Annotated in this window: 108 protein-coding genes, 4 tRNA genes and 1 pseudogene (2 of these 113 only partly in view); 37 read left to right on the top strand and 76 right to left on the bottom strand. The window is 73.8% G+C overall.

Translation table 11 applies throughout. From position 1 onward, the window contains the following. Both HBO46_RS00830 and HBO46_RS00825 read left to right on the top strand, forming a co-directional pair. Window positions 1-657, top strand: the 3' portion of a protein-coding gene (locus HBO46_RS00830; protein ID WP_166135562.1) for an FAD-binding protein. It extends 831 nt beyond the left edge of the window; only the last 657 of its 1488 coding nucleotides appear in the window; its start codon lies beyond the left edge, outside the window; the stop codon is at window positions 655-657. Continuing rightward, window positions 654-1847: a pyridoxal phosphate-dependent aminotransferase gene (locus HBO46_RS00825; protein WP_224769305.1), complete on the top strand. Its 1194-nt coding sequence runs from the start codon at window positions 654-656 to the stop codon at window positions 1845-1847. The genes HBO46_RS00830 and HBO46_RS00825 overlap by 4 nt, the downstream gene beginning before the upstream one ends. Before the next feature lie 80 nt (window positions 1848-1927). Here HBO46_RS00825 and HBO46_RS00820 read toward each other — a convergent pair whose 3' ends face one another. The 7 genes from HBO46_RS00820 to HBO46_RS00790 all read right to left on the bottom strand — a co-directional run bounded on the left by HBO46_RS00820 (window position 1928) and on the right by HBO46_RS00790 (window position 11009). Next, a complete protein-coding gene (locus tag HBO46_RS00820) occupies window positions 1928-3331 on the bottom strand; it encodes a VWA domain-containing protein (protein ID WP_166135559.1) in 1404 nt (467 codons plus the stop codon). Beyond that, window positions 3328-4200, bottom strand: coding sequence for an AAA family ATPase (locus HBO46_RS00815; protein WP_166135556.1), 873 nt, complete (start codon window positions 4198-4200; stop codon window positions 3328-3330). The genes HBO46_RS00820 and HBO46_RS00815 overlap by 4 nt, the downstream gene beginning before the upstream one ends. A gap of 125 nt (window positions 4201-4325) precedes the next feature. Next, on the bottom strand, window positions 4326-6446 hold the full coding sequence (locus tag HBO46_RS00810) for an oxidoreductase (RefSeq protein WP_224769304.1): 2121 nt from the start codon (window positions 6444-6446) through the stop codon (window positions 4326-4328). A 108-nt stretch (window positions 6447-6554) separates the two neighbouring features. After that, window positions 6555-7082, bottom strand: coding sequence for a gamma carbonic anhydrase family protein (locus tag HBO46_RS00805; RefSeq protein WP_166135553.1), 528 nt, complete (start codon window positions 7080-7082; stop codon window positions 6555-6557). A gap of 62 nt (window positions 7083-7144) precedes the next feature. Next, window positions 7145-7480, bottom strand: coding sequence for a YnfA family protein (locus HBO46_RS00800; RefSeq protein WP_166135551.1), 336 nt, complete (start codon window positions 7478-7480; stop codon window positions 7145-7147). Between the two features lie 17 nt (window positions 7481-7497). After that, window positions 7498-8679, bottom strand: coding sequence for a hypothetical protein (locus HBO46_RS00795; protein WP_166135548.1), 1182 nt, complete (start codon window positions 8677-8679; stop codon window positions 7498-7500). Window positions 8680-8804: 125 nt separating this feature from the next. After that, window positions 8805-11009 carry an MMPL family transporter gene (locus tag HBO46_RS00790; protein ID WP_166135545.1) on the bottom strand — a complete coding sequence of 735 codons (2205 nt, stop codon included), beginning with the start codon at window positions 11007-11009 and terminating at the stop codon, window positions 8805-8807. A gap of 112 nt (window positions 11010-11121) precedes the next feature. Between HBO46_RS00790 and HBO46_RS00785 the strand changes: the two genes are divergently transcribed. Further along, window positions 11122-11580 (top strand): NUDIX hydrolase, encoded by a 459-nt coding sequence (locus HBO46_RS00785; RefSeq protein ID WP_166135542.1) that lies wholly within the window; start codon window positions 11122-11124, stop codon window positions 11578-11580. Window positions 11581-11632: 52 nt separating this feature from the next. Here the strand turns inward: HBO46_RS00785 and HBO46_RS00780 are convergent, their stop codons facing one another. The 6 genes from HBO46_RS00780 to HBO46_RS00755 form a co-directional block, all read right to left on the bottom strand. Then, entirely contained in the window at window positions 11633-11971 is a 339-nt protein-coding gene (locus HBO46_RS00780) for a hypothetical protein (RefSeq protein ID WP_166135539.1), read from the bottom strand. A 119-nt stretch (window positions 11972-12090) separates the two neighbouring features. Beyond that, window positions 12091-13104, bottom strand: a complete 1014-nt coding sequence (locus tag HBO46_RS00775; protein ID WP_224769303.1) for a nuclease-related domain-containing protein — start codon at window positions 13102-13104, stop codon at window positions 12091-12093. A gap of 170 nt (window positions 13105-13274) precedes the next feature. Then, window positions 13275-13364, bottom strand: a tRNA-Ser gene (locus tag HBO46_RS00770). 48 nt (window positions 13365-13412) lie between these two features. Further along, window positions 13413-14711, bottom strand: coding sequence for a hypothetical protein (locus tag HBO46_RS00765; protein WP_166135536.1), 1299 nt, complete (start codon window positions 14709-14711; stop codon window positions 13413-13415). A gap of 158 nt (window positions 14712-14869) precedes the next feature. Next, window positions 14870-15310, bottom strand: a complete 441-nt coding sequence (tadA, locus tag HBO46_RS00760) for a tRNA adenosine(34) deaminase TadA (RefSeq protein ID WP_166136308.1) — start codon at window positions 15308-15310, stop codon at window positions 14870-14872. 44 nt (window positions 15311-15354) lie between these two features. Next, window positions 15355-15846 (bottom strand): tRNA adenosine deaminase-associated protein, encoded by a 492-nt coding sequence (locus tag HBO46_RS00755; protein ID WP_166135533.1) that lies wholly within the window; start codon window positions 15844-15846, stop codon window positions 15355-15357. Between the two features lie 103 nt (window positions 15847-15949). On the opposite strand from HBO46_RS00755, the gene upp reads away from it, so the two are divergent. Then, the gene (gene upp / locus HBO46_RS00750; protein ID WP_166135530.1) at window positions 15950-16597 is read left to right on the top strand and encodes a uracil phosphoribosyltransferase; all 648 of its coding nucleotides are present in this window, start codon (window positions 15950-15952) and stop codon (window positions 16595-16597) included. 17 nt (window positions 16598-16614) lie between these two features. Here upp and HBO46_RS00745 read toward each other — a convergent pair whose 3' ends face one another. The 6 genes from HBO46_RS00745 to thpR form a co-directional block, all read right to left on the bottom strand. Next, window positions 16615-16791: a hypothetical protein gene (locus HBO46_RS00745; RefSeq protein ID WP_166135527.1), complete on the bottom strand. Its 177-nt coding sequence runs from the start codon at window positions 16789-16791 to the stop codon at window positions 16615-16617. A gap of 41 nt (window positions 16792-16832) precedes the next feature. Beyond that, entirely contained in the window at window positions 16833-18206 is a 1374-nt protein-coding gene (locus tag HBO46_RS00740; RefSeq protein WP_166135524.1) for an NAD(P)(+) transhydrogenase (Re/Si-specific) subunit beta, read from the bottom strand. After that, window positions 18203-18523, bottom strand: coding sequence for an NAD(P) transhydrogenase subunit alpha (locus HBO46_RS00735; RefSeq protein WP_166135521.1), 321 nt, complete (start codon window positions 18521-18523; stop codon window positions 18203-18205). The genes HBO46_RS00740 and HBO46_RS00735 overlap by 4 nt, the downstream gene beginning before the upstream one ends. Then, a complete protein-coding gene (locus HBO46_RS00730) occupies window positions 18520-19671 on the bottom strand; it encodes an NAD(P) transhydrogenase subunit alpha (protein WP_166135518.1) in 1152 nt (383 codons plus the stop codon). Before HBO46_RS00730 ends, HBO46_RS00735 begins: the two co-directional genes overlap by 4 nt. Window positions 19672-19776: 105 nt before the next feature. After that, window positions 19777-22215 (bottom strand): aminopeptidase N, encoded by a 2439-nt coding sequence (pepN, locus tag HBO46_RS00725; protein WP_166135516.1) that lies wholly within the window; start codon window positions 22213-22215, stop codon window positions 19777-19779. A 20-nt stretch (window positions 22216-22235) separates the two neighbouring features. Further along, window positions 22236-22802 (bottom strand): RNA 2',3'-cyclic phosphodiesterase, encoded by a 567-nt coding sequence (gene thpR, locus HBO46_RS00720; RefSeq protein ID WP_166135513.1) that lies wholly within the window; start codon window positions 22800-22802, stop codon window positions 22236-22238. Window positions 22803-22907: 105 nt separating this feature from the next. Between thpR and HBO46_RS00715 the strand changes: the two genes are divergently transcribed. Then, window positions 22908-23366 carry a hypothetical protein gene (locus HBO46_RS00715; protein ID WP_166135510.1) on the top strand — a complete coding sequence of 153 codons (459 nt, stop codon included), beginning with the start codon at window positions 22908-22910 and terminating at the stop codon, window positions 23364-23366. 21 nt (window positions 23367-23387) lie between these two features. On the opposite strand, the gene HBO46_RS00710 is transcribed toward HBO46_RS00715, so the two are convergent. Next, a complete protein-coding gene (locus HBO46_RS00710; RefSeq protein WP_166135508.1) occupies window positions 23388-24131 on the bottom strand; it encodes a VIT1/CCC1 transporter family protein in 744 nt (247 codons plus the stop codon). A 60-nt stretch (window positions 24132-24191) separates the two neighbouring features. Then, window positions 24192-25337 (bottom strand): acyl-CoA dehydrogenase family protein, encoded by a 1146-nt coding sequence (locus tag HBO46_RS00705; protein ID WP_166135505.1) that lies wholly within the window; start codon window positions 25335-25337, stop codon window positions 24192-24194. Window positions 25338-25500: 163 nt separating this feature from the next. On the opposite strand from HBO46_RS00705, the gene glgX reads away from it, so the two are divergent. Genes glgX through treZ form a run of 3 tightly spaced genes read left to right on the top strand, consistent with a single transcriptional unit; the run spans window position 25501 to window position 31898 of the window. Continuing rightward, window positions 25501-27747 (top strand): glycogen debranching protein GlgX, encoded by a 2247-nt coding sequence (gene glgX, locus HBO46_RS00700; protein WP_166135503.1) that lies wholly within the window; start codon window positions 25501-25503, stop codon window positions 27745-27747. Between the two features lie 3 nt (window positions 27748-27750). Then, on the top strand, window positions 27751-30120 hold the full coding sequence (gene treY / locus HBO46_RS00695) for a malto-oligosyltrehalose synthase (RefSeq protein WP_166135500.1): 2370 nt from the start codon (window positions 27751-27753) through the stop codon (window positions 30118-30120). Continuing rightward, complete coding sequence (treZ, locus tag HBO46_RS00690) at window positions 30120-31898, top strand: malto-oligosyltrehalose trehalohydrolase (RefSeq protein ID WP_166135497.1); 1779 nt, start codon at window positions 30120-30122, stop codon at window positions 31896-31898. The genes treY and treZ overlap by 1 nt, the downstream gene beginning before the upstream one ends. A gap of 97 nt (window positions 31899-31995) precedes the next feature. Here treZ and HBO46_RS00685 read toward each other — a convergent pair whose 3' ends face one another. Then, window positions 31996-32700: an NAD-dependent deacylase gene (locus tag HBO46_RS00685; protein WP_166135496.1), complete on the bottom strand. Its 705-nt coding sequence runs from the start codon at window positions 32698-32700 to the stop codon at window positions 31996-31998. Beyond that, window positions 32697-33332, bottom strand: coding sequence for a class I SAM-dependent methyltransferase (locus HBO46_RS00680; protein WP_166135493.1), 636 nt, complete (start codon window positions 33330-33332; stop codon window positions 32697-32699). The genes HBO46_RS00685 and HBO46_RS00680 overlap by 4 nt, the downstream gene beginning before the upstream one ends. A 120-nt stretch (window positions 33333-33452) precedes the next feature. Here HBO46_RS00680 and HBO46_RS00675 point away from each other — a divergent pair, with 120 nt between their 5' ends. Continuing rightward, window positions 33453-36650, top strand: coding sequence for a DEAD/DEAH box helicase (locus tag HBO46_RS00675; RefSeq protein WP_166135490.1), 3198 nt, complete (start codon window positions 33453-33455; stop codon window positions 36648-36650). Window positions 36651-36969: 319 nt separating this feature from the next. Here HBO46_RS00675 and HBO46_RS00670 read toward each other — a convergent pair whose 3' ends face one another. After that, on the bottom strand, window positions 36970-37914 hold the full coding sequence (locus tag HBO46_RS00670) for a 1,4-dihydroxy-2-naphthoyl-CoA synthase (protein ID WP_166135487.1): 945 nt from the start codon (window positions 37912-37914) through the stop codon (window positions 36970-36972). Window positions 37915-38019: 105 nt separating this feature from the next. Here HBO46_RS00670 and HBO46_RS00665 point away from each other — a divergent pair, with 105 nt between their 5' ends. Both HBO46_RS00665 and HBO46_RS00660 read left to right on the top strand, forming a co-directional pair. Beyond that, window positions 38020-38460: a nitroreductase family deazaflavin-dependent oxidoreductase gene (locus tag HBO46_RS00665; RefSeq protein ID WP_166135484.1), complete on the top strand. Its 441-nt coding sequence runs from the start codon at window positions 38020-38022 to the stop codon at window positions 38458-38460. Window positions 38461-38542: 82 nt separating this feature from the next. Beyond that, a complete protein-coding gene (locus tag HBO46_RS00660) occupies window positions 38543-40024 on the top strand; it encodes an MFS transporter (protein ID WP_224769302.1) in 1482 nt (493 codons plus the stop codon). 7 nt (window positions 40025-40031) lie between these two features. Here the strand turns inward: HBO46_RS00660 and HBO46_RS00655 are convergent, their stop codons facing one another. The 5 genes from HBO46_RS00655 to HBO46_RS00635 form a co-directional block, all read right to left on the bottom strand. Next, window positions 40032-40640, bottom strand: coding sequence for an ACT domain-containing protein (locus tag HBO46_RS00655; RefSeq protein WP_166135481.1), 609 nt, complete (start codon window positions 40638-40640; stop codon window positions 40032-40034). 75 nt (window positions 40641-40715) lie between these two features. After that, the gene (recD, locus tag HBO46_RS00650) at window positions 40716-42548 is read right to left on the bottom strand and encodes an exodeoxyribonuclease V subunit alpha (RefSeq protein ID WP_166135478.1); all 1833 of its coding nucleotides are present in this window, start codon (window positions 42546-42548) and stop codon (window positions 40716-40718) included. After that, window positions 42545-45964: a UvrD-helicase domain-containing protein gene (locus HBO46_RS00645; RefSeq protein WP_224769301.1), complete on the bottom strand. Its 3420-nt coding sequence runs from the start codon at window positions 45962-45964 to the stop codon at window positions 42545-42547. The genes recD and HBO46_RS00645 overlap by 4 nt, the downstream gene beginning before the upstream one ends. An 11-nt stretch (window positions 45965-45975) precedes the next feature. After that, window positions 45976-49362, bottom strand: coding sequence for an exodeoxyribonuclease V subunit gamma (gene recC, locus HBO46_RS00640; protein WP_166135475.1), 3387 nt, complete (start codon window positions 49360-49362; stop codon window positions 45976-45978). Window positions 49363-49419: 57 nt separating this feature from the next. Continuing rightward, complete coding sequence (locus HBO46_RS00635) at window positions 49420-49914, bottom strand: PGPGW domain-containing protein (protein ID WP_166135472.1); 495 nt, start codon at window positions 49912-49914, stop codon at window positions 49420-49422. Between the two features lie 171 nt (window positions 49915-50085). Here HBO46_RS00635 and HBO46_RS00630 point away from each other — a divergent pair, with 171 nt between their 5' ends. After that, window positions 50086-50487, top strand: a complete 402-nt coding sequence (locus tag HBO46_RS00630; protein WP_166135469.1) for a universal stress protein — start codon at window positions 50086-50088, stop codon at window positions 50485-50487. Window positions 50488-50523: 36 nt separating this feature from the next. On the opposite strand, the gene HBO46_RS00625 is transcribed toward HBO46_RS00630, so the two are convergent. Then, window positions 50524-51036, bottom strand: coding sequence for a nuclear transport factor 2 family protein (locus HBO46_RS00625; protein ID WP_224769300.1), 513 nt, complete (start codon window positions 51034-51036; stop codon window positions 50524-50526). Between the two features lie 85 nt (window positions 51037-51121). Between HBO46_RS00625 and HBO46_RS20830 the strand changes: the two are divergent. Both HBO46_RS20830 and HBO46_RS00620 read left to right on the top strand, forming a co-directional pair. Continuing rightward, a pseudogene (locus HBO46_RS20830) lies at window positions 51122-51541 on the top strand (MFS transporter); the annotation flags it as partial. A 97-nt stretch (window positions 51542-51638) separates the two neighbouring features. Then, on the top strand, window positions 51639-52460 hold the full coding sequence (locus tag HBO46_RS00620; protein WP_263457782.1) for an MFS transporter: 822 nt from the start codon (window positions 51639-51641) through the stop codon (window positions 52458-52460). Here HBO46_RS00620 and pcaDC read toward each other — a convergent pair. The 7 genes from pcaDC to HBO46_RS00585 form a co-directional block, all read right to left on the bottom strand. Beyond that, entirely contained in the window at window positions 52375-53553 is a 1179-nt protein-coding gene (pcaDC, locus tag HBO46_RS00615; RefSeq protein WP_166135463.1) for a bifunctional 3-oxoadipate enol-lactonase/4-carboxymuconolactone decarboxylase PcaDC, read from the bottom strand. The genes HBO46_RS00620 and pcaDC overlap by 86 nt on opposite strands. Window positions 53554-53659: 106 nt before the next feature. Further along, the gene (locus HBO46_RS00610; RefSeq protein WP_166135460.1) at window positions 53660-54046 is read right to left on the bottom strand and encodes a hypothetical protein; all 387 of its coding nucleotides are present in this window, start codon (window positions 54044-54046) and stop codon (window positions 53660-53662) included. Between the two features lie 8 nt (window positions 54047-54054). Then, a complete protein-coding gene (locus HBO46_RS00605) occupies window positions 54055-54801 on the bottom strand; it encodes an ABC transporter ATP-binding protein (protein WP_166135457.1) in 747 nt (248 codons plus the stop codon). Beyond that, window positions 54801-55541, bottom strand: coding sequence for an ABC transporter ATP-binding protein (locus HBO46_RS00600; protein ID WP_166135454.1), 741 nt, complete (start codon window positions 55539-55541; stop codon window positions 54801-54803). Before HBO46_RS00600 ends, HBO46_RS00605 begins: the two co-directional genes overlap by 1 nt. Then, a complete protein-coding gene (locus HBO46_RS00595; RefSeq protein ID WP_166135451.1) occupies window positions 55534-57837 on the bottom strand; it encodes a branched-chain amino acid ABC transporter permease in 2304 nt (767 codons plus the stop codon). The genes HBO46_RS00600 and HBO46_RS00595 overlap by 8 nt, the downstream gene beginning before the upstream one ends. A 75-nt stretch (window positions 57838-57912) precedes the next feature. Continuing rightward, window positions 57913-59322: an ABC transporter substrate-binding protein gene (locus HBO46_RS00590; RefSeq protein WP_166135448.1), complete on the bottom strand. Its 1410-nt coding sequence runs from the start codon at window positions 59320-59322 to the stop codon at window positions 57913-57915. Between the two features lie 202 nt (window positions 59323-59524). After that, a complete protein-coding gene (locus tag HBO46_RS00585; protein WP_166135445.1) occupies window positions 59525-60580 on the bottom strand; it encodes an SGNH/GDSL hydrolase family protein in 1056 nt (351 codons plus the stop codon). Between the two features lie 111 nt (window positions 60581-60691). On the opposite strand from HBO46_RS00585, the gene HBO46_RS00580 reads away from it, so the two are divergent. From HBO46_RS00580 to HBO46_RS00570, 3 genes are read left to right on the top strand one after another with little or no spacing between them, the layout of a single operon-like run. Further along, window positions 60692-61051 carry an STAS domain-containing protein gene (locus HBO46_RS00580; protein ID WP_166135442.1) on the top strand — a complete coding sequence of 120 codons (360 nt, stop codon included), beginning with the start codon at window positions 60692-60694 and terminating at the stop codon, window positions 61049-61051. A 56-nt stretch (window positions 61052-61107) separates the two neighbouring features. Next, complete coding sequence (locus HBO46_RS00575) at window positions 61108-61566, top strand: VOC family protein (protein WP_166135439.1); 459 nt, start codon at window positions 61108-61110, stop codon at window positions 61564-61566. Next, entirely contained in the window at window positions 61563-62075 is a 513-nt protein-coding gene (locus HBO46_RS00570; RefSeq protein ID WP_191480184.1) for a nuclear transport factor 2 family protein, read from the top strand. Before HBO46_RS00575 ends, HBO46_RS00570 begins: the two co-directional genes overlap by 4 nt. A gap of 3 nt (window positions 62076-62078) precedes the next feature. Here the strand turns inward: HBO46_RS00570 and HBO46_RS00565 are convergent, their stop codons facing one another. The 5 genes from HBO46_RS00565 to HBO46_RS00545 all read right to left on the bottom strand — a co-directional run bounded on the left by HBO46_RS00565 (window position 62079) and on the right by HBO46_RS00545 (window position 65085). Beyond that, window positions 62079-63026 carry a TIGR03619 family F420-dependent LLM class oxidoreductase gene (locus tag HBO46_RS00565; protein WP_166135436.1) on the bottom strand — a complete coding sequence of 316 codons (948 nt, stop codon included), beginning with the start codon at window positions 63024-63026 and terminating at the stop codon, window positions 62079-62081. A gap of 211 nt (window positions 63027-63237) precedes the next feature. After that, window positions 63238-63822: a TetR/AcrR family transcriptional regulator gene (locus HBO46_RS00560; RefSeq protein ID WP_166135434.1), complete on the bottom strand. Its 585-nt coding sequence runs from the start codon at window positions 63820-63822 to the stop codon at window positions 63238-63240. Then, the gene (locus tag HBO46_RS00555; RefSeq protein ID WP_166135431.1) at window positions 63819-64262 is read right to left on the bottom strand and encodes an SRPBCC family protein; all 444 of its coding nucleotides are present in this window, start codon (window positions 64260-64262) and stop codon (window positions 63819-63821) included. The genes HBO46_RS00560 and HBO46_RS00555 overlap by 4 nt, the downstream gene beginning before the upstream one ends. Before the next feature lie 14 nt (window positions 64263-64276). Continuing rightward, entirely contained in the window at window positions 64277-64855 is a 579-nt protein-coding gene (locus HBO46_RS00550; protein WP_224769298.1) for a DUF2867 domain-containing protein, read from the bottom strand. Between the two features lie 157 nt (window positions 64856-65012). Beyond that, window positions 65013-65085 (bottom strand) — tRNA-Arg (locus HBO46_RS00545). A gap of 135 nt (window positions 65086-65220) precedes the next feature. Between HBO46_RS00545 and HBO46_RS00540 the strand changes: the two genes are divergently transcribed. Then, a complete protein-coding gene (locus HBO46_RS00540) occupies window positions 65221-66264 on the top strand; it encodes a phospholipase D-like domain-containing protein (RefSeq protein ID WP_166135425.1) in 1044 nt (347 codons plus the stop codon). A 169-nt stretch (window positions 66265-66433) separates the two neighbouring features. On the opposite strand, the gene HBO46_RS00535 is transcribed toward HBO46_RS00540, so the two are convergent. The 3 genes from HBO46_RS00535 to HBO46_RS00525 form a co-directional block, all read right to left on the bottom strand. After that, on the bottom strand, window positions 66434-66580 hold the full coding sequence (locus tag HBO46_RS00535; RefSeq protein ID WP_166135422.1) for a hypothetical protein: 147 nt from the start codon (window positions 66578-66580) through the stop codon (window positions 66434-66436). Between the two features lie 242 nt (window positions 66581-66822). Further along, a tRNA-Ser gene (locus HBO46_RS00530) sits at window positions 66823-66913 on the bottom strand. Between the two features lie 90 nt (window positions 66914-67003). Continuing rightward, a complete protein-coding gene (locus tag HBO46_RS00525) occupies window positions 67004-67477 on the bottom strand; it encodes a hypothetical protein (protein ID WP_166135419.1) in 474 nt (157 codons plus the stop codon). Window positions 67478-67556: 79 nt separating this feature from the next. On the opposite strand from HBO46_RS00525, the gene HBO46_RS00520 reads away from it, so the two are divergent. Further along, window positions 67557-67644: transfer RNA gene (locus HBO46_RS00520), tRNA-Ser, on the top strand. Between the two features lie 23 nt (window positions 67645-67667). On the opposite strand, the gene HBO46_RS00515 is transcribed toward HBO46_RS00520, so the two are convergent. Genes HBO46_RS00515 through HBO46_RS00505 form a run of 3 tightly spaced genes read right to left on the bottom strand, consistent with a single transcriptional unit; the run spans window position 67668 to window position 69862 of the window. After that, complete coding sequence (locus HBO46_RS00515) at window positions 67668-67895, bottom strand: biotin/lipoyl-binding carrier protein (protein WP_153321561.1); 228 nt, start codon at window positions 67893-67895, stop codon at window positions 67668-67670. Window positions 67896-67934: 39 nt separating this feature from the next. Next, the gene (locus HBO46_RS00510; protein ID WP_166135416.1) at window positions 67935-69059 is read right to left on the bottom strand and encodes a hypothetical protein; all 1125 of its coding nucleotides are present in this window, start codon (window positions 69057-69059) and stop codon (window positions 67935-67937) included. An 11-nt stretch (window positions 69060-69070) separates the two neighbouring features. Next, the gene (locus HBO46_RS00505; protein WP_166135413.1) at window positions 69071-69862 is read right to left on the bottom strand and encodes a carbon-nitrogen hydrolase family protein; all 792 of its coding nucleotides are present in this window, start codon (window positions 69860-69862) and stop codon (window positions 69071-69073) included. A gap of 61 nt (window positions 69863-69923) precedes the next feature. On the opposite strand from HBO46_RS00505, the gene mobA reads away from it, so the two are divergent. From mobA to HBO46_RS00485, 4 genes are all read left to right on the top strand, one after another. Beyond that, a complete protein-coding gene (mobA, locus tag HBO46_RS00500; RefSeq protein WP_191480183.1) occupies window positions 69924-70496 on the top strand; it encodes a molybdenum cofactor guanylyltransferase in 573 nt (190 codons plus the stop codon). Window positions 70497-70563: 67 nt separating this feature from the next. Beyond that, complete coding sequence (locus tag HBO46_RS00495) at window positions 70564-70890, top strand: DUF6457 domain-containing protein (RefSeq protein WP_191480182.1); 327 nt, start codon at window positions 70564-70566, stop codon at window positions 70888-70890. A 28-nt stretch (window positions 70891-70918) separates the two neighbouring features. Further along, a complete protein-coding gene (locus tag HBO46_RS00490) occupies window positions 70919-71896 on the top strand; it encodes an NAD(P)H-quinone oxidoreductase (RefSeq protein WP_166135410.1) in 978 nt (325 codons plus the stop codon). A gap of 192 nt (window positions 71897-72088) precedes the next feature. Further along, a complete protein-coding gene (locus HBO46_RS00485; protein WP_166135407.1) occupies window positions 72089-72727 on the top strand; it encodes a bacterial proteasome activator family protein in 639 nt (212 codons plus the stop codon). 49 nt (window positions 72728-72776) lie between these two features. Here the strand turns inward: HBO46_RS00485 and HBO46_RS00480 are convergent, their stop codons facing one another. The 5 genes from HBO46_RS00480 to serS are packed head-to-tail and all read right to left on the bottom strand — an operon-like array spanning window position 72777 to window position 76909. Continuing rightward, window positions 72777-73409 carry a hypothetical protein gene (locus tag HBO46_RS00480; protein ID WP_166135404.1) on the bottom strand — a complete coding sequence of 211 codons (633 nt, stop codon included), beginning with the start codon at window positions 73407-73409 and terminating at the stop codon, window positions 72777-72779. A gap of 17 nt (window positions 73410-73426) precedes the next feature. Next, the gene (locus HBO46_RS00475) at window positions 73427-74275 is read right to left on the bottom strand and encodes a Cof-type HAD-IIB family hydrolase (protein WP_166135401.1); all 849 of its coding nucleotides are present in this window, start codon (window positions 74273-74275) and stop codon (window positions 73427-73429) included. Further along, window positions 74272-74757, bottom strand: coding sequence for a GNAT family N-acetyltransferase (locus tag HBO46_RS00470; RefSeq protein WP_166135398.1), 486 nt, complete (start codon window positions 74755-74757; stop codon window positions 74272-74274). The genes HBO46_RS00475 and HBO46_RS00470 overlap by 4 nt, the downstream gene beginning before the upstream one ends. Next, a complete protein-coding gene (locus tag HBO46_RS00465) occupies window positions 74754-75560 on the bottom strand; it encodes an HAD family hydrolase (protein WP_166136293.1) in 807 nt (268 codons plus the stop codon). Before HBO46_RS00465 ends, HBO46_RS00470 begins: the two co-directional genes overlap by 4 nt. Window positions 75561-75613: 53 nt before the next feature. Next, window positions 75614-76909: a serine--tRNA ligase gene (gene serS / locus HBO46_RS00460; protein WP_166135396.1), complete on the bottom strand. Its 1296-nt coding sequence runs from the start codon at window positions 76907-76909 to the stop codon at window positions 75614-75616. A 100-nt stretch (window positions 76910-77009) separates the two neighbouring features. On the opposite strand from serS, the gene HBO46_RS00455 reads away from it, so the two are divergent. Together HBO46_RS00455 and HBO46_RS00450 are read left to right on the top strand one after the other, a co-directional pair. Continuing rightward, complete coding sequence (locus tag HBO46_RS00455; RefSeq protein WP_224769297.1) at window positions 77010-78584, top strand: diacylglycerol kinase family protein; 1575 nt, start codon at window positions 77010-77012, stop codon at window positions 78582-78584. A gap of 113 nt (window positions 78585-78697) precedes the next feature. Beyond that, the gene (locus HBO46_RS00450; protein WP_166135390.1) at window positions 78698-79480 is read left to right on the top strand and encodes a GIDE domain-containing protein; all 783 of its coding nucleotides are present in this window, start codon (window positions 78698-78700) and stop codon (window positions 79478-79480) included. A gap of 140 nt (window positions 79481-79620) precedes the next feature. Here the strand turns inward: HBO46_RS00450 and HBO46_RS00445 are convergent, their stop codons facing one another. Next, entirely contained in the window at window positions 79621-80025 is a 405-nt protein-coding gene (locus HBO46_RS00445; protein WP_166135387.1) for a DUF4446 family protein, read from the bottom strand. A gap of 23 nt (window positions 80026-80048) precedes the next feature. Between HBO46_RS00445 and HBO46_RS00440 the strand changes: the two genes are divergently transcribed. The 3 genes from HBO46_RS00440 (at window position 80049) to HBO46_RS00430 (ending at window position 82676) form a co-directional block, all read left to right on the top strand. Beyond that, a complete protein-coding gene (locus HBO46_RS00440; protein ID WP_166135384.1) occupies window positions 80049-80888 on the top strand; it encodes a prephenate dehydratase in 840 nt (279 codons plus the stop codon). Window positions 80889-80940: 52 nt separating this feature from the next. After that, window positions 80941-82209: an arginine deiminase gene (locus tag HBO46_RS00435; protein WP_166135381.1), complete on the top strand. Its 1269-nt coding sequence runs from the start codon at window positions 80941-80943 to the stop codon at window positions 82207-82209. 98 nt (window positions 82210-82307) lie between these two features. Next, complete coding sequence (locus HBO46_RS00430; protein WP_166135378.1) at window positions 82308-82676, top strand: Crp/Fnr family transcriptional regulator; 369 nt, start codon at window positions 82308-82310, stop codon at window positions 82674-82676. Window positions 82677-83049: 373 nt separating this feature from the next. Here the strand turns inward: HBO46_RS00430 and HBO46_RS00425 are convergent, their stop codons facing one another. The 3 genes from HBO46_RS00425 to HBO46_RS00415 are packed head-to-tail and all read right to left on the bottom strand — an operon-like array spanning window position 83050 to window position 85991. Beyond that, complete coding sequence (locus HBO46_RS00425) at window positions 83050-83982, bottom strand: DUF5926 family protein (protein ID WP_166135375.1); 933 nt, start codon at window positions 83980-83982, stop codon at window positions 83050-83052. A gap of 11 nt (window positions 83983-83993) precedes the next feature. Then, the gene (locus HBO46_RS00420; RefSeq protein ID WP_166135372.1) at window positions 83994-84773 is read right to left on the bottom strand and encodes a glycerophosphodiester phosphodiesterase; all 780 of its coding nucleotides are present in this window, start codon (window positions 84771-84773) and stop codon (window positions 83994-83996) included. Window positions 84774-84797: 24 nt separating this feature from the next. Continuing rightward, window positions 84798-85991, bottom strand: a complete 1194-nt coding sequence (locus HBO46_RS00415; protein ID WP_166135370.1) for an ATP-binding protein — start codon at window positions 85989-85991, stop codon at window positions 84798-84800. 217 nt (window positions 85992-86208) lie between these two features. Between HBO46_RS00415 and HBO46_RS00410 the strand changes: the two genes are divergently transcribed. After that, window positions 86209-87075, top strand: a complete 867-nt coding sequence (locus HBO46_RS00410) for an Fpg/Nei family DNA glycosylase (protein ID WP_166135367.1) — start codon at window positions 86209-86211, stop codon at window positions 87073-87075. A gap of 23 nt (window positions 87076-87098) precedes the next feature. Here the strand turns inward: HBO46_RS00410 and HBO46_RS00405 are convergent, their stop codons facing one another. The 3 genes from HBO46_RS00405 to HBO46_RS00395 are packed head-to-tail and all read right to left on the bottom strand — an operon-like array spanning window position 87099 to window position 88188. Then, window positions 87099-87293, bottom strand: coding sequence for a hypothetical protein (locus tag HBO46_RS00405; protein ID WP_166135364.1), 195 nt, complete (start codon window positions 87291-87293; stop codon window positions 87099-87101). After that, window positions 87278-87472, bottom strand: coding sequence for a hypothetical protein (locus HBO46_RS00400; protein WP_166135361.1), 195 nt, complete (start codon window positions 87470-87472; stop codon window positions 87278-87280). Before HBO46_RS00400 ends, HBO46_RS00405 begins: the two co-directional genes overlap by 16 nt. A gap of 32 nt (window positions 87473-87504) precedes the next feature. Next, complete coding sequence (locus tag HBO46_RS00395; RefSeq protein ID WP_224769296.1) at window positions 87505-88188, bottom strand: DUF4396 domain-containing protein; 684 nt, start codon at window positions 88186-88188, stop codon at window positions 87505-87507. 150 nt (window positions 88189-88338) lie between these two features. On the opposite strand from HBO46_RS00395, the gene HBO46_RS00390 reads away from it, so the two are divergent. After that, window positions 88339-88668, top strand: a complete 330-nt coding sequence (locus HBO46_RS00390; RefSeq protein ID WP_224769295.1) for a rhodanese-like domain-containing protein — start codon at window positions 88339-88341, stop codon at window positions 88666-88668. Between the two features lie 4 nt (window positions 88669-88672). Here the strand turns inward: HBO46_RS00390 and aat are convergent, their stop codons facing one another. Next, on the bottom strand, window positions 88673-89356 hold the full coding sequence (aat, locus tag HBO46_RS00385) for a leucyl/phenylalanyl-tRNA--protein transferase (RefSeq protein WP_224769294.1): 684 nt from the start codon (window positions 89354-89356) through the stop codon (window positions 88673-88675). A gap of 55 nt (window positions 89357-89411) precedes the next feature. On the opposite strand from aat, the gene HBO46_RS00380 reads away from it, so the two are divergent. Continuing rightward, entirely contained in the window at window positions 89412-90125 is a 714-nt protein-coding gene (locus tag HBO46_RS00380) for an EcsC family protein (protein ID WP_166135355.1), read from the top strand. Between the two features lie 22 nt (window positions 90126-90147). Here the strand turns inward: HBO46_RS00380 and HBO46_RS00375 are convergent, their stop codons facing one another. From HBO46_RS00375 to HBO46_RS00355, 5 genes are read right to left on the bottom strand one after another with little or no spacing between them, the layout of a single operon-like run. Next, complete coding sequence (locus HBO46_RS00375) at window positions 90148-90753, bottom strand: hypothetical protein (protein WP_166135352.1); 606 nt, start codon at window positions 90751-90753, stop codon at window positions 90148-90150. Between the two features lie 40 nt (window positions 90754-90793). Continuing rightward, complete coding sequence (locus tag HBO46_RS00370) at window positions 90794-91903, bottom strand: hypothetical protein (RefSeq protein WP_166135349.1); 1110 nt, start codon at window positions 91901-91903, stop codon at window positions 90794-90796. Beyond that, window positions 91900-92847 (bottom strand): hydroxymethylglutaryl-CoA lyase, encoded by a 948-nt coding sequence (locus HBO46_RS00365; protein WP_166135346.1) that lies wholly within the window; start codon window positions 92845-92847, stop codon window positions 91900-91902. The genes HBO46_RS00370 and HBO46_RS00365 overlap by 4 nt, the downstream gene beginning before the upstream one ends. A 5-nt stretch (window positions 92848-92852) precedes the next feature. Next, entirely contained in the window at window positions 92853-94784 is a 1932-nt protein-coding gene (locus HBO46_RS00360; protein WP_166135343.1) for an acetyl/propionyl/methylcrotonyl-CoA carboxylase subunit alpha, read from the bottom strand. Window positions 94785-94797: 13 nt separating this feature from the next. Then, on the bottom strand, window positions 94798-96381 hold the full coding sequence (locus tag HBO46_RS00355) for a carboxyl transferase domain-containing protein (protein ID WP_166135340.1): 1584 nt from the start codon (window positions 96379-96381) through the stop codon (window positions 94798-94800). 85 nt (window positions 96382-96466) lie between these two features. On the opposite strand from HBO46_RS00355, the gene HBO46_RS00350 reads away from it, so the two are divergent. Further along, window positions 96467-97432, top strand: coding sequence for an MBL fold metallo-hydrolase (locus HBO46_RS00350; RefSeq protein WP_166135337.1), 966 nt, complete (start codon window positions 96467-96469; stop codon window positions 97430-97432). Window positions 97433-97478: 46 nt separating this feature from the next. On the opposite strand, the gene HBO46_RS00345 is transcribed toward HBO46_RS00350, so the two are convergent. Next, window positions 97479-97979: a DUF1648 domain-containing protein gene (locus tag HBO46_RS00345; protein ID WP_166135334.1), complete on the bottom strand. Its 501-nt coding sequence runs from the start codon at window positions 97977-97979 to the stop codon at window positions 97479-97481. Between the two features lie 182 nt (window positions 97980-98161). Here HBO46_RS00345 and HBO46_RS00340 point away from each other — a divergent pair, with 182 nt between their 5' ends. From HBO46_RS00340 to HBO46_RS00330, 3 genes are all read left to right on the top strand, one after another. Further along, a complete protein-coding gene (locus HBO46_RS00340; RefSeq protein WP_166135331.1) occupies window positions 98162-99448 on the top strand; it encodes an O-acetylhomoserine aminocarboxypropyltransferase/cysteine synthase family protein in 1287 nt (428 codons plus the stop codon). After that, entirely contained in the window at window positions 99445-100554 is a 1110-nt protein-coding gene (metX, locus tag HBO46_RS00335; RefSeq protein WP_166135328.1) for a homoserine O-acetyltransferase MetX, read from the top strand. Before HBO46_RS00340 ends, metX begins: the two co-directional genes overlap by 4 nt. Before the next feature lie 70 nt (window positions 100555-100624). After that, window positions 100625-101191, top strand: coding sequence for an SACE_7040 family transcriptional regulator (locus tag HBO46_RS00330; protein ID WP_166135325.1), 567 nt, complete (start codon window positions 100625-100627; stop codon window positions 101189-101191). On the opposite strand, the gene HBO46_RS00325 is transcribed toward HBO46_RS00330, so the two are convergent. From HBO46_RS00325 to HBO46_RS00315, 3 genes are read right to left on the bottom strand one after another with little or no spacing between them, the layout of a single operon-like run. After that, complete coding sequence (locus HBO46_RS00325; protein ID WP_166135322.1) at window positions 101172-101744, bottom strand: hypothetical protein; 573 nt, start codon at window positions 101742-101744, stop codon at window positions 101172-101174. The two genes, HBO46_RS00330 and HBO46_RS00325, sit on opposite strands and share 20 nt — an antisense overlap. Before the next feature lie 41 nt (window positions 101745-101785). After that, on the bottom strand, window positions 101786-102499 hold the full coding sequence (locus tag HBO46_RS00320; protein ID WP_224769293.1) for an SWIM zinc finger family protein: 714 nt from the start codon (window positions 102497-102499) through the stop codon (window positions 101786-101788). Further along, window positions 102496-105402 carry a DEAD/DEAH box helicase gene (locus tag HBO46_RS00315; protein ID WP_224769292.1) on the bottom strand — a complete coding sequence of 969 codons (2907 nt, stop codon included), beginning with the start codon at window positions 105400-105402 and terminating at the stop codon, window positions 102496-102498. Before HBO46_RS00315 ends, HBO46_RS00320 begins: the two co-directional genes overlap by 4 nt. A gap of 103 nt (window positions 105403-105505) precedes the next feature. Between HBO46_RS00315 and HBO46_RS00310 the strand changes: the two genes are divergently transcribed. Further along, window positions 105506-105994, top strand: a complete 489-nt coding sequence (locus HBO46_RS00310) for a glutathione peroxidase (protein ID WP_166135316.1) — start codon at window positions 105506-105508, stop codon at window positions 105992-105994. Between the two features lie 96 nt (window positions 105995-106090). Beyond that, complete coding sequence (locus tag HBO46_RS00305) at window positions 106091-107575, top strand: DHA2 family efflux MFS transporter permease subunit (protein WP_166135313.1); 1485 nt, start codon at window positions 106091-106093, stop codon at window positions 107573-107575. Window positions 107576-107685: 110 nt separating this feature from the next. On the opposite strand, the gene HBO46_RS00300 is transcribed toward HBO46_RS00305, so the two are convergent. The 6 genes from HBO46_RS00300 to HBO46_RS00275 form a co-directional block, all read right to left on the bottom strand. Then, a complete protein-coding gene (locus HBO46_RS00300; RefSeq protein ID WP_166135310.1) occupies window positions 107686-108573 on the bottom strand; it encodes an LLM class flavin-dependent oxidoreductase in 888 nt (295 codons plus the stop codon). Window positions 108574-108594: 21 nt separating this feature from the next. After that, window positions 108595-110718, bottom strand: coding sequence for a RecQ family ATP-dependent DNA helicase (locus HBO46_RS00295; protein WP_166135307.1), 2124 nt, complete (start codon window positions 110716-110718; stop codon window positions 108595-108597). 77 nt (window positions 110719-110795) lie between these two features. Further along, complete coding sequence (locus HBO46_RS00290; protein ID WP_166135304.1) at window positions 110796-111176, bottom strand: SHOCT domain-containing protein; 381 nt, start codon at window positions 111174-111176, stop codon at window positions 110796-110798. A gap of 453 nt (window positions 111177-111629) precedes the next feature. Next, window positions 111630-111932, bottom strand: coding sequence for a DUF2470 domain-containing protein (locus tag HBO46_RS00285; RefSeq protein WP_224769291.1), 303 nt, complete (start codon window positions 111930-111932; stop codon window positions 111630-111632). A 22-nt stretch (window positions 111933-111954) separates the two neighbouring features. Next, window positions 111955-112869: an alpha/beta hydrolase fold domain-containing protein gene (locus HBO46_RS00280; RefSeq protein WP_224769290.1), complete on the bottom strand. Its 915-nt coding sequence runs from the start codon at window positions 112867-112869 to the stop codon at window positions 111955-111957. 10 nt (window positions 112870-112879) lie between these two features. Further along, window positions 112880-112943, bottom strand: the final stretch of a protein-coding gene (locus HBO46_RS00275; protein ID WP_166135301.1) for a 2-phosphosulfolactate phosphatase. Its footprint extends 716 nt past the window's final position; only the last 64 of its 780 coding nucleotides appear in the window; its start codon lies beyond the right edge, outside the window; it ends in the stop codon at window positions 112880-112882.

Below are 112943 nucleotides of genomic sequence, written 5' to 3'. Positions count from 1 at the left end.
GGCGCCGAGCTCAAGCACATGGACGAGCCGTTCATCACCGCGCCGTGCTACCCGCCGTCCCGCCTGCTGACCGGGGTGATCGTCAACCAGCGCGGCGAACGCTTCGTCGCCGAGGACTCCTACCACTCCCGCACCTCGCAGTTCGTGATGGAGCAGCCCGGCTCCGCGGCGTACCTCATCGTCGACAGCGAGCACGTCGAGTATTCGAAGTACTCCCTGGTGCCGCTCATCGACGGCTACGAGACGCTCGCCGAGCTCGAGGCCGCGCTGGACCTGCCCGCCGGCTCGGTCACCGCGACCCTGGCGCGCTACGACGAGCACGCCGCGCGCGGCGAGGACCCCGACTTCCACAAGGCTCCGGAGTGGGTCGCCCCGCAGTCGGTGGGGCCGTGGGCGGTCTTCGACCTGCGCCTGGGGCACGCGATGTACGCCGGGTTCACCCTCGGTGGTCTGCGCACCACCGTCGACGGCCAGGTGCAGCGCGCCGACGGCTCCGTCGTCCCCGGGCTGTACGCCGCGGGCGCCTGCGCCTCCAACATCGCCCAGGACGGCAAGGGCTACGCCTCGGGCACCCAGCTCGGCGAGGGCTCGTTCTTCGGGCGACGGGCAGGGCGGCACGCCGCGGCGCGCGCGGGAGTGCCTACAGTCGGGGCGTGACCTCCCTGAACGACCGCTTCGCGGTGGCCAGCCGCGCCAACGTCCCGCCGTTCCACGTCATGGACCTGCTCGCCGCGTCGGCCGCGCGCCAGCGCACCCACGGCGACATGATCAACCTGCTCGCCGGGCAGCCCAGCACCGGCGCCCCCGCACCGGTCAACGCCGAGGCGATCCGGCTGCTGCAGTCCGGGGACCCGCTCGGCTACACCCCGGCGGCCGGCCTGCTCGAGCTGCGCGAGCGGATCGCCGCGCACCACCGGCGGACCCACGGCATCGAGGTCTCCCCCGACGAGGTCGTGGTCACGACCGGCTCCAGCGGCGGCTTCCTGCTGGCCTTCCTCGCGGCGTTCGAGGTCGGCGACAAGGTGGCGATGGCCCGGCCGGGCTACCCCTGCTACCGCAATGTGCTCAGCGCCCTGGGCTGCGAGGTCGTGGAGATCCCCACCGGGCCCGAGACCCGCTTCCAGCCGACCGTCGAGCAGGTCGCCGCGCTCGGCCCCGACATCAAGGGCCTGGTCGTGGCGAGCCCCGCGAACCCCACCGGCACGATGCTGCTGCCCGCCGAGCTGGCCGCGCTCGCGGCGTACTGCGAGGAGCACGGCATCCAGCTCATCTCCGATGAGATCTACCACGGCATCGAGTACGCCGGCCTGGACACCGGGGACGCGCACCTGGCCCGCTCGGCGTGGGAGACCAGCCGCGAGGCGGTGGTGTTCTCCAGCTTCAGCAAGTACTTCTCGATGACCGGCTGGCGGATCGGCTGGATGCTGGTGCCGGACCGGCTGCGCCGCGCGGTCGACGTGCTCACCGGCAACTTCACGATCTGCCCGCCGGTGATCGCCCAGCGCGCCTGCCTGGCCGCCTTCGAGGAGGAGTCGTACGCCGAGCTGGACGGCCACGTGCGCCGCTACGCCGAGAACCGCCGGCTGCTGCTCGACGGGCTCGCCGACCTCGGCGTCACCCGGCTCGCGCCCGCGGACGGCGCGTTCTACGCCTACGCCGACATCGGCCACCTCACCAACGACTCGATGGCCTTCACCCGCGACGTGCTGGAGCGGGTCGGCGTCGCCATGGCGCCCGGCATCGACTTCGACACCGTCGACGGGCACCGCTCGGTGCGCTTCAGCTTCGCCGGCCAGGGCCACGAGATCGAGGAGGCGCTCACCCGCCTGCGCCCCGTCTTCACCTGACCCTCCCGAGTCGGCCCTGATGGTTGCGCGAGTCGGTCCTTGTGGTTGCGCGAGTCGGTCCTTGTGGCGGCCGGCGCGGCTCAGAGCAGGTCGTGGACGAAGTCGGAGAGCTGGGTGAGGTTGCGGCACTCCACCATGTCGACGACCTCGCCGTACGCGCTGGCGGCGGAGTCGCCGGTGTCCCACTGCCGGCGGTGCTCGGGGTTGAGCCACCAGGCGTGCCGCGCGGACCCGGCCATCTCCCGCAGCGCGCCGAGGGCCAGGTCGCCGTGGTTGGAGCGCGCGTCGCCGAGGATCAGCAGGGACGACCGCGGCCCGAGCGCGTCGGCGTGCTCCTCGGCGAAGCGGGTGAACGCGCGGCCATAGCTGGTGCGCCCCCACAGCGCGGCGTGCGACGCGCTGGCGGCCAGGTCGGCCATCACCTCGGCCGGGTCGGCCTGCGGGCGCAGGTGATGGGTCACCTCGTGGACCTGGTCGACGAAGGTGAACGCGCGCAGGTTCTGGAACTGGTCGCGCAGCGCGAGCACCAGCAGCAGCGTGAACTGCGCGAAGTTGGCCACCGACCCGCTCACGTCGCACAGCACCACCAGGTCGGTGCGGTGCGGCCGCTTGGGCTTGTGGCGGGTCTCCAGGGGCACACCGCCGGTGGAGAGCGAGGCCCGCACGGTGCGCCGGAAGTCGACCGGGCCGCGACGTTGCGCGTGGTGCTCCTGGGTCAGCCGGGTGGCCAGTCGGCGCGCCAGCGGGTGCACCTGGCGGCGCAGCTCGTCGAGGTCGGAGCGCCGCGCGGAGAGGAAGTCGAGCTGGTCGATGGTGGCCCGCACGGCGGTGCGCGCGACGTGGGCGGCCCCCTTCTCCTCCGCGGTACGCCGCCGCGCCTCGGCCTCCGCGGCCGCGGTGAAGGCGCCGATGCGGCGGGCGGCCGTGCGCCGGGCGCGCTCCTGGTCGGTCCCGGCCACCAGCAGCGCGCGGACCAGGCGCTCGACGAGCTGCTCGGGGGCGACCCGCTGGAGCGCGGCGTACGACGACCAGGCGGGCGACCCGCGCCCGGCGGCCCCGGGCAGCCGCCCGAAGGTGCCGATCGCCTCGACGGCGAACTCCGTGGTGGCCTCGGCCGCCGCCGCGTCCTCGCTCGCGGCCAGGGCCTCGACCAGCCGGCCTCGCAGCGACTCCAGCGCCGCCGCGCCGTCGCGGACCTGCCCGGGCGAGGGCGCGTCGTCGGCTCGGGGGTCGGCGTCCGGGTCGCCGGCGTACCCCTCCCCGACCAGGCGCGGGAACCACAGGTCGAAGAGGGTGTCGAAGGTCGGCCGCTGGGTGCGCCGCTTGACCAGCGTGGCGGCGTAGGCCTCGCGCACCAGCGCCCGGTCCTCCCAGGTCACCGCGGTGAGCGCCGCGACGGCGTCGAGGTCCTCGGCGAGGGAGACCGGGAGGCCCGCCCCGCGCAGCGCCTCGAGGAAGGAGAGGTGGCGGTCCAGGAGGCTCATCGCCGCAGCTTCAGCTCCCGCACGGCCCGCTCGGTGTCGGACACGTGCTTGAGGACCACGCCGAGCGTGGCGTCCACCGCCGCGTCGTCGAGGTCGTCGATCTCCAGGGCGAGCAGGGTGCGCGCCCAGTCGATCGACTCCGCGATCGAGGGCGCCTTGCGCAGCTCGAGGTCGCGCAGCCGGGCGACCACCTCGACCAGCTGGGTGGCGACGGCGTCGTCGAGGCCGGGGACCGCGGCGGTGATGATCTCCCGCTCCCGCGCGGCGTCGGGGTAGTCCAGGTGCAGGAACAGGCAGCGACGCTTGACCGCCTCGGACAGCTCGCGGGTGGCGTTGGAGGTCAGCACCACGAACGGGCGTCGTACGGCGCTGATCGTGCCCAGCTCGGGGATCGTCACCTGGAAGTCCGAGAGCACCTCGAGCAGCAGCCCCTCGACCTCGACGTCGGTCTTGTCGACCTCGTCGATGAGCAGCACCGTCGGCTCCTCGCGCCGGATCGCGCTCAGCAGCGGGCGGGTCAACAAGAACTCCTCGGTGAAGATCTCGTCGTGGGTGCGGTCCCAGGACTGCTCGCCGCCGCTGGCCTGGATCGCGAGGAGCTGCTTCTTGTAGTTCCACTCGTACAGCGCCCGGGCCTCGTCGAGCCCCTCGTAGCACTGCAGCCGCACCAGCTCCGCGCCCGCGGCGCGCGCGACCGCCTTCGCCAGCTCGGTCTTGCCGACGCCTGCCGGGCCCTCGATGAGCAGCGGCTTCTCCAGCGCCCCGGCGAGGTACGCCGTGGTGCCGGTGGCGGCGTCGGCGAGATAGCCCGCCTCCCCCAACCGCTCGATCGCGTCGGCGGGCGAGGTGAACCAGGGCGCGGAAGGCATGCGGCCCATCCTGCCGCAGGGCGGGCGGGGTGGTGGGCCGATGGCGGGGGTCGTCGGTAACTGCGGAAGGACACCGACCCCGGCACGCCGAACCACAGGCGGCCGGGCAGCCGGGCGCCGCGCCCTCAGAGGGTGGCGGCCACCCGCCACGCGGAGTGGATCGCCCCCTGGATGTAGCCGACGTCGGCGGCATCGCCGACCACCTCGACCTTGATGCCGCGGGCGGCGAGCTCGTCGGCGAGCGGGGCACCCGCGGCCACCTCGGAGGCGACGACGACCAGGTCGGCCGGGGCGGTCTTGATCGCCGCGTCCTCGCCGACCCGGTAGCGCACCTCGGACCCGGTGATCTCGACGACGTGGGCGCCGCGCACGGCGGTGACGCCGTGCTCACCGGCCCGTCGTACGGCGGTCCAGCGGCGCGGCATCGCCATCGGCAGGCCGAGCTGGGCGCCCTCCTCGAGGATCGTCACCTGCTTGCCGCGCTCGGCGAGGAACTCCGCGAGCTCCAGACCGACCAGCGAGCCGCCGATCACCACGACGTCGGAGCCGACGGGAAGGAAGCGGCGCGTCGCCTCGCGGATCAGCTCCGGGCTGCGGGTGGCGCGCGTCAGTCGGCCGGCGGCGCCGGCGAGACGCAGCAGCGCCTTGGTGCCGCCGGCGTCGCCGCTGCCGGTGAGCAGGGCGCGCAGGCTGTCGCCGGTGTGCACGTGCGGCAGGTCCGCACCGGGTACGCCGGGGCGCCCGCGGTGCGCGCCGGTGGCCAGCACCACCGCGTCCGGCGCCAGCGCCGCGATCGTGTCGGGAGTCGCGCGGTGCTTGAGGCGCACGTCGACGCCGAGGCGGCGCAGCTCATGGCCCTGCCAGTCCAGCAGCGGCCCGTTGGCGGGGGTGGTCAGCTGGGAGAACCACGCCGAGCCACCCAGCCGGTCGCCGGCCTCCAGCAGCGTCACCCGGTGCCCGCGCTCGCGCGCCACCCGGGCCGACTCCATGCCGCCGGGCCCGCCGCCGACGACCACCACGTGACGCGGCGTGGTCGCCGGCACCAGGTCGCCGGCCGCCTCGTCGCCGAGCGCCGGGTTGACCGCGCAGATCGGCGTACCGTCCCAGAAGTTCTGCTCCACGCAGACGTAGCAGTTGATGCACGGGCGCACCCGCGCCCGGTCGCCGGCACGCAGCTTGTTCACCAGGTCGGGGTCGGCCAGCAGCTGGCGTCCCATCGCCACGAAGTCGGCGTCGCCGGCGGCCAGGATCTCCTCGCCCACCTCGGGCAGCACCCGTCCGACGGTGATGACCGGGATGCCCACGGCGTCCTTCACGGCCCGCGCGAAGGAGCGGTACGCCGCCACCTCCGACGGCAGCGGACCCTCGGTGAAGTCGCGGAACGGGTTGCGCGCCCAGCCGGTCACGTGGATCGCGTCGGCGCCGGCGGCCTCGAAGAGCCGCGAGGCGGCCACCGCCTCCTCGGTGCTGAGCGCGCCCTCCTCGCCGTACTCCTTGCCCGCGACGCGGACCAGGATCGCCAGGCCGTCGCCGACCTCCGCACGCACGGCGGCGATCACCTCGCACGCCAGCCGGGCGCGGTTCTCCAGCGAGCCGCCGTAGCGGTCGGTACGCCGGTTGTCGGCGGAGGCGAGGAAGCTGCCGAGCAGGTAGCCGTGGGCGGCGTGGATCTCGATCGCGTCGGCGCCCGAGGCGAGCACCCGGCGCGCGGCGCCGACGAACTGCCCGACCGCCCAGGCCAAGTCCTCCTCGGTCGCCTCGTGGTAGCTGGGCTGGTTGCCCTCGTTGACCGCCGCCATCGCGACCAGCTCGTCGCGGGTGTTGTCGGCCAGCGCGCTCAGGTCGCGCTCCACGCGCGGCTCGGAGGGCACCAGCATCGGGCGCCCGTCGGCGGTGTCGATGCGCGCGACCTTGCTGTGGTGGGTGGCCTGCACGCAGAGCAGCGACCCGGCGGCGTGCACGGCGTCGGCGAGCGCGGTGAGCCCCGGCAGGAACCGGTCGTCGGAGAGACCCGGCTCCTTGCGGCTGGTCGCGCCGACCGGGTAGGCCACCGCGCTGGCACCGGTGATGACCATCCCGACGCCGCCCTTCGCGCGCCGCGCGTAGTGGACGATGTCGCCCTCGTGGATCACCCCGTCCTCGCACAGGTTCATGTCCATGGCGGGCAGCAGCACCCGGTTGGGCAGTGTGATCGGGCCGATCCGGCCGGGGGCGAGGAGACGGGGGAACTCGGTCTGGGTGCGCACCGCGCCACGGTAGGAACCGGCGCGACGAGCCGACCGCCCCGATCCCTGTGACCGGGACCACTCGCCCGACCGGATCGGCCGGGCGGGTCGAGCGAGCGGTGGCCGGGGTCAGGTCACCAGCTGCGCGCCGTCGCGGTGCCGCTGCGCGAGCTCGACGTAGTACGGCGCGTTGGCCGCGACCAGCGCGGCCAACGGGGTGCCCGCGATCGAGCGCAGCACCCGGGCCGGGGTGCCGCCGACCACGACCCCGTCGCCGACGGTGGTCCCCGGGGTGACGACCGCGCCCGCCGCAACCAGGGTGCCCGCGCCGACCCGGGCGCCGTCCAGCACGATCGCGCCGTTGCCGATCAGCGATCCCTCCCCGACCTCGGCGCAGTGGACCATGCAGGAGTGCCCGACGGTGCTGTTCGCGCCGATCACCAACGACTCCCCCGGGCCGGCGTGCAGCACGGTGTTGTCCTGCACGTTGGTCCCGGCTCCGATGACGATCGCGTCGACGTCGCCGCGCAGCACCGCGCCGTACCAGACGCTGGCGCCGGCCTCGACCGTCACGTCGCCGATCAGCGTGGCGGTCGGGGCGATCCAGGCGTCGGGGTGCACGGAGGGGCGCTTGCCCTCGAACTCGATCAGGTTCACGGGCGTCACTGTGCCCGACCCGCGGCCCGCGCGGCCGCGGGACGCGCCCGCGACGAGACAGCTCAGGCCGTGCGCGGGGCGTACATGATCACCGCGACGCCGACCAGGCAGACCAGCGCGCCGGCCACGTCGTACCGGTCCGGGCGGAAGCCGTCGACGAGCATCCCCCAGGCCAGGGAGCCGGCGACGAAGACCCCGCCGTACGCCGCGAGCACCCGGCCGAAGTTGGCGTCCGGCTGGAGGGTGGCGACCAGCCCGTAGAGCCCGAGGGCGACGAAGCCGGCGCCGACCCACAGCAGGCCGCGCTGCTCACGCACGCCCTGCCAGACCAGCCAGGCGCCGCCGATCTCGGCCACGGCGGCGAGCACGAAGAGCGGCAGCGAGCGCGCGATGTCCATGCGCGCATTGTGTCGCCTCAGCGCGTCGGGACGCCGCCGGCGGGTGGGGCGAGCGGGAGGAGCAGGCCGCGGATGTCGCGGCCCCCGAGCACGACGGGGTCGGTGTGGGTCACCACGACCACCCCGTCGGGCGCCCCGAGCTGCGGCAGGTTGGCCGGCTCGACGGCGAGGATGTCGTCGGCGCCCAGCAGCACCGGGGCGACCCCGTCGTCGAGCGGCACCAGGCGCAGCCCGGCGGCGACCGGCTCGATGCGGACCCGGCCGGATCCCGCGCCGTGGAGCAGGTCCGTGCCCCCGGCCCCGAGGGGTACGACGTGGGGCGCGCGTGCCTGGGCCCGGCGCACGGCCAGCGGCGCGACCACACCGGCGAGCGCGAGCGTGGCAGCGATCATCACGGTCAGCGTGGCACCGCCGAGCAACCAGCCCCAGAGCAGTCCGAGCAGCGCGGCGACCACCGACTGGGCCAGCCGTCGCGCCCAGCGCGGGAGCTGCGGGTCGGGCGGCGCGGCGGCCGTGCCGAGGGCGCGCGCCCGGGCGAGGTAGGCCTCACGCTCCACCCCGGCCCGGTTGAGGACCCCCTGTCGGCGCAGGGACTCCCGGATCATGGTCACCCAGGCGCCCAGGGCGGAGACCAGGCAGCCGCCGCCGACGGCGATGCCCACCAGCCGCGCGGCCCAGGGGGCGTCGTCGAGCAGCGGACCGAGGAGGAGCGCCAGACCGAGCGCCGCCGGAGCGGCGGCGAGGACAGGCCCCGGCACCAGGCGCAGGTCGCGGACGTGCCGCCCGGCGGCCAGCGCCCGGTCGGCGGCGACGGCAGGCAGGTCCGCGTCGTCGCGGGCGTCGTGGACGGTGCGCAGGTCGCGCTCGGCAATCCGCAGCTCGCCCGGCGGCAGTGCGCGCGCCGCGGCCGTGCGGTCGAGGTCGGCCCAGTGCCGCACCTCACGCTCGAGGGCGCGGGTGCCCACGCCGTGGCGGACCAGCACCACCGCCAGCAGGGCGGCCGCGACCCCGCCGGCCACCTGCCACCCGACGGCGCCGGGGTCGCGCCTCAGCTCGTCGACCGCCAGGAGGCCGATCGCCAGCGCGAGGGCCTGGACCAGCCCGGGGAGCAGCAGCCGGCGCACCGAGGTGAGCCGGCGCTCGAGGTCGGCCAGGCGGTCCTGCTGCTCGGCCAACAGCTCGGCACGGCTGCCGCTCATCGTCCACCCCCCGGTTCCTCGCCTGCGCGCGGGTCGACCCGCCGCGGATCCTCTTCCCCGTGACGACGCGGTTCTCACCTCCCGATCGGGGCGGGAGGTGAGGACCGCGTGCGGAGCGGGTTGGCTCAGTCGTGCGCGAAGGTGATGTTCGGCAGCACCCGGCGCAGCCAGGTGGGGCAGTACCACGCGGCCCGTCCGGTGAGGCGGAGCATCACCGGCAGCAGCACCAGACGGACCAGGAAGGCGTCGAGCAGCACGGCCAGGCCGAGGACCACGCCCATCTCCTTGGGCGGGATCGGGCCGGAGAGCGCGAAGGTGAAGAACACCGCGACCATCACCGCTCCGGCCGCGAAGATCACCCGGCCGGAGTGGGCCAGCGAGCCGACCATCGCCTGCTTCGGGTCACCGGTGCGCTCGTAGTGCTCCTTCGCCGAGGCCAGCAGGAAGACGGTGTAGTCCATCGCGATCGCGAAGATCATCGCGAAGAAGAACACCGGCGCCCAGGCGTCCAGGAACCCCTGGGACTCGAACCCGAGCAGGTCCGCGCCGTACCCCTCCTGGAAGATCAGCCGCGCGACGCCGAAGGCGGCGGCGGTGGACAGCAGGCTGGCGAGGGTGCCGAGCAGCGAGATCAGCGGCGCCTGCAGGGCCACCAGCAGGAGCAGGAAGCCGAGGACCAGGACCACGCCGATGACCAACGGCGTCGACTCGTCGAGCTGGGTCTTGAGGTCGAGGTTCTCGACCGGAGCGCCGCCGACCAGGGCGGAAGCGGGCAGGTCGCCGCGGATCCGGTCGACGGTGTCGGAGAGCGCGGGGTCGGACGGGTCGACGGTCGGGACGGCCTGGAGCATCACCAGGCCGCTGTCGTCGGCGGCCGGCATCGGCGGCATGACCCCCGCGATCCCGGAGTCCTGCGCCAGGACGTCGTACGCCGCGTCGCCGTCACCGGCCTCGGTCACGACCTGGAGGGTGCCGGGGGCGCCGTCACCGAAGGCGTCCTGGACCACGTCGTAGCCGATGCGCGCCGAGGCGTCCTCGGGCAGCACCTTGATCGAGGGCATCGCGGTGGTGAGGCCGAGGACGGGCGCGGCCAGCGCGAGCAGGACCAGCAGCGAGCCGACGCCCCAGGCGATCGGGCGCTTCCAGAGCCACTCGCCCCAGGCGGCGAACCGCGGGGAGCCGTGCCCGGCGCTGCGCGCCCACGGAAGGGCGAGGCGGTTGATGCGGTCGTCGAGCTTGAACAGCACGAGCGGCAGCAGGGTGAGCGTCGCGGCGAGGACGAAGACGACCGAGAGCATGATGCCGCCGGCCATCGAGCGGAACGCCGGGGAGGGCACCAGCATCACCGCGGACAGCGAGATCAGCACGGTCAGGCCGGAGAGGAGCACGGCCTTGCCGGCGGTGTCCATGGTCTCGGCGATCGCCTGCTGGCGCCCGGCGCGCTCGTCGAGGGCTCCGGGGGCCTGCGTCGCGGCCCCGCGGCGTGCGGCCCGGGCGGCGCGGTAGCGCACGACCAGGAACAGCGCGTAGTCGATGCCCAGCGCGAGGGCGAACATCATCGCGAAGTTGAAGGCCCAGATCGAGACCGGCACGAGCGCGTTGATCAGCACCAGGGAGCCGGCCGAGGCGACCAGGCCGGCGAGGGTCAGCAGCAGCGGCAGGCCGGCGGCGACGAGCGCGCCGAAGGCCAGCACGAGGATCGCGAGCGTCACCGGCCACGACATCAGCTCCGACTTCAGCATCGCGTCGAGGTTGGCCTCGTTGAAGTCGCTCCAGAGCAGCGAGGAACCGGTGGGGTTGACCTGCACGGTCTCGGTGGAGAGGTCCCCGAGCTCGCCCTTGAGGTCGGTGGCCACGCGCACCATCTCGTTGGTGTCCGCACCGGCGCCCGCCAGCACGATCGCGGTGGAGCCGTCCTCGGAGAGGGTCGCGCCGGGGGTCGGCGCCACCACGTCAGCGATGCGGGGCTCGGCCTCGAGGAGGCGGGTCACCTCGGCCAGGACCTCGCGGCCCTCGCCCTCGGTCACCGGCCCGTCGGTGGAGCGGACGACGACCTGGATCGCCGAGGACGCGTTGCCGCCGAAGTGGTCCTGCGCGAGCTCGCGCGCCGCGACCGACTCCGAGCCGCTGTCCTGCCAGCCGGCGCCGGAGAGGTTGTGCTCGACCTGAGGGGCGAACGCTCCGAGGCCGATGACCGCGAGCAGCCAGACCAGGCCGACGACCTTCCCGTGATCGGTGACCCAGACGCCGAGGCGACCGAGTGGCCCTGGGCGGCTGGGGGACGGCGCGGGCGGGTCCGCGGGACGGCTGGGTGCCGGGGTGGTGCTCATGGCGTTCCGTTCGTGTGCTCGACGCAAGGGGGCACATCCCCCAGGGGGATGTGTTCGGACGTAAGCATAACCCCCCAGGGGGATAGTTCCCGGCGCGCGCTAGCCTCCCCGGGTGGACGACCTGTCGAGCATCACGCACGCCCCGGGCGTCGACCGGCTGGTCGCCGGCGCGGTCGTGTACGTCGAGGACTGCGTGCTCGTCCTACGCCGCTCGGCCGGCGACGACTTCCTCCCCGGCATCGAGGAGCTGCCCTCCGGCGGGTGCGAGGCGGGCGAGACGCTCGGCCAGGCGCTGGACCGCGAGCTGGCCGAGGAGATCGGCTGGTCCGGGCCGGCCCGCGTCGACCCGGGCTTCGTGGCCGAGTTCGACTACCTCAGCGGCAGCGGGGCTCGCACGCGGCAGTACACCTTCGCCGTACCGCTCGGCGAGCAGATCATCCAGCTCTCGCCCGAGCACAGCAGCTGGCGGTGGCTTGGCTGCGGCGAGCTCGACCGATCGAACCTGACCTACGAGACCCGGCGCGTGCTCGAGGAGTGGTGGGCACGCCAGGACCGCTCAGCGCGCGACTGACTTCCTCCGTCTGCGGGACGGACGGGGCACGGTTGAGTGCAGCCCGCCCCCGTCAGGCCGAGAGGTGCGCGAGGAACCCGGGGTCGAGGTCGCCCTCGGTCACCTCGAAGTGGTCCACGTGCACGTCCTTCTCCGCGAGCAGGTCGTCGTCGCCCGGGTAGAAGACCGCGACCTCGGGCCGCTCGCCGGCGAAGCGGCGTACGTCGTCCATCGACTCCCACAGCGACAGCGTGACCACCTCGACGAGGTTGCCCACCGGGCGGCGCAGGACCAAGGCGCCCAGGTTGCCTGGCGTGGAGCGGTAGCCACGGATGCCGGTGTCGCTCTGGTGGGCGAGGTAGGCCTCGGCGTCCTCGGGCCTGACGGCCCCTCGCCAACGTCGCAGGATCATGACCGTCCTCCCTCGGCTCTCGCGTCCCGATGTCGGCGGCGCGATCCCCTCAGGTCAGCACAACCCGCAGCCCGTGGCAACGGCCCCGGACCACCGCGCTCGGCCTGCTCCGCCCGCCGTCACCGCCACGTGGTCGAACGGCGCGCGACCTCATAGATGGCGTCGATGGTCTCGGGCGAGTGGATGGGACCGTGCCGCAGCAGCCACTTGGCCACCCGCATGCGGGGGACGACGGAGACACCCTCGGGCTGGCTCTTGATGGTCACGTCGTCGGCGTTGACGGCCACGACCAGGCCCTCGACGTGCACGGGGAACCCGCACGCCTCGGCGAGCAGCTTCGCAGCGCGCTGCGCCTCGTGGCGGGCGTTGCGGACATAGGGCTGCTTGACGCCGTTGACCATGAAGGTGCTGCCACCGACCCAGATCTTCGCGCCGGGGTGGTGCTTGGCGTTGGCGGTGAAGACACCGCCGGGACCGATGACGAGGTGGTCGATGTCGGAGCCGCGGCTGCCGACCGGGATGGCGTGCAGGAAGCGCCACCGAGGGTCCTTCCTCGCCACCTTGGCGAGCTCCGCGGCGACCTTCTCCTCACCGTCCGCGCCGATCCGCCAGGCGCGTTCGTCGGTGTGCACGCCCAGCACCCGCGCGAGGATGGTCTTGACGGGCGCCGCGTCGCGGGCCGACAGGGCCTGCTCGCGCGCCTCTGCACCGGGTCGGTTGGTGGCCAGGTCGACCCACGGGCGGACCGGCTCGACAGGTACGTCGCGGGCGACGGGGCCGACAAGCTCCACAGGTGCGCCCGCGTCCCCCGCCCCATCAACGCCGCCGTCCTTCTGGGTGAGCAGTGTGGACGCCATGGCCTCGTGCTGCAGCTCGGGCTCGGGCTCGGGCTGGGCCACCGCCGTCCCCTCCGGCAGTGCATCGACCACGGTCGACCCCTTCCCCGACTGCGCCTGCGCCTTCCATCCCGCGACGGCCGCCAGCAACGCCGGTCCGCCCTCCGGGGTCTCCGGATGCGCGGTCTCCGCGACCAGGTCCCAGAACCCGATCTTCTCCCCGTCCGCCGTCTCCACGTACAGACGGTCCATGCCGAAGCGCCGCCACCGGTTCACGACCAGGTCCCGAGAAGTCACGCGGAGATCATCGGCGCGCGCGGGCCCGCACTTCAGGGGACGGGCGGATCGATCGCCACCGAGCGCCAGGTCCCGCGGCGTACTCCGACAGCACTCACCCGGAATGCCGAAAGCCGCCCCGGTTCCCGATCTCTCGGGCCTGGGGCGGCTCTCTCACGACCTAGGTCGTCTGGCGGTGGCGGTGGGATTTGAACCCACGGTGGGTTTAACCCCACACATCATTTCGAGTGATGCACCTTCGGCCGCTCGGACACGCCACCGCGGAGGAATGTACCGGAGCGGGGCGGGCCGAACGAAATCCGGTCGGGTCAGGGCGTCGGGCTCGCGGTCCGGGGCGAGACGGTGCCGGTCGGCGATCCCTGGAGCGAGGCGCCCGGATCGGCCGTGCTGCTGGGCGTCCCCGAGCCGGATCCCTGCGGGGACCGTGACGGAGACGAGGTCGGGGGCGCGGCCGGGGCGCTCGACTTCGTCGGCGTGGCACTCGGCGTGGGCTTCTCCGAGGGCGTCGGCTTCGCACTCGGGCTGGGCTTCTCCGAGGGCGTCGGCTTCGTACTCGGGCTGGGCTTCTCCGAGGGGGTCGGCTTCGTACTCGGGCTGGGCTTCTCCGAGGGGGTCGGCTTCTCGCTCGGCGTCGGCTTGTCCGACGGCCCACCGGCCTGCGAGACCGTCACGGTGTGGGACGCGGAGGTGCTGGCCTCGGCGAGCGGGCGGTCCACGAAGCGCCAGCGGTACGTCGTGGTCCTCTCGGGGCGCACCGTCGCGGCGGGGTCGACGCCGGGACCAACCTCGACCACGTCGACCTTCTCCCAGGCACCGCCGTCGAGCTGGCGCTCGAGGATGACCGAGCCCCACGGCAGCGGCGCGCCGTCCTGGTCGCGCAGCGTGCCGGTGAGCCGCACCACCTTGCCCGGACGCGACCTCGCCGGACCGGAGATCGTGGTGGTGGTCGCCAGGCCCTCGAGGTCGTACGTCGTGACGGCGCCGGCGGGCCCGGCCCGCATGGCGTCCAGGGAGAACGGCTGGCCGTCACACCCGAAGCCGATCGTGAAGAAGGCCCCGCCGTCGCCGCCGCCGCGCGCCGCGAAGGCGCGCACGCCCATCGCGGAGCCCGGGCCGCGCTCGAGGACCGCGCCGCTCGACAGGTCGACGCGCGACCAGGTGTAGGAGGTGCGCATCGCGTCGACCTCCTGCCAACCGCCGGCCGCGGTCAGGCCCGCACGCCCCAGCCACATGACGTCGGTGCCGCGATCGGCGCGCGTCTGGTAGCCGGCGTAGGAGACCCCTTGAGCACCCGCGGGGGCGTGGACGAAGACCGAGGCGACGCTCGTGGTCCGCACGGAGCCCACGACGTGCATGGCGCCGACGGCGTTGCCGCCCGCCAGGTCGTAGCCCAGGCTGCGCCGGCCGGCCGGCGGCTGCCCGGGGCCGAGGCCGACGTACGCCTGGGGGGTCTCGGCGCGCACCGCGCCGATCGACTCGCACCCGACGAAGGAGAGCCGGGTGGCCATCGGGTCTGGGAACGCGGCGCCGCGCACGGTGACCGCGCCGTCGGCGGCCGCCGGCGCTGCGGTCGCGCTCAGCCCGGCGAGCACCAGCCCGGAGACCACCACACCGGCGGTGACCGGCCTGCGTCGAGAACGCCGCCAGGAGGAGAACCTGCCCTGGGAACGTGTCGAGGACCTACCGGTGAACGCTGCCGCCACCTCGCCAGTATGACCCCGGTCCAGACAATGGGAAGGTCAAATCTCGGGAACCCCCACGGAGGTCATGCCTTCGGACGATGACGTGCGAAGAAGTCCTCCAGCAACGCCGTACACTCCGCGGCCAGCACCCCGCCGACGACCTCCGGGCGGTGGTTGAGACGACGGTCGCGCACCACGTCCCACAGGCTCCCGACCGCCCCGGCCTTCTCGTCGAAGGCGCCGAAGACGATCCGGTCCACCCGGGCCAGCACCGCGGCGCCGGCGCACATCGTGCACGGCTCGAGGGTCACCACCAGCGTGCAGCCGCTCAGCCGCCACTCCCCGAGCGCCCGTGCCGCGGCGCGCAGCGCGACGACCTCCGCGTGCCCGGTCGGGTCGCCGTCGGCCTCCCGGACGTTGTGCCCGGCGCCCAGGACGGCGCCGTCCGGACCCAGCACCACGGCCCCGATCGGTACGTCGTGGGTGGCGTCGGCGGCACGCGCCTCGGCGAGGGCGGCGAGCATCGGCTCGCGCCAGCGGTCCTGCAGCACGGTCGTCGTCAGTCGGCTCAGGCCGACGTCAGCCCGACGGCGTCGTCGAAGGGCTTGCCGAAGCCCACCTTGCGGGCCACGTCGGAGAGCACCTCGTCAGGGTAGAGGTCGAAGTCGTCGAGCAGCACGGCCATGTCCATCGCGTGCATGCCCAGGTCACCGAGCAGGTCGAGGTCGCCGGCCGGGACGGCCTCCTCGTCCTCGTCGTCGTCGAGCGGCGCCGGGATGCCGAGCACCTCCAGCGCCGACGCGGCCAGGTCGGACTCGTCGGCCGCGGCGATGTCGGAGACCAGCACCCGCACCCGCGAGCCGGTGACCCGCACCAGCAGGAAGTAGTCCTCGTCGATGCCGATCAGCGCGATCGCGCCGCTGTCACCGGGCAGCCGGCGCAGCGCATCGGCGAGCGTCTCAAGGTCGGCGAGGTGCTCCCGGGTGAGCTCCCCGACCGTCCACACGCCGTCCTGCCGGAACGCGGCAAGGGCGAAGTCGACCTCGTCGATCTGGACCATGACGCTCCTCCACACCGGTGCTGGTCGCCGCTGTCCCCCTAGGGTGGCAGAGCCCCGCCGCCCGGCCAAGTCTCGGACCGGGAACCTGGACTAGCCTGCACACATGCGTATTCATGTCGTGGACCACCCGCTCGTCGCCCACAAGCTCACCACCCTGCGTGACGAGCGCACGGACTCCCCGACCTTCCGGCACCTCACCGACGAGCTGGTGACCCTGCTCGCCTACGAGGCGACGCGCGACGTCCGCGTCGAGCAGGTCGACATCACCACCCCGGTCTCCCCCACCACCGGCGTGCGCCTCGCGACGCCGAAGCCGCTCGTGGTGCCGATCCTGCGCGCCGGCCTCGGCATGCTCGACGGCATGATGCGGCTGCTGCCGACCGCCGAGGTGGGCTTCCTCGGCATGGTCCGCAACGAGGAGACCCTCGAGGCCGCGACGTACGCCGAGCGGCTGCCCGACGACCTCTCCGGGCGCCAGTGCTACGTGCTCGACCCGATGCTCGCCACCGGCGGCACCCTCGCCGCGGCGATCCGCTTCCTCACCGACCGCGGCGCGGACCACGTCACCGCGATCTGCCTGCTCGCCGCCCCCGAGGGCTGCGTGCGCCTCGAGAAGGACCTGGCCGACCTCGACGTACCGGTCACCGTCGTGACCGCCGCGATGGACGAGCGCCTCAACGAGAAGGGCTACATCGTGCCCGGTCTCGGTGACGCCGGCGACCGGCTCTACGGCATCGCCGGCGGCGCCTGAGCGTCGGCCCGGCCCGGCTAGCCGCCGAGGCCGAACGGCACCACACCGGTGACGGCCAGCACCATCAGGCCCACCACGACCAGCGCGAGCAGCACGACGACCCACTCCCGGCGCTGGCGCTCGGTCTTCGGCTCCGGTGCGGCATAGCGGTACCAGTCGGGGCGCCGCCGGCGCTCGTCCTCCTCGTCGTCCATGCCGTGCTCAACGAGCCGGCGGGCCCGAGGTTCCGCGCGCCTCACAGCCCCTTGAGGGCGGCGAGCAACTTGGCGAGCGACTCCTTGGCGTCACCGAACAGCAACGTGGTGCGCGGGTCGAAGAGCAGCTCGTTGTCGATGCCGGCGAATCCGGGGCGCATCGAGCGCTTGAGGAACACCACCTGGCGGGCCTGGTCGACGTCGAGGATCGGCATGCCGTAGATCGGCGCGCTGGGGGTGGTGCGGGCCGCCGGGTTGACCACGTCGTTGGCGCCGACCACGAGCGCGACGTCGGTGTGGCGGAACTCGCTGTTGATGTCGTCCATCTCGACCAGCTGCTCGTAGGGCACCTGGGCCTCGGCCAGCAGCACGTTCATGTGTCCAGGCATCCGGCCGGCCACCGGGTGGATCGCGTAGTCCACCCGGACGCCGCGCTCGGTGAGCAGGTCGACGATCTCGCGCAGCGTGTGCTGGGCCTGCGCCACCGCCAGGCCGTAGCCGGGCACCACGATCACGCGCTCGGCGTACCCCAGCGCGATCGCGACGTCCTCCGGGCCGGCGGAGCGCACCGGGCGGTCGGAGGCGACACCGGCGCCGAGCGTGGAGCCCCCGCGCAGGGCGCCGAAGAGGATGCTGGTGACCGAGCGGCCCATCGCCCGGGCCATCAGCAGGGTCAGGAAGGTGCCGGAGGCGCCGACGAGGGTGCCGGCGACCAGCAGGACGACGTTGCCCAGGACGTAGCCGCCGGCGGCCACGGTCAGGCCGGTGAAGGCGTTGAGCAGGCTGATCACGATGGGGACGTCGGCGCCGCCGACCGGCAGCACCAGGAGTACGCCGAGGAGCAGGCCGACCGCGGCCAGCGCGACGCCGAGCGGGACCGACGGGTCGCGGACCACCAGCACCGCGAGCACCACTGCGGCGACGGCCGCGAGCCCGAAGAGCACCGGCAGGCCGGGGAACACCACCGGCCGGGAGGTCATCAGCTCCTGGAGCTTGGCGAAGGTGATCGCGGACCCGGCGAAGGAGACCGCGCCGACGGCCAGCGTGAACCCGGTCGCCGCGAGGTCGAAGCCGGGGGTCGCCGCCCCCATGTGGGTCAGCTCGAGCAGCGCCACCAACGCGGCCGCACCGCCGCCGACGCCGTTGAACAGCGCGACCATCTGCGGCATCTGGGTCATCTGCACCCGTCGGGCGCCGAGCACCCCGACCAGGGTGCCGACCGCGATCGCGCCGAGGATCAGCGCGACGTGGTCGAGGTCGAGGTAGAAGAACGGGACCGCCACCGCGACCACCGCGGCGCCCGCGCCGACGAGGTTGCCGGCGCGTGCGGTGCGCGGGCCGGCCAGTCCCTTGAGGGCCAGGATGAAGCCGACCGCGCAGGCCAGGTAGACCAGCTGGGCCCAGGTGGGGGTCATCGGGTGCTCCCCCGCTGGGACGCGGCGTCCTTGGCCGGGCGGCGCCGGCCGAACATCTGCAGCATCCGGTCGGTCACCACGAAGCCGCCGGCCATGTTGATCGCGGCCAGCACGATCGCGACCAGCCCGACCACCAGCGCGAGCGTGGACTCGGTGGTGCCGGTGACGATGACGGCGCCGAGCAGGATCACGCCGTGGATGGCGTTGGCGCCGGACATGAGCGGGGTGTGCAGGGTGGAGGAGACCTTGGCGATCACCTCGATGCCGACGGCCACGCTCAGCACGAAGATCGTGAGCCAGGCGATGGGGTCGCTCACGCCGTCTCACCTCCGGCGTCCTCGAGCAGCAGCCGCGCCGGCTCGTGGCGCACCTGGCCGTCGTGGGTCACGCAGCTGGTGGCCACGATCTCGTCCTCCCAGTCGGGGTCGAGGGCGCCCTCGCGAGTCAGCAGGGCGACCAGGTGGGCGACGTTGGCGGCGTAGAGGCGCGAGGCCGGCTCCGGCATCTGGGCGGGCACGTTGCGACCGCCCCACACCTGGGCCCGCCCGACCCGCACCACCTCGCCGGGCACCGAGCCCTCGACGTTGCCGCCGGTCGGGGCGTCCGCGGCCAGGTCGACGACGACCGACCCGGCCCGCATCTGCTCGACCATCGCGGCGGTGACCAGCAGCGGCGCCGCCCGGCCGGGCACGGCGGCGGTGGTGATCAGGGCGTCGGCCGCCGCGACGTACGGCGCCAGCAGCTCGCGCTGGAGCTCGGCGCGCTCCTGCGACATCTCCCGGGCGTAGCCGCCGGCGCCCTCGAGCGTGGGCAGGTCGAGCTCGATCGCGTGGGCTCCCACCGAGCGGATCTCCTCCGCCGCGGCGGCGCGCACGTCGTAGGCGCGCACGACGGCGCCGAGGCGCCGCGTGGTCGCGATCGCCTGGAGCCCGGCGACCCCGGCGCCCAGGACGACGACCTCGGCGGGCGGGACCGTGCCGGCGGCGGTCATGTTGAGCGGCAGGAAGCGGCGCAGCAGCCCGGCGCAGACGACCGCGCAGCGGTAGCCCGCCACCAGCGACTGCGAGGAGAGCGCGTCCATCGACTGCGCGCGCGAGATCCGCGGGACCAGCTCCATCGCGAACGAGGTCGCCCCGACGTCGCGCAGGTCCGCGACCAGGGCGGGCTCCTGGGTCGCGGGCAGGAAGGAGATGGTGGTGGCGCCGCGGCGCAGGCGGCGTACGCGTGCGGGCGAGAGCGGCTGCACCGAGAGCACCAGGTCGGCCCCGGAGAGGTCGACGGCGAGGTCGGGGTCGAGGACCGCACCGGCCACGACGTAGTCCTCGTCGAGGTGCATCGCCCGCTCGCCGGCGCCGGGCTCGACCGCGACCTCCCACCCGAGGCCGGTCAGCTTGGTGACCAGCTCAGGTGTCAGCGCCACCCGCGTCTCGTGCTCGCGGGTCTCCCGGACGACAGCGACCCTCACAGGGGTGAACCTAGTCACATCCGCCGACAGTGCCCGCCATTTGCCCCGACTCGCCGCACCATCGGCGCCGACTCGCGCAACCAGTGGCCCCGACTCGGCGAGGGGTCAGAGGTCGTCGAGGCGGTCCTGCCAGTGCCGGCGCAGCACCGGGGGCATCTCGCCGTCGAGGGCGTCGCGCAGCAGCTGCACCTGCGTGGGGTCGAGGGCGAGCGCGGGGAAGGCGCGGCCCACGACCTGGGAGAACGCCTGGCCGCGGCGCTCGGCGATGCCGGGCGACTCGGCGAGGTAGCGGGCGACGTACGGCGCGAGCAGGTCGGTCTGCCCCGGCGACCACAGCCCCGCGGCGAGCGCGGCGTAGAGCCGGTTGGAGACCTCGGGGTCGTCGGCCATCCGCGCCCACGCCTCCGCCTTGGCCTCCTCGGTGGGGCGGGCCGCCAGCGCCCGCGCGGCGCCGAGCTCGCCGTCGACGGTGCCGTCGCGGCGCCGCTCCTCCTCGATCACGGCGGCGTCCAGCGCCCCCAGCTCGGCGAGGCGGTGCACGATCCCCCAGAGAAGTCCCGGCGTCAGCTCGACGCCCTCGGCGGTGCGCCCACCGGCGCGGGCCGCGGCCAGCCAGCCGCCCAGCAGGTCGACGTCGGTGGCGGTGGCGATCAGGCCGCGGGTGCAGGCCAGGGCGCGCTCGGGGTCCCCGGCGCCGTCCGCCAGCCCACGCGCGCAGGCCGCGGCGACCACCGCGAGGAGCCACTCGGCGTCGCCCGGCGCGGTCCGGCGCAGCAGCACCTCGTCGAGGGTGCGCTCCAGCACCGCCTCGAGCAGCTCGGGATGCGACTCCGCGGGCAGGTGGGTGGCCACCAGGTCGGCGTACTCCTCGACCGGGAGCAGCCGCGACTGCACCAGCTCGAAGGCGTGCTGCCACAGCACCGTGCGGACAGCCACGTCGTCGAGGCCGGACAGCCCGGCGCGCGCCGCGTCCCAGGAGAGCGGGTCCAGGCGCAGCCGCGCGAAGGTCTCGCCGTGGCTGTTCGGCACCACGACCCGACCGGCCCAGTCCTCGAGGCGCACCGGCTCGTCGGCGACGTCGACGAAGCGGGAGCCGACCTCGGTCCAGGCGCCGCCCGGCGCCACGTCGTACGCCGTGACGCGGAGGCGGTGTGGGCGCTCGCCCTCGCGGGTCAGCACCGGTACGCCGCCGTCGCGATCGACGCGGATCGTGTCGTGGCCCGAGCGGCGCAGCCACGCCTCGACCCAGCCGCGGACGTCGCGCTCGGAGGCGGCGTCGAGGGCGTCGACGAAGTCGGCGAGCGTCGCGTTGCCGAAGCGGTGGGCGGCGAGGTGGGCGTCGACGCCGGCCAGGAACGCCTCGTCGCCGAGCCAGGTCACCAGCTGGCGCAGCACCGAGTTGCCCTTGGCGTAGGAGATCTGGTCGAAGTTGTTGAACGCCGCGTCCACGTCGGGCACGTCCTCGGCGCGCGGCGCGACCGGGTGGGTGGAGCCACGCAGGTCGGCGTCGTAGGCCCGCGGCTTGCGGCGCGCCTCGTGGGCGACCAGCGTGTCGGCGTACCCGGCCCCGTCGCGCGCGACGCGGTAGCCCATGTAGTCGGCGAAGGACTCGTTGAGCCAGGTGTCCTCCCACCAGCGCATCGTGACCAGGTTGCCGAACCACATGTGCGCCATCTCGTGGGCCACGATCGTCGCGCGGCGCACCCGCATCGGCTCGCTCACCCGGCCGCGGGGCAGCAGCTCGTCGCGGTAGGTCACGCAGCCCGGGGTCTCCAGCGCGCCCCAGTTCTGGCCCGGCACGAACGCCTGGTCGTAGGAGTCGAAGACGAACGGCTCGGCGAGCAGCTCGGCGTAGTGGTCGAAGCAGCCCTCGGTGAGCGCGCGCAGCTCCGCGGCGTCGCGGTCGAGCTCGGCGGCCAGCGAGCGGCGCGCGTGCCAGCCGAACGGCAGTCCGCGGTGCTCCCAGGTCACCGAGTGCCACGGGCCGGCGCAGACGACCACCATGTTGGTGGGGATCGGCGGGGTGGTCGCGAAGCGCCAGGTGCCGTCGCCGTGCTCGCGCGCCCGGCCGTTGGCCAGCACCGTCCAGGCGGGGTCGGCGTGCACGGTCATGGTCACCGGCGCCTTGAGGTCGACCTGGTCGAAGCAGGCGAAGACCCGCTGGGAGACGTCCATGCCGAGGTAGGCCGACAGGTAGGTCTCGCCGTCCGCGGGGTCGGTGAAGCGGTGCATCCCGTCGCCGTCGGTGACGTACGGGACCCGAGCGGTCACCTCGACCCTCACCGGCACGCCGGTGGGCAGGCCGGTGAGCGCGATCCTTCGCCCGTCGTACGACGTGGGGGCGGGGGCGCCGTCCACGAGCACCTCGAGGTCGCGCGCACCGCTGAGCTCGAGGAAGGTGTCGGGCCCGGTGGTCGTGAACGTGACCCGGGTGCGGCAGCCGAACGTCTCCGCGGCGGGGTCGGTGAGGTCGAGCTCGATGTCGTAGGCGACGTCGCTCAGCTGGGCGGCCCGGGCACGGGCCTCGTCGAGGGTGAGGGACATGCCCCGACCGTAGCGGGGCGTCAGCGGCCGAGGAGGAGCTCGTCGACGAGCTCGTAGCGGGGGCGGCCGCGGGGGCCCTCGCCGAGGTGGGAGGCGATCAGCCGGAGCCGGTCGATGGTCCAGGCCGGGCCCTCGTAGGTGTCCAGCAGCCGCACCCAGTCGCTCACGTCGTCGGGGTGGCGCAGCCGGGCCAGCGTCACGTGCGGGCGGAAGCGCTGGCCGTCGACGGCGACGCCGGCGCGGCTCGCGGCCGCCCGCGCCCCGGTGGCGAGCCGGTCGAGCTCGGTGCGGCCCTCCTCGTCGAGGTCCAGGCCGGCCCAGATCACCCGGGCCCCGGCGACGTGCGGGAACGCGCCGCCGCCGGCGATCCGCGTCTCGAAGGCCGTGCGCTTCGCGGCGGCCCGCCCCAGCCGCTCGACCAGGTCGTCGAGCGCCCGCTCCGGCACGTCGGCGTAGAACGCCACCGTCACGTGCAGCTGCTCCGCCGAGGCCCAGCGGAACGGCCCGGCGTCGCGGCGTACGTTGAGGAAGGCGTCGAGGTCCGCGACGACCTCCTCGGGTGGCACCACGGCCGCGAACATCCGCATCCCCAGATGCTAGACATCTCCGAACATCCGATTGACCCGGCGCGAGCGGGGGCAGGGTGCGGATGCCGGCCGGGGGCCGCCGGCGATCGAGGAGGCGGCGAGGGCATGCGCGACAAGCAGCGGCGGATGAAGCCGCACCAGATGGTGGAACCTGTCCTCACCCTCACGACGTCCGCGCCGGCCGAGGTGGCCGTGTCGGCGCTCGTCGACGCGCTCATCGGTGCTCGCTACCGGCTCCAGGAGCGCGAGCCCGGTCGCGCCCGGCTGCGGCTCGGGTCCTGGACACGCGAGCTGCTCGTCCCCGAGGACATCGGGTACCTGCTGCGCCTCGGCCTGCTCCCGCGGCGCCTGGTCACCTGGGCCTTCATGGCGACCGTCGACGTGGAGACCCTCGACACCGCCCCGCCGACCCAGGTGCGGGTGCGGATGCACCGGGTGTGGGGCGAGGAGCGGTACGGCGTGCCCCACACCCTCCGTGCCGTCGACGCGGCGATGCGGGCGCTGTACGCCGCCGGCCACCACGTCGAGGGCGACGAGGTGGACGAGGGGCTGTGGCTGCGGTGACGGTCGCGGCCCTCGACGTCCTCAGACCTGCGTGCCCAGCAACGACCCGATCCCGTAGGTGACCCCCATCGCCAGCGCGCCCCCGGCCACGTTGCGCACCACTGCCCGGGTGCGCGGCGCGTAGCCCAGCGTCGCGCTGGTGAAGCCGGTGATCGCCAGCGCGACCAGCACGCTCAGCACCGTGACCACGACCCGGATGTCGTCGGGCGCCAGCAGGATCACCAGCAGCGGCAACGCCGCACCGGTCACGAACGACACCGCGGAGGCGAACGCCGCCGCCCACGGGTTGGTGATGTCGTCGGGGTCGATGCCGAGCTCGACGCGCGCGTGCGCGGCCAGCGGGTCGCGGGCCATCATCTGCTCCGCCGCCTCGCGGGCGGTCTCCTCGCTCAGCCCGCGCTCGACGAGCAGGCCGGCGAGCTCGTCGCGCTCGGCCTCGGGCTGCTCGGCCAGCTCGCGGCGCTCGGTGTCGAGCATCGCGAGCTCGGAGTCGCGCTGGGTGCTGGTCGAGAGGTACTCCCCGGCGGCCATGCTGATCGCGCCGGAGACCAGCCCGGAGACACCGGCGACCGCGATCGCGCCCTGGTCGGTGGTCGCGCCCGCGACGCCGACCACCAGACCGGCGGTGGACACCACGCCGTCGTTGGCGCCCATCACGCCGGCCCGCAGCCAGTTCAGCCGCCCCCGCACCCCGCCGCCGCTGCCCGGCACGCCGGGCTCGCCGGCATGGGTGGCGGATGCGGGGTGCCGGGCCTTGGGACTCATCCCCCGATGGTGGCCCGCCCGACGCGACCCGACAAGCAAGGGCACGCTGACCGAGACGCCTCAGAGGCCGAGGTCGCGCCCGATGAGCTCCTTCATGATCTCGTTGGAGCCGGCCCAGATCTTCGAGACGCGGGCGTCGCGCCAGGCGCGGGCGACGCGGTACTCGTTCATGAAGCCGTAGCCGCCGTGCAGCTGCACACAGTGGTCGAGCACCTCGTTCTGCACCTGCGAGGACCACCACTTCGCCTTCGCGGCGTCGATCGGGCTGAGCTCGCCGGCGTCGTGGGCGACCACGCACTGGTCGATGTAGGCCTGGGTGACCTCGATCTTGGTCACCTGCTCGGCGAGCAGGAACTTGTTGTGCTGGAACTGCCCGATCGACTGCCCGAACGCCTTGCGCTCCTTGGCGTAGGCGATGGTCTCCTCGAGGATCTGCGCGGCGTGCGCGACGTTGGAGATCGCGCAGCCCAGCCGCTCCTGCGGCAGCTTCTGCATCATGTGGATGAAGCCGCCGTCGAGCTCGCCGACGATCTCGGCGTCGGTGACGCGCACGTCCTCGAAGAACAGCTCGGCGGTGTCGGACTCGTCCTGGCCGACCTTGTCGAGCTTGCGGCCGCGGCTGAAGCCGGGGGTGCCGGTCTCCACGGCGAACAGGGTGATGCCGCGGGCCTTCTTCTCCGGGGAGGTGCGGGCCGCGACCAGCACCAGGTCGGCGGAGTAGCCGTTGGTGATGAAGGTCTTCGAGCCGTTGATGACCCAGGAGTCGCCGTCGCGCACGGCGGTGGTCCGCAGCGCGGCGAGGTCGGAGCCGCCGGAGGGCTCGGTCATGCCGATGGCCAGCAGGATCTCGCCCGCGGCCACGCCGGGCAGCCAGCGCTTCTTCTGCTCCTCGGTGCCGAGCTCGACGAGGTACGGCGCGGTGATGTCGGCGTGGATGCCCACGCAGGAGCCGAGCGCGGCGTTGACCTTGTTGAGCTCCTCGAGCAGGACCGCGTTGAACCGGTAGTCGTCGGCCCCGGCCCCGCCGTACTCCTCGGGGATCGCCAGGCCGAGCAGGCCCTGGCGCCCGGCCTCGAGCCAGAACTCGCGCGGGATCGCCTTCGCCTCGGCGTACTGCTCGACGTCCGGGAGCACCGAGCGCTCCAGGAACTCGCGCACCGAGCCGCGGAATGCCTCGTGGTCCTCGTCATAGATCGCTCGCTTCATGGCGCCACGATACTCACCGGTAACAGACGGCGGGAGGCCTGGAAGATTCCTTCCGGCGACCAACGGGTACAAGCCGGGCTCCGCCGCCCCGGGTCCGCGCGCGCTCCCTCCCCGTGCCGCCGCGACCCGTCCCGCTCCACGCAGCCCCGCGAGAGGTGCCCCCGTGATCGATCCCGCCGACGCCGCCCCCGAGGTCTGGCCGGGCCAGCCCTACCCCCTCGGTGCCACCTTCGACGGCAGCGGGACCAACTTCGCGCTGTTCAGCGAGGTCGCCGAGCGCGTCGAGCTCTGCCTGTTCGACGAGACCGCCGACGGCACCCTGTCCGAGACCCGCCTGGAGCTGACCGAGGTCGACGCCTACGTCTGGCACTGCTACCTGCCGCGCATCCAGCCCGGGCAGCGCTACGGCTACCGCGTGCACGGTCCGTGGGACCCCGAGCAGGGGCTGCGCTGCAACCCGAACAAGCTGCTGCTCGACCCCTACGCCAAGGCGACCACCGGCGACATCGACTGGGACCAGGCGCTGTTCTCCTACAACTTCGGCGACGAGGGCTCGCGCAACGACGAGGACTCCGCGCCGCACATGACCCACGGCGTCGTGATCAACCCCTACTTCGACTGGGAGGGCGACCGGCGCCCCGGCTACGCCTACAACGACACCCTGATCTATGAGGCGCACGTCAAGGGTCTCACCGAGCTGCACCCCGACGTGCCGGACGAGCAGCGCGGCACCTACGCCGGCGTCGCGCACCCGGCCGTGATCGCGCACCTGCAGAAGCTCGGGGTGACCGCGATCGAGCTGATGCCGGTCCACCAGTTCGTGCAGGACAGCACGCTGCTGGAGAAGGGACTGCGCAACTACTGGGGCTACAACACCCTCGGCTTCTTCGCCCCGCACGCCGACTACGCCTCGACCGGGCGCGACCCGGCCACGCTCGGCGCGCAGGTCCAGGAGTTCAAGTCGATGGTCAAGGCGCTGCACGCCGCCGGCATCGAGGTGATCCTCGACGTGGTCTACAACCACACCGCGGAGGGCAACCACCTCGGTCCGACGCTGAGCTTCCGCGGCATCGACAACCAGGCCTACTACCGCCTGGTCGAGGACGACCCGCGCTACTACATGGACTACACGGGCACCGGCAACAGCCTCAACGTGCGCCACCCGCACTCCCTGCAGCTGATCATGGACTCGCTGCGCTACTGGGTCACCGAGATGCACGTCGACGGGTTCCGCTTCGACCTCGCCTCGACCCTGGCGCGGGAGTTCTACGAGGTGGACCGGCTCGCGACGTTCTTCGAGCTCGTGCAGCAGGACCCGGTGGTCAGCCAGGTCAAGCTGATCGCCGAGCCCTGGGACGTCGGTCCGGGCGGCTACCAGGTCGGCGGCTTCCCGCCGCAGTGGACGGAGTGGAACGGCGCCTACCGCGACACCGTGCGCGACTTCTGGCGCGGCGAGCCGTCGCTGGGCGAGTTCGCCAGCCGGCTCGCCGGCTCCTCGGACCTCTACGAGCACTCCGGGCGGCGTCCGTTCGCCAGCATCAACTTCGTCACCGCCCACGACGGGTTCACGCTGCGCGACCTGGTGTCCTACAACGAGAAGCACAACGACGCCAACGGCGAGGACAACAACGACGGCGAGAGCCACAACCGCTCGAACAACCACGGCGTCGAGGGCCCCACCGACGACCCGGAGATCCTGGCCGCGCGGGCGCGCGCCCAGCGCAACCTGATCACCACGCTGCTGCTGAGCCAGGGCGTGCCGATGCTGCTGCACGGTGACGAGCTGGGCCGCACCCAGCAGGGCAACAACAACACCTACGCCCAGGACTCCGAGCTCAGCTGGGTGGACTGGAAGGACGCCGACCTGCCGCTGGTCGAGTTCACCGCCGCGGTCGCCCGGCTGCGCCGCGACCACCCGACGTTCCGGCGCAAGCGGTTCTTCACCGGCGGCACGGTCCGGGTCCCCGACGGCGGCGACGGCGACCGGCTCAACGACATCGTGTGGCTGCACCTCGACGGCCGCCCGATCGAGGACGACCAGTGGGACGACGGCGCCAAGGCGCTCGGGATGTACCTCAACGGCCACGGCATCGCGGGGCGCGACGAGCGCGGCCAGCCGATCGTCGACGACCACTTCGTGCTCTACTTCAACGCCGACGGCCCGGCCACGATCACCCTGCCGCCCGAGGAGTACGCCGAGGCGTGGGACGTCGTGATCGACACCGGCGGCGACGCCGACGCGAGCCCGCCGCTGGCGGCCGGGGCGACGTACGAGCTCGACACCTGCAGCGTGCTGGTGCTGCGCGAGCACCGCGAGGCCGAGACCGAGCCCGACGTGTCGGTGGCGGCGTCCGTGGCGGCCCAGGCCGCCAACGCCAGCCAGGCCGGCGCGACCGGCGGGCAGGGCTGAGCCGTGCGCGTCCCCACCAGCACCTACCGGCTCCAGATCACCCAGGACCTGGACCTGTTCGCCGCGGCCCGGCTGCTGCCCTACCTCCACGAGCTGGGCGTGGACTGGGTCTACCTGTCGCCGCTGCTGGCGGCCGAGCCGGGCAGCACCCACGGCTACGACGTGGTCGCCCACGACCACGTCGACTCCTCGCGCGGCGGCGCAGAGGGCCTGGCCGCCGTGAGCGCGGAGGCACGCCGTCTCGGCATGGGCGTCCTGGTCGACATCGTGCCCAACCACGTCGGCGTCGCGACGCCGGCGGCGAACCCGTGGTGGTGGGACGTGCTCAAGCACGGCCGCGACGCCCAGCACGCCCCGGCCTTCGACATCGACTGGAACCCGACCGGGCAGCGGCTGCGGATCCCGGTCGTCGGCGACGATGACCAGACCCTCGACGGCGGCCCGGTCGGCCACCTCGACGTGGTCGAGGGCCCCGACGGCGAGCCCGAGCTGCGCTACCACGACCACCGCTTCCCGGTCGCGCCCGGCAGCGCCGACGACTGGGGCAAGCCGGGGGTGGCCGCCACCACCGTGCACGACCGCCAGCACTACGAGCTGGTCAACTGGCGGGTGGCCGACGACGGGCTCAACTACCGCCGCTTCTTCGCGGTCAACACCCTGGCCGCGGTGCGCGTCGAGGAGCCGGAGGTCTTCGCCGACACCCACGTGGAGATCCGGCGCTGGTTCACCGAGGGCCTGGTCGACGGGCTGCGCGTCGATCACCCCGACGGGCTGCGCGACCCGGGCAAGTACCTCGACGACCTGGCCGCCCTCACCGGCGGCGCCTACGTGCTGGTGGAGAAGATCCTCGAGCCCGGCGAGCAGCTGCCGTCCTCCTGGGCCACCGCCGGCACCACCGGATACGACGCGCTCGCCCACCTCGACCGGGTGCTCACCGACCCCGCCGGCCAGGAGCCGCTGGACGCGCTCGAGGCCCGACTGCGCGGGGCCCCGGTCGACTGGCACGAGATGGTGCACGGCACCAAGCGCGAGGTCGCCGACAACCTGCTGCACTCCGAGGTGCGCCGCATCGTGCGCGACCTGCGCCGCGAGGACCCCCCGCTGCCGGCCTTCCGCGCCGAGGACGCGATCGGCGAGCTGATGGCCTGCTTCCCCGTCTACCGCTCCTACCTGCCCGAGGGGCGCGAGCACCTCGAGCACGCCTTCGCCGAGGCGCGGCGTCGGCGACCCGACCTCGCCGGCACCTTCGACCGGCTCGAGCCGAAGCTGTTCCACGGCGAGGCCGACGGCACCCGCCGCTTCCAGCAGACCAGCGGGATGGTGATGGCCAAGGGCGTGGAGGACTGCGCCTTCTACCGCTGGTCGCGGCTGACCTCGCTCAACGAGGTCGGCGGGGACCCCTCGGTCTTCGCGCTGCCGGTGAGCGGCTTCCACGAGGCGATGGCCGAGCGCCAGCAGCACTGGCCGCACGCCATGACCACGCTCTCCACCCACGACACCAAGCGCGGCGAGGACGTGCGCGCCCGGATCACCGCGCTCGCGGAGATCCCCGAGGTCTGGGCGGCCGCGCTCGACCGGCTGCTCGCGCTGTCGCCTGTGCCCGCCCCGGGCTTCGGCTCGCTGCTGTGGCAGGCCGTGCTCGGCGCCTGGCCCGCGGACCGCGACCGGCTGCACGGGTACGCCGAGAAGGCGATGCGCGAGGCCGGCGACCGCACCACCTGGACCGCCCCGGACGCCGACTACGAGGCGGCCGTGCACGCAGCGGTCGACAGCGCCTTCGACGTCCCGGAGGTCGCCGCGGTGCTGGACGACCTGCTCGCGCAGGTCACGGTGCCGGGGTGGTCCAACTCCCTCGCGGCCAAGCTGGTCGCGCTGACCATGCCGGGCGTCCCGGACGTCTACCAGGGCAGCGAGCTGTGGGAGCAGAGCCTGGTCGACCCCGACAACCGCCGCTGGGTGGACTTCGAGACCCGCGCGGAGCTGCTGCGCGCGGGCGCCTGGGAGCCGCCCACCCCGCGGGTCGACGACCCCGGGAGCGCCAAGCTGCACGTCACCGCGACCGCGCTGCGCCTGCGCCGCGACCGGCCCGAGCTGTTCACGTCGTACGCCGGGGTGGGCGCGAGCGGGCCGGCGGCCGACCACGTGCTCGCCTTCGACCGCGGTGGCGCCGTCACCGTGGCGACCCGGCTGCCGATCGGGTTCGCCGCCCGCGGGGGCTGGGGCGCGACGACGCTCGCCCTCGCACCTGGGCGCTATGTCGACACGCTCACCGGCACCATCCACGAATCCGGCCCCGAGGGCATCGCCCTGAGCGGCCTGCTGGACCGACTGCCGGTGGCGCTGCTGGTCCCGGCCACTGACGAGGAGAAGTGATGAGGGGTCCCTTCGACGTCTGGGCGCCGCGCCCCGCGCGGGTGCGCCTGGCGGTGGGCGAGGCGGTCGTGGACATGGTCCGCGGCGACGACGACTGGTGGACGCCGGGCGCGGCGCTGGCCGACCTCGGTGCTGGTCTCGGTGCCGGTCTCGGGGCCGGCCTCCCGGCCGACGGGGTCGACTACGGCTACCTGCTCGACGACGACGAGACCCCGCGACCGGACCCGCGCTCGCGGCGCCAGCCCGACGGGGTGCACGGGCGCTCGCGCACGTTCGACTCCACGGCGTACGCCTGGAACGACCAGGGCTGGACCGGGCGCCAGCTGGCCGGCTCGGTGATCTATGAGCTCCACGTCGGCACCTTCACCCCCGAGGGCACCCTCGACGCCGCGCTCACCCGGCTCGACCACCTGCGCTCGATCGGCGTCGACTTCGTCGAGCTGATGCCGGTCAACGGCTTCAACGGCACCTGGAACTGGGGCTACGACGGCGTGCTGTGGTCGACGGTCCACGAGGCGTACGGCGGCCCGGCGGCGTACCAGCGCTTCGTCGACGGCTGCCACGCCGCCGGGCTGGGCGTGATCCAGGACGTCGTCTACAACCACCTGGGGCCCTCGGGGAACTACCTGCCGCTGTTCGGGCCCTACCTGAAGACCGGCGCCAACACCTGGGGCGACCTGATCAACCTCGACACCGAGGGCTCGGCCGAGGTGCGCCGGCTGATCCTCGACAACGTGCGGATGTGGCTCGACGACTACCACGTCGACGGGCTGCGCCTCGACGCCGTGCACGCGCTCGACGACTCCTCCCCCGTGCACCTGCTCGAGGAGATGGCGATCGAGGTCGCCGCGCTGTCGGCGCACCAGCGCCGCCCGCTGACGCTGATCGCGGAGTCCGACCTCAACCAGGCCTCGATGGTGACCCCCCGTGAGGGCGGCGGGCTGGGCATCGACGCGCAGTGGAGCGACGACTTCCACCACGCGGTGCACGTCGCGCTGACCCGGGAGACCGCCGGCTACTACGCCGACTTCGAGCCGCTCTCGGCGCTGGCGAAGGTGTGTGAGCGCGGGTTCTTCCACGACGGCACCTACTCCTCCTTCCGCGGCCGCGACCACGGTGCGCCGATCGACACCGAGACGCTGCCGACCTGGCGGCTGGTGGTGGGCAGCCAGAACCACGACCAGATCGGCAACCGCGCCGTCGGGGACCGGATCACCGAGGTGCTCGACGACGACCAGCTGGCCTGCGCGGCGCTGCTGACCCTGGCCGGGCCGTTCACGCCGATGCTGTTCCAGGGCGAGGAGTGGGCGGCCGCCACGCCGTTCCAGTTCTTCACCAGCCACCCCGAGCCCGAGCTCGGCACCGCCACCGCGGAGGGCCGGATCGCGGAGTTCGAGCGGATGGGCTGGGACCCCGCGGTGGTGCCCGATCCGCAGGACCCCGCGACGTACGAGCGCTCCAAGCTGGACTGGTCCGAGCCCGAGGGCGGCCGGCACGCGCGGCTGCTGGAGGTCTACCGCGAGCTGGCCCGGCTGCGTCGTACGCTCCCCGACCTCACCGACCCGTCGTTCGGCGCGGTGTCGTGCACCGCCGACGAGGAGGCCCGGGTCTTCACGATGCGCCGCGGCTCGCTGCTCGTGGCGGTCAACTTCGGCGATGCCGAGGCGGTGCTGCCCGTCGGCCCCGACCGCGCGGTCTACTTCACCACCCCCGCCGGCGCCACCCTCTCCACCGACACCCTCACCCTCCCTCCCCACGCCGGGGCGCTCCTCGGCTGAAGGTTGAGTCGAGACTTCTGACGCTCGAGTCGAGACCTGTGACCGGTTGAGTCGAGAACGACGCCACCACGAGGGCCGACTCGGCGAAGGGGACGGGTCAGCGGGCGCCGTCGAGCCACTCGGAGACCCACGCGGGGACGAGTACGCCGGCGGGGCCGAGGCGGGACTCCTCGAAGAGGTGGCTGCCCTCGCTGGGCAGCAGGTTGAGCTCGAGGGTGTGCGCGCCGGCGGTGACCGCGCTCTGCACGAAGCCGGCCGCGGGGTAGACCGCGCCGGAGGTGCCGATGGAGACGAACAGGTCGCAGCGGTGGAGCGCCTCGATGATGCGGTCCATCGCGTAGGGGACCTCGCCGAACCAGACGATGTCGGGGCGCAGCTCGGCGCTGCCGCAGCGCGGGCACGGCGGGTGGTCGCTGAGGTCACCGGCCCAGCGCGAGCGGCGGCGGCAGCCGACGCACAGCGCGGACAGCAGCTCACCGTGCATGTGCACCACGCGCGTCGAGCCGGCGCGCTCGTGCAGGTCGTCGACGTTCTGGGTGACCACCAGCAGGTCGTCGCCGAGCGCCTCCTCGAGGCGGGCCAGCGCGAGGTGGGCGGGGTTGGGCTCCACGTGGGCGAGGGCGGCGCGGCGCGCGTCGTAGAAGCCCTGCACCACCGACGGCTGGTGCTCGAAGGCCTCCGGGGTGGCGACGTCCTCGGCGCGGTGGCCCTCCCACAGCCCGTCGGAGTCGCGGAACGTCGGGACGCCGCTCTCCGCGGAGATCCCGGCGCCGGTCAGCACGACCACCTTCCGCCCGGTCATGACGCGTCCTGCTGGGAGTCACGGGGTCGACGGTGCATGGTGATGACGTACCCACCGTCGTCGTACGGCTCACCGTCCCACGTCGAGTAGCGCGCGACGGGCTCGAGGCCCGCCGCGGCCAGCGCGGCGTCGTGGTCGGCCAGCGAGGTCGGCGCGCAGCCGGCCGGCAGGTGGGCGGAGTCCAGGCCGAACCCGCAGACCACCAGTCCGCCCGGCGTCGTGTGCGCGGCCAGCCGCTCGGCCACCGCGCCCAGGGTGCCGGGCTCGAGCAGCGCGATGATGTTGCCGGCCAGCAGCACCAGGTCGAAGATCTCCCCGAGATCCATCGTGGCCAGGTCCGCCTGGCGCCAGTCCAGCGTTGGCGCCGCCGCGCGGGCCTGCTCGAGCATCGCGGCGTCGACGTCGGTGCCCACCACCGCATAGCCGAGCTCGGCGAGCCGCTCGGTGATCCGACCGGTCCCGCAGCCGGCGTCCAGCACCCGCGCCGGCGGCTCGAGCAGGCGCTGCACGAAGCCCGCCTCGCCGTGGATGTCCTCGCCCTGCGCCGCGAGCACGCGGAAGCGCTCGGCGTACGCCGCGGCGTACTCCTCGCCGTTGTTGGCCCGAGCGATGCGCTCCCAGCGGGTGGTCATGAGGTCCTCGGGGGTCGGTGGCGGCGTCGCTTCAGGACTACCAAGGCGAGCGCAGCGGCGCGGGCCGGGCGGGAGCCCGGGCGCCCGGTCACCGCCTCGGCGTGTGGCACCCTAGTCGTCGTGGGGCGGGTGACGATCAGCGACACAGCGCTCTTCACCGCCTTCGACCCCGGCAGCATCGCCCGCGGTCGGCAGTACGCCGCGACCCGGCGGGTGCTCTCCGCCGAGGTGGGCCCGAGCGGCCGCGGCGCGGTGGAGATCCGCGGGTCCGTCGCCGGCAGCAGGAACGCTCCCTACCGGGTCCAGGTCCGGATCGACGAGGGCGCCATCGACGCCCGGTGCGAGTGCCCGGTCGGTCACCAGTGCAAGCACGCCGTCGCGGTCCTGCTGGCGATCCGGGCAGCCGAATCGATGCGCCCGGTGGCCGCGCCGCCGGCGTGGCGGCGCAGCCTGGACCAGGTGCTCGAGCCGCTGGAGCAGGGCGCGTCGGCCCCGCCCGCGCGCAGGAAGCTGGCGCTGCAGTTCGAGATCCCGGTGCCGACCCGGCGGCGCTACCGCGGCCACGCCGAGGCCGGTCAACGCCTGTGGCTGCGGCCCATGCGCCAGGGGGCGCGGGACAACTGGATCAAGACCGGGATCTCCTGGGCGCACGCCGCGGCTCCCCAGTACGACGAGGCCCACGACCTCGACCAGCTCGCGGTGCTGAGCCGGTTCGTCCAGGCGGTCCCCGGAGCGGCGCCGCGCGACGTCCTCGACCTGACCGAGATCGGTCCCCAGCTGCCGACGCTGCTCCAGCAGGCGCAGGAGGCCGGGATCGCGCTGATCGGCGGCGAACGCATCTCCTCCGTCGAGATCGCCGACCCGGTCGAGGCCGTCCTCGACGTCGTGGAGCACCAGGACGGGGCGAGCCTGCGGCTGGGGGTCTGGCACGGCGAGGTGTTCGTCTCCGACGAGGGCCTGCTGCTCCTGGGGCGCCGGCCGCACTCCGTCGCGCTGGTCTCCCCCACCCGGCAGGGCTCGACCGCCCTCCACCCGCGACTGCACCTCGTGCTCGCACCGTTGCAGCAGCGGCTGCCGGAGGCGTTGCTGCAGGTGCACCGCAGCGGCAGCACCCTCGAGGTGCCGGCCGGCGATCGCGACGCCTTCGAGACCGACTACCTGCCCCGCCTCCGCCAGCACCTGTCGGTCATCTCCTCCGACGGGTCGATCCCGATCGCCGAGGAGGTGCCGCCCCGGCTCCAGGTGGTCGTGGAGTGGGAGGGGCTCCTCGCCCAGGTGTCGTGGCGCTGGCGCTACGCCGATGCCCACTTCCCGCTCGACAGCACGCAGCGGGCCCCCGCCGTACGACGGCCGGCCGCCGAGCGCGCCCTGCTCGAGGCGGCTGGCGAGTGGCCGCACCTGCAACCGCGCGTCGCGATCGCCGGCCCGGCGGCGGTGGACTTCGTCGCCGACGACCTGCCTCGGCTCCTGGCCCACGAGGGCATCGAGGTGGTGGAGACCGGGCAGCGGCCCCACTTCCGCGCCGCGGTGGCGGCCCCGACGATCGAGTTCGTCACCGATGAGGACGACGCCGACGGCCCCACCGACTGGTTGGACCTGCGGGTGGTCATCGACGTCGAGGGCGAACAGGTGCCGCTCGCCGACGTGTTGGGCGCGCTGACCGCGGGACAGCCCCGGATGGTGCTGCCGAGCGGGCTCCACCTGGCCACCGACCGCCCGGAGTTCCGGCGCCTCGCCGAGCTGGTCGAGGCCGCGGCCGAGATCCGCGCGGCCCGCCCGGACCGGCTGCGAGTCGACCAGCGCGACCTCGGCTTCTGGGCCGAGCTCGCCGAGCTCGGCGTCGTGGACGCCCAGGCGGCCCGCTGGGTGGAGGCGGCGCAGGCACTGATCGGCCACGAGACGCTGCCCGAGGTCGAGGTGGCGGGGCTGGTGAGCACACCGCGGCCCTACCAGCACGACGGGATCCGGTGGCTGGTCCAGCTGTGGCAGCTGGGGCTCGGCGGGATCCTCGCCGACGACATGGGGCTGGGCAAGACCCTGCAGACCTTGGCGCTGATCAGCCACGCCCGCGCACACGGCGCCGCGCCGTTCCTCGTCATCGCCCCGACCAGCGTGATGACGGCGTGGGCCTCGGAGGCGGCGCGGCACACGCCGGGCCTGACCGTGCGCGTCGTGGACGCCTCCGCCGCCCGGCGTACGACGTCCCTCGACGAGGTCGCGACCGGCGCCGACGTGGTCGTCACCTCCTACACGCTGTTCCGCCTCGAGGCGGACGCCTACTCCGCACTGGAGTGGGGCGGGCTGGTGCTCGACGAGGCCCAGGCGATCAAGAACCACCGGAGCAAGACCTACCAGGCGGTCCGGCGCCTGGACACGCCCTTCCGGCTGGTGGTGACCGGCACCCCGTTCGAGAACCGGCTGATGGAGATGTGGTCGCTGCTGTCGGTGGCGGCGCCGGGCCTCTACCCCTGGCCGACGGCGTTCCTCGAGCAGGTCGCGCGGCCCGTCGAGAAGCACGGCGACCCCGTGGCCCTGGCACGGTTCCGGGCGCGGATCCGGCCGTTCGTGCTGCGCCGGACCAAGGACCTGGTGGCCTCGGACCTGCCAGCCAAGCAGGAGCAGGTGCTGGAGGTGACCCTGGGCGCGGCGCACCAGCGGCTCTACGACACCTGGCTCCAGCGCGAACGCCAGTCCATCCTCGGACTGGTCGACGACTTCGACGCCAACCGGGTGGCGATCTTCAGCGCCCTGACCCGGCTGCGCCAGCTGAGCCTCGACCCCGCCCTCGTGGACGAGGCCCACGAGACCCTGGGCTCGGCGAAGTTGGACGTCCTGGCCGAGCACCTGGTCGAGCTGGCCGCCGAGGGTCACCGCGCCCTGGTCTTCAGCCAGTTCACGAGCTTCCTCAAGCGGGCCCGCACCCGTCTGGAGGCGGAGGGGCTGACCGTGCGCTACCTCGACGGGGCCACCCGCCGGCGCGCGGCCGAGATCGAGGCGTTCAAGTCCGGCGACGGGGACGCGTTCCTGATCAGCCTCAAGGCCGGCGGGGTGGGCCTGACCCTCACCGAGGCCGACTACGTCTTCGTGCTCGATCCCTGGTGGAACCCGGCGGCGGAGAACCAGGCCGTCGACCGGGCGCACCGGATCGGACAGGAGCGGCCGGTGATGGTCTACCGGCTGGTCGCGCTGCGCACCATCGAGGAGAAGGTGGTCGCGCTGAAGCAGCGCAAGGCCGACCTCTTCGCCTCGGTGTTCAGCGGCGAGGGCGCCCAGGGCCTCGGCATCGACGCCGACGACGTGCGCGGCCTGTTCTCCTGACCGAGGAGACGACCGCCCCGGCTGAGGACGGCACTGCGCCTCGATGGACGCGGGAGGGAGAGAACCCGCGTCGAGCTCGTTGAGCTGCCGCTCAACCTCCGGAGTGAGGTTGATCCGGTCCCGGGGGTCGGTGTCTTTCCGCGCAATTGCTGGGATTGACACCGGTTTTGCGCCGCGGCAGGTGCTTTTCCCAGCAACTGCGCCGAAAAGACCGTAGCCCGGGCGATCCGCGCCCTCAGGCCACGGGCCTGCGATTCTTGCCACCCACCTGCCACGCATGAGGGGCCATCAGGCTGCTGACCTGCGCAAACGCCCAGACTCAGTAATACCAGGGGTACGGCGACCAGTCGGGCTCGCGCTTCTCGAGGAACTGGTCGCGCCCTTCCTGCGCCTCGTCGGTCATGTAGGCCAGCCGGGTGGTCTCGCCGGCGAAGAGCTGCTGGCCGACCAGGCCGTCGTCGAGGAGGTTGAAGGAGTACTTCAGCATCCGCTGGGCGGTGGGCGACTTGCCGTTGATCTTGCGGCCCCACTCCAGCGCGACCTTCTCCAGCTGGGCGTGCTCGACGACGCGGTTGACCGCGCCCATCGCGAACATCTCCTCGGCGGAGTACTCCTCGCCGAGGAAGAAGATCTCGCGGGCGAACTTCTGCCCCACCTGGCGGGCGAGGTACGCCGAGCCGTAGCCGCCGTCGAAGGAGCCGACGTCGGCGTCGGTCTGCTTGAACTTCGCGTGCTCGCGCGAGGCCAGGGTCAGGTCGGCGACGGCGTGCAGCGAGTGCCCGCCGCCGGCGGCCCAGCCGGGCACCACGCAGATGACGACCTTGGGCATGAACCGGATCAGCCGCTGGCACTCCAGGATGTGCAGACGCGCGAGCTTGGCCTTGTCGATGACCGAGGGCTCCTCGGCGCCGGTGTCGTCGGCGCCGATGGCCTTGTCCTCGTACTGGTAGCCGGCCTTGCCGCGGATCCGCTGGTCGCCGCCGGAGCAGAAGGACCACTTGCCGTTCTTGGCGCTCGGGCCGTTGCCGGTGAGGATCACGCAGCCGACGTCGGCGGACTGGCGCGCGTGCTCGAGCGTGCGCAGCAGCTCATCGACGGTGTGCGGGCGGAAGGCGTTCAGCACGTCGGGGCGGTCGAAGGCGATCCGCACGGTGCCGTGGGCCTTGGCCCGGTGATAGGTCAGGTCGGTCAGGTCCGCAAACCCCGGGACCTCGTCCCAGTCAGCCGGGTCGAAGATCTCCGAGACGCCGTCGATCGCACTCATGGGCGGAGGCTATCGGCCCGCTCCCGCGGGCCCGGAGGGTGTCGGTCGTTCCGTCACCTGGGCAACCGGAGGAATAGCTGTCGGCGCAGCGGTCATTGGAAGGACATGACACTGACAGGCGAGTACGAGCCCAGCCCCGAGCAGTGGGTCCGCGACCAGGTCGCCGAGTTCGAGGCCTCCGACGGCCAGCGCGCCAACGTGCTGCCCGGCACCGAGGACCCGATCGTGGTGATCACCTCGCGCGGTGCCCGCTCGGGCAAGCTGCGCAAGAACCCCGTGATGCGCGTCGAGCGCGACGGCACCTACGTCGCGATCGCCTCCAAGGGCGGCGCCGACGACCACCCGACCTGGTACTACAACTTCATCGCCCACCCGGAGGTCGAGCTCCAGGACGGCGCGGAGAAGCACACCTACCGCGCCCGCATCGTCACCGGCGAGGAGCGTGCGGAGTGGTGGGACCTCGCGGTCCGCACCTGGGCGACGTACGGCGAGTACCAGAAGAAGACCGACCGGGAGATCCCGGTCTTCCTGCTCGAGCGCATCTGAGCCGAGCCGGCACCCCGGGGCAGCCCCGGGGCGCCGGGACGGCGATTGGCGTCCCTTGCGAGCACTCGTAGACTGCTTGCTCGTGTCAACTATTTCTGCGCGTCGTCCACCCGCCCCGGTGCGCCCCGGTGCGGTGGTCGTCGTCCTGGCGGTCGCGGGCATCACCGCCGCGCTCATGCAGACCCTCGTGGTCCCGCTGATCCAGGACCTGCCGCAGATCCTCGACACCAGCCGGTCCAACGCCTCGTGGGTGATCACCGCGACGCTGCTCACCTCCGCGGTGGCGACGCCGATCAGCGGGCGCCTCGGCGACATGTTCGGCAAGCGCCGGATCATGCTGATCTGTGTCGGCTCGCTCATCGTCGGCTCGGTCGTGGGCGCCCTGGCCACGACGGTCGTCCCGATGATCATCGGCCGCGGCCTCCAGGGGATCGGCATGGGCATGATCCCGCTCGGCATCAGCGCCATGCGCGACCTGATCCCCGCCGAGCGACTCGGCGGCTCGATCGCCCTGATGAGCGCCTCGATGGGCATCGGCGGTGCTCTCGGCCTACCGCTCGCCGCGGCCGTCGCCGAGCACGCCAACTGGCGTGCCCTGTTCTGGGGCGCCGCCGCGCTGGCCGTCCTGGTCGCCGTCCTCATCGTCACGCTCATCCCGCCCACGCCCATCACCAGCACCGGCGGGTTCGACGGCGTGGGCGCCGTCGGGCTCGGCGTCGGCCTGGTCAGCCTGCTGCTCGGCGTCTCGAAGGGCGCCGACTGGGGCTGGAGCAGCCCCATCACGCTCGGCCTGCTCATCGGCGCGGTCGTCGTGCTGGTCGCCTGGGGCGCCTACGAGCTGCGCAGCACCGCCCCGCTGGTCGACCTGCGGGTCGCCGCGCGCCCGGTCGTGCTGCTGACCAACCTGGCCTCGCTGGTGATCGGCTTCGCGATGTACGCGCAGTCGCTGATCATCCCGCAGCTGCTCCAGCTCCCGTCCGAGACCGGCTACGGCCTGGGCCAGTCGATGGTCGCGATGGGCCTGTGGATGATGCCGGGCGGCTTCGTGATGATGGCGATGTCCCCGGTCGGCGCGCGGATCTCCCACGCCCGCGGCCCCAAGATCACCTTGGCCCTCGGCGGCTTCGTCGTCGCGGTCGGCTACCTCTGCGCGACGCTGCTGATGAGCTCCACGTGGGGTCTGCTGGTCGCGGTCTGCATCTGCTCGATGGGCGTCGGCTTCGCGTACGGCGCGATGCCCGCGCTGATCATGGGCTCGGTCCCGCTCTCGATCACCGCCTCGGCCAACAGCGTCAACACCCTGATGCGCGCGCTCGGCACGTCGTTCGCCGCCGCCGTCGTGGGTGTGGTGCTGGCCCAGATGACCACCGACTTCGGAGGCGTCGCGGTGCCGAGCAAGGCCGGCTTCCAGACCGGGCTGCTGCTCGGCGCCGGCCTGGCGCTGCTGGCCGGCATCATCGCGCTGTGCATCCCGCAGCGCGCCAGCCGGGCGGCCGAGGACCACATCGAGCACTCGGACCAGGCCGAGAGCGCCGAGGGCGTACAGGCGGCCGCGGCCCGCTGAGACCGGGTCAGCCGGCGCGCGAGATCGACATCGCCAGCGCGACCAGGTGCCCCAGCCGGGCCAGCTCGGAGTCCAGGAACTCCGGACCGCCGCGGCGACCGATGATCACCACCTCGTGCTTGTTGAGCCGGGCCCCGCAGTGCACGTTGTCGTCGTCGGTGTCCAGGCGCGCGGCCTTGCCGAGCTGCTGCCAGGTCAGGTCGCTGGGCGCCGCCTGGGTCCCGTAGACGACCCCGGTGTCGCGGTGGACGCGTGCGGCCCAGTCGGCGCGGAAGGTGATCGGCAGCAGGTCGATGAGCCGGTCGAGCGCCCGGACCGGGTCCCCGGTGAGCTCCTCGACCGCCTCGAGGTCGAGGAACAGGTTGCCGCCGGCGGCGTACCGGCTGATCCAGATCACCTGGACACCGTCGAGGGCGTTGCAGGCGGAGACGATCGAGTCGGGCATCGTTCCCGGCGTGGTCTCGAGGAGCACGTCGTCGACCGCGACCCCGTCGTCGCGGCGCTTCTCGACGATCTCGATCGCGTCGATGTCGCCGCCGGCAGCACCGATCGCGCTCGCCAGCCGACCGAGGGACCCAGGGACGTCGGGCAGCTCGACACGCAGCAGGTAGGGCATTCAGCACTCCATTCGAATCGCCCCGACCCTAGCGATCCCAGGCCGGTCGGCGCGGGATCGTTCAGGACTCGGGCATCACCGGGCGACGAGCGCCACGTCGCTGGCGGCGCGCAGCCGCTGGCGCAGCCCGGTGGCTCGCTGGACCCGGTGAGCCACGGCGGCCCGGACCGCGGCCTGTGAGCCGACCACGCGCACCCGCTCCTGGGCGCGGGTCACCGCGGTGTAGAAGAGCTCACGGGTCAGCAGCGGAGAATCCTCCGGCGGCAGCAGCACCGTGACCTCCCGCGCCTGGCTGCCCTGGCTCTTGTGCACCGTCATCGCGTGCAGCGTGTCGACGTCGGAGAGCCGGGAGGTCGCGAAGCGCAGGTGCTCACCGACCCCGGCGACCACCGCGCGCAGCTCGTCGTCCTCACGGACCACGACGCCGGTGTCGCCGTTGAACAGTCCCAGGCCGTAGTCGTTGGCGGTCACCAGCAGCGGGCGCCCGGCGTACCACTCCTGGCCCCAGACGGCGCCGACCGGCTGGCCGGTCGCCTCGCCGAGCCAGCGCTCGACCTGGCGGTTCCAGTGGTTGACCCCCCACGGGCCGTCGCGGTGGGCGCACAGGAGCCGGTGGTCGTCGGTGGCGGCGACCGCCGCCTCCGCATCGCCCGCGAGGGCGGCCGAGCGCACGGCGAGGGCGTGCTGGACGAGCAGGCCGCGCAGCTGGTCGGTCGCCGTCGGGTCGTCGGGGTCGATCAGCTCGACGTCGCCGGCCCCGGAGGTGAGCAGCGCGAGCACCTCGTCGGCGTCGCCGGCGCGCAGCGCCTCCGCGAGCGCGCCGATGCTGCCGCCGAAGCGGTGGGTGGTGCGCAGCGCCGCGACGGCGTCGGGGGCGGTGCCGGCCAGGCCCTGCACCAGGTCGGAGAGCACGGCCCCGGCCTCGACCGAGGCGAGCTGGTCGGGGTCGCCGACCAGCACCAGCCGGGCGTCGGGGCGCACCGACTCCAACAGCCGCGCCATCATCGTCAGCGACAGCATCGAGGTCTCGTCGACCACCACGACGTCGTGGGGCAGCTTGTTGCCACGGTGGTGGCGGAAGCGGGTGCTGGACTCCGGCACCCAGCCCAGCAGCCGGTGCAGCGTCGAGGCGCCGAGCTCGGCCAGGCGGGCGCGGTCGGCGTCGGTGAAGCGCGCGGAGCGCTGCGCCTCCTCCACCGCCTGCTGCAGGCGCGCCGCCGCCTTGCCGGTGGGCGCGGTCAGGGCGATGCGCAGGCGCCGCCCGCTCGCCTCGGCCTGGTCGGTCAGCAGGGCCAGCAGCCCGGCGACGGTGGTGGTCTTGCCGGTGCCGGGCCCGCCGGTGAGCACGGTGGTCCACTGCCGCGCCGCGGCCAGCGCGGCGGCGCGCTGCTCGGCGTACCCCTCCCCGGGGAAGAGGCGGGCGGCGGTGGCCTCGAGCCTGACCGGATCGACCGACGGCGCGACCGCCGCGGCCCGGGTGAGCAGGTCGTCGCGGACCTGGCCCTCCTCGCGCCAGTAGCGGTCGAGGTAGAGCTGGCCGTGCTCGACCTGGACCACCGAGGCGGCCGCCGCCGGGCTCGCCGCCACCCGGGCGAGCCAGCCCTCGGCGTCCGGCCACGGGAGCGGGTCGCCGGGGTCGGTGCTGGTGGTCTGAGGGTCCGGGTCGGCCGGGGCCGCGACGGCGGCGAGGTCGACGCACACCGAGCCATGGCGGGCGGCGCGCACGGCGAGCGCGAGGGCGAGGCGGACCTCCTCGTCGGCGGTGCCGGTCAGCTCGCCGAGCCGGGTGGCGACGTGGACGTCGGCCGCGGTGATCACCCCGGCGTGGTTGAAGGTCCGCAGCAGCCCGGTGGCGCCGATCGCCAGTCGGGCGTCGAAGCGGTCCTCCACCTCGAAGCGCTCGATCATGACTCCCCCTCCGCTACGCCGTCGAGCAGGTCGGACAACGCGGTGACCAGCGCCGCGGGCGGGCGCCAGCCGAAGACGCCGGACGGGCACCCCTCGACGGTCGGGGTGTCCGGGCCGCACATCCCGCGCACGTAGAGGTAGAGCACCCCGGCCAGGTGCACCTCCGGGTCGTAGCCGGGCAGCCGCCAGCGCAGGTAGCGGTGGGCGACCACGCAGTAGAGCATCGCCTGGAGCGGGTAGTGCGAGTGCAGCATCGCCTCGGCGAGCAGCGGCGGCGCGTAGTCGGCGGCGGTGAGCGGCCGGGCAGGGTCGCCGAGCATGTTGGTCTTGTAGTCGACGACCACGAACCGCGGACCCGCCTCGGTCTGCAGCCTCAGCACCGCGTCGACCGAGCCGGAGAGGTAGCCGCGCAGCGGCTGGTCGCCGAGCGGCGGCACCTCGAGGCGATCGGCGTACGGCGCCAGCGGGTCGTCCGCGGGCAGGTGACGGCGCAGCAGCGGGGCCAGGTCGCGCAGCAGCACCTCGCGGCGGGCGCCGGCACGCACGTCGCCACCGGCGAGCGGGAGCTCGAACTCCAGCTCGCGCAGCCGGTCGCGCAGCGGCACCCGGCCCAGCGTCCAGCCCGGGGCGACCGGCCCGAACGGGGTCTCGTGGAGCGGCACCAGCGCCTCGGCGAGCGCCTCGACGCCCACCTCGACCGGCCACCAGGCGAGCTGCTCTGCGACGTGGCGGCGCAGTTCCGCGCGCAGGTCGGGGGCCTCGGGGTCGGTGTGCTCGAGGACGGCGTGGACCAGGCTGCCGAACCCGGCGCCGGCGGGCAGATCGGCCATCGGGGACGGCACCGACGCGGCGGCCTCGGGGATCGTGGACGACGACGCAGCCGGATCGGTGGCCAGCGTGCCGGGGCCCGGCTCGGGCGCCGGCGGCTCGTCCTCGAGCCCGGTGACCTCCGGCTCGCTGGCGACCTCGCCGTGCCCGGCGAGCGCCTGCTCCTCCTCGATCCGGATCAGCCCGGAGTACGACGTGCGGCGCCAGTCGGTGTCGACGACCCGCGAGAAGCGGCGCACCGCGAGCTCCCCGGCCCGCGAGACCGGGACCGGGCCGGTGGCATCGCCCGGGTCGGCGACCTCCGCGACCGGGCCGCCCATCTCCTCGAGCATGGCCAGGACCCGGGCGGCGTACTCGTCGTCGCGCACGTCCTGGGCGTCCGGGACCGCAGCGACCCCGGGGCGGCGACCGAACAGCAGCCGGTGCAGCCCGCCGATGCGGGTGTTGAAGGTCGGCGCCCACCAGGCGACGACCTGGCCCTGGGCGCGGGTGAGCGCGACGTAGAGGTCGCGCAGCTCCTCGCCGCCCTCCTCGGCGCGGTGCCGGGCGAGGTTGGCCTCCCACTCCGGCCCGGACCCGCTGACATCGAGGGTGCGGCGGCCGGCGTCGTCGTGGAAGAGCGCGACCTCGGTGGGGAACTCGAAGCACTGGTAGGCGAAGGGCAGGTAGGTGACGGGGTACTGCAGCCCCTTGCTGCCGTGGATGGTGACGATCTGCACCGCCGCCGCGTCGGAGTCGAGGCGGCGGGGCCGCTCGGTGGCGGTGGTGCGGCGCTGCTCCTCGCGGAACCAGCCGAGCAGGGCGGTGAGCCCGAGCTGCTCGCGGGTGGCGAGCTCGTGCATTAGCTGGGCGAGGTGGCGCAGGTCGGTGAGCAGCCGCTCGCCGTCGACGGCGGCCAGCACCCGGGCGCTCAGGCCGCGCTCCTCGGCCGCCTCGACCAGTGCGGCCACACCGCGACCGCGCAGCAGCAGCGCCCAGCCGCGCAGCGTGTCCGCGACCCGGCCGGTGAGCCGCTCACCGCCCGCGTCGAGCTCGGCGGTGGTGTGGCCGAAGAAGCTGGTGAGGGCGGCGGCGCGCACCAGCCCGGAGCGGTGCGGCTGCTCGAGTGCCTCCAGCAGCGCCAGCCACTCCCCGGCCGCGGGGGTGGCGAAGACATGGCCGCCGCCGGCGAGCACGGCCGGTACGCCGCGGCGCGCGAGCGCCCGCTGCACGAGCAGCCCGTGGTCGCGCACGCCCACGAGCACGGCCACCTGCCTCGCCTGCAGCGGCTCCTCGCACCAGGTCGCGCCGGAGGCGAGCAGGGCGGCGATGTCGGCCGCGCAGTCCTCGGCGATCGCCTCGCGGGCCTCCGAGGCGCCGATCAGTCCGCGCTTGAGCCGGAAGCCGTCGCGGGGCAGGCGGCGCAGCCGGAACGACGCCGGCGACGGCGCGCCCCGCAGCCGCGGGACCTCGCGGTCCGGCGAGGGGTGGTGGGCGGCCACGTCGCGGACCACGATCTCGGGGTGGCCCAGCGCCGCCCCGCGCAGCACCACCTGGAGCCGCTCGAGGAGGTCGGCGTCGGTGCGCCAGTTGGTACCGAGGGTGGCCTGGGTGGTCGCGGTGCGGGCCGCGGCGAGGTAGGTGACCACGTCGCCGCCACGGAAGGCGTAGATCGCCTGCTTGGGGTCGCCAATGAGCACCATCCGGGCGTGGCCGCTGAACGCCCGCTCCAGCACCTGCCACTGCACCGGGTCGGTGTCCTGGAACTCGTCGACCAGCACGATCCGCCAGCGCTCGCGCATGCGGGCGCGGGCCGGGGCGTCGTCGTCCTCCAGCGCCGCGGCGAGGCGGGTGAGGAGGTCGTCGTAGCTGAGGATGCCGCGGCGGCGCTTGCGCCGGTCGACCTCCTCGCGCACCGCCTGGGCGAAGCCCACCCGGGCGCCGGCGGCGCTCGCCGGGTCGGCGGCGGGAGCCAGCACGGCCTGCGGGTCGCCCACCGCGCGCCGGCCCAGGGAGAGCGCGCAGGCGCGGTCGAACGGCGGGCGCTCGCGCAGGTGACCGAAGCGCTGGAGGTAGAGGTCGTCGACGACCTCGACGACGAGGTCGTCGAGGTTGTCCACCAGCTCGGCGCCGGAGTCGGTGTCGCCGGCGACGCCCAGCGAGCGCAGCACCATCTGGCAGAACTGGTGGGTGGTCGCGATGGTCGCGGTGTCGAAGGACGCGAGGGCGTCGCGCAGCCGGCGGCGCATCTCGGCCCGGTCGGCCTCCCCGGCCGCCAGCAGGTGGGCGAGGACGGCGTTGCCGCGATCCGCCGACGCCGGGTCGGCCAGCGCGCGCTCGGCCTCGACGAGCTGGTCGCGCACCCGCTCGCGCAGCTCCTGGCTGGCCGCGCGCCCGAAGGTGATGATGAGCATCTCCTCCAGGGACGCGACTCCCTCGGCGACGTAGCGGGTCACCAGAGCGCCGACGGTGAAGGTCTTGCCGGTGCCGGCACTCGCCTCGAGCAGGGTGGTGCCGACGCCCGGAAGCTCGCCGGTGACCTCGAAGGAGGCCACGGCGGCCGGCGCTCCGGGGGCTCCCGGCTGTCCGGTCGGTCCTGTGGACTGCACGCTGTGCACCATCACCAGCTCCCCTGCTCGGCCACCAGCAACGGGCTCCACAGCCGCAGCGCGAGCGCGCCGAAGCGGGTGGTCTCGCCCTCGAACCCCTCACCGTCACGGGGGGCGACGTCCAGCCCGGGCAGCGGCGCACGGGGACCCCACACGGTGCGGTGGGCCGGCACCGACTGCTCGCCGGGGAACCTGCCGTCGCGCCAGTCCCACCCGGCCTTGAGCACCGCCTCGTCGTGGGTGGCGCGGGTGCGACGGGTCCGCGCATAGGCCAGCGAGGCCTTGAGCGGCAGCGGCAGCGGCTCGCTGAGCCCGCGGTCGCGCAGGTCGACGAGGTCGCGCAGCCGGGTGAGCGCGGTGTGGTCGAGCGGGCCGAGCAGCGAGACCGCGAAGCCCTCGCGCGAGCGGCTGTTGGTGGGCCTGCCCAAGGTGTGGGCGGTCCAGCTCTGGTCCTCGTCGGTGGCGGCCAGCGCCAGCAGCCGGATCCACGACTGCAGCCGGTGCGCGGCGCCCAGCCGGGAGTAGCTGACCGGGACCTGGCGGTCGCCGTAGACGTCGGCGACCGTGCCGCGCAGCCGGCGGCCGTCGCCCAGGTCGACGTCGACCTCGACCGCCCGCGGGGGGCGGGTGCGCCGCTCCCGTGCGGCGGCGGCGAGCGGCTCGGCACGCATCAGGAGATCGCCGAGGATGCGCCAGCCCAGCATGCCGGGCGGCAGCACCCCGCGGCGCCACTCCTGCTGACGGGCCTGCTCGACGTCCATGCCGCCCAGCAGGTCACGCAGCACCCGGTCGCCGACCTGCCACTGCACGAGCTGGTCGACCTCGACCGGAAGCCCGTCGTCGAGCGGCTCCTCCTCGTAGGGCAGCGCGACGTCGAGGCGCTGGCGCGAGAGGAAGCCCTGCACCGGCCCGCCGCGGCGGCAGAAGAAGGAGACCAGGTCGTCGAGGGAGACGTCCTCGGGCGGGGCCGGGGGCAGCGGGCCGCTGAGGAACGGCGCCACCGGGTGCCGCTCGCCGGCAGCGGCACGCGCGCCGCTCAGCGCGGCCCGGTCGAACGTGAACGCGGTGCCCGGCACCAGCGCGCCGGGGGTGAGGTTGCGCGGGTCGAAGGGCTGGAGCGGGTGCCGCACGGTCACGGCGTCCGCGACGCTGCCCTCCGGAGCGGTCGCGGTGACGTCGAGGGTGTCCAGCAGCTCCCCGAGGGGTACGGCGGGTGGGCGCGGCTGGCCAGAGTACTCGTTGGCGCCGGTGTAGGTGACCACGAGGTGCTCGGTGGCGGCGAGGATCGCGTCGAGGAAGAGCTGGCGGTCCTCGCTGCGCGGGTCGCGCTCGCCGGTCAGCGGGTCGCGGGCGAGCACGTCGTCGCCGTCGACCGACCCCACCCGCGGGAAGATCCCGTCGTCGAGGCCGAGCAGGCAGACCACGCGGTGCGGCACCGAGCGCATCGGGACCATCGTGCAGACGGTGAGCGTGCCGGTGCGGAAGTTGGCGCGGGTGGGCCGCCCGGCGAACCGGTCGGCCAGCAGCGCGCGGACGTCGGGCAGGCGCAGCGAGGTGGTGGACAGCCCGCCGGCGGCCTCGCGGACGCGGCCGAGCTCGCGCTGGACCTGCCCGGCCTGCCAGGACTCGCTCGCGGGCACCGCGCACAGCGACTCGACGCCGTCGGCGAGCGCGCTGAGCCAGTGCTCCAGCGGGTGCGCGCCGACCAGCTGGTCGGTGACCGTGCGCAGCCGCTCGACGAACTCCGTCAGCCGGCCGGCCAGCTCGACCTGGCCGCTGCCGACGTCGTCGATCGGCAGGGTGCGGTCCAGCCAGGTGCCGGTGTCCTCCGACATCGCCACCCCGGCCAGCAGCCGGTCGAGGCCGAAGCGCCAGGTGTTGGCGACGTAGGAGCCCAGGCCGTACTCGGCGCGGTGCTCGGCGTCGAAGGCCCAGCGCACCCCGGCGGTGCGGACCCACTCGGTGAGCTGCTGGAGGTCGTCGTCGCGGAACCCGAAGCGGCGGCGCACCGGCTCGCTGTGGGCCAGGTCGAGCACCTCGCCCGCGCCGGCCCGGCCGCCGGCGAGCTCGAGCAGCCGCTCGGCGACCGACAGCAGCGGGTTGGTGCGGGTGAGCGCGCGGTCGGCGAGGCGGACCCGTAGCCGGTGGGCGGGGTGACCCTGCTCGCCGACCACGTCGCCGAGGCCGAAGCCGGCGGAGATCAGCGGCGCGAAGGTCTCGATGTCGGGGCACATCACCAGCACGTCGCGCGGCTCGAGGGTCGGGTCCTCGGCGAGCAGCCCGAGCAGGACCTCGCGCAGCACGTCGACCTGGCGGGCGGCGCCGTGGCAGGCGTGCACCTGGACCGAGCGGTCCCCGGCGCGCAGCGGACGGGAGGCGGCGTCGCCGACGGCGTTGGCGCGCAGGTCGTGCTGGAGCCAGCCCAGCAGGGTGTCGGGGGTCTGCGGGTCGGGGCCGACGTGCTCCTCGACGCTCGTCACGCCGGACAGGGTGCGCTGGAGCTCGCGCACGTCGCGGCCGAGCGTCGAGAGCAGCGGGTGGCCCACGACCCGGTGGCTGTGGTCGGCCCGGCGGTCCACGGCTCGCCCGTCGGGCCGCTCGCCGGAGGCCAGCTCGGGGCCGAGGGCGTCCCAGAGCGCCGCGGAGGGGTGCGGCAGCCACAGGTGCACCTCGCGGTGCCGCCCGAGCGCCTCCAGCAGCCTCGCCTCGGTCACCGGCAGCCGGGTGTGGCCGAAGAGCGAGAGCCGGTCCGGCAGGTCGAAGGCGCCGGGCTCGTCGTGCAGCCGGGCGACGGTCTCGACCAGCCGCGTCTGCGGCGTGGGGGCACCCACCCGGGCCGCCACCCGCCGCCACAGCTCGGGCTGCCAGGCCAGGTCCGAAGGCAGCGGCCGGCCGCGGCCGTCGGTGTCACGACCGTCGGCCCAGTCGGCGAGCAGGGCCGGGCGCTGGGCGGCGTAGGAGGCGAAGAGGTGGGCCAGGCGCCGCGCGACCGCGAAGCGCCGGCCGTGGCGCAGGTCGGCCTCCTCCCCGTCGAGACCGCGGCCCAGGTGACGCGCCAGGGGCAGCGCCCAGGTCTCCTCGAGGCCGTCGTCGACGGCGGCCAGCAGCGGCCACACCAGCGAGTCCGGGGACCAGGGGTCCTCGTCACGGGTGCCGGTGACCTCGGCGAACAGCGACCGCGGGGTGCGGAAGCCGACCCCGGCGCAGATGCCGTCGCCGCCGCGCGGTCCTGCGCCCAGCCGGTGGGAGAGCCGCTGGCTCAGCCACCGCTCCACGCCCTTGGCCGGCACGACCACGACCTCCTCGGCGAACGGGTCGGCCAGCGGGGTCGCGAGCAGGCGCGCCAAGGCATCGGCCAGCACGTCGGTGCGGGCGGCGCGGTGCAGGTGCAGGGTCACAGCGGGCAGCATTCCACGGCGGTCCGACACCGCGAGCGGGTACGGGACCGGTCGAGGTCAGGGCGCGACGTCGCGCTCCTCGCGGGCCCGGGTGGCCGCGTGCAGGTCGCGCTCGAGCTCGGCGACCGCCTCCGGGTCGTCGTGGAAACGGCGATAGCTGTAGACGAGCAGGCCCAGCGCCACGAGGGCCGAGGTGATCTGGGTGATCCCGGTCGCGGCGCCGCCGGGCAGCCACCAGCCGTCCGGCAGCGGCCACCACTCCGGCGCGGCCGGACCGACGACCCAGAGCACCCCGCAGGCGCCGAGCAGCACGACGCCGGCGGCCGTCAGCGCGATGCGCCACCAGGCCTCGACGCTCTCCGCGGCGCCTCGGAGGGCGCGGTACTTCAGCGGGGCGAGCCGGCGCTCGGCCCAGTCGTACTGCTGGGACAGGATCGCCATGCCGCCGAACAGCATCAGCAGGCCGGGGCCGGGGAGGACGAGCGCAGCGACGCCGGCCACGACGAGCACCCACCCCACGATCTCCAGGGTCAGTCGGCGCGCGGCGGTCATCACCGGTCCAGTTTTTCAGAGGCGCGCAAGAAACCGCTCCTCCGGTCCGGCGCGCCGCCCCCAGGAGAGACCGAGGTCGCGTCCCGATCGGGAACCGGACGGGCGGTTTCCCCGAAGGAGCGGCCCCGGGGCCGCTACGCTGCGAACCCGTTCGGTTCGCCAGGAGGACTTGTGAAGATCGTCGTCGTCGGTGTGGACGGGAGCGAGACCGCGTCGGCGGCCGCTCACCGGGCCGCCGAGATCGCTGCCCGGTTCGACGCCCGCCTGCACATCGTGTGCGCGCACCGCGTCGAGGGCGACGAGACCCGTCACCGGATCAACGACAACGAGCGCGCGCTCGCCGTGGTCGCCGAGGAGCGCGCCCGACTGCTGTCGGTCGTGGAGGACATCTCCACCGAGGCGGTCCCCGGCAAGCCCGCCGACGTCATCCTCGGTGAGGCCGACCGGCTCGGCGCCGACCTGCTGGTCGTGGGCAACAAGCGCCTCCAGAGCCCGCTGCGCGGCCTGGGCTCGGTCGCCGGCACGGTGGCCCACCACGCCTCGTGCGACCTGTTCATCGTCCACACCCACTGAGGCCCCCGCCGAGGCCCCACTGAGGACGGGGCGTCCTCAGCCGCGCCCGCCGTACGCCGCGACGTAGGCGCGCGCCTCGTCGCCGAGCCGCCCGTGCTGCTCGGCGACCTTCGCCCACCGCAGCGTGGTCGTGAGGAAGCGCATCGGGTTGTAGACGTCTTCCTCGCGGCTGAACAGCCCGTCGCCGGCGTAGGTGACGATCGTCAGGTTGGTCGCGCTGTGCACCGACCCGTCCCCCGGGTCGGGCATCACGTTGCCGATCTCGCAGATCAGCCGCGAGGTCGGCACGTCCACGACCGTCCAGGCGAGCGGGAACTCCACCATCGCCGAGCCCGGGAACGCCGACATCGTGCGCACGCTCCAGTCCCGGATCTCCGCGCGGCCGTGGAAGGTGCCGTAGACGTGCTCGACGTAGGTCGCGTCCTCGGTGAAGCAGTCCGCGAAGCCGCTCCAGTCGCCGGAGTCGGCGAATCCCTGCACCCGTTGGTGCAGGGCGCCGTAGGCCTCGCGGATCTCGCCCTCGCTGAAGGTGCCGGTGTGCTGGTCCATGACCCGCATCCGAGCAGAGAACGAGAACAGGTTCCACCCGACCCGCCGCCCGGTGCTGCCCCGCGTGGTTGGCTAGCCTCGACGGATGAGCGAGGGCGCCGCGCTGCCCGACGGTGTCCGGCTGGGCACGGCGACCGGCCGGGCGGTGGTGCTGGCGACCGTGCTGGGCTCCGGCATGACGCTGCTCGACGCCACGATCCTCAACGTCGCGCTGCGCACGATCGGCGCGGACCTCGGGGCCAGCCTCGCCCAGCTCCAGTGGATCTCCAACGGCTACCTGCTCTCCCTGTCCAGCCTGATCCTGCTCGGCGGCGCCCTCGGTGACCGCTTCGGCCGGCGGCGGGTCTTCGTCGTCGGGACCTGCTGGTTCGCGCTCGCCTCGCTGCTGTGCGGCCTCGGCGGCCTCGCCTCCGCGGCCGGCCCGTTCCTCGGCGGCGCCCTGGTGCAGTACGCCGACTGGCGCTGGATCTTCCTCATCAACCTTCCGCTCGCGGCGCTCACCGTCGCGGTCGCGCAGCGGTGGGTCCCGGAGACGCGCGACCCGCGCTCCGCGCCGGCTCGACCTCGTCGGCGCGGGCTGCACGGTCCTGGCACTGGGCGGGGTGACCTACGCCCTCATCGAGTGGGGCGGCACATGGGCGCCGTGGGCGCTGCTGCTCAGCGTCCTCGCCGCGGCCGGCTACGTCGTCGACGAGCGCCGCAGCGAACACCCGATGCTGGCGCTGGGCATCTTCGCCGACCGCACCTTCAGCGCCGCGAACGCCATGACCCTCCTCGTCTACGCCGCGCTCGGCGCGGTGCTCTTCTTCCTCGTCCTGCATCTGCAGGTCGTGAGCGGGTACGGCGCCCTGGCGGCCGGGGTGGCCACCATGCCCATCACCGTGTGCATGCTGGTGCTCGCCTCGCGCGGCGGCGCGCTGGCGGTGCGGATCGGTCCCCGGCTCCCGATGACCCTCGGCCCGCTGGTGATGGCGGCGGGCACCCTGCTGCTGCTCGACGTCGGCGCCGGGGTGGACTACTGGACCGGGGTGCTCCCCGGGCTCACGATCTTCGGCCTCGGCCTGGCGCTGCTGGTCGCCCCGCTGACCGCGACGGTGCTGGCGGCCGCCCCCGACGAGCAGGCCGGCATCGCCAGCGGCGTCAACAACGCGGTCGCCCGGGCCGGCTCGCTGCTGGCGGTCGCGGCCCTGCCGGTCGCGGTCGGCCTCGGCGGGGAGGAGTACGCCGACCCGGCCGCCCTCGACGCGGCGTACCGCTCGGCGCTGGTGGTCTGCGCGGTGCTGCTGGCCGCCGGCGGGGCGCTCTCGTGGGTGCTGATCCGCGACCCGCGGGACCGGCTCAGCACTCGTCGGCGAAGACCTCCTGGGCGATCCGGAAGGCCACGTTGGCGCTCGGGACCCCGGAGTAGATCGCGGTCTGGATGATCAGCTCGCGGATCTCGGCGACGCTGAGCCCGTTGGTGCGCGCCGCGCGCAGGTGCATCGCCAGCTCCGCGTGGTGCCCCCCGCAGATGATCGCGCTGAGAGTGACCAGCGAGCGCTCCCGGCGATCCAGCCCCGGGCGCGTCCACACCCCGCCCCAGGCGTACTCGGTGATGAAGTGCTGGAACTCCCGGGTCAGCTCGGTGGCGTCGGCCATCGCCCGGTCGACGTGCTCGGCGCCCAGCACCTCGCGACGCACCTGCATGCCGGCGTCACGCAGCTCGGCCACGGTGAGCTGGTCGCGGGTGGGACCGAGGGCGTGCTCGCGCACCAGCCGGGCGACCGTCTCCGGATCCTCGACCGGCGCGAGGTGGGCGACGTCCTCGAGCACGACCAAGCGCGCGTCGCGGACCCCCTCGGCGAGCGCGCGCACCACCGCCGGCGGCACCGACTCGTCGCGACCGCCGGCGACCGCGAGCAGCGGGACCTCGATCTCGGCGAGCCGGTCGCGCAGGTCGAAGCCGGCGAGCGCGCCGCAGACCGCGGCGTACCCCTCGTCGACGGTGTCGCCCAGCGCGTGCAGCACGGAGGAGGCCCGCCCGTGGTGGCGCTCCGCGAAGCCCGGCGCGAACCACCGCTCGGTGGCGCCGGGGACCAGCAGCTCGGTGCCGCTCGCCAGGACCTTCTCGGCACGCTCCAGCCAGCCGGCCGGGGTGCCCAGGCGGGCGGCGCTGCAGATCAGGGTCGCGGACTCGACGCGACCGGGCGCGTCGAGCATCAGCTGGAGGCCGACCGCACCGCCCACGGAGTTGCCGGCGTAGTGGAACCTCGGCGGGTGGATGCCCTCGCCCATGCCGTCCACGAGCGTGAGCACGCCGGCCGCCAGGTCCTCGATCGTGATCGGCTCCTCGGGCACCATCGAGTTCGTGCCGTGCCCGGGCAGGTCCCAGGCCACCACCTGGAAGTCGCGGGCGAGCTCCCGGGCGACCTCCGACCACAGCGTCTGGGCGGTGGTGCCGAGCGAGGGACCGAGGATGAGCAGCGGCATCCCGGGGCGACCGCCGAGTCGTACGGCGGTGAGGTGGACGGTGCTCATCGTGCTCCTCCAGCGGTCCGAGACGCGTGACCCCGTGCGAGGCCACCTCGTCAGTGTGGCCGATCCGGCCGCCGACGGCTACGCGCTGTCGGGGTGCCCCACCCGGTCAGTCGCGCGTCTTCAACGCGGCCACCAGCTGGTCGGTGCGGTCCTGGCTCTCGACGAGCTGGCGCAGCAGCCACAGCCGCAGCACCCGCGCCACCACCCCGGCGACGAAGAGGCCGGAGCCGAGCACGGTGACCCCGACCCCCACGATGGCCAAGATCTGCATCGAGGCGATGTCGCGTCCGTCGCTGAGCCCGTTGGAGTTCAGCCAGGCCAGGAGGGCGATCACGATGCCGCCGACCCCGAGGAGCAGGCCGGCCGCGCGGGTCACGCGATCGCGCGCGACCCCGTCGGCCTTGAGGCTCTTCTCGGCGACCGCGTCGGCGAACGCCGCGCCCCGCTTGCCGCTGTGCGCGGGCTCGGTGGCGTTGGTGATGCTGCTGGACATGGTGGTCATCATCCCCCCAGATAGGTGGTGGACAGGTCGGCGTCGATCTCGGCGGGGCTGCCCACGGCAGTGACCCGGCCCTGCAGCATCACGGCGGCCACGTCGGCGATCGGCAGGATGGTGCGCGCGAACTGCTCGGCCACGAGCACGCTGATCCCCTCCTCGACGAGCTGGGCCACCGCGTCGTACATCTGGCTGACGATCATGGGCGCGAGGCCCATCGACAGCTCGTCGAGGAGCAGCACCGCCGGGTCGGTGGCCAGGGCGCGCGACAGCGCGAGCATCTGCTGCTCGCCGCCCGACATCGAGCCGGCGAGCTGGTTGCGCCGGTCGCCGAGGATCGGGAACCGGGTGAACGCCGCCTCCTCGATCGCGGCGCGCGTCGTACCGGTGCCGGTGGCGAGCCAGAGGTTCTCGCGCACGCTGAGGTTGGCGAAGATGCCGCGGCCCTCGGGGATCGTGCACACGCCCAGCTTCGCGGCGTCCTGCGCGGAGATCCCGTCGACCTTGCGGCCGGCGTAGCGCAGCTCCCCCGAGGTGAGCGGCAGCAGGCCGGAGGCGACCTTGACGGTGGTCGACTTGCCGCCGCCGTTGGGGCCGAGCAGGGCGACCACCTGACCGGCCCGCACCGTCAGGTCGACGCCGTGCAGGACCTCGATCGGCCCGTACGCCGCGCGCACGCCGACCAGCTCCAGGACCGGCGGGGCGAGCAGCTCCTCGACCGACGGCAGCGGGCCGCTGAGGGTCTCGCTCATCACACGACCTCCTGGCCGATGTAGGCCTCGATGACCTCGGGCGAGGCCTGCACCTCGGCGGGGTTCCCGGAGGCGATCACCCGCCCCCGGTCGAGGACGTGGATGGTGGTGCACAGCTGCATCACCAGCGGCAGGTCGTGCTCGACCAGGCAGATCGCCAGGCCGGTCCCGGCGAGACCGCGCAGCAGCTCGGCGAACTCCTCGGTCTCGCGCTCGGTCTGGCCGGAGGCGGGCTCGTCGAGCAGCAGCAGCCGCGGCTGGGTCATCAGCGCCCGGGCCACCTCGACGACGCGGGCCCGGCCGGTCGGGATCGCGGCCACCTCCGCGTCGGCGATGCCGCTCAGGCCGGTGAGCTCGAGCATCCGGTCGGTCTCGGCGTCCACGTCGAAGGAGCGGCGGTGCCGCGCCCGCACGATGTCGCCGGCGACCCGGACGTTGTCGCGCACCGACAGCGAGAGGAACAGCTCGAGGCGCTGGAAGGTGCGCGCGATGCCCAAGTGGGCCCGGTGCGCAGGGGAGCGCCGGGTGATGTCCTGGCCGTCGAGGAGCACGGTGCCGGCGCTCGGGCGCTGCATGCCGGTGACGGTGTTGAACAGCGTGGTCTTGCCCGCGCCGTTGGGACCGATCAGGCCGGTGATGCGGCCCGCGGCGAGGTCGAGGCTGACGTCGTCGACGGCCACGTTGCCGCCGAAGCGCACGGTGACCCCACGGGTCTGCAGCAGCGGTGCGTGCTCAGCCACGGGCGACCTCCTCCAGTGGTACGCCGTCCGCCAGGGCGACCTCGACGTCGTGGGACGGCAGCGGGCGGGGCGGCAGCCCCAGGGCGACGTCGAGGTCGTAGCGCTCCTCGGGGCTGAGCGGGGCGTCGAGTCCTCGGCGCTCGACCGGGAGCACCCGGCGTCGGGCGGCCAGGGCCTCGAGCTCCTCGGGCGACAGCACCCGCTCGGCCATCCACACCTGCCCGAGCACCGGCGTCAGGCCGACCACGCAGAACAGCGCGATCCCCAGCGTCCAGTCGCCGATCACCTCGAGGAGGTTGAGGGCGACGAGCACGGCGGCGACGCCCGCCCCGACGAACAGCACCGGGCGGGCACGCAGCAGTGGTCGGTAGCCCTCGCAGAGCTGGTGCACGATGCCGCTGGGGTTCTGGTTGACGGTGATGCCCATCAGCGCGACGAGGACCGCGAAGACGTGACCCATCGAGCCCAGCACCGGGGACCACGCGTCGTGGGTGAGCGCCAGGTCGCGGAAGGTGCCGTTGATGAGTGTGAAGCCCATCCCGACCATCAGCCCGCCGAACAGGGCGCCGCTGACGTAGCCCACGCCCCCGACCACCGTGAGCATGACCAGCGCGAGGCTCGCGGTGATCATGAACGCCTCGGTGGACACCGAGCCGGCCGACGACGCCATCAGGATCCCGCCCAGCCCGGCGATCGCCGCGGAGAGCATGAAGACCCCGAGCTTGAGCCGCACCAGCGACTGTCCGAGCATCGCGCTCGCCGCAGGGCTGTCCTTCATCGCCACCAGGCGCCGGCCGTAGCCGGTGTTGCGCAGCGCGACGATGCCGATGCCGATCAGGGAGAAGATCGCGGCCAGCACGATCATCGCCGTGTCGTCGCTGCGGAGGTCGAGGGGCCCGAGCTGCACCGGCGGCACGATGACGGTGCCGGTCGGGAAGATGGCACCCTCCCAGCCGAACCAGTTGCGCGGGTGGATCTCGGTGAGGACGAGGGTGGAGACCAGGCCGCCGAAGGCCATCGTGGCCAGGGCCAGGTAGAGCCCGCGCAGCCGCAGCGCCGGCAGGGCGACCAGGCCCCCGACCAGCGCGGCGGCGACGGTGCCGGCCAGCAGACCCACCCAGCCCATCCGCGAGGCCAGCCCGCTGCCCTCGATGCCGACGTGGAAGGCCACGATCACCCCGACCGCGCCGAAGGACAGCGGGACCAGGTTGATCTCCCCGGCGTACCCGGTGAGCGGCACGAGCGAGAGCGCGATGATCGCGAAGGCCAGGCCGGCCACGAACGAGCCGTGCATGAGCGGATCCGCGATCCTGGTCAGCAGCGCGACGAGCGCGACGAACACGACCCCCCACACCAGCGCCTGGCGCACCGAGGGCACCCGGTTGCGCTCGCGGGTGCGCACCTGCGCCCCGCGCAGCCGGTCCTGGGGCAGCACGAGGAGCACCAGGAACAGCACGATCATCGGCAGCGCGGTCTTGACGTTGCCCGCCCAGTCCCAGCTGCTCGGCGCATACGCGAGGAGGTACGTCGAGGCGAGGCCGAGGACCAGCGCACCGACGAACGTGCGCGGGATGCTCTGGAGGCGACCGAACATGGCCGCCGCGAAGGTGTCGATGATCAGCAGCGTGAGCATGCTGGCCTCGAGCGAGCCGCCCGCGACCGGGGTGACCAGCACGCCCGCGAACGCCGCCAGGCCGGAGCCGAGCGCCCAGCTGGCCATCGCCACCCGGTCGGGGTTGTGACCGTTGAGACGCAGCAGCTCGGGGTCGTCGACGACGCCGCGCATCATCACGCCGAGGCGGCTGCGGGTGAACAGCAGGCGCAGGCCGATCGCGAGCAGCGCAGCGGAGACCAGGCAGATGATCTCGTGGTAGCGGACCCGCACGCCGAACACCTCGATCGAGGTGGCGTTGCCGAAGAGCATCTCGAGCTTGCGCGGCTCGGTCGGGTCCCAGATCCACTGCGACAGCGAGACCATGCCGAGCAGCACGGCGACCGTCACGATGACCTTGGTGACCTCCGCGACGTCGCGCAGGCCGTGCATCAGGAAGCGGTGCAGGACGACGCCCAGGAGGGGGCCGAAGACGAGCACGACGAGCACGAACGCCACCGGGACCGGGAGGCCCCAGCCGACGCTGAGCTGCCAGTAGAGGAACGCGGCCAGCATCGCCTGCGCGCCGTGGGCGAAGTTGAAGACTCCCGAGGTGGTGTAGGTCAGCACCAGGCCGGACGCCGCGATGGCGTAGACCGAGCCCAGCACCAGCCCGACGATGGTGTAGGTCAGGAACAGCTCCATCAGGTCCCCCTCGGCCCTCGACGGTCCACGGACTCAAGGTCCGCCCGGCCGCCGAGGCGGCCGGGCGGAGGCGGATCAGCCCTGGGGCGTGATCACGTCGTCGCTGAGGTAGGTGGTGGCGATCCGGTCGTCGGTCAGCTCGACGCCCCACGCGGACTCCGGCGCCTTGCGGGCACCGTTCTTGGAGCAGTACCACTCGCCCTTCTGGGCCGGCTGGATCTGCTCGTAGCCCTGGCCGGCGACGGTCACGAGGATCGCGCACTCCTGGGGGGCGTTGCCGCCGGGGTCGGAGGTGCCGTGCAGACCGCCGCCGGTCCACTCGGTGACCTTCGAGAGACCGTCGACCATGCACTGGCGGGTCAGCTCGCTGCCGCAGTCCTTGGCCACGGTGGCCCACAGCAGGAACGCCGAGGCGCTCTGCATCCCGAGCAGGCCCTCCTCGCCGCCGGTCTGCCCGAGGACCGCGAGGTAGTCGGCCACGGCGGGCACGACGTCGGCGTTCTCGAAGGGCTGGAAGTTCAGCGCGATGATCGTGCCCTCGGTGAGCTCATCGACGTTGGCCTTCACGACGCCCTCGGTGTACCAGGTGGCGGCGTTGGCGAGCGGGAGGTCGAGGCCCTCGACCTTGGCCGCGTCGAGGAAGTTGTAGAGCGGCGGCGAGGGCGGCGTCCAGGTGAAGAGCGCGTCGACGTCGCACTCCTTGAACTTCTGCACGATCGCGCGGTAGTTGTCGCCGCCGGCCGACTTCAGCTCCACCCCGCAGTCCTTGGGCGTGATGCCGAGGCCCTCGAAGTTGTCGGAGTAGCGGGTGCCGGCCTGGTCCACGGCCGGGGAGTCGCTGTTGAGGAACCCGACGTTCTTGAACTCGGGGTAGTTCTCGACAATGACCTCGATGTCGGCGTCGTTGAACAGGTCGACCGGGCCGGGAACGGGCTCGTACTTCATCGGGGCCATCGCCGCCTGCGGGGAGATCGCGAAGCCCGGGACCATCGGCATCTGGCAGCCGATCCGGTCGGCCTCCATGTTGCCGTCCAGCGCGAAGCCCTGGCCGACCAGCATGAAGTCCTGGGGGCAGGACTCCTTCATGACCTTCGCCGACTCCAGCACCATGCCGTCGTAGCGGTTGCCGACGATCTCGCGGCCGTTGATGCCGCCGAGGCCGTTGCACCAGTCGATGAACGCGTCCATCGCGTCGCCCATCTCCTGGTTCAGACCGGGAGTGGCCGGGTAGCCCTTGTCGTCGCCGTAGCCGATCGTGATCGACTCGTCGGTGACGCCCTGGTCGGTCGCCCCCTTGGCGTCGCCGTCGCCGCACGGCGACTCCAGGTCACCGAAGGTGTCGGTGGGCAGCTCGGCGGCCGCGGCGGCGGTCGTCTCGTCGGTCGAGGACGGGTCCTCCTCGTCGCGGTCGGTGCCGCACGCGGTGGCGACGAGCAGCAGGCTCGCTGCGACGACGCCCAGCCTGGCGATCCTCTGATGACGCATCTAGTGGTCCTCCCCTGTCGGCCACCGTCGTGTGACGGCGAACACATCGAATCGCATGCTGGCAGATTTGACCAGAACCTGTTCTAGATCTGGCGAATTCACCCCGTCCCGCTCGCGGACGGCGGACCCCGAACGCACGAACGCCGAGCGCGCCCGGTCGGGGCGTGCTCGGCGTCCGAGGTGCGGGGCCGTCGCGGCGGGCTCAGCCCTGGGCGCGCATGTGGTCGCGCCAGGCCTCGCCGAGGCGGACCTGGCTCACCGCCCCGCGGCGTACGACGGGAGCGCCGGAGGCGTCCGCCGCGCGCGGCGCCACCCGGGCCGGGGCGGTGTGGCCTCCGCTCAGCTGGAAGTAGATCTCCTGGGCCGCGGCGCGCATGCCCCGCTTGAACGGGTGGAAGTCGGCGGCGCGGGCCAGCTTGAGGGTGTCGCCGTTGATCCAGGCCTCCTTGCCCGCACAGGCGTCGTGGCCGCGCGAGGCGGGGTAGAGGTTCAGGTAGGTGGCGCCGTTGGCCTTGGCCGCGAGGCGCAGCGAGCGGTTCAGCCGGCGCTCGACCCGGTTGCCCCAGCGGTAGTCGCCGGCGGCGAAGCCGACCTGCTTGCAGGTGCCGCGCTCCGGCAGCAGCCGGGGGTAGCCCACGACGTACACCTCGGCCTGCGGGGCACGACGGGCGATGCCGCGCAGCACCCGACCGACGTCCTTGCGGATCCGGTCGGCGTCGCGCAGCTTGGTGTCGACGCCCTTGCGGTTGGTGAAGTGCCGCCGGCACGGCGCGCCCTTCGGTGCCAGCGGGGCGACCTCCTGGCAGACCTTGATCATCGACCCGAAGAGCTCGTAGTCGTTGCCGCCGATGCCGAGGGTGACCAGGTCGGTGTCGTCGCTCAGCACGTCGAGCTGCGGCGCCGGCGAGGGCCCGGGGAGGATGGTGGTCTGCGCGCGCTTGTCGAGATCGGCGGTCTCGGCGCCCGAGCAGGTCACGTCGACGTACGTCGCGACGTCGAGGTGCGCGGCGAGGTAGGCGGGGTAGTTGTGGGTCGAGCGCAGGCAGCCCAGCGGGTCGGCGCGCTGCACCGGGATCAGCGGGCCGGCGCTGTAGGAGTCGCCGAGCGCCACGTAGTCGATCGGCTCGTCGCCGCCGACGACCTCGCTCGCGGCGCCGGCGCCGGTGGGCGCGGCGACCAGGGCGGAGCCGGAGGCGATCAGGACGGCGACGAGCGCCGCGCCGAGCCGGCGCCGGACACGGGGACGAGCAAGGGGCATGGGGTTCCTCCGGAGGGATGCGGTCGGCCGCGGGCGCTCCCCACCGGCCGGTACGAACGGGTACCACCCTAGTGGCGGCGGTCACGCTGGTGCCCCGCCTAGGCTGGCGGCATGCCCTCCCTCCCCTGCGAGATCCACCGTGACGGCGAGGCGCTGCGAATCGGCGGCGACGTCGACGACCTGGCCGTCCCCGCGCTGCGCAGCGCCCTCGAGCTGTACGGCCACCTCGACCCGCTGGTCATCGACCTGTCCGACGCGCACTACCTCAGCAGCCTGGCCGTGTCCCAGCTCGTGGGCGCCATGCGCGCCTCGGAGGGCGCCGGCCGCTCGTTCACGATCTGCGCCGAGGAGGGTTCCGCCGCCCAGATGGTGCTCGCGGTCCTGGTGATCCCGCACCGCCCCGAGCGATGGGGACCGAGCAGCACCGACGCCTCCGCCCACCGGTCGGATCCGAAGCAAGCGCTTGCCTGAGGCGTAGCATCGCCCGCGCGCCGCCCCCGGCGCAGCCGCCGGCGAGAGGACGACGCGTGAGCACCGTGCACCACGTGGGCATCACCGTGAGCGACATCGAGCGCTCCCTGGACTTCTACACCGACCTGCTCGGCGGGGAGCGGCTGGGCCCGTGGCGGCGCAGCGGACCGCGCATCGACGCGGTCACCGGCTACCCGGGCGTGGTGGTGCACCAGGCGTTCGTCCGGGCCCCGGAGGGCGCGACGATGGTCGAGCTGTTGCAGTACGAGAACGGCTCCCCCGTCGTGCTGGACCCCGACAACGGCCACGTGGGCGCCGCCCACGTCGCGATCACCGTGACCGGGCTGGACCAGATCCTGGCCGGGCTGCGCGAGCGCGGCGTGGAGCAGGTCTCCGAGCCGATCGTCGTGAGCGAGCCGATGGCCGGGCACCGCTGCGTCTACGTGCTCGACCCCGATCGGGTCCGCGTGGAGCTCATCGAGCCGCCGCTGCCGGACCCGGCGGCCGCCTCGTGAGCGCGGACGACCTGAGCCGGCTCCGGGACCACCAGGAGATCCGCGACCTCGTCGCGTCGTACTGCCGCGGGGTGGACCGGCTCGACCTGGCCGCCGTGCGCGCGGTCTACGCCCGCGACGGGGTCGACCACCACACCGGCTTCGACGGCTCCGCCGACGAGTACGTCGCGTGGCTCGGGCGGCTGCTGCCGCGCCTCGGCGGGACCATGCACATCATCGGCAACCAGCTGGTGGAGCTGCACGGCGAGGAGGCGGTGTGCGAGAGCTACGGCACCGCCGTGCACTGGGGCGAGCCTGCGGACGATGCGCGGCTCAACTTCACCAGCGGGTTCCGCTACGTCGACCACCTGGTGCGCGAGGACGGCGCCTGGCGGGTCCTGGAGCGCTGGGCGGTGCGCGAGTGGACCCGCTCCGACGCGGGGCGCCGGGTGGCCTCCGAGGCGGAGGGGCCGCGCGGCGAGCGGGGCGGCCAGGACCCGCTGCGCCGCCTGCAGGCCCGCTTCGCCTGACGCTCAGCCGGCCGCCGCGAGCAGCGGCGAGAGGAACCCCGGAAGGTCCTCGAGGCCGTCGCAGTGCGCGAGCGGATGGACGATGACGGTGTCGGCCCCCGCGTCCCACAGCGCCTCGACCTCGGCCAGCGGGTGCGGCACGCCGGCGTCGACCGCCCGGACCTCCTGCGGCAGCAACGTGACCGCCCCGGTGACCGGCAGCGAAGCCGGGTCCCGACCGGCCTCGACGCAGGCCGCGCGCAGCCGGGCCACCCCGGCGGCGAAGTCCTCGACCGGCATCGGCGCCGGGGCCCAGCCCACGCCGAGCTCGGCGATGCGCGCCACGTTGCGCGGGCCCAGCCCGACACCGAAGGACAGCGGCAGCCGGTCGCCCTGCGGCGGCAGCGGCTGCGCGTGCAGGTCCCCGATCCCGGCCAGGACCGGGTGCGCGGCGGCGGGGGCGCCGCCCCACAGCGCCCGGCAGGCGCCGACCAGCTCGACCAGGGCCGAGGTGCGGCCCTCGAAGGTGGCCCCCGTGGCGGCGTACTCGGCCTGCTGCCAGCCGACGCCCAGCGCGACCTCCACCCGGCCGCCGGAGATCGCGTCGAGGGTGGCGAGCTGCTTGGCGAGAAGCGCCGCGGGCCGCAGCGGCGCGATCAGCACGTTGGTCCCCAGCCGCACCCGCTCGGTCACCGCGGCGACCGCCGCGAGGGCGGTCAGCGGCTCCAGCCAGCTCGCGGACAGCGGGTAGGGGAACCCGTCGCGCTCGCGGTGCGCCTGCGCCGACATCACCACGTGGTCGGGCAGCACCACCCGGTGCACGCCGAGCCGGTCGGCGATCCGCGCCGCCTCGAGGACCCCGTCGAAGGACCCCCCGGCGAGGTGCTCGATCGCCATCAGGTTGAGCGCGATGCGGCGCGGCCGCGGCTGCCGGCCAAGCGGCTCCGCAGCGGTCGGGGTGGCGGGGCTCATGGGGGGGGCTCCGTTCGTGGGCGGCGGACGTCGAGCAGGCGGTCGGTCAACCTAGCGGCGCCCGGCCCCGCCCGCCCGGGGCACTCCCACTCCCGGGGAGGGTGCCGCCGCCAGCCGCATGTAACGCGGGGTTATCGACGCTGCACACGTGGAGTACGGCGGTGGAAGCGTCCACAGCACGGTGGAAGATGCGCCGCCGGCCGGCCCCGGATCAGGGCCGGCCCTCCCCCACCCAGTCGTACAGCTCCAGGTAGCGCTCGTGCGCCGCCACGAGCGCCTCGCGGTCGCCGGTGGCCAGTAGGTCGAGCAGCAGGCCGCGGACGACGGCGAGGCCCAGGCGGGCGTCCACCGGCGCGTGCTCGGCGTCCCCGGTGGCCTCGGCGAACAGGGCGGTCAACGGCGCGAGCCACTCCTCGACGGCGTCCCGCGGGAGGGACGCGGCCGACCCGCGACCCTGGAGGCCGGCGGCGTACAGCTCGAAGAAGAGGCGCTCGTGCGGCGCCGCCGCCGGGTCGGACAGCTCGCGCCACAGCGCCCGTGCCGCCTCGGCCGGGTCGGGGTGCGTGTCGGCGAGGGCGACCCGCCGCGCCCGCTGCCGGGCCTCCACCTCCTCGACGACCGCGACCAGCAGCCCGTCCAGGGACCCGAAGTGGTAGATCACCATGCGGTGGCTGGTGCCGAGCGCCTCCGCCAGCCGGCGCAGCGTCCACCCTCCGCTCCCCTCGCGCGCCAGCAGCTCGACGGCGGCGGCGAGCAGCCGCTCCCGTGGACCCGCGGGCTCGGCGACCGCCGTCACCCGGCGTTCCGCGCGGCCGCCTCGCTCGCCCGGGCGAGTCCCGCGAGCTCCTGGTCGACGTAGCGGGCGGTCCGCCGCATGGTGAGCGCGCCGAGCAGCCACGCCAGCGGCCCGGCCTGCTCGACGGCCAGGGTCGCCTCGGTCCCGCCATCGGCGGTCGGCGCCAGCGCGTGATCGCCGTACGTCGTGACCCCGGCGCTACGGGCCCACCAGCGGAAGTGCTGCCCCGGGGTCAGCTGGTCGACGGTCCAGGTCATCACCGGCATCCCCGGCTGACGGATCTCCGCGGCGGTACCGATCGCGAGGCCGTCACCGGCCAGGATCCGCACCGAGCGCATGGACGGGGTCCACTGCGGCATCCGTTCGACGTCGCTGAGCACCTCCCAGACGGTCGCGACGGGTGCGTCGATGCGGGTGGTCGTGCGGTGCTGCGTGGTCATGACTTCCTCCAGGGTCAGGGACGGGCGGCGAGGCCGGCTTGCCAGCGCCGCTCCAGGCCGCGCAGGAGCGCGGGATAGACGATCAGGTAGCGCAGCGGCTTGATCGCGGCCAGGTAGCCGCGTCCGAGGAGTCCGTTGGGGCGCACCAGCACGGCCATCTGCCCCCGGCCACCGCCGGCCGGGTCGGGGACCCAGCCCAGGTGCAGCACCCCGTGGACGGTGCGGTTCGCGATCTCCAGCGCCCACTCCTCGCTCGTCTCGTACACCGGGGTGAACGGGACGTCCGGCAGTGACCGCCCGGGCGGGGCCTGCCGCAGGTCGTCGGGCAGCCGCTCGCGCAGCGAGGAGACCCGCTCCCCGATCCCTTCGTCGGGACGGTCCCAGCGCAGCAGCCGGCCGATGACCCAGCGCGCCTGCCACAGCAGCCCTACGACGGCCGGCGCGCGGTCGGGGAAGTCGTCGTCGACGAAGGCGTCGACCAGCGAGGCGAAGTCGGCGCGCGGGTCGCTGCTCTCGATGGCCCACACGTCCTCGACCTCGAAGTCCGAGGCGACGCCGTGGATGACCCACGGCCGCTCGTGGTGGGCGCTCACAGGAAGTCTCATGCCGGTCCGCCGATCAGGTCCGCCCCGTGCCGAGACCGGGCAGCACGCCGCGGTCTCCCTCGAACGTACCATTTGGTACACAGGCCGCAACCGAAGCGAAATGACGAAAGCCCCAGGTCGACCGACCTGGGGCTTTCGCGTGCTGTGCGCCTGTAGGGATTCGAACCCCAAACCTTCTGATCCGTAGTCAGATGCTCTATCCGTTGAGCTACAGGCGCCCGTCCTCGTTACCGAGCGACAGGAAGACAATAGCCGACGCCCTCGGCGAGCACGAAATCGGGCAGGCGCCTCGCTGTGCGACGATGACCACCGGGGGGTATGGAGCCGCAAGGAACCTGCCGAGGGGGAACGGATTGACCAGCTTCGGTCCGCAGCAGCGCGCGCTGCTCGAGGACGCCGCCGCCCAGCTGTACGACGCGGCGCTCGCACACGGGGGACTGCCCGCCGACGATCCCCGGATCTCAGCGACCGGCGCGCACCGCGCCGAGTTCGACCTCTTGGTCGACCTGGGCCTGCTTCGCCTGGACAGCCTCGACGAGGGTGACGCCCGCTGGGTCGCCCAGGACCCCGCCGACGGGCATGCCCAGGTGGTCTCGCCGCTGAGCCAGGAGGGCGCGCGCCTGCTCCAGGAGTCCGCCGAGTGGTCCCGCGCCTTCGCGGGGCTGACCCGGAGCTGGCGGCGAGCCCCGTCGAGCGTCGAACGCGGACCGTTCACCTACCTGCGCGAGGGGGCCATCGGCGCCTTCCTCACCGACCTGGTGAGCGAGTGCGAGCGGGAGATGCTCACCGCCCAGCCGCAGGCCGGGCGCGACCCGCAGGCGCTGGCCGCAGCGGCGCTGCGCGACACCGCGATGCTCGAGCGGGGCGCCCGCATGCGGACGCTCTACCAGCACAGCGCCCGGCGCAGTAGCGTCACGCGCCAGTACGTCGACGCCGTCACCCGGCGGGGTGCCGAGGTGCGGACCCTCGATGAGTTCTTCAACCGGATGATCGTGTGCGACCGCCGGGTGGCGGTCATCCCGGCCGGTGAGGACCTCTCGACCGCCGTCGTGGTCCGCGAGCCGGCGGTGGTGGCCTACCTCGTCGACATGTTCGAGCGCACCTGGGAGCGCGGGCACGCCTTCGGCAGCTCCGGCACCACGACCCTGGCCGGCATCGCCGAGGAGCAGCGGGCGATGACGATCCGGATGCTGATCGCGGGCCATCCCGACGCCGTGAGCGCGAAGCGGCTGGGCGTCAGCCCCCGCACGTACGCCGGCTACGTCGCCGACCTCAAGGACGAGCACGACGCCCAGACCCGCTTCCAGCTCGGCTATCGGATGGGGCGCGAGGCGGCCGGCGCCCGCCCCGAGAGCGAGCAACCGGGCAGCGAGGGGCGGGTCGATCCGACCCACTGAGCCCAGGCGGAGCCCCGGCTCCTGGACATGCCACGAAGGCGGCGACCCGGGAGGGGGTCGCCGCCTTCGCGCGGGGCGGACCGGGCCGCGTGGGGAGCGGCAGCGGAGGGGCCGATGTCCGGTGGGGGGGTCGAACAGGTCCCGGTTTCCCGCCCTGACGGGTGCCGCCTCAGCGACCTCCGCCCGGGGCGACGCGGCACAGGCCGCCACAGCCCCAGCTGGTGTCTGCCTGTGCGGCAGGTGCGGTCACGGCGAGCAGGCCGGTGGAGAGGCCGGCGGCGGCCAGGGTGAGGGCGATCGTGCGGGCAACCTTCATCGGGGACCTCGTCTGCGTTCGGGGGGATCTTCTCGGGGGGGCGCGGGCGAGGCCCGCGCGATCAGTGTGGAGCGCGAACGCGAGACCGCAGGTCCGCAGCACTGCCTCAAGAACCTGCATTGCACGATGATGCAGCCCAGCGGGCTGTGCTGGACCGGGGCTGGACCCGCCCGGACTGGACCGGACCCCGGGGGGCGAAATGGCGATCGGCCCCTCCCGGAACGGAAGGGGCCGACCAGCTGCGGAGGCGGAGGGATTTGAACCCTCGATGGGGTTTTAGCCCCAAACCCGCTTAGCAGGCGGGCGCCATAGACCGGACTAGGCGACGCCTCCCCGACAGCGGCCACAGGCTACCCGCCCCGAGCCCGCCACGACCAATCAGGCCGTCCACCGGCGCCCGCGGCACAGATCCTGGGCGCCCGCTCAGGTGAGCGGCCGGTGCCCCTGGCCCCGCTGCAGGTGCCCGCGCAGCTCCTGGACGAACGCCTCGCGGTCGACCGCGAGGGCGCCGACGGGGATGGTCGTCGTACGACCGTCGCGCAGGCGCAGCACCACGCACGGCAGGCCGCGCGGGCTCGCGGCGACGGCGTCCTGCACCTCGCGCCAGCCGGCCTCGGGGGCGCCCGCGCCACGGATCAGCCGCACCCGGTAGCCCTGCTCGTCGCAGCGCAGCACGTAGGCGCGCTTCCACAGCCACCAGCCCGTCACCGCGAGCACGAGTGCCCCGGCGAGCAGGACCCCCAGCAGCACGCCCGCCGGCAGGTCGAGGAGGGCCACGAGCACGGTGACCAGGAAGATCAGGACCGCCAGGGCGACCACCCCGAGGCCGACGAGGCGGGCGACCAGCGCCCGGTTCATCCGGTAGTACGTCGGGGACTGGTCGGCGGGCGCGGTCATGGCCCCGATTGTCCCTCCCCCGCGCCCCGCCCCGCCAATCCGCCTAGACTCACCTCGCGCGGTCCCGCGGGACCCGCATGGAGGGGTGCCGGAGTGGCCGATCGGAACCGCCTTGAAAGCGGTCGTGGGGAGACCCACCGCGGGTTCGAATCCCGCCCCCTCTGCCACAGCCCACGAGCCCCGAGCGGGCTCAGCGCAGCTGCACCAGCACGTCGCCCTCCTGGACGACGTCGCCGGGCGCGACCTTCACCGCGACCACGGTGCCGGGCGCCTCGACGAGGACCGGGATCTCCATCTTCATCGACTCCAGGAGCACCACGGTGCCGCCGGCGTCGATCCGGTCGCCTGCCGAGACGTTCACGGTGAGCACGTTGGCCACCATCTCGGCGACGATCTCGGTGAGCTGTTCGCGTGCCATGACCGCGAACCTAGCCGTTACTTCCGGGTACTCCCGCACTCACAGCAGGGGGCTGGTCCGGGCGGGCTCGGGGCGGCCCGCCAGCGCCTCCTCGGCACGTCGGGCACGGCTGCCGCGGGGACCGGTGAGGGCCAGGTCGGCGCGGATCACCAGGTAGCCGATCAGCAGCCCGACGAGGAGTCCGTAGACCACCGACAGGCCCGCCTCCAGCAGGCTCGTGGCCGGGTTCATCAACACGTTCGCCACCGGCACCGTGGCCGCGACGCCGAACGCGCAGACCCACCAGCCCTGCCGGCGCCGGGCGCGCATGTGGCAGCCCCAGGCCAGGGCGGGGATGCCGAGGATCGTCATCAGCGGGCGCGGGAACGCGCCGAGGTTCTCGCGGCTCCAGCGCACCCCGTCCAGCAGCGTCTCGACCAGGCCGGTGGCGCCGTAGCGGCGCAGCAGCTCGGCGTACACGAGCGTCACGGCGAGCGCCACGGCCCCGATCGCGACGGTGGCGGCGCCGCGCCGCCCCAGGCCGTGCAGGCCGGCGCCGAGGCGGTAGACGAACGCGAACGCGCCGCCGAGGGCCAGCGCGAGGGTGACGTAGTCGAAGCGCAGCAGGGTGATCGAGGGCTCGAACGCGACGGCGGCGAACGCCCCGACGGATGCCACCAGCACCGCATAGGTGCACTCGCGCGCCGCCTCGACGAAGCGTCGGGTGGGCGTCGTGATCATCACGCCGAGGACGGCGGTGACCACGGAGGTCAGGACGGCCGCGCCGGTGCGCAGGTAGTTCTCGTCGAGGACCAGCACCACCAGGCCGATGACCAGCGTGAGCGTGCCGAACACGATCGGTCGCCCGCCGGTGCGCGCCGCGAGCGCCCAGGTGTACGCCGTGGCGACGACCACCGCGCCGATCTCGCCGAGGATCCCCGGCCCGACCGGGACCGTGCCGGCGATCAGCAGGGCCAGGCCGCTGAGGACCGCGACCGCCCAGACGCCCACCGGGAGCCGGGTGTCGCCCACGGTGGTGTCGATCGCCGTGTCCAACGCGGTGCCGACGGTGCCCTCCGAGGTCCGGGGCCGGCGGCCGCGGCCGCGCTCGGTGGCACCGGGTCCGGAGCGGCGCCACCGCACCGGGCGGGGCTCGGCACGGCGGCGGGGAGCGGCTCGGGACATAGGAGTGAAGATTACAGTCGGCGGTTGGCCAGGGACGGGTTGGTACGCCGCGCCTCCTCGAGCACCGCGCGCTCCAGGGTGGCGGCCACGATCGCCGCCTCCTCCCCCGCGTCGACGAGCACGTCGCCCAGCGGGTCGACGATCGTCGAGTGGCCGCTGTAGCGCGGGCCGGGCTGGCCGGCGGCGGCCACGAAGACGGTGTTCTCGATCGCGCGGGCGCGCAGCAGGGTGCGCCAGTGGTCGACCTTGCGCGGGCCGGCGACCCAGGCGGCCGGGACCACGAGCACCTCGGCGCCGGCGTCGACCAGCGCCCGGGCGAGCTCGGGGAAGCGCAGGTCGTAGCAGGTCATCAGCCCGACGCCCCAGCCGTCGATGTCGACCACGCAGGGGGTGAGCGGCCCCGCGGTGAGCCGGTCGGACTCGCGGTAGCCGAAGGAGTCGTAGAGGTGGATCTTGCGGTACTCCGCGCGGGCCGCGCCCCGCAGCACGAGGGTGTTGAACGGCCTGGCCGGGTCCTCGCCGGTCTCGAACATGCCGGCGACCACGGTGGTGCCGTGCTCGCCGGCCGCCTTGTCGAGGGCCGTCGCGAACGGCCCGTCGAGCGGCTCCGCGGCCCCGCTCACGTCGGAGCCGGGCTTCCCGAAGTCGCGCGCGTAGGCCTCCGGCAGCACCACCAGGTCGACCGGGCCGCCCTCGGCGGCATCGGCGGCGCGGCCGACGAGCTCGCCGAGCCGGGCGCGGTTGACGTCGGCGTCCGGGGCGGATGCCTCTTGGACGAGGGCGAGGCGCAAGGTGCTGGTCACGCCTCCAGCGTGCCACCCGCGCCGAGGATGTCGCCGTGGACGCCGGTGGGAGACTGACGCCGTGCCCCGCTCCGTGCCCGACCTGTGCGGCGTACTCCTCGCCGGCGGCCGGGGCACCCGCCTGGGCGGCGTCGAGAAGGCGACCCTCGAGGTCCACGGGCGCACGCTGCTCGACCGCGGCCTCGACGCGCTGGGCGCCGCGGCACCGGTCGTGGTCGTCGGCGACCCGGTGGCCACCACCCGGCCGGTGCGGTTCTGCCGGGAGCAGCCGGCGTACGGCGGCCCGGTGGCGGCGCTGCTCGCCGGGCTCGACGCGCTGGCCGGGGAGGGCGAGCTGCCGGCGTACGTCGCGGTCCTCGCCGTGGACATGCCGGCGGTCACCGCCGCCACCGTCGCCCGGCTGCGGGCCGCCGCGACCGGGCGGGACGGCGCCCGGCTGGTCGACGGGACCGGTCGCGGGCACCTGGCGCTGGTGCTCGCCACCGCCGCGCTCCGCGGCGTACGACCGCCCGGCGACGGCGCGCACGGGATGGCGCTGCACCGGCTGCTGGGTCCCCTCGACCTCGCAGGCGTCCCCGCCGTCGACGGCGAGCACCACGACGTCGACACCTGGGCCGACCTGCCACCGGAGTGAGTCGGGGTGAGCCGGGGTGGGCCGGTGCCGGGTTGCGGGCTCCGCGGTCGGCGGCGAAGGTGGGGGCGTGAACCTGCACGACTGGATCGATGAGCTGGCCGACGCCCTCGACCTCGACGACGCCGAGATCGACGAGGGCCTGGTGCTCGACCTGGCGCGCGTCGTCGCGCACAGCGTGGAGCGCCCGGCGGCCCCCGTGACGGCGTACCTGCTGGGTCTGGCCGCGGGCAGCCAGGGCGCCGACCCGGCGGGCGTGGAGGCGCTCGCCGCCCGCGCCCAGCTGCTCGCCGAGAACTGGGAGCGCCCGGCCGGAGCAAAGGATCCCGACGACGTCGACGACCCGGTCCCCGACGACAGTGCGGTCGACCACGTCGGCGAGACCTTCGAGGTCTGAGCTGAGCCGCAGTCCCTAAGGTGGGGCCATGCGTGCTGTGGTGGCTGAGCGGAATGGTGGTCCCGAGGTCCTGTCGGTCGGGGAGGTTCCCGACCCCGTCGCGGGCCCCGGCGAGGTGCTGGTCGAGGTCGTCGCGACGGCCGTGAACCGCGCCGACACCCTCCAGCGGCAGGGGTTCTACCCGCCGCCGCCCGGCGCCTCCGACATCATCGGCCTGGAGTGCAGCGGCCGCGTGGCCGCGCTCGGCGAGGGTGTCGAGGGCTGGCAGGTCGGCGACGAGGTGTGCGCGCTGCTCGCCGGCGGCGGGTACGCCGAGCTGGTCGCCGTACCGGCCGGGCAGCTGATGCCGGTGCCCGCCGGCATCGACCTGGTGACCGCGGCGGCGCTACCCGAGGTCGCGTGCACGGTGTGGTCCAACCTGTTCATGGTCGCCGGGCTCACCGCGGGCGAGACCGTCCTGGTGCACGGCGGCGCGGGCGGCATCGGCACCTTCGCCATCCAGCTCGCCCACCAGCTCGGGTCGCGGGTGATCACCACCGGTGGCACCCCCGACAAGCTCGGCCTGTGCGGCTCCCTGGGCGCCGACGTGACGATCAACTACCGCGAGCAGGACTTCGTCGAGGTCGTGCGCGAGCAGACCGACGGGCACGGCGTCGACGTCATCTTGGACAACATGGGCGCCAAGTACCTCGACCGCAACCTCTCGGCGCTCGCGAACGAGGGCCGGCTGGTGATCATCGGCATGCAGGGCGGCACCAAGGGCGAGCTCGACATCGCCAAGCTGCTCAACAAGCGCGCCGCAGTCATCGCCACCTCGCTGCGCTCGCGCCCCGCCGCCGACAAGGCCGCCATCTGCGCCGCCGTCGTCGAGCACGTCTGGCCGCTCGTCGCCGACGGCCTCGTCCGCCCGATCGTGCACGAGGTGATGTCGCTCAAGGACGTCGCCGCCGCCCACACCGTCATGGCCGAGGGCACCCACACCGGCAAGATCCTGCTCACCGTCTGACCCCGCCCCACCGTTGAGTCGAGCCTTCTGAGCGTTGAGTCGAGCCTTTCGGACAGTTGAGTCGAGGGTTTCGTCCACGGCGCCACCACAAGCGCCGACTCGCGCCACCATTGGCCCCGACTCGCGCCACCACAAGGACCGACTCGCGGAGGCCTGTGTGGCGCCTCACCCCCGGGTCGCTAGCGTGGATGCATGAGCGAGCAGCGCAGCCCCGGCGAGCAGGACCAGCAGATCGTCGTCATCGGCCCCGACGGGCAGCCGATGGCCGTCCCGGTGTCCGCGGTCGCGCCGCAGGACGACGCGGGAACCGACGCCAAGGGCGAGGAGGACCGGGGCGAGCGCGCCCTGACCGAGCTCGTCGAGCAGCCCGCCAAGGTGATGCGGATCGGCAGCATGATCCGCCAGCTCCTCGAGGAGGTGAAGGCGGCTCCTCTCGACGAGGCCAGCCGCAACCGCCTCAAGGAGATCCACCGCTCCTCGATCGCCGAGCTCGAGCAGGGCTTGGCCCCCGAGCTCGTCGAGGAGCTCGAGCGGCTCACGCTGCCGTTCTCCGAGGACGCGACGCCCAGCGAGAGTGAGCTGCGGATCGCCCAGGCCCAGCTGGTCGGCTGGCTCGAGGGGCTCTTCCACGGCATCCAGACCGCGATCTACGCCCAGCAGATGGCCGCGCGGGCGCAGTTCGAGCAGATCCGCCGCGCCCTGCCCGCCGGCATGGTCGCCCAGCCCGGCGGCGTACCGGGGCAGCCCGGCCAGGCCGGTCAGGCCGGCGCGGCTGCGGCCGCCGCGGACGCCGAGCAGCGCTCCGGCGGTATGGGCGGCATGTACCTCTGAGCCCCTGAGTCCCTGACTTTCTGAGCCGCGGTGGCCTATACGCCGGCCCTCAGGCCCGGCGGCCCGCCCAGCGGGCGAGCACCAGGCCGAGCAGGCCGACGAGGACCATCGCCAGCCCCGGCGCGGCGGTGCGGGTGAAGTCGGCCGGGGCGTCGGCGCCGACCGGCTCGATGACCGCCTCGACCTCGCCCTGGTCGATGGTCGGCGGGGAGCCCTCGCCGTACATCCCCTGGACGGCACGCACCAGCGCGGCACGAGCGGGGGCCGTGCCGCCGCAGCCGGGCGCGGTCACCTGGTCGCCGTCGAGACGGGCGAAGAAGACGTACTCGGTGCCGGGCGTCAGCCGGCCGAGGCCGCACGGGTCCTCGCTGCGCGGGTCGGTCGCGACCTCGAGTGCGGACTCGGTCAGGGTGCCCTTGTAGACGACCTCGACGGCCACGTCCTGCACCCACGAGCGGCCGCGGGAGTCGGCCTCCTCGACGGTTCCGGTGAAGACGTAGCGCGCGGCCCGCGCGTCGGCCTCCGTGTCGGTGGGCCCGCACGAGCAGGCGGCCGAGGCCGGAGCAGCGGCCCCCACGAGACCGGCCAGGGTGGCCAGCGGAACGGCGAGCAGGACCAGCAGCACCGCGAGCAGGGCTGCCGGCCGGCGCAGGGCCGGGGCGGGAGTCAGGCTGCGGGACACGGCGTCATTCGACCAGATCACAGACCGAACACACCAGCCAGCACCCGCGCGACGCCGTCGTCGTCGTTGCGCGGGGCGACGCCGCGGGCCGCGGCGGTGACGCTCGGGTGCGCGTCGGCCATGGCGTACGACGTGCCGGCCCAGGTCAGCATCGGCAGGTCGTTGGGCATGTCGCCGAACGCCACGACCTCCTCGGCGCCGATCCCCAGCCGGCCGGCGAGCAGTTCGAGGGTGGAGGCCTTGGTGACGCCGGGTGCGCTGATCTCGAGCAGCGAGGTCGCGGAGGACCAGGTGATCACCAGCCGCCCGCCCAGCGCCTGCTCGGCGGCGTCCCAGAACTCCTGCGGCGCCAGCTCCTCGTGCCGCGCCAGCAGCTTGAGCGCGGGCCGGTCGAAGAGCTCCTCCACGGGGGCGCGGCGCGAGCCCTCGGGCATCGGGTAGCGCTCCATGAAGTGCGGCTCCAGGCCGATCCCCTCGACGTCCTCGACGGCGTACGTCGTGCCGGGCACCGCCGTGCGCAGCAGCTGCGCGGAGGTCAGGCCCAGCTCCGGCTCGATGGCCCGCTCGAGGTCGACCGCGCCGCGCGCGACGTCCCAGACCAGGGCACCGTTGGAGATGATCGCCAGCCCGTGGCGACCCACGTGCTCGAAGACGTCCTCCGCCCACCGCAGCGGGCGCCCGGTCACGAACACGACCGGGACGTCGCGGCGATCGAGCTCCAGGAGCACGTCACGGGTGTAGTCGGAGATGGTGCCGTCCGAGCGCACCAGGGTGCCGTCGAGGTCGGTGGCGACCAGGCGCGGCAGGCGGGCGGGCTGGTCGGACGGGTGGTCCGCCGGCGGGGGCACGGGGCGCTGGGTGGTCATCGCAGCGGCCGCACCATGACGAGCTCGCCGTCCTCGTTGGCCCCGCGCAGCTCGGTGAAGCCGCAGGCCGCGAGCACCTTGATGCTGGCCTTGTTGTCGGGTTCGACGCTGGCCCGCACGCGTACGCCGACCCGGTCGCACTCGGTCATCAGCGCGCCGAGCGCCTCGGTCATGAAGCCCCAGCCGCGGGCCTCGGCGACCAGCCCGTAGCCGACCTCGGCCTCGAGGACGCCGTCGGCCGCCGGCTCCGGAGGCCCGTAGAAGCCGATCGAGCCGAGCACGGTCACGCCGCGTACGACGCTGCGCGAGCTCCAGGGGTCATCCGCGCGCCACACGCTGGCGGCGTCGACGTCGTCGCGCCGCGGGAAGTCGGCGTGCCAGCCGGGTCGCCGGCCGCCGCCGCGGATCGCCGCGACGTCGTCGGCCGTCCACAGGGGCAGCGAGAGACGCGCGGTCGTGACCAGCACCGGGAGCGCGCTCACGCGGGGAACCAGCGGCCGATCTCGAGCGCCGCTCCGTCGTCGTACACGCTCTCGGCGACGTCGTCGGCGACGTCGATGACCGGCTGGATCGCCTGGCCCATCGCCACCCCGCGCCCGGCCCACTGCAGCATCTCGATGTCGTTGCGCCCGTCGCCGATCGCGAGTACGTCGGCGGCCTCGAGGCCCAGCACCCGGGCGACGTGCTCGAGGCCGGAGGCCTTCGAGACGCCCACCGGCGCGAGGTCCAGCCACGCGGTCCAGCCCACGACGTAGTTGGTGCCGTGCAGGCCGAGGCCCTCGGCGAGCTCGACGAACTCCTCGGCGGTGGCGTCGGGGTCGCGGATGATCACACGGCTGACCGGCCCGGCCACGAGGTCCTCGAGGTCGGTGACGATCATCTCGCCGGACAGCTCGCCCTCGGGGAAGTGCTTGGTCACCCGGTAGCCGAAGCCGCGCTCCTCGACCGCGACCCGTGCGTGCGGGTGGCGCTCCAGGATGGCCGCGACCGCCGGCCTGGCGTCGAAGGTCTCCTCGTGGACCACCTCGAGCGGCGGGTAGCGGAACACCACCGCGCCGTTGGAGGCCACCACCCAGAGCCGGTCGCGCTCCTCGCCGTGCAGCTCCAGCATGTCGGCGATGCCGGTCATGCCGTGCGGGGAGCGCCCGCTGGCCAGCACGACGTGCGCACCGCCCGCGAGCGCGCGGTGCACCGCGGCGTGGACGGCCGGCGAGATCTCCTCGTGCGTCGCGCCGAGGCCCTCGATCCACTTCAGCAGCGTGCCGTCGATGTCGAGCGCGACCATCTTGGGGACCCAGTCGCTGGGCACGGGGGGCTTGCCCTCGCGGTGCATCGACGTCACTGGGCCACCGGCTTCAGCACCTCGAGCCCACCCAGGTAGGGCCGCAGCGCCTCGGGCACGCGCACCGACCCGTCGGCCTGCTGGTGGTTCTCCAGCAGCGCGACGATGGTGCGGGTGACCGCGCACAGGGTCCCGTTGAGGGTGGCCAGCGGACGGGTCTCGGTGCCCGAGCCCGAGGTCGCCGCGAAGCGGGCGCGGATGTCGAGGCGGCGCGACTGGAACTCGGTGCAGTTCGAGGTCGAGGTCAGCTCGCGGTACTTGGCCTGGGTCGGGATCCACGCCTCGCAGTCGAACTTGCGGATCGCGGAGAGCCCGAGGTCGCCGGCGGCCACGTCGATGACCTGGAAGGGCAGCTCGAGCTTGCCGAGGAACTCCTTCTCCCACTCCAGCAGCCGCAGGTGCTCGGCCTCCGCGTCGGCGGGGTCGGCGTAGACGAACATCTCGACCTTGTCGAACCAGTGCACCCGGAAGATGCCGCGGGTGTCCTTGCCGTGCGAGCCGGCCTCCTTGCGATAGCACGGGCTGAACGCGGCGTACCGGCGCGGCAGCGAGGCGCCGTCGAGGATCTCGTCGGAGTGGTACGCCGCCATCGGCACCTCCGAGGTGCCGACGAGGTAGAGGTCCTCGCCCTCGATGCGGTAGACGTCGTCGGCCGCCTGGCCGAGGAAGCCGGTGCCGTCCATGGCGCGCGGCCGGACCAGCGCCGGCGGGATCACCTCGGTGAACCCGGCCTCGGCGGCCTGGTCGAGGGCCATCGCGACGAGCGCGCGCTCGAGGCGGGCGCCGATGCCGGTGAGGAAGTAGAACCGCGAGCCGGAGACCTTGGCACCGCGCTCCACGTCGATGGCGCCGAGCAGGCGGCCCAGCTCGAGGTGGTCGCGGGGCTCGAAGCCCTCGGCGGCGAAGTCACGGGGGGTCCCGAGGGTCTCCAGCACGACGAAGTCGTCCTCACCGCCCGCGGGCGCCGCCTCGGCGGCGAGGTTGGGCAGCGAGTGGATGGCGTCGTTCCACGTCTCCTCGGCGACCTTCTGTGCCGCCTCGGCCTCCTTCACCTCCGCCGCCAGGGCCTTGGTGCGGGCCAGCAGCTCGGCCTTCTCCTCGCCGGTGGCCTTCGCGACCTGCTTGCCGAGGCTTTTCTGCTCGGCGCGCTTGGCCTCGAAGGTCGTGATCGCGGCACGGCGGGCGGTGTCGGCACGCAGCGCGACGTCCACGATCTCGTCGGACAGACCCCGCTTCGCCTGGGCAGCGCGCACACGGTCGGGTTCGTCTCGCAGGATGCGTGGATCGATCATGCGGCAAGGTTATCGGGGCACCGTCGTCCACCTCACCCGCATTCTCTCCTGGCGCGTCCCTGGCACCTCCGCGGCTGGCCGGCCCGGTCATACTGACCCGGTGCTGGATCGTCCTCGCCTGGTCCACCTGACCTGGGCCCTCCTCTGTGTCGCCGTCTTCTCCGGCATCGCCCTCGCCGCCGTCCAGGGGTGGGGGCCGGTGGCCGCGCTCGACGACCGCGGCGACCCCGCGCAGGACTGGGCAGTGGAGACGTCGTGGCTGCGGGTCCCGTTGCGGGTGGTCGAGGTGGCCTTCGGCACGATCGGCATGACGATCCTCACGGCGGTGCTCGCCGCCACGATGTTCCTCAAGGGCCACCGGCGCGCGGCGTACTTCACGGTCTTCGTGATGGTCCTGACCTCGGTGGCCACGACGCTGATCAAGCTGACCGTGGGGCGCGAGCGCCCGGAGTGGCAGCTCACCGACGACCTGCTGACCACCAACTCCTTCCCCTCCGGGCACGCCTCCTCGGTCGCGGCGCTCGCCGGTGTCTCGTTCGTGCTGGTCACGATGCTGGTACGCCGGCGCGGCGTGCGCCGCCTCGTCGGTACGGCGCTGGTCGCGCTGGTCGTCGTGGTCTGCCTCGACCGGGTGCTGCTGGGCCGCCACTTCCCGACCGACGTCGTCGGCGGCACCGTGCTGGGCCTGGCCTGCGTGCTGATCGGGCTCGCCGTGGTCAACCCGCTGCCGCGCAGCACCGCCGCCAGCATCGAGCCGCTCCCGGAGGTCTTCGCCTCGACCCGCTCGCTGCACGTGATCCTCAACCCGATCAAGGTCGAGGACGTCGGGCAGTTCAAGCACGTGGTCAGCACGATGGCGGCCGAGGCCGGCTGGTCCACGCCGGTGTGGCACCACACCACCGTCGAGGACCCGGGCGCCGGCATGGCCGACGCGGCAGCGGTCGGCGGCGCCGACCTGGTGCTGGTCTGCGGCGGCGACGGCACGGTGCGCGAGGTCTGCGCCGAGCTCGCCGGCACCGGGATCCCGGTCGGGATCATCCCGGCCGGCACCGGGAACCTGCTGGCCCGCAACCTGGGCATCCCGCTCTACATCCGCTCCGCGATCGACGTCGGCCTCAACGGCCAGGACCGGGCCATCGACATGGTCGAGGTCGGCGGTGACGGCATCGAGGACACCCACTTCATGGTGATGGCCGGGATGGGCTTCGACGCGGCGATCATGGCCGGGGTCAACGAGGACCTGAAGAAGCGGGTCGGCTGGATCGCCTACGTCGTGTCGGGCGCCAAGTCGCTGATGTTCCCCGCCGTCCGGGTCGAGATCTCCGTCGACGGCGGCGAGTTCACCCGGCACCGCGCCCGCACGGTGGTCGTCGGCAACGTCGGCTTCCTCCAGGCCGGGATGCCGCTGCTGCCCGATGCCGTCATCGACGACGGCCTCCTCGACGTGGTGATCCTGCACCCCAAGAACTTCGCGGGCTGGCTGCCGCTGGCCTGGCGGGTGCTGGCCAAGCGCCGCCACACCGACGAGCTGGTGGACCGCAAGACCGGCGCGTCGGTGGTCATCCGGGCCGCGGTCGACACTCCGCGGCAGCTCGACGGCGACTCGATCGGCGCGGGTCGCGAGCTGCGGATGCAGTGCGTGCACGGGCGGCTGCTGGTGCGCGTGCCGCGCTGATCGGGCGTTCGTCCACAGAAGCCTTCGACTCGCCGGACAGGCGGCGCCCCGCTGGGGCAGGGTGGGCGCGCTGCCCCCATCCCGCTGTCCCGTCCCGCGACCGAAGGCCTGAGATGACGTCCTACCTGATCGCCACCCTCGTCGCCGCGGTCGTCGCGGTCGGGTTGGGCTACCTCGCCCACGAGGCCCGCGGGGCCCGCCAGCGGCTGCGCGGCACCGAGACCTCCACGACCGCCACGCTCACGGCGCTGGCCGGCGCCGCGAGCGCCGCCGCCGGCAGCCGCAGCTACGCCGAGCGGGTCGAGCTGAGCGGCGTGGCCGCCCCCGGACCGCAGGGGCTGCTCACCTCGGAGATCTCCGGGACCCCGTGCGTGTGGCACCACCACAAGGTCAGCCGGCGCTACGAGGAGCGGCGCCGTACCAGCGGCGGCGAGCACCGCACGCAGACCCGCACCGAGGTGGTGACCGAGAACCGCAGCCGCGAGCCCTTCGTGCTGCGCGACGAGCACGGCGAGGTCCTCGTGGTGCCGGAGACCGCGGTGGACCGCCCGCGCAAGGTGCGCAACGAGTTCCGCCCCGAGACCGGGCGCGGCGGCCCGTCGATCACCATCGGCTCGCTCTCGCTGGCCATGCCGGCCAGCCGGGAGACGCTCGGCTACGAGTACGAGGAGTGGGTCCTGACCCCGGGCACCCCGCTGTTCGTGCAGGGCGAGGCGACCGACCGCGACGGCCGCCTCGCGGTCCGCGACTCCCCGTCGGCGCCGCTGGTGATCTCCACTCGCTCGGAGGCCGAGCTGCAGGCCGCGCACACCCGCCGAGCGCTGCTCTGCGCCGGCGGCTCCGGCCTCGCCGCGGTGGCGGCCGTCGTGATGCTGATCCTCGGCCTCCTCGCCTGACCACGTCGCCGAGTCGGGGCTTGTGGTTGCCCGAGTCGGTGCTCGTGGCGTGCGGCGGTACGCCGCGGCGTACGAGCTCTCGACTCAACGCGTCAGAGGTCTCGACTCGACGGGCACAAGTCTCGATTCAACGGGAGCGGTCAGCGCTGAGGGCGGGCGTGCTCGATGGCTTCGGACTCCTCGGGGGAGAGCTGCTGCTCGCAGCGCCAGGCGGTGACCGACTTGGCGTAGGTGCGGGCCTCGGCGCGGCCGTGGATCGAGGTCAGCACGACGCCGTGGCCGGAGTCGTCGAGCAGCGCGAGCGACCAGGAGAGGTGCCCGCCCATGTCGCCGAAGGCGTCGTAGCGCACCACCGCGAGGTGGCGCAGCGCGTCTCGGGTCTCGGCGCGCAGCGCGGCGACCTCCTGGCGCAGCCCGTGGACGTCCTCGGGCAGTGCCTCCTCCGAGGGCCGTTGACCGGAGGTCTGTCCGCGGCGCAGCGAGACGACGGCGAGAGCCAAGGCGGCGAGGGCGACGAGCAGCGAGATGACGGCGAGGAGGACCACGGGCCAAACCCTAGGCTGTGCGGGTGACCGATCCTCGACGCATCGCCTACCAGGGCGAGCCCGGCTCCAACTCGCACGCCGTCTGCGCGCAGCACTACCCCGACTGGGACACGGTCCCGTGTGCCTCGTTCGAGGACGTGTTCGCCGCGGTCGCGTCCGGGGACGCCGAGCTGGCGATGATCCCGATCGACAACTCGATCGCCGGGCGGGTGGCCGACATCCACCACTTCCTGCCCGAGTCGGGGCTCTACATCATCGCCGAGCACTTCCTGCGGATCCGCTTCCACCTGATGGCGCTGCCCGGCACCTCCCTGGACCAGGTCCGCACCGTGCACAGCCACGTGCACGCGCTCGGCCAGTGCCGCAAGATCATCCGCGAGCACGGCCTGACCCCGGTGATCTCGGGTGACACCGCCGGCGCCGCCCGCGAGATCGTCGAGGCCGGCGACCCGACCCAGGCCGCGATCTCGCCGCCGATGGCCGCCCCGATCTACGGCCTCGACGTGCTCGCCGAGGACATCGAGGACGAGGACCACAACACCACCCGCTTCGTGGTGCTCTCCCCCGACTTCGTGCGCGCCCCGGCCGGCAACGGGCCGGTCGTCACCAGCTTCGTCTTCAACGTCCGCAACATCCCCGCCGCGCTCTACAAGGCGCTCGGCGGGTTCGCCACCAACGGCGTGAACATGACCAAGCTGGAGAGCTACATGGTCGGCGGGCAGTTCACCGCCACGCAGTTCCTCTGCGAGGTCGACGGCCACCCCGACGAGCCCGGCCTCAAGCGCGCGCTCGAGGAGCTGGAGTTCTTCACCACCGACGTCCGCGTGCTCGGTGTCTATCCCGCGGACCCGTTCCGCGCCTGACACCCGCGCCTGACACCGGTGCCCGCGACCGGGCGGTGACTAGGGTCGCCGCATGGCAGCCACGGCAGCGCACCCCGAGGACCCGGCATCCCGCGCGACCCGCGCCCCGCACGGCGCCGACAGCGAGGTCGGGCGGTTGCGCACGGTCGTGCTGCACCGGCCCGGCCCCGAGCTCCAGCGGCTCACCCCGCGCAACAACGACCGACTGCTCTTCGACGGCATCCCGTGGGTGGGCCGCGCGCAGGAGGAGCACGACGCCTTCGCCGAGGCACTGCGAAGCCGCGGGGTCGAGGTCCTGCACCTCACCACGCTGCTGACCGAGGCGCTGGCCGGCGAGGAGGCCCGCCACCGCGCGATCACCACCGCGCTCGACGGGCGGCACCTCGGCGACACGCTGCGCGCCCACCTTGCGGCGTACCTGCGCGACGCCTCACCCGCCGAGCTCACCGCGCACCTCACCGCCGGCATCCGCAACGACGAGGTGCGCGGGGGCTTCGGGCTGGTCACCAGCCTGCTGGCCCACGACGACTTCCTCATCGACCCGCTGCCCAACCTGCTGTTCACCCGCGACTCCAGCGTGTGGGTGCGCGACCGGGTCGCGGTGACCTCGCTGGCGATGCCGGCCCGGGCGCGGGAGACCCAGCTCACCGAGCTCGTCTACACCCACCACCCGCGCTTCGCGGGCACGCAGACGGTGCACGGCTGGCAGCACGAGCACGTCGAGGGCGGCGACGTGCTGCTGCTCGCGCCGGGCGTGATCGCCGTCGGCGTCGGCGAGCGTACGACGCCGGCCGGCGTCGAGCGGTTCGCCCGCCAGGTCTTCCACGCCCGACTGGCCACCACCGTGCTCGCGGTGCCGATCGCCCAGGAACGGGCCACCATGCACCTGGACACCGTCTGCACGATGGTCGACGTCGACAAGATCGTGATGTACCCCAACATCGCCGACTCGCTGCGCGCCCACGCGGTCACCCTCGCCGAGCCCGCCGAGCACGAGGCGGACCTGGTGCTGCACGTCGCGCCGGCCGAGCCGTTCATGGTCGCCGCGGCGAAGGCGATGGGGATCGACACCCTGCACCGCATCGACACCGGCCTGGACCCGGTCACCGCGGAGCGCGAGCAGTGGGACGACGGCAACAACACCCTCGCCATCGCGCCCCGGGTCGCGGTCGCCTACGAGCGCAACGTCGTCACCAACGACCGTCTCGAGGCGGCCGGCATCGAGGTGGTCCGCATCGCCGGGTCCGAGCTCGGCTCCGGTCGCGGCGGCCCGCGCTGCATGAGCTGCCCGGTCGCCCGCGACCCGCTCCCGACCGACTGAGCGGTTCACGGTTCGGTACGCACCCTGGACACCCGCGCCCGGCTCCGCGAGGATCCGGCGCGGGGAGGCACGCCGTACGACCGCACCGGAAGGTTCGCATGACTGCCACGTTCTTCGACGCGTTCACGCCCCACGAGGTGGCCCGGATCAGCGCCGCCGGGACCCACCTCACGCTCCCCGCCGGCTGGTCGCCGATCTGGGAGCAGACCCCGGCCGACAAGGCCTACATCCTGCTCGCCGGCACGGTCTCGGTACGCCGCCAGGGCGAGGAGATCGCCCGGCTCGGCCCCGGCGACATCGTCGGGGAGAGCGCGATCGTCGGGCACCAGCTGCGCTCGGCCACGGTCGTGGCGCTGACGCCGCTGGAGCTGATCCACCTGACCACCGAGGCGGTGCAGCAGCTGCGCAGGGACCTGCCGAGGTTCCGCGACGAGATCGACGCCGTGGCGGCCGCGCGGCTGCGATGAGCGACCCCGTCCCGGCTGACCTCGCTGGCCCGGCCGGGGACGGTGCTGGTGCACGCCGGGGTCCACGACGCGCTCGCCGCGGATCGCGGGATCGCGGGGCGGGCCCGGAGGTGGTGCCCGCGCCGGCGGCGTACGCACTCCAGCGGCTGCGCCGCGCCTCGGTGAAGGACCACCCGCGGCTGGGGGCCTGGGTGCTGCGCGGCGCGTGAGGAGGCCGGCGTACCGACCCTGGACGTGGAAGGACCCGACCGGTGCTGACGGGGGGCAGACCGGCCGGGTCCACTCCTACGTTACTTATCCGTACACAGCGGAGCAAGATGAGTGGTCAACTACTTGGGGTGACGTCGCCTACCCCGTGGCCCCGCGCGGACGACTAGCGGATGGTGACCTGACGGTTTGCCAGTCCGGAGCGGGCGGCGCGCTGCTCGGTGGTCAGCTCGGAGGTGTCGGCGAGCGCCTCGTCAAGGGCGGCGCGGAACTCAGCGGCCGGGTCCTCCAGCGCCTCGGCGCCGGTGCCGACCTCGAGGTCCCACACCGGGGCGAGCAGGCCGTGGGCGCGGAACATGCCGACCAGGCGCGAGCCGGGCACGAGCACGTCGCGGCCGGCGGCGTGCAGGCGGGCGAGGGCGTCGAGCAGCTGGTCCTCGGGCTCGGGCATCACCCAGCGCAGGTGCTCCTTGGGCCCGACGTTGGTCCAGTACGCCGCCTCGACCGACGCCAGGCGCAGCGTCGGGTTCACCGACTCGTTGGCCTGCTGCAGCGCGGCCTCCATGCCGGAGGTGTCCTCGACGTCGGAGACCCAGTAGTCGAAGCCCTCGTGGACGGTGACCTCGAGGGTGTCGTTGGAGATCAGGTCCTGCAGGCGCGGGCCGGGGCCCGGGTCGGAGGTCAGGCCGACGATGCCGGGCTCGGCGTCGAGCGCGGCGAGCAGCACGGCGCCCAGGTCGCGCGAGGGGTCGCCGAAGGAGTGCTGGACCTGCAGGCCCAGCCAGATCTCGCCGCTGTCGCGGACCATCGCCGGCGCCGCCATCGGCAGCAGCGTGCACAGCCGGACCGGGCGGTCGGAGTCCTTGAGGGTCAGCGGGGCGGTCGCGGCGGGGACCAGCTCGCGCAGCGCGACCAGGTCGCACTCGCCGGGCAGGCCCTCGAAGGGACGGGCGACGAACGGCGTCGCGGCGCCACCGGCCGCGCCGTGGCAGGCCTTGTAGCGCTTGCCCGAGCCACAGGGGCAGGGCTGCCGGGGGCCGACCTCGCCCTCGGCGAGCGGAGCAGCGTCACGGGCCTTGGTGCGGGACTTCTTCGCCATGGGGCCTGAACCTACCGTTCCAGCAGCTCCCGCATGTAGGCCGGGCGGTCGGTGATGACCGCCTCGACGCCGAGCTCGCGGCACAGCTCGAGCTGTGCGCGGGTGTTGACGGTCCACACGTTGAGCGAGTGCCCGGCGCGCACGATGCGCGGGCCGAGGCGGGGATGCGCGGTGAGCTCCTCGATGCCGGGCCCCATGATCCAGTCGCGTCCGACCACCCGACGCAGCACCGGCCACTGCTCGGCGTGCTCGAACAGCATCACCAGCGGCACCTCCGGCACCAGCCGATCCAGGCGCTGCAGGGCGGTCCAGGAGAAGCTCATCACCCGCACCGGACTGCCGGCGCGCTCCCAGCCGAAGTCGCGCAGCAGGTCCGCGACGCGACGCTCGACCAGGCCGCCGTACCGCGTGGGGTGCTTGGTCTCCACCGCCAGCTCGACGCGGCGGTCGTAGTCGGCGGCCACCTCGAAGAGCTTGCGCAGGGTCAGGACCCGGTTCATCTCCTCGTCGATCTCGGGCGCCTCGTCGTCGAGGTCGCCCCAGGGGTTCTTCCACGAGGAGAAGTCGAGCTCGGAGAGCTCGGCCAGCTCCATCGTGGAGACCAGCCCGCGGTGCCGCGCCGTACGACGGGTGCTGCGGTCGTGCACGCACACCAGGTGCCCGTCGGCGGTCAGCCGGACGTCGCACTCCAGGCCGTCGGCCCCGGCGTCGAGGGCGGCGACGTACGCCGCGAGGGTGTGCTCGGCCTGCTCGTGGCTCGCGCCCCGGTGGGCGACGACCTGGGGACGCATGGCGACCATCGTGCCGTGCCGGGCTCAGGCCTGCTCGCGCAGGTAGCGCCCGAAGTGGGGCACGGTGAACGCGATCCGGCCGCGCTCCCCCGAATAGATCAGCCCCTTCTTGAGCAGCGCGTCGCGCGCCGGGGACAGCGACTGCGGCCGCTTGCCGAGCACGCCCGCGACGTCGGCGGTGGCCACCGAGCCCACCACGTCGGCGTCCTCGCCGGCCGCGTCGGCCATCGCACGCAGGTAGTCGCGCTCGCCGGGGGTGGCACGCTCGTAGCGGGAGCCGAAGAAGCCCACCGCCAGCTCGCGCTCGGCCTCGGGCGCGGCGACCGCGACGTCCTCGGCGGTGATCGGGCTGCGCGGGGCGTGGTCCCAGACCGCCTTGCCGTAGGCCTGGATGAAATAGGGGTAGCCGCCGGTGGCGGCGTACATCGCCTCGAGCGCGCCCTCGGTGTAGACCGCGTCCTCCTCCATCGCCGGCGAGCTGAGCGCGCGGTCGGCCTCCTCGCGGGCCAGCCGGTCGATGCGCTGGTAGGAGAAGAGCCGCTCGGAGTAGGACTTGCTGGCCGAGAGCACCGCCGGCAGGTGCGGCAGCCCGGCGCCGACCACGATCACCGGGAGCCCGGACTGGCTCAGCTCGTGGCACGCCGCGCAGAGCGCGGAGACGTCGTCGGGGCCGAGGTCCTGCATCTCGTCGATGAACACCGCGATCCCGCGGCCGGTGTCGCCGGCCAGCCCGCCGAGGTCGGTGAAGAGCTCGACGAGGTCGATCTCGATGTCGCCGGAGTCGGCGCGGCCGCGCGCCGGGGGTACGTCGATGCCGGGGCTCCACTGCTCGCGCAGCTTGGCGCCCGGCCCGGCCTCACGCTGGGCGAAGGCGCGCAGCACGCCGAGCACGTGGTCGGACTCCTCGCCCACCGGGTGGCCGAGCTCGCGGACCGCCTGGTGCAGCGCCGAGGACAGCGGCCGGCGCAGGCCCTGCTCGGGGCGCGCCTCCAGCTTGCCGGTCCCCCAGCCCTTGCGGACCGCCTGGGAGCGCAGCGCGTTGAGCAGGACCGTCTTGCCGACCCCGCGCAGCCCGGTCAGCACCAGCGAGCGCTCCGGGCGCCCCCGCGCGACCCGCTCCAGGACGACGTCGAAGGCGCGCACCTGGTCGTCGCGACCGGCCAGCTCGGGCGGGCGCTGGCCGGCGCCGGGGGCGTAGGGGTTCCTGATCGGGTCCACGATCTGACCGTATCGGGGTGTCTAGGCGCGGTCCTAGATTTGGGTAGCGAGTCGGATCGGCGTGTTCTGCGGGCCCGCGGCCAGCTGTAACGCGGGGTTATTGACGCTGCACACGCTGCATGCGGTGTGTGCAGCGTCAATAACCCCGCGTTACAAGCGGTTTGTCGCACCCCGCAGACACCACCCCGCTCCCCCGCCCGCCACCTACACTCGCGGTGTGCCCGAGCTGCCGGAGGTGGAGGCGCTGGCCCTGGACCTGCGGGGCCGGCTGGCCGGGCGCGCCATCACGAAGGTCCACGTGGCCGCGTTCAGCGCGCTGAAGACCTTCGACCCGCCGCTCTCGGCGCTGGAGGGCACGCTCGTCGACGACGTCACCCGGCACGGCAAGTTCCTCGACATCGACGCCTCCGGCCTGCACGTCGTTCTCCACCTGGCCCGCGCCGGGTGGGTGCGCTGGCGCGAGGAGGTGCCGGCGCTGCCGCCCAAGGCCAGCAACAAGTCGCCGCTCGCGGTGCGCATCGTGCTCGACGACGACACCGGCCTCGACGTCACCGAGGCCGGCACCCGCAAGAGCCTGGCGCTGTACGTCGTGCGCGACCCCGCCGACGTACCCGGCATCGCCGCGCTCGGCCCGGACCCGCTCAGCGACGAGTTCACCGTCGAGGCGCTCGCGGAGATCCTGCAGCGCGAGGGCCGCAAGCAGGTCAAGGGCGTGCTGCGCCACCAGGGCACGATCGCCGGCATCGGCAACGCCTACTCCGATGAGATCCTGCACGCCGCGCGGATGTCGCCGTACAAGCCGGCCAACAGCCTCGACGACGCCGAGCTCGCCACGCTGTACGCCGCGGTGCGCGACACCATCGGCGCCGCCGTCGAGCGCTCCCGGGGCCTGGCCGCGAGCGAGCTGAAGGGCGAGAAGAAGAGCAACCTCGCCGTCCACGGCCGCACCGGCAAGCCCTGCCCGGTGTGCGGCGACACGGTGCGCGAGGTCTCCTTCGCCGACTCCTCGCTGCAGTACTGCCCCACCTGCCAGACCGGCGGCAAGCCGCTCGCCGACCGGCGGATGTCGAAGCTGCTCAAGTAGCAGCGGGTGAGCCAGGCCGGCGATCAGCCCGTGGCGTACCCGAGGATCACCGCGAGCGCGATCACAGCGGTCTCGGAGACGACGAGCAGCAGGGACAGGTAGCCGACGACCAGGCCGGTCCGTCGGTACGCACGCGCAGCACGGGGCATCGCGTCGGCTGCCGACCCGCACGCGGCGGCGGCGAGCCCGCCTCCCAGCGCGATCAGCGCGACGACCATGGCGACGATCGCCAGGGGCCGAGCGCGACGACGTCAGGCTCGAACCGGCCCCAGACGGCCAGCAGTGCCGGAATTCCGACGAGGAACGCGACGCAGGAGACGATGGCGGCTTTGGCGACGCTGGCAAGTTCGTCGACTTCCTCCAGGTCGCGGTGGCGGCGGGCGTGATCTCCGGTCATGGTGCGAGCATCCCCCGCGACGTCGGTTCCACTCACCCGAACCTCTCGTGGAACACGGCGTCGATCTCGCAGGACTGCCGCGAGTCCTCGGTCGAGGCGTCGGGCTCGTCGCCCAGCTCCGCGGCAGCGGAGACCAGCAGCCCGCCCAGCATGAACGCCACGATCACGGCGGCGAGCGCGCCGGACGGCAGCACCGGGATCAGCCGGCGCGCGCCGCTCGGCGTGGCGGCGCCATGGAAGCCGTGGGTGAGGGCGTGGCCCTTCCCGCGCGCGAGCAGGAACACGTTGACCGGATAGGCGGCCAGGAAGGCGACACCGAGGGCGAGCATCATCGCCAGCCAGAAGACGCTGTTGACCAGGCCCGCGTCCATCGCGCCGGGCACCAGCGCCATCACCGCGTTGTCGACGACCTCCATGGTCGCGATCGAGAGCGTGTCGGCGGCGAGCACGACCGCGAGCGCCGCACCGACGCCCAGGCCGGCGCGCAGCAACGGCAGCGTGGACAGCATGTAGCCGAACAGGAACGCCAGCGCGACCGCCAGCACCAGCGTCCAGCCGTTGCCCAGGCCGAGCGCGGTGCCGATCACCAGGCCGGCGATCTCACCGATCACGCAGCCGGTCAGGCAGTGGAGGGTGGCGCTCAGCGCCATCGCCCGCGACCCGCCACCGGGGTGCTCGTGAGCCGGGGAGTGTGTGTGGTGCGCCGGGTGTGTCATGAGCGTTCGCCTTCGCCGTCGGAACCCGTCTGCTCCCGATTGAACAATACCCCCAGGGGGTATGTTCCATGCCTGCCGAGTTGCGCCTCCCCCGACACCCCGGATCATGGAGACAGCACACCTCGCCCGCAGCCACGAGAGAAGGCCCCCGTGATCCCCACCGTCTCCATCGACGGCGTACCGAACCCGCTCCCCGAGGGCCTCACGGTCCTCGACGTCCGCGAGGACGTCGAGTGGGAGCACGGCCACATCGAGGGCGCGGTACACATCCCGCTGATGGACCTGCCGTCCCGCCTCGACGAGGTGCCGGACGGTCAGGTGCTCGTGGTCTGCCGCGTCGGCGGCCGCTCCAGCCAGGCGGTCGCGTGGCTGACCCAGCACGGCCGCGACGTGGTCAACCTCGACGGCGGCATGCTCGACTGGGCCGGCGCCGGGCGCCCGATGGTCAGCGAGAACGGCCAGGCTCCCCAGGTGGTCTGAGCCCCTACCGCAGCCCGTCGTCGAACGCCGCGGGCAGCGGCACCTCCAGCGTCGCGGCGAGCCGCGAGAGGTACGCCGCGCGCGGAACCTCGACCACGCCGAGCGAGGCGAGGTGCGGGGTCTGCCACTGCACGTCGAGCATCCGCTTGTCGGCGTGCTCGTCGCGCAGCAGGTCCACCAGGCCGACCAGCGCCACCTTGGAGGCGTCCCGCTCGCGGTGGAACATCGACTCCCCGGCGAACAGCCCGCCGATCGCCACGCCGTACAGCCCGCCGACCAGCCGGCCCTCACGCCAGGTCTCGACCGAGTGCGCCCAGCCCAGCTCGTGCAGGCGGGTGTAGGCCGCCCGGATCCGCCGGTCGATCCAGGCGCCCGGGCGACGCGGGTCGGCGCAGGCCGCGAGCACCTCGGCGAACGCCGTGTCGACCCGGATCTCCAGGTCGCGCACCGAGCGGCGCAGGGACCGCGACACCTTCAGCCCGTCGAGCGGGAGCACGCCGCGCTGCACCGGGCTGAACCAGTACATCGGGTCGCGCCGCGAGCCCGGCATCGGGAACAGCCCGCGCCGGTACGCCGCCAGCAGGGTGCCGGCGTCGAGGTCGGCGCCGACCCCGACCAGGTCGTCGTCGGGGTCGAACCGCTCGGGGTCCGGGAAGGTCCACGCGGTGGGAGGCGGTTCGACGGGCACTCCGTGACGGTACTGCTCACCGCCGTCTTCGTAGGATCGCGGGCATGGGTGCGACATGGGTGTGAAGAGGTCGATGGCGTCGACGCTGGGCCGCCAGCTGGCCCCGCGAGCCCTGAGCGCCGCGCCGGGACTCACCGCGTCGTTCGTGCGCGAGGCGCTCCAGCGCGCGATCCAGGGCGCCGGCCCGCTGCCGAGCGCCGCGCGCGCGGCCCGGACCGCCCTGAAGGCCAAGGACGGGGACGTCGAGAAGGCGGTCCGCTCGGTGATCGACGACCACGTCCGCTACGCCGGCGCGCAGGGCTTCCTGACCAACGTGGGCGGCCTCGTGACCGCGGCGGTCGCGATCCCCGCCAACGTCGCCGGTCTGGCGCTCGTGCAGTGCCGGATGATCGCGGTCATCGCCCACCTGCGCGGCCACAACCTCGAGGACCCGCGGGTGCGCAACGCGGTCATCACCTGCCTGATCGGTGGCGAGGAGGTCGACAAGCTGGTCGGCCAGCGCAAGCTGCCCGCGCCGCCGATGGCGCTGGCGACCGCGCCCGTGCACGACCCGGACCTCGACCGGGTGATCGCCGCCGAGGTCGCCGCCGCGATCATCACCGGCATCGCCGGCAAGCGCCTGGCCACCACCGTCGGTCGCCGGGTGCCGGTCGTCGGCGGCCTGGTCGGCCTGGGCGCCGACGGCTACGCCACCTGGCGGGTCGGGCGGTACGCCGCCGGCGAGCTGCTGGCCCGCCGGCCGACTCCCCCGGTCTGCCCCCCGGCCTGAGCCTCCCGGCCGACCCTGCGGGTCAGGCCCCGTTCCCGATCGGGTGCGCCGGCCAGCGCGAGGCATCCAGCAGCACCCGGTCGCCCAACGGTGCGGCGAGCTCGACGGTGTCCGGCACCCAGGGGTTCCCCTGACAGGTGGCCACACCGTCGATGGCCGCACTCGTCCAGGTGATCTCGACGCTCTCGTCGGTCTCCACCACCTCGGGGGCGCCCAGGTGCGGCCGCGGGTCCCGGCCGCCCGTGCAGCCCCCCTCGCGCAGCCGCAGGGACAGCCTCGTCGAGGTCGGGTCCAGGTCGCGCGCGGCGCGCACCTCCACCCCCTGCCGTCCCGGCTCGAGCACCCGCGCCACGATCCGGCAGTCGCCCCAGCCCGAGACGCGCCACTGCCCACCCTCCTTCCGCAGGGTGACGGTCTGGCCGTCCGGCGCGGGGCCGTTCGCGTCCCAGGCACCGGTCGCGACGGTGGCGTCGGTCGGGCTCTGGTCGAGCACGAACCAGTCCCCGTCCGCGAGGTCGCCACTCCTCAGTGCCGCCGGGGCGTCGATCCCGGCGTCGGCGGCGAGCTCCTCGAGCGCCACGGCGAGAGTACGACGGGAGGCGGTCATGCCCGGTGCGACGAACCGCACCGGCCCGTGGTTCCGGGTCGCCGGCGAGGACCAGACCGCCTCAGTCGCGCAGCTTCTCCGCCTGCAGCTTGATCCGCCCCGGCAGCCGCCGGGACGGGTCCGGGCGGCGTACTGCCTCCTCGGTGAGCACCAGCACCGCCTCCAGGGCGGCGTCGAGCTCCTCGCGGTAGCGCGGCTTGTCGGGGTTGCGCCAGCGCGTCCCCTCCGCGGGGCGCACCGGGCGCAGGTCGTCGACGTCGCCGACGACGTCGACCCCGCTGGCCTCGATCCACTCGATCCAGCGCTCGCTGGCCTGCTCGACCCAGTCGAAGTGCTGCGGGCCCAGGCGCACCGGCTGGGACTCGCGGTGCACGAAGTTCTCCTGCGCGACCAGCTCGCGGACCAGCCGGTCGTGCTCGTACTCGCGGCGCGTGGTGAGGCCCATCCGCTTGTTGATCCGGCGCAGCACCTGGGTCTCGGCGATGCCGAGGGACTCGTTGCGCTGCTCGGGGTCGCGCGGCGCCCAGGACGGGTCGATCCCGAAGGCCCGGCAGTAGCGGCCCCAGAGGTCGTCGCCGGGCGCGGTGACCGCGCCGCGCTGCGGCACGGTGACGACGTGCACCTGCTCGGGCGCCAGCCCGGCCGACCAGCTGTTGAGCACGGCCGGCAGGTCGAAGGCCTGGGCGAAGAACGGACGGCCCTCGCGGTAGTCCTTCAGGAACCGCCCGAAGCGCCACGACTGGCCCTGCTTGATGCTCTCCTGCCAGGCGGCCGGCAGCTGCCGGGCCAGGTCGCGCGCGGAGTAGACGATGTGGATCTCGGCGCCGCCGGCGGCGAGCTCGCGCTTGGCCTTCGCGATCTTGTCGGCGCTGGCCGGCGCGAGGATCTCGTGGCTGATCACCACGGAGCCGCTGTGGCGGCGCACCCGCTGCACGAGCGCCTCCCAGTTGCCGGTGGCGTGTCCGGGCGGGCCGCCCCAGTCCTGCTCGAGCAGGTCGAGGGCGGCGCGGAAGTGGAAGATGTCCGGGCGCACGAACGGGCCTCGGCCGGGGACGTAGACGCCATGTCCCGCCAGCGAGCGCGCATTGGCCCCGAGTCGCCGCTGGAGGTAGGTCGTCCCCGTCTTCGGTGCGCCGATGTGCAGGTAGACGCGGCGTTTCGGGGAGCTCACCCGGACGATTGTGCCAGTGCCCGTACGACGGCCGACGGGCTCGGTCGCCCCAGGTGCGCGGCCATCCAGGTGCTGGTCGCGACGAGGGCCTCGAGGTCGACCCCGTGCTCGATCCCGAGACCGTCCAGCAGCCACACCAGGTCCTCGGTGGCGAGGTTGCCGGTGGCGCTGTGCGCGTAGGGGCAGCCGCCCAGTCCGCCGGCGCTGGCGTCCAGGGTGGTGACCCCCGCGCGCAGCGCCGCGTGGGCGTTGGCGAGCGCCTGTCCGTAGGTGTCGTGGAAGTGCATCGCGAGCCGCTCGACCGGTACGCCGGCCGCCCCGAACGCCTCCACCAGCGCGGCGACATGGGCGGCGGTGCCGACGCCGATGGTGTCGCCGATGCTGAGCCGATCGGCGCCCAGGTCGAGCAGCCGGCGCCCCACGGTGACGACCTGCTCGAGCGGCACCGGCCCCTCCCAGGGGTCGCCGAAGCACATCGAGACGTAGCCGCGGACCTCCAGGCCGGCGTCCTTCGCGCGGCGTACGGTCGGCTCGAACATCGCCAGCTGGCCCTCCAACGAGCGGTTGAGGTTGCGCTGGGCGAAGGTCTCGGTGGCCGAGGCGAAGATCGCGACGTGGCGACAGCCCAGCTCCAGCGCCCGGTCCAGGCCGCGCTCGTTGGGCACCAGCACCGGCAGGTCGCGGGCGGTCTCGCCGAGGTCGGCGGCCAGGGCGGTGAGCAGGTCGGCGGCGTCGGCCAGCTGCGGCACCCAGCGCGGGTGCACGAAGCTGGTCGCCTCGACCACCGGCAGGCCCGCGGCGAGCAGCCGCCGGCAGAACTCCGCCTTCACCTCGGTCGGCACCAGCGCGGACTCGTTCTGCAGCCCGTCGCGCGGGCCGACCTCCCAGATGGTCACCCGCTCGGGCAGCGCGGGGTCGCGCACGGTCATCGGCAGGCTCGTCATGGGTGTCACTCCTGTCCCGCTGGTTCCACGTGGAACAACGGCGTCCCGAGCGCGACCTGGGTCCCGGCGACCGCGTCGACCGCGGCGAGGGTGCCGGCGAACGGCGCGCGCAGCGTCAGCTCCATCTTCATCGCCTCCATCATGCCCAGCGCCTGGCCCTCGACGACCTCCTCGCCGACCGCGACGCTCACCTCCAGCACGGTGCCCGGCATCGGCGCGAGGACGGTGCCGTCGCCGATGGCCGGCCCGTGGTCGGCGAGCACGTCGGGACGGCGGAACACGAAGCGCTGACCGAGGTGGACGACCTCGGCGAGGTGCGGCTGCACGTTCACGACCGCGCGGTGTCGGCGCCCGTCAATGCTGAGCACCAGCACGTGGTCGGCGGCCGCGTGCTGCCGCACGGGTACGCCGTCGACGGTGCCGCGGACCCGGTCCACGAGCACCGGGCGGTCCAGCTCGACCCGGACCGGGGCGGGCTCGCCGGCCGAGCGCCAGCCGTCGGCCCGGAAGGGGTCGCTCGGGTCCTCCTCGCCGGCGATCAGCATCGCCGCCACCCAGGCCGCCATCATCCGGGGCAGGTCGGGCGAGGGCGCGGGGACCTCGGCGGTGTCCAGCCAGGCGGTGTCGATGGTCGCGTCGCGGAACTCCTCGCTCGCGACCAGGGCATGCAGGAAGCCGGTGTTGGTGGTGAGCCCCAGGACCGCCGTGCCGGCCAGGGCGTCGAGGAGCGCGAGGCGGGCCGACTCGCGGTCCGGCCCGTGCACGATCACCTTGCCGAGCATCGGGTCGTACGCCGTGGAGACCACCTGCCCGCTCTCCAGCGCGTGGTGCACCCGGACGGTCGTGGCCTCCGCGGAGGTCTCCGCCTCCGGCGGCCCCGGCCAGCGCACGAGCGAGGCGGTGCCGGCCTGCGGCAGGAAGCCGCCGAACGCGTCCTCGGCGTACACCCGGGCCTCGATGGCGTGGCCGTGGATGCCCATCACGAACTGATCCTGGGTGTGGTCCAGCTCCTCCCCGGACGCGACCCGCAGCTGCATTGCGACCAGGTCGATCCCGGTGACCGCCTCGGTGACCGGGTGCTCGACCTGGAGCCGGGTGTTCATCTCCAGGAAGTAGAACTCGCCGGTGTCGGCGTCGAGGAGGAACTCCACGGTGCCGGCGCCGACGTAGCCGACCTGGCGGGCCAGCTCGACGGCCGCCGTGGTCAGCCGGTGCCGCAGGAACGGGTCGACGGTCGGCCCGGGGGCCTCCTCCAGCACCTTCTGGTGCCGGCGCTGGGTGGAGCAGTCGCGCTCGAAGAGGTGGAGCACGTTCCCGTGCGCGTCGGCGAGGACCTGCACCTCCAGGTGCCGGCCGTGCTCGACGTACCGCTCCACCAGCAGGGTGTCGTCGCCGAACGCCGCCAGCGCCTCGCGCTTCGCGGCGGCCACCGCGGCGTCGTACTCCTCGGGGGTGCGGACGATCCGCATGCCCTTGCCGCCGCCGCCCGAGGCGGCCTTGACCAGGACCGGGTAACCGTCGGGGCTGCCCGGCTCGCCCTGGGGGACGACCGGGACACCGGCCGCGATCGCGACCTCGCGGGCGGCGTCCTTGCGGCCCATCAGGTCGATGACCTCTGCGCTCGGGCCGACCAGGCGGATCCCGGCGGCGTCGAGGGCGCGGGCCAGCTCGGCGCGCTCGGAGAGGAAGCCGTAGCCGGGGTGCACGGCGTCGGCGCCGCTGACCCGAGCCGCGCTCACGACCGCGTCGACGTCGAGGTAGCTGCTCACCCGGACCGCGTCGGTGGCCGCGCGCACGTGCGGCGCCGCGGCGTCGAGGTCGGTGAAGATCGCGACCGTGCGGATCCCGAGGGCGCGCGCGGTGCGCATGACGCGCAGCGCGATCTCGCCGCGGTTGGCGATGAGGAGCGTGCGGATCGGCACGGCTCGGCGGGTCATGGTCCTCATCCCCTCACATCCGGAAGATGCCGTAGGAGGGCGCCGGGACCGGGGCGTGCGCGGTCGTCGCCAGGGCGAGGCCGAGCACCCGGCGGGTGTCGGCGGGGTCGATGATGCCGTCGTCCCAGAGCCGGGCGGTGGAGTAGTACGCCGAGCCCTGCGCGTCGTACTGCTCGCGGATCGGGGCCTTGAACGCCTCCTCGGCCTCCACCGGCCACTCCTCGCCGCGGGCCTCCAGGCCGTCGCGGCGCACGGTGGCCAGCACCGAGGCGGCCTGCTCGCCGCCCATCACCGAGATCCGGGCGTTGGGCCACATCCACAAGAAGCGCGGGTCGTAGGCGCGCCCGGCCATGCCGTAGTTGCCGGCGCCGAACGAGCCGCCGATGACGACGGTGAGCTTGGGGACCACGCTGCACGCGACGGCGGTGACCAGCTTGGCGCCGTCGCGGGCGATCCCGCGGTTCTCGTACTCGCGCCCGACCATGAAGCCGGAGATGTTCTGCAGGAAGACCAGCGGGATGCCGCGCTGGTTGCACAGCTCGACGAAGTGCGCGCCCTTGAGCGCGGACTCGCTGAACAGCACGCCGTTGTTGGCGATGATCCCGACCGGGTGGCCCCACACGTGCGCGAACGCGCAGACCAGGGTCTCGCCGTAGAGCTGCTTGAACTCCGAGAACCGGCTGCCGTCCACCACCCGGCGGATCACCTCGCGCACGTCGTACGGCGTGCGCGGGTCGGTCGGCACCACGTCGTACAGCGTCGTGGGGTCCTCGGCGGGCTCCTCGACCGGGCGCACCTCCCACGGCGTGGGGGCCGGGGCCGGGAAGGTCTCCGCGATCCCGCGCAGGATGGCGAGCGCGTGGGCGTCGTCCTCGGCGAGGTGGTCGACCACCCCGGAGGTGCGGGCGTGCACCTCTCCCCCGCCGAGCTCCTCGGCGGTGACGACCTCGCCGGTCGCTGCCTTCACCAGCGGCGGTCCGCCGAGGAAGATCGTGCCCTGGTTGCGCACGATGACGGTCTCGTCGCTCATCGCCGGCACGTAGGCGCCGCCCGCGGTGCACGAGCCCATCACCGCGGCGACCTGCGGGATGCCGCGCGCCGAGAGCTGGGCCTGGTGGAAGAAGATCCGCCCGAAGTGCTCGCGGTCGGGGAAGACCTCGTCCTGCATCGGCAGGAACGCGCCGCCGGAGTCGACGAGGTAGAGGCACGGCAGGTTGTTCTCGAGCGCGATCGTCTGCGCGCGCAGGTGCTTCTTGACCGTGAGCGGGTAGTAGGTGCCGCCCTTCACCGTCGCGTCGTTGGCGACCACCATGCAGGTGCGTCCCGACACCCGGCCGATCCCCGCGACCACGCCGGCCGAGGGCACCGCGTGCTCCTCGCCCTCGGCGCCGTACATCCCGTACGCCGCGAGCGGCGCGATCTCCAGGAACGGGCTCCCGGGGTCGAGCAGCCGGGCGACCCGCTCGCGCACCAGCAGCTTGCCGCGCGCGGTGTGCTTGTCGCGGGCCGCCTGGGACCCGCCGCGCCGGGCGGTCGCGAGCCGCTCGCGCAGCTGGTCGGTGAGCGCCCGCAGGTCGGGCCGTCCGTCGTCGGTCACCCCACGAGGTTAGCGAACGTTAACCTCGCCGTCGACCCCGCATCCTCCGCGCCATTCGGACCGCCTCGGCGTACGGTCCTCGACCATGCGACTCAAGCCCGGACGGCCCGACCTGCAGCGGTACGCCGCGCGCTTCGACGTCCCGCCCGCGGACGGCTCGTCGGGCGGGACGTCGGGCGGCTCGTCGGACGGAAGGCCGGTGGTGACCTTCGCGGGGGTGTCCACGCTGCTGATCGACGACGGGGAGACCGCACTGCTGACCGACGGCTACTTCAGCCGGCCCGGGCTGCTGCGCGTCGGGCTGGGCCGGGTGGCGCCGGACGCCCGGCGCATCGACGCCGCACTGGGCCGGCTCGGCGTGGACCGGCTCGCGGTGGTCGCGCCCGTCCACACCCACATCGACCACGCGCTCGACTCCGCGGTCGTCGCGCAGCGCACCGGGGCGGTCCTGGCTGGCGGCGCCAGCGCGACGTACGTCGGGCTCGGCGGCGGACTCCCGCAGGACCGGCTGCACCGGGTGGAGCCCGGCCGGCCGCACACCTGGGGCGCCTTCACGCTGACCTGGGTGGAGTCCGCACACTGCCCGCCGGACCGCTTCCCCGGGGCGATCACCGCGCCGGTCGTGCCGCCCGTGCGGGCGACGGCGTACCGCTGCGGCGAGGCCTGGTCGCTCCTCCTCTCCCACGCGAGCGGTCGCACCGCCCTGGTGCAGGGCAGCGCCGGGTTCGTCCCGGGCGCACTGGCGAGCCACCGCGCCGAGGTCGCCTACCTCGGCGTCGGGCAGCTCGGCGTGCAGCCGGAGCGCTACCTCGAGCACTACTGGACCTCGACCGTGCGCGCGGTCGGCGCACGCCGCGTGGTGCTGACCCACTGGGACGACTTCTTCCGCTCCCTGGAGCACCCGCTCCGCGCGCTGCCGTACGTCGGGGACGACCTCGACCTGACGATGGCCGTGCTCGGCCGGCTGGCCGCCGAGGACGGGGTCGCCCTGCACCTCCCGACGGCGTTCCGGCGCGAGGACCCGTGGGCCGGGCTCGCCACCGGCAGCTGACCCCCAGGACTGGGAGCGCGACTGGGAGCAGGACCGGGAGGTCCGCTCAGAGCCCCTCGACCGGGCGGTAGCGGACCACGCTCACCCAGATCGTCCAGAGCACCACCCCGACGACGAGAACGCCGACGGCCACCATGAACGGCCAGCCCAGGCGCGGGTCGTCGCTGCGGGCGGCCGCCACCGTCACCCACAGCACCCCGACCAGGAACGCCATCACCGCCGCGGCCAGGCCGTAGAGGTCCGCGCGCAGCCGGCGCCGCGCCTCCGCCTCCCGCGCGGGCGTGGCCAGCCACCACTCCTTGTGCGGGAGGTTGACCAGCCCGGAGCGCAGCGGCAGCCGGTCCACCAGCACGGCCGAGCCGCCCAGGAGCAGCACCAGCCCCGCGCCGATCAGCCCGAAGGTGAGCACCGCCTCGGTCCGCGAGCCCCACCGGTCCGGCTCGCCGGAGCCGGCGAAGTGCAGCGGCACCCGCGCGGGCGCCACGGCGGACGCCACCGCGACCGACGCTGCATAGAGGACGGTGGTCAGCAGGAAGGCTCGTCGCACCGCCCCAGCATTCCGCGGCCGCGACCCGGCGCACCGCGGGGGTCCGACCACCGGTGCAGACCGCTCACCCAACGGACCACTAAAGTCGACCTTTTTGCTCTACTTTAGGCTGGTGTCGGATCGAGGTGCCCATGGCTGCCCACCGGCAGCGGAGCCCCTCCCACCGTCGACCAGGAGCTGACATGACCTACCGCCCCGAGACCCTCGCCGTGCACGCCGGCCAGGAGGTCGCCGACCCGACCACCAACGCCCGGGCCGTGCCGATCTACCAGACCACGTCGTACGTCTTCAACGACACCGAGCACGCCGCGAACCTGTTCTCGCTGGCCGAGCCGGGCAACATCTACACCCGCATCATGAACCCGACCCAGTCGGTGTTCGAGGAGCGGATGGCGCAGCTCGAGGGCGGTGTCGGGGCGCTCGCGACCGCGTCCGGCTCCGCGGCGATCACCTACGCGGTGCTCAACCTGACCTACACCGGCGACAACATCGTCGCGCTCTCCACGCTCTACGGCGGCACCTACGCGCTGTTCGCGCACACGCTCCCGCAGTTCGGCATCGAGGTCCGCTTCGTCGACCCCGAGAAGCCCGAGGAGCTCGCGGCGGCGGTCGACGAGAAGACCAAGCTGGTCTTCGCCGAGACCGTCGGCAACCCCAAGATCAACGTCGTCGACATCCGCGCCTGGGCCGACGCCGCCCACGCCCAGGGCCTGCCGCTGATCGTGGACAACACCGCGCCGACGCCGTACCTCTGCCGGGTCTTCGACCTCGGCGCCGACGTCGCCGTCCACTCCGCCACCAAGTACATCGGCGGCCACGGCACCTCGATCGGCGGCGTCATCGTCGACGCCGGCAGCTTCGACTGGGCCGCGCACGCCGAGCGCTTCCCCGGCCTCACCGGCCCCGACGGCGCCTACCACGGCGTCGTGTGGACCGAGGCGGTCGGCAACCTGGCCTACATCATCCGGGCCCGCACGGTGCTGCTGCGCAACACCGGCGCCGCCTCCACCCCGATGAACAACTGGCTCTTCCTCCAGGGCCTGGAGACCCTGCACCTGCGCATGGAGCGCCACAGCGCCAACGCGCTGGCCGTGGCGCAGTACCTCAGCGACCACGACGCGGTCTCCTGGGTCTCCTACCCCGGCCTCGCGGACTCGCCGTACAAGGAGGTCGCGGACCGGTCCTTCACCGGCAAGGGGTACGGCGGCCTGCTCAGCTTCGGGCTGAAGTCCGGGCGCGAGGGCGGCACCCGCTTCATCGAGGCGCTGGGGCTGTTCAGCCACCTGGCCAACATCGGTGACGCCAAGTCGCTGGCGATCCACAACGCGACGACCACGCACAGCCAGCTCACGCCCGAGGAGCTCCAGGCCGCCGGCGTGCCCGAGGACATGGTCCGCCTGTCCATCGGCATCGAGAACGTCGAGGACCTGATCGCCGACCTCGAGCAGGCGCTGGCCGCCAGCAAGTGACCGGCTCGCTCGGCTACGTCGAGCAGCAGCGGGTCGTCCTCGCCACCGAGGACGACCCGCTGCACCTGCGCGGCGGTGGCCGTCTCGACGAGGTCGAGGTCGCCTTCGAGACCTACGGCCGGTTGTCCCCCGCCCGGGACAACGCGGTGATGGTCTGCCATGCCCTCACCGGGACCGCGCACGCCGCCGGCCTGCATCTCGGCGCCAAGAAGCGCGGCTGGTGGGACAACCTGATCGGCCCCGGGAAGGCCGTCGACACCGACCGCTTCTTCGTCATCTCGGCCAACCTGCTCGGCGGCTGCTCGGGCACCACCGGCCCGCTCTCGCGCAACCCGGCGACCGGGACGCCGTACTTCCTGGACTTCCCGCTGCTGCACATGAGCGACCTGGTCGCGGTGCACCGCCGGCTGCTCGCGCACCTCGGCATCGACGAGCTGTACGCCGCGGTCGGCGGCTCGCTGGGCGGCATGCAGGTGCTCCAGTGGGTCATCGACGACCCCGAGCAGATCGAGCGCGCGGTGGTCGTGGCGGCGTCCTCGCGGCTGACCCCGGAGAACATCGCGTTCTCGTCGGTGGCGCGCGAGGCGATCATGAACGACCCCGAGTTCCACGGCGGCCGCTACGTCGAGCACGGCACCGTGCCGCGGCTGGGCCAGAAGGTCGCGCGGATGATGGCGCACATCACCTACGTCTCCAACGCCTCGCTGGAGACCAAGTTCGGCCACCGGCGCGACTCCACCGGGGACGACTGGCGCATGGGTCCCGACTTCGCCGTCGAGCACTACCTGCAGCACCAGGGCGAGACGTTCCTGGACCGCTTCGACGCGCTGTCCTACCTCTACCTGACCCGGCTGCTGGACTACTTCGACCCGTTCGCCGACCCGTGGACCGAGGAGCGGCTGCGCGCCACCCGGACCCGCTTCCAGGTGACCAGCTTCGACTCCGACTGGCGCTTCGACACCGCGCAGTCACGCGCGCTCGCGGCCGGCCTGGAGCGCTGCGGGGTCAAGGTGGACCTGGCCGAGCTCTCCTCGCCGTTCGGGCACGACTCGTTCCTGCTGGAGCCGCCCGGCTACCACGAGCGGATCGCGGCGTTCCTGGAGTGAGGTCCCCTGCCTCGCCGGCCTCGGCTGAGCCGGCCGCGGCGGGCGGCGCCGCGGGGGTTACCGTGCGGGGATGAGCAGCACCCCGACGCGTCGCGAGCAGATCCTCGCCACCGCTGCGGAGATGTTCGCAGCGCGGGGGTTCCACGGCGTACCCGTGACCGACCTGGGCAAGGCCTGCGGCATCTCCGGTCCGGCGCTCTACAAGCACTTCGCCTCCAAGGACGCGATGCTCGCCGAGATGCTGGTCTCGATCAGCGAGGAGCTGCTCGCGGTCGGGCGCAGGCTGGTCGAGGAGGCGAGCGACGCCGACGACGCGCTGGTGCGCCTGGTCGACTGGCACGCCGACTTCGCGCTGCGCCACCGCGCGCTGATCGTCGTGCAGGACCGCGACTGGTCCTCACTGCCGCCGGACGCCCGTGAGCAGGTCCGCTCGCTGCAGCGCGCGTACGTCGACCTGTGGGCCGCCCAGCTGCGCGCCCTGCACCCCGGGCTCGACCAGGACCGCGCCCGGGCGACCGCGCACGCGACGTTCGGCCTGCTGAACTCCACCCCGCACAGCGGCCTGCTGCCCGACGAGGCGATGCACGAGCTGCTGACCTCGATGGCGCTGGCAGCGCTCAGGAACCCATCTGGTTGAGCCGCCGGCAGGCTTCGTCCCGCTCCCCCGGGAGGACCCGCGACCAGGTCGGGCACTGCACCCAGCGCGCCTTGATCGTCGCGGTGGCCGGCTCGCCGTCGACGGTGTGGGCGAGCTCGAGGTCATCGAGCCAGATCGGTCTGCCGCGGTCGGGGAACCCCACGACGAGCCAGGCGTTGCCGTCGGGGTTGTCGCAGTCCCCGATCTCCCCCTGCGCGCCGGCTGCCGGCTGGTAGCCGGGCGGCAACCGACCGCGGTGGTGGTCCACCCGCTCGGCGACGAGCAACGGTGCCCACGCCACCCGCACGTCGAGGTCGTCGGCGTCGATGCCGCCCAGCTCGCGCGGTACGACGTCGTCGATGCTCACCTCCGCGTCGCCGCCCTCGAGGCACAGGTCGGTGCCCAGCCACGTCGTACCGCCGCTCGTCACCGTGACCGCGTCGTACCCGCTGCCGGTCAGCGTCGGCGGGTCCAGCAGCCCACACCCGGCGAGCAGCGGGATCGCGAGCAGCGGCGCGGTCAGCGCCAGGGCACGGTGTCGGGTCCGAGACATGCCGCGCACGCTAGCGCGCCGACTCGGCGAAGGACGGTGGGTCAGAGGAGGTGCTCGATGCCGTGGGTGGGGTCGTCGTCGAGGAGCTCCAGGAGCCGGCGGGCACGCTCGACGGCGTCGATGCCCGCGTCGAGGTCGTGCTCGAGGGGGTCCTCGGGTGCCGGGTCGGGCGCGTCGGCGGCGGGGTCGGCACCGGTGCTGAGGGCGTGCAGCCGGGCGAGCAGGGCCTCGCGGGGCAGGCCGCGCAGGTGCAGCAGCACGAACGGGTCCTCGTCGAGCAGCTGGCCCAGCTGCACCAGCACCGCCAGCGCGTGCGGGCACGGGTCGGTCCAGGCGTCGCAGGTGCAGGTGGCGCCGAGCTCCCCGCCGTACGGCAGCAGCTCGACGCCGGCCTCCTCGGCGTGCTCGACCAGGGCGTGCGGCAGGTCGCCGGCGAGCAGCGCGGCGACCCGCCCGGACTCCGCGGCGACGGTCTCCACGAACGCCTCGGCGCCCGCACCGTCGAGCACCGGCACCGCGCCCACCACGGTCCAGGCCTCGCCGTCGTCCTCGACCGCGGCCAGGAACCCACCCGACTCCACGGTGATCCGCCCGACCCGGCCCGCGCGCGCCACGGCTCGGCCGGCGACCAGGTCCTCGGGGGTGTACGCCGCCTCCTCGACCGCGCGCAGCCAGGCCCGCGCCCACCAGCTGCGCGCCCGCAGGCCGCCGCGGCGCGCGGGCAGCCGGCGGTGGGTGACGGCGCCCTCGCTCACGAGTCGCGCCGCAGCGTCACGAAGTCGCGCAGCTCGGCGTCGCTGAGCTCGGTGAGCGCGGCCTCGCCGTTGCCGAGCACCGACTCGGCCAGCGACTTCTTGCGCGCCAGCAGCTCGCCGATCCGCTCCTCGATGGTGCCGACGGTGACCATCCGGTGCACCTGCACCGGCTTGGTCTGCCCGATCCGGTAGGCGCGGTCGGTCGCCTGGTCCTCCACGGCGGGGTTCCACCAGCGGTCCAGGTGCACGACGTGGTCGGCGCGGGTGAGGTTGAGCCCGGTGCCGCCGGCCTTCAGCGACAGCAGGAACACCGGCACCTCCCCGGCCTGGAACCGCTTCACCATCGCCTCGCGCTCGCGCACCGGGGTGCCGCCGTGCAGCAGCTGGTGGGGGACGCCGGCGCGGCTCAGGTGGGCCTCGAGCAGCCGGGCCATCGCGACGTACTGGGTGAAGACCAGCACCGCGCCGTCCTCGGCCACCACCGTCTCGACCAGCTCGTCGAGCAGGTCGAGCTTTTCCGAGCGCCCGGCGAGGCGCACCGCGCCGGACTGCTTGAGGAAGTGGGCCGGGTGGTTGCAGATCTGCTTGAGCCCGGTGAGCAGCATCAGCACCAGGCCGCGGCGGGTGGCCTCGTCCTCCGCGCGCTCGACGCGCTCGAGGGTGTCGCGCACGAAGGCCTCGTAGAGCACGACCTGCTCGCGGGTCAGCGACAGCGGGTGGTCGGTCTCGGTCTTGGCGGGCAGCTCGGGGGCGATGCCGGGGTCGGACTTGCGCCGGCGCAGCAGGAACGGCTCGATCAGCTCGGCGAAGCGCCGCGCCTTGGCCGGGTCGGTGCCCGACTCGATGCCCGCGGCCCAGGCCCGGCGGAACGCGAGCCGGCTGCCGAGCAGCCCGGGCGTGGTCCAGTCGAGGATCGACCAGAGCTCGGTGAGGTCGTTCTCGACCGGGGTGCCGGTGAGCGCCACCCGCGCGGTCGAGCCGATCGTGCGCAGCGCCCGCGCGGTGGAGGTGCGGGCGTTCTTGATGTGCTGGGCCTCGTCGGCGACGACCAGGTCCCACGGCACCGCGCCCAGCTCGGCCGCGGAGGTCCGCATCGTGCCGTACGTCGTGAGCACGAACCCGCCGTCGAGCCCCTCGAGCGTGCGCGCGCCCCCGTGGAAGCGCCGCACCGGCACCCCCGGCGCGAACCGGTGGATCTCGGCCTCCCAGTTGCCGAGCAGGCTCGCCGGGCAGACGACGAGCGTCGGGCCGCCAGGTGGATTGCCAGGTGGATTGCCGGGCAGATCGTCCAGCAGATCACCGGAGCGGTCGCCGCGCTCCTCGGCACGGTGCAGGTGCAGCGCGATCAGCGTGATCGTCTTGCCCAGGCCCATGTCGTCGGCCAGGCAGGCACCCACCCCGAGCGAGCTGAGCTCGGCCAGCCAGGTCAGCCCCTGGAGCTGGTAGTCGCGCAGCGTCGCGTGCAGGCCCGCAGGCGGCGCGACCGGCTCGCGGTGGGGAGCCGTGCGCAGCCGCTCGCTGAGGCCGACCAGGCTGGCGCCGACGATGACGGAGGCCTCCTCGACCTCGTCGTTGCCCGCGGGCAGGTGCACCACGCCGGTGAGGGCGGCGGCGATCGCCTCACCCGCGCTCGCGCGCCGCAGCAGCCGGCGCCGGGCGCGGCGCGCGACCCCGGGGTCGACCACCGTCCAGTTCCCGCGCAGCTTGAGGATCGGGGTCGCCGCGCGCGCCAGCTCGTCCATCTCCTCCTCGGTCAGCGGGTCGCCGTGCAGCGCGACCTGCCAGCTGAAGGTGAACGCGTCGTCCTTGCCGAAGAGCCCGTCGTTGAGCAGGTCCTCCTGGCGTTCGGGCTCGCGGTCGCCGGCCGCGCCCCGCGGGGCGCGGTCCAGCACGGCCCGGGTGGTCAGGTCGCGCCCGAGGCTGCGAGGCCACAGCACGTCGATGCCCCGATCACGCAGCGCGGCGACGCCGTCCTGGAGCAGGCTGGTGATCTCGGCGGCGTCGAGGTTGATCTCGTCGGGGACCCGGAGGGTCAGGAACCGGTCGAGCACCGGCCAGGCCTCGGCGGCGGCGCGCAGCGCGATCATGGCGTGGGTGCGCGCCCGGTCCCCGAAGCCGTGCTCGGCCCCGGACTCCAGCCACAGCAGCGCGGCGTCGCAGACGTGCAGCGGGTCGCGCTCGTCCTGCACCTGCAGCACCAGCCGCACCGACCCGCCGACCAGCTCCTCCTCGTCGGCCTCGACCCGCAGCGAGAGCGTCACCAGCTGGGCGAGCTCGCGCCGGTCCGGCGGCTGCGTGCGGTGCCGTGCGATCCGCGCCTGGAGCCGGGCCCGGAAGTCCTCGACCGGCAGGTCCTCCCCCGCAGGCAGCGGTGCGTCGTCCGCGGGGTCCGCGGCACCAGCAGCTGCCGGCACCGGCACCGCCGGGCGCCGCGGCGTACGACGGGGGGCCGAGCGGGGCGGGGCCAGCCGGGTGCGTGCGGTCGCCTCGGGCGCGCTGCGCGGCATCGCGTCCACGACCGCGGCGAGCACCTCGCGCACCACCTCGGCCGCCGCCTCCTCGTCGAGCCCGTCGTGCGCGCGGGCCTGGGCCAGCAGCTCCACCCGGGCCCGGTCGGCCTCGTCGAGCGGCGCCGGGCGCCAGCTCGGCGGGTCGGTGTCGGCGGGCTCGAAGCGGCCCGCGGCCACCAGCCGCATGCCCAGCAGCACCGCGCCCGCGAGCAGCCCGACGCTGGGGTGGGCGTCATCGCGCTGGTGGGCCCGGGTCAGGACCGGCAGCGCGGCGCGCATGGGCAGCTCCACGCTGCGGCCGCGGCCGTCGTCACCGGTGAAGACGACGACTCCCTCGCGCGGCGGCTCACCGGCACGGAAGGTCGCCGGACCGGTGACGGGAACGAAGCTCACCGGGACGACGGTAGTCGTCGCGACCGACATCCGGCCGATCCCCGGACAGGCCGATCGACGAACACGCGGCCACGCGCTGGGCGGACGTCACTAGGGTGGCCCCATGAGCATCCTCGACGCCCCGATCGCCCGTCTCGACGGCACGCCGACCACCCTCGGCGAGATCACCGGCGGCCAGCCCGCGCTCCTGGTCAACGTCGCCAGCAAGTGCGGCCTCACCCCGCAGTACGCCGGCCTGGAGAAGCTCCACGAGGAGTACGCCGACCGCGGCTTCAAGGTCATCGGCCTGCCGTGCAACCAGTTCATGGGCCAGGAGCCCGGCTCGCCCGAGGAGATCGCGGAGTTCTGCTCGGCGACCTACGGCGTCACCTTCCCGATGACCGAGAAGATCGAGGTCAACGGCGAGGACCGGCACCCGATCTACGCCGAGCTCACCACCACGCCCAACGAGCAGGGCGAGGCCGGCGACATCGCCTGGAACTTCGAGAAGTTCCTCATCGCCGCCGACGGCACCGTCGTGGCGCGCTTCTCCCCGCGGGTGGAGCCGGACGACGCCTCGCTGGTCGACGCTGTCCGCGCGCTGGTTTCCTGAAACCAGTTCTATTCCCGTTCCGGGCGTGAGAGTTCCCATGCCCGGAGCGGGGCCTCAGCCCTCGCCGTCCCCGGGCGGCCCACGTAGCCTCCCACGGTGAGCACCGACACCACCCTCGAACCCCCGTCCGGCGCGCCCGGCAAGCCCGACCGCCTCGATCGTGGCGTCCTGCTGGTCGCCGGCGTCGTCGTCCTCGGCGCCATCATGTCGATCCTCGACGTCACTGTCGTCTCGGTGGCCCTGAAGACCTTCCAGGAGGACTTCGACGCCACCACCGCGCAGGTCGCCTGGACGATGACCGCCTACACGCTGGCGCTGGCCAGCGTGATCCCCCTGACCGGCTGGGCCTCCGACCGGTTCGGCACCAAGCGGCTCTACCTCGCCGCGATCGTGCTGTTCACGGCCGGCTCCGCGCTCTGCGCCGCGGCCACCTCGCTGGAGATGCTGGTCGCGTTCCGCGTGGTCCAGGGCCTCGGCGGCGGCATGCTCGTGCCGCTGGGCATGACGATCCTGACCCGCGCCGCAGGCCCGGAGCGGATCGGCCGCGTCATGGCCGTCATGGGCATCCCGATGCTGCTCGGCCCGATCTGCGGCCCGATCGTCGGCGGTGCGCTCATCGACTCCCTCAGCTGGCACTGGATCTTCCTCATCAACGTGCCGATCGGCCTCGCCGCGGTGATCTACTCCGCCAAGGTGCTGCCGGCCGACAACCCGACCCCGTCGGAGTCCTTCGACTGGCTCGGCATGGTGCTGCTCTCCCCCGGCCTGGCGCTGTTCCTCTACGGCATCTCGATGATCCCCGAGACCGGCACCATCCAGGACGCCGAGGTCCTGGTGCCGGCGTTCATCGGCGCGCTGCTGATCATCGCGTTCGTGCCGTGGGCGCTGGCCCGCCGCAACATCCACCCGCTGGTCGACCTGCGCCTCTTCGCCAACCGCAACCTCAGCGTCGCGGTGATCGCGATGTCGCTGTTCGCGATCGCCTTCTTCGGCGCCAGCCTGCTCTTCCCGCAGTACTTCCAGAGCGTGCGCGGCGAGACCGCCCTCGCCTCCGGCCTGCTGCTCGCCCCGCAGGGCGTCGGCGCGCTGCTGACCATGCCGATCGCCGGCGCGCTCAGCGACCGGATCGGCCCCGGCAAGATCGTGCTGGCCGGCGTCACGACCATCGTCATCGGCATGGGCCTGTTCGCCACCCTCGACGCGACCACGTCGTACTGGTTCCTCGGCACGGCGCTGTTCATCCAGGGCCTCGGCATGGGCGCCACGATGATGCCGATCATGTCCGCCGCACTGCAGACGCTGCGTGGCCCGACCGTCGCGCGCGGCTCGACCCTGCTCAACATCATCCAGCAGGTCGCCGCCTCGATCGGTACCGCGATCTTCTCGGTGCTGCTCACCAACGGCATGAAGAACGACGTCGACCTCACGGGCCCCAACCCCCTCGCCGACCTGGCCGGGGTCTTCAGCGGCACCTTCTGGGTCGCCACCGTGATGATCGCGGCCGTGCTCATCCCGGCGTTCCTGCTGCCCCGCCGCAAGGCGGAGGTGCCGGCGGACCCGGCGCTGATGATGGGTCACTGACCCAGCGGTACGGCGGGCCCGGCCCGCACGCGCACGTCGACGAGGCGGTCACCCGGCAGGGTGGCCGCCTCGCGGCGTTCCGGGGGCCGGTGTTCGGGGGACCGGGGGTCTCAGCCGCGCAGGCGGGGCAGCACGTCGCGTGCGACCGCCTCGAGGACGTCGACGCTGCCGACGTAGGTCGTGTCCTCGCGCGGCCAGTGGGTGACCAGGTCGGTGAAGCCGAGCTCGCCCAGCCGTCCGGCCAGGTCGGTGAAGAAGCCGACGCTCGACAGCGCGTAGCGACCCGCGTCGGACAGGTGCGGGGAGGCGTCGGTGATCACGTAGCGGCGCACCATCGCAGGGTCGCGCCCCGCGTCGTGCAACGCCGCGGTGAAGGTCTCCGCGGACCGCGCCAGCCCGGCGAACCACTCCTCGAGGTCCACCCCGCCGCCGGGCCCGGTGGTCACCCAGGCGTCGCCCGCGCGGGCGGCCAGGCGCAGCGAGCGGGGCCCGTTGGCCGCCACGAGGTACGGCGTGCGGTCCAGGCCCCCGACGGTGCGCGCCTCCTCGGTGGAGAACCACCGACCGCGCGTGGTGACCCGGTCGCCCTCGCGCAGCCGGGTCAGCACCTCCACGAACTCGTGGAAGCGGTCCACCCGCTCGCGCAGGCCCATCGGCTCGCCGCCGAGCACCCGGGAGTCGACGTCGCCGCCGGCGCCCAGGCCGAGCACGAACCGGCCGTCGGAGACGTCCTCGAGCATCTGGGCGTCGCGGAAGAGCTGGTAGGGGTGGCGGAAGTTCGGCGAGGAGACCAGGGTGCCGAGCGTGATCGTGGAGGTCACCCCCGCGGCCGCGGCGAGCAGCGGGGTGGCGCCGCCCCAGCGCGCGTCGGGCAACCCGCCCCAGACCAGGTGGTCGTAGGTCCAGGCGTGGTCGAAGCCCATCTCCTCGGTGGCGCGCCATCGGTGCCGCGCCTCCGCCCAGGGGACGTCGGGCAGGAGGGCGAGGCCGATGCGCATGGACCGAGCCTAGGACTCCCCCTACGACTCCGTGCCGAGCGCCAGCGGGTGCACGGCCCCGGCGCCCGCCTGGCGCAGCGCCCGACCCGCCACCGTCATCGTCCAGCCGGTGACGACCAGGTCGTCGACGAGCAGCACCGAGGCGCCCTGGAGCGCCGAGGGATCGTCGAGCACGAGCTCGTAGCGCCGGGCGACGGCCGCCACGCGCTGCGCGGAGTTCATCGCCCCCTGGCGCGGCCCGATCGCCGGCTCGGCGATCGCGAAGCGGCCCACGATCGGGACCCGCAGGTAGCGCGAGAGCCCGGAGGCGAGGTCGCGCACCAGCTCGGGGCGGGTGGCGGAGTCGAGGTGGACGATCGCGTCCACCCGCGGGCGCCAGTCGCCGAGCACCTCGACGACCGCGCGCACCAGCGGCACCGGCACCGGCCCGTCGTGGGCGCCCTGCTCGGGGTCGACGCGGAACAGGTCACGCAGCGACTGCCCGTGGCCGAGGTCGGTGAGCCGGGCCACCACCCGGCCGGGCTCGGGGCCGTCGGCGATCTTGCCCTTCCAGTCCAGGCCGAGGTTGGCCAGCGCGGTGGGCCACATCTTGCGCGGCTCCAGCACCACACCGGGTCGGGAGAGCCGCGCCTCCGCCTCGGCGACAGCGGTCTCGGAGACCTCCACGGAGACCGTGAAGCCGCCGCAGTTGTCGCAGCGCCCGCAGGGGGCGGCGTCGGGGTCGTCGAGCTGGGCCCGCAGGAACTCCATGCGGCACCGGTCGGTGGAGATGTAGTCGAGCATCGCGCGCTGCTCGCGCTCGCGGGCCTCCGCGACCCGGCGGTAGCGCTCGGCGTCGTAGGCCCACGGCTGGCCAGTGGCCTCCCAGCCGCCCTTGACCCGGCGTACGGCGCCGTCGACGTCGAGGACCTTGAGCATCGTCTCCAGCCGGTTGCGGCTGAGCTCGACGTAGGTCTCCAGGGCGATGGTGCTCATCGGGCGCCCGGCGTCGCTGAGCACCTCGAGGGTCTGACGGACCTGGTGCTCGGGCGGGAACGCCAGGGAGCCGAAGTAGGCCCAGATGTCGCGGTCCTCCGGCGCCGGCAGCAGCACCACGGTGGCCTCGGCGGTGCCGCGGCCTGCGCGGCCGACCTGCTGGTAGTAGGCGACCGGCGAGCTCGGCGCGCCCATGTTGACCACGAACCCCAGCGTCGCGTCGAAGCCCATGCCGAGCGCGCTGGTGGCGATCAGCGCCTTGACCCGGCCGTGGATGAGGTCCTGCTCGAGGGCGTTGCGCTCGGTCGGGTCGGTCTGCCCGGAGTACGCCGCGACCGCGTGCCCTCGGCTGCGCAGGTAGTCGGCGATCTCCTGGGTGGCAGCGACGGTCAGGCAGTAGACGATGCCGCTGCCGGGCTGTTCGGCGAGGTGGTCGGCGAGCCAGGCCAGCCGCTGCTCGGGGGTGCGCAGGCGCACCACCGCCATCCGCAGCGACTCGCGGTCGAGGGTGCCGCGCAGCACCAGGACGTCGCTGCCCAGCTGCTCCGCGACGTCGCCGGTGACCCGCTCGTTGGCCGTGGCGGTGGTCGCGAGCACCGGGATGCCCTCGGGCAGGTCGCCCAGGAGCGTGCGGATGCGGCGGTAGTCGGGGCGGAAGTCGTGGCCCCAGTCGGAGATGCAGTGCGCCTCGTCGATCACCAGCAGGCCGCAGGTCGCGGCCAGCCGGGGCAGCACCTCGTCGCGGAACCCGGGGTTGTTGAGCCGCTCGGGGCTGACCAGCAGCACGTCGACCTCGCCGGCGCGCACCGCCTCGTGGATGGGGTCCCAGTCCTCGATGTTGGTGGAGTTGATGGTCACCGCGCGGATGCCGGCGCGCTCGGCGGCGGCGATCTGGTTGCGCATCAGGGCCAGCAGCGGCGAGACGATCACCGTGGGCCCGGCGCCCTGCGAGCGCAGCAGCAAGGTGGAGACGAAGTAGACCGCGGACTTGCCCCACCCGGTGCGCTGCACGACCAGGGCGCGGCGCCGGTGCACCGCGAGCTCCTCGATCGCCGACCACTGGTCCTCGCGCAGCACCGCGTCCTCGCGCCCGACGAGGGCGCGGAGGTGGGCCTCCGCCTGCTGGCGGACGTCGGTGGCGGCGGCCGGGGAGTCCTGGGAAACGCTCATGCGACCTGTCTACCAGCGGGTCCGGACAGTCCTGACCTCCCCTCCGCTGCTTCTCCCCGGCTCCCGGCACCCGACGCTCAGACGGCGGCGAGCGCCCGGGACTTCAGGACGTCGTACTCCTCCTCGGTGATCGCGCCGGTGTCGAGCAGCTGCTTGGCGGTGGCGATCTGCTCGGCCGGGGAGGTCCCCGCGACCGAGCGGATGTAGTTGTCGGTCGCCTGCGCGGCCTGCTCCGCCGCCTGCCGGTCGCGGCCGGCCATGCCTCGGCCCCGCACGACCAGGTAGACCAGCGCGGTGAGCGCCGGCAGCACCAGCAGCGCCAGGACCCACATCGCCTTGGCGAGGCCCGAGAGCTCCCGGTCGCGGAAGAGGTCGACGACGATGTGGAACAAGATGATCAGGTAGGAGATGAAGAAGAACGACCAGACGATGAGCCAGAAGACGTCCCAGAAGTCCATGAGCGCTGTCCTTTGCGAGCCGTTGGGGTCGAGACCCCCGGCGGGCGCCGGCATCTCGAGGCCGGCGCGGGCGCGCCACCCCCGCACGTCGTCCGGCGGACAGTGCGTCCGTCGCACGAACCACGCTGGGCGGGTACGTCCGGATCGGTCCCGATGAGTGTAGGACGAACTCGCCCCGGCTCCGGGCCGTTGCCGGTGGTCAGCGGCCGACCGAGCCGGTCGCTCGCCGAGCCGCTCGACACCACCAACGATTGGTCACGAACAGCACCCCAACAGGCCGGATCGTTGTCGTTGGGGACCAAACGTCGACGCAATCTGACTGTTGAGGCTGGCGTGGTCGCATCACCGAGTCTCCCGGCGACCACCCGCCCAGCGAGCAGGTACTGGCAGGGCGCCGCGATGCGGGCGATCGCCTCGGCGACGGGGACGCCGTCGTCCTGGCGGCGCGAGCGCTCAGTGCTCCGGGCGGCGCTCCACCCCGAGGCGCGCGCACGCGGCGTCGTACAGCGCGACGACCTCGCGGCGGATCTCCGCGCGCTCGGTGATCGGCGCCCCCGGCCACGGCACCCGGACGTCCTGCTCCCCGGCCGGCGTGGTGGCGCGGAAGTGGCCGCTGTCGCCATCGGCCCCGGTCATCACGGCGGCACTCGCCTCGGGCAGCGCGAAGGCGCGCACGATCAACAGGTTGTCCTCGGTGTGGTCGTCGTTCATGTGCCGGCAGACGGCCTCGACGACCTCGGTGGGGAAGGTGCTCACAGCCCTGGATTCTAGGCGGGTCCTACGCGGGTGCGACGGCCAGGGAGTCGACCGCTCGGCGGACCAGCTCCCGCCGCGCGGCCCGGCCCTCGGGCACCGGCAGCAGGGGGTGGACGTGAATGGCGCCCGGCTCCTCGTGCAGTCGTACGGCGACCCCCGCGGCGCGCAGCCGCTCGGCCAGCAGGCGGGTGTCGGGCAGCGTGATGTCGCGCGTGCCGACCCACAGCTCGACGGGCGGCAGCGCGGCCAGCGCCTCGTCGCTGCCCAGGACCGGGCTCACCCTCGGGTCCGTGAGCGGCAGCCCGCCGGCCCAGGACCTGGCCACCGCGTGCAGCGCCGGGCGTGCCAGCCACGGGTCGTGCGGCTCGACCGCGTCGATGCCGGGGTTGGCCATCCGCAGGTCCAGCCAGGGCGCCATCAGCGTGAGGCCCCGCAGCAGTCCGGGCCCGAGCGGGCGGTGGTGCAGCGCGAGCGCCAGCGCCAGCCCGGCACCGGCGGAGTCCCCGGCGAGGTGCACCGGGCGGTCCTCGTCGAGCAGCCCGCGCAGCACCGCGCCGGTGAGGCGCAGCGCATCGGTGGCGTGGTGCTGCGGCGCCAGGCCGTAGATCGGCACCACCACCTCCACCCCGGGTCCCGGCGCGGTCGCCAGGTCCTCGACGAGCGACCAGTGCTGGCGCACGATCTCGCTCACGTAGGCGCCGCCGTGCAGGTAGACCACCGCGGGACCACCCGGCGCCGTCGCGCGAGCGCGCACCCGGTGCACCGCGAAGCCCTCGACGACGTCGGTCTCCACGACGCAGCGGCGTCGCAGCCGCGCCGGCGGGTCCGAGGGGCCCTTGGGCCGCGCGAGCAGCGCCGGCCCACCGTCGGGATCGGCGAAGCGCCGCCGCCGCGTGACGCGCATCAGCGCGCCCACCGTCCTCATCTGCCACGACACGCAGGGCAGGTTACGGGGCGAAGGACTCGCCCTGGAGGCGCGGGACCACGCGGCTCCCGGTGCCGGTCGCGATC

Origin of the sequence: Nocardioides ochotonae (assembly GCF_011420305.2) — a bacterium.
Taxonomy (GTDB): Bacteria; Actinomycetota; Actinomycetes; order Propionibacteriales; family Nocardioidaceae; genus Nocardioides; species Nocardioides ochotonae.
The sequence above is the reverse complement of the archived record's forward strand: the minus strand, read 5'-3'. Positions and strand labels throughout refer to the sequence as shown.

Coding starts and splice junctions, on each gene's coding strand:
- HBO46_RS00420 (WP_166135372.1), bottom strand. CDS start 84,773: ATGCGTCCCCAGGTCGTCGCCCACCGGGGCGCGAGCCACGAGCAGGCC.
- HBO46_RS00780 (WP_166135539.1), bottom strand. CDS start 11,971: ATGATCCTGCGACGTTGGCGAGGGGCCGTCAGGCCCGAGGACGCCGAG.
- HBO46_RS00515 (WP_153321561.1), bottom strand. CDS start 67,895: ATGGCACGCGAACAGCTCACCGAGATCGTCGCCGAGATGGTGGCCAAC.
- HBO46_RS00295 (WP_166135307.1), bottom strand. CDS start 110,718: ATGAGCGTTTCCCAGGACTCCCCGGCCGCCGCCACCGACGTCCGCCAG.
- HBO46_RS00380 (WP_166135355.1), top strand. CDS start 89,412: ATGGGTGTGAAGAGGTCGATGGCGTCGACGCTGGGCCGCCAGCTGGCC.
- HBO46_RS00790 (WP_166135545.1), bottom strand. CDS start 11,009: ATGAGCACCACCCCGGCACCCAGCCGTCCCGCGGACCCGCCCGCGCCG.
- HBO46_RS00490 (WP_166135410.1), top strand. CDS start 70,919: ATGCGTGCTGTGGTGGCTGAGCGGAATGGTGGTCCCGAGGTCCTGTCG.
- HBO46_RS00400 (WP_166135361.1), bottom strand. CDS start 87,472: ATGACCGGAGATCACGCCCGCCGCCACCGCGACCTGGAGGAAGTCGAC.
- treZ (WP_166135497.1), top strand. CDS start 30,120: ATGAGGGGTCCCTTCGACGTCTGGGCGCCGCGCCCCGCGCGGGTGCGC.
- pepN (WP_166135516.1), bottom strand. CDS start 22,215: ATGTCCCTCACCCTCGACGAGGCCCGTGCCCGGGCCGCCCAGCTGAGC.
- HBO46_RS00820 (WP_166135559.1), bottom strand. CDS start 3,331: ATGAGCCTCCTGGACCGCCACCTCTCCTTCCTCGAGGCGCTGCGCGGG.
- HBO46_RS00605 (WP_166135457.1), bottom strand. CDS start 54,801: ATGAGCGAGACCCTCAGCGGCCCGCTGCCGTCGGTCGAGGAGCTGCTC.
- HBO46_RS00290 (WP_166135304.1), bottom strand. CDS start 111,176: ATGGACTTCTGGGACGTCTTCTGGCTCATCGTCTGGTCGTTCTTCTTC.
- HBO46_RS00585 (WP_166135445.1), bottom strand. CDS start 60,580: ATGCCCCTTGCTCGTCCCCGTGTCCGGCGCCGGCTCGGCGCGGCGCTC.
- HBO46_RS00665 (WP_166135484.1), top strand. CDS start 38,020: ATGACACTGACAGGCGAGTACGAGCCCAGCCCCGAGCAGTGGGTCCGC.
- HBO46_RS00745 (WP_166135527.1), bottom strand. CDS start 16,791: ATGGACGACGAGGAGGACGAGCGCCGGCGGCGCCCCGACTGGTACCGC.
- HBO46_RS00755 (WP_166135533.1), bottom strand. CDS start 15,846: ATGGTCCAGATCGACGAGGTCGACTTCGCCCTTGCCGCGTTCCGGCAG.
- HBO46_RS00330 (WP_166135325.1), top strand. CDS start 100,625: ATGAGCAGCACCCCGACGCGTCGCGAGCAGATCCTCGCCACCGCTGCG.
- serS (WP_166135396.1), bottom strand. CDS start 76,909: ATGATCGATCCACGCATCCTGCGAGACGAACCCGACCGTGTGCGCGCT.
- HBO46_RS00705 (WP_166135505.1), bottom strand. CDS start 25,337: ATGAAGCGAGCGATCTATGACGAGGACCACGAGGCATTCCGCGGCTCG.
- HBO46_RS00740 (WP_166135524.1), bottom strand. CDS start 18,206: ATGACCCCCACCTGGGCCCAGCTGGTCTACCTGGCCTGCGCGGTCGGC.
- HBO46_RS00625 (WP_224769300.1), bottom strand. CDS start 51,036: ATGGACCAGCACACCGGCACCTTCAGCGAGGGCGAGATCCGCGAGGCC.
- HBO46_RS00360 (WP_166135343.1), bottom strand. CDS start 94,784: ATGACCCGCCGAGCCGTGCCGATCCGCACGCTCCTCATCGCCAACCGC.
- HBO46_RS00340 (WP_166135331.1), top strand. CDS start 98,162: ATGACCTACCGCCCCGAGACCCTCGCCGTGCACGCCGGCCAGGAGGTC.
- HBO46_RS00590 (WP_166135448.1), bottom strand. CDS start 59,322: ATGCGTCATCAGAGGATCGCCAGGCTGGGCGTCGTCGCAGCGAGCCTG.
- HBO46_RS00565 (WP_166135436.1), bottom strand. CDS start 63,026: ATGAGCCCCGCCACCCCGACCGCTGCGGAGCCGCTTGGCCGGCAGCCG.
- HBO46_RS00655 (WP_166135481.1), bottom strand. CDS start 40,640: ATGCCCTACCTGCTGCGTGTCGAGCTGCCCGACGTCCCTGGGTCCCTC.
- HBO46_RS00610 (WP_166135460.1), bottom strand. CDS start 54,046: ATGTCCAGCAGCATCACCAACGCCACCGAGCCCGCGCACAGCGGCAAG.
- HBO46_RS00405 (WP_166135364.1), bottom strand. CDS start 87,293: ATGGTCGTCGCGCTGATCGCGCTGGGAGGCGGGCTCGCCGCCGCCGCG.
- HBO46_RS00475 (WP_166135401.1), bottom strand. CDS start 74,275: ATGACCACCCAGCGCCCCGTGCCCCCGCCGGCGGACCACCCGTCCGAC.
- HBO46_RS00435 (WP_166135381.1), top strand. CDS start 80,941: ATGGCAGCCACGGCAGCGCACCCCGAGGACCCGGCATCCCGCGCGACC.
- HBO46_RS00510 (WP_166135416.1), bottom strand. CDS start 69,059: ATGTCCCGAGCCGCTCCCCGCCGCCGTGCCGAGCCCCGCCCGGTGCGG.
- HBO46_RS00580 (WP_166135442.1), top strand. CDS start 60,692: ATGCCCTCCCTCCCCTGCGAGATCCACCGTGACGGCGAGGCGCTGCGA.
- HBO46_RS00310 (WP_166135316.1), top strand. CDS start 105,506: ATGAGCATCCTCGACGCCCCGATCGCCCGTCTCGACGGCACGCCGACC.
- HBO46_RS00325 (WP_166135322.1), bottom strand. CDS start 101,744: ATGTCTCGGACCCGACACCGTGCCCTGGCGCTGACCGCGCCGCTGCTC.
- HBO46_RS00300 (WP_166135310.1), bottom strand. CDS start 108,573: ATGCGCATCGGCCTCGCCCTCCTGCCCGACGTCCCCTGGGCGGAGGCG.
- HBO46_RS00535 (WP_166135422.1), bottom strand. CDS start 66,580: ATGAAGGTTGCCCGCACGATCGCCCTCACCCTGGCCGCCGCCGGCCTC.
- HBO46_RS00365 (WP_166135346.1), bottom strand. CDS start 92,847: ATGACGAGCCTGCCGATGACCGTGCGCGACCCCGCGCTGCCCGAGCGG.
- HBO46_RS00465 (WP_166136293.1), bottom strand. CDS start 75,560: ATGGTCGCGCTCGACATCGACGGCACGCTGCTGAAGTGGATCGAGGGC.
- HBO46_RS00635 (WP_166135472.1), bottom strand. CDS start 49,914: ATGACCGCCGCGCGCCGACTGACCCTGGAGATCGTGGGGTGGGTGCTC.
- HBO46_RS00450 (WP_166135390.1), top strand. CDS start 78,698: ATGACGTCCTACCTGATCGCCACCCTCGTCGCCGCGGTCGTCGCGGTC.
- HBO46_RS00680 (WP_166135493.1), bottom strand. CDS start 33,332: ATGACCACCCGCTGGGAGCGCATCGCTCGGGCCAACAACGGCGAGGAG.
- thpR (WP_166135513.1), bottom strand. CDS start 22,802: ATGCGGATGTTCGCGGCCGTGGTGCCACCCGAGGAGGTCGTCGCGGAC.
- HBO46_RS00795 (WP_166135548.1), bottom strand. CDS start 8,679: ATGAGCGGCAGCCGTGCCGAGCTGTTGGCCGAGCAGCAGGACCGCCTG.
- upp (WP_166135530.1), top strand. CDS start 15,950: ATGCGTATTCATGTCGTGGACCACCCGCTCGTCGCCCACAAGCTCACC.
- HBO46_RS00395 (WP_224769296.1), bottom strand. CDS start 88,188: ATGACACACCCGGCGCACCACACACACTCCCCGGCTCACGAGCACCCC.
- HBO46_RS00710 (WP_166135508.1), bottom strand. CDS start 24,131: ATGAGTCCCAAGGCCCGGCACCCCGCATCCGCCACCCATGCCGGCGAG.
- HBO46_RS00715 (WP_166135510.1), top strand. CDS start 22,908: ATGCGCGACAAGCAGCGGCGGATGAAGCCGCACCAGATGGTGGAACCT.
- recD (WP_166135478.1), bottom strand. CDS start 42,548: ATGATCGAGCGCTTCGAGGTGGAGGACCGCTTCGACGCCCGACTGGCG.
- tadA (WP_166136308.1), bottom strand. CDS start 15,310: ATGCTCGCCGCCCTCGCCGAGGCGCGTGCCGCCGACGCCACCCACGAC.
- HBO46_RS00425 (WP_166135375.1), bottom strand. CDS start 83,982: ATGGCGAAGAAGTCCCGCACCAAGGCCCGTGACGCTGCTCCGCTCGCC.
- HBO46_RS00485 (WP_166135407.1), top strand. CDS start 72,089: ATGAGCGAGCAGCGCAGCCCCGGCGAGCAGGACCAGCAGATCGTCGTC.
- pcaDC (WP_166135463.1), bottom strand. CDS start 53,553: ATGAGCACCGTCCACCTCACCGCCGTACGACTCGGCGGTCGCCCCGGG.
- HBO46_RS00800 (WP_166135551.1), bottom strand. CDS start 7,480: ATGGACATCGCGCGCTCGCTGCCGCTCTTCGTGCTCGCCGCCGTGGCC.
- HBO46_RS00350 (WP_166135337.1), top strand. CDS start 96,467: ATGCGACTCAAGCCCGGACGGCCCGACCTGCAGCGGTACGCCGCGCGC.
- HBO46_RS00555 (WP_166135431.1), bottom strand. CDS start 64,262: ATGACCACGCAGCACCGCACGACCACCCGCATCGACGCACCCGTCGCG.
- HBO46_RS00525 (WP_166135419.1), bottom strand. CDS start 67,477: ATGACCGCGCCCGCCGACCAGTCCCCGACGTACTACCGGATGAACCGG.
- HBO46_RS00430 (WP_166135378.1), top strand. CDS start 82,308: ATGACTGCCACGTTCTTCGACGCGTTCACGCCCCACGAGGTGGCCCGG.
- HBO46_RS00595 (WP_166135451.1), bottom strand. CDS start 57,837: ATGGAGCTGTTCCTGACCTACACCATCGTCGGGCTGGTGCTGGGCTCG.
- HBO46_RS00685 (WP_166135496.1), bottom strand. CDS start 32,700: ATGACCGGGCGGAAGGTGGTCGTGCTGACCGGCGCCGGGATCTCCGCG.
- HBO46_RS00815 (WP_166135556.1), bottom strand. CDS start 4,200: ATGCCTTCCGCGCCCTGGTTCACCTCGCCCGCCGACGCGATCGAGCGG.
- HBO46_RS00670 (WP_166135487.1), bottom strand. CDS start 37,914: ATGAGTGCGATCGACGGCGTCTCGGAGATCTTCGACCCGGCTGACTGG.